Source organism: Streptomyces sp. HUAS TT7 (assembly GCF_051550175.1).
GTDB lineage: Bacteria > Actinomycetota > Actinomycetes > Streptomycetales > Streptomycetaceae > Streptomyces.
In genome coordinates, this window is record NZ_CP196175.1 from 6291986 (window position 1) to 6406202 (window position 114217).

A 114217-nucleotide genomic window follows, 5' to 3' on the forward strand; every position below is an offset into this window, starting at 1 on the left:
GGTGCGCCTGCTGCTCGACGCGGGCGCCATCAAGGACGACCACACCCTCGCCTACACCTGGAACGGCAACCAGGTCAGCTGGACGCTGGTCAAGTCCCAGATGCTGCGCACCCTCGACGGCTCGTACACCCTGGCCGACGCCCCCGGCGGACAGACCGAGGTCACCTACCAGCTGACCGTCGACGTCAAGATCCCCATGCTCGGCATGATCAAGCGCAAGGCGGAGAAGGTCATCATCGACCGCGCGCTCGCCGGTCTGAAGAAGCGCGTCGAGAGCGGCCCGGGCGACGCCGAGGCCGGTTCCGCCGACGGGGCCAAGAAGCTCTAGACGTGCGTACGGTCCTCGTCACCGGCCCCGGCGGCGCGGGCCGCACCACCGTCGCGGCGGCGACCGCGCTCGCCGCCGCCCGCAGCGGCACCCGGGTCACGCTGCTGACCTCGGAACGGCTCCCCGGCGAACTCGCCGGAGTCACCGTCCGGCGAATCGATTCGGCCGCGCACTTCCGCGCCGAACTCCTCGCCTTCCAGAACCGCGCGGGCGCCGCCCTCGACCTGCTCGGCGCCTCCCGCCTGGACGCCGAGGAGCTCACCGAACTCCCCGGCGCCGAACAGCTCGCCCTGCTCAGCGCCCTGCGCGAGGCCGCCGCCGACGAGCCGGGCCTGCTCGTCGTCGACCTCCCTCCGGCCGACCGGGCGCTCGCCGCCCTCGCCCTGCCCGAGCAGCTGCGCCGCTATCTGCGCCGCCTCCTGCCGCCCGAGCGCCAGGCAGCCCGCTCGCTGCGCCCGGTCCTCGCCCAGCTCGCCGGGGTCCCCATGCCCGCGCAGTGGCTCTACGAGACCGCCGCCCGCTGGGACCTCGAACTGGCCGCCGTCCAGGCCGTGATCGAGGACCCGGGCACGACCGTACGGCTCGTCGCGGAACCCGGACCGGCCGCGGCCGAGGCCCTGCGCACCGCCCGGCTGGGCATCGCCGTGCAGCGGCTCGCCCTCGACGCGGTGGTCGCCAACAGGCTGCTGCCCGCCGAGACCCCCGACCCCTGGCTCGCCGGCCTGGTCGCCCAGCAGCGCAAGCACCTGGACGAGCTGGCCGGGGAGTTCCCCGCCGTACGCGAGGTGGCGCACCTCGGGCGTGATCCGCGGGGCGACGACGACCTGGAGCGGCTCGACATCGGACCCGGGCCGGTCGGCGCCCCGGCCCCGCAGTGGAACATCGAGGACCGGCTCGCCGAGGACGACGTCCTGGTGTGGCGCCTGCCGCTGCCCGGCGCCGTCAAGGACGGCCTCTCGCTGGTGCGGCGCGGCGACGAACTCCTGCTCACCGTCGGCCCGTTCCGGCGCATCGCTGCGCTGCCGTCCGCGCTGCGCCGCTGCACCGTCACCGGGGCCGGGCTGCACGACGGCGTACTGGAGATCCGGTTCGCCCCCGATCCCGAGCTGTGGCCCCGCGGTCGCTGAACGGGGTACCCCCGTTCGGGTAACGTCGAGGGAAACAGCCCTGTAGGAAAACCAGCTGCTGGAGTCCGCCATGAGCGAAGCCACCGAGCGCCCCGCCCCCGACGCGGATGCCTGGGCCGAGGCCTGCGCCGAGGACCTGGCCGCCGAGAAGGCGCGCCGCCGCGCCCAGTACGGCCCGCCACCGGGATCCGCCGCCGAGGAACTGCGCAAGCTGCTCGACGCCGTCACCGACAAGGTCGCCGGGATCTTCGACGGCCCGTCCTCGCTGTCCGGCCTGGCCACCCAGGGGGCCGTGCAGCAGCTGATCAGCCAGGCGAAGTCCGCCGTCGAGCCCGTCATCGAGCGCAACCCCGAGGTCTTCGACCACCTCGCCGCGGCCGGCAACGAGCTGCTCGCCGCCTACCGCTCGGCCGTCGAGGGCCACGAGCGCCGCTGGACGTCGGCGGACGACAGGAAGCGGGACGAGGGCGCCGGCCCCACCGAGCACATCGACCTCGACTGAGACCCCTCCCGGGACCGGCCGCCCACCAGGCACCGGACCGGCCCTCATACCCGCCGCGAACACGGGCTCGGCACGCTGAGTGCCGCCCCGGCTCGGGTACGGTTGGCCGTAGCGGGGCTCGACCGAACTGAGGGATTCATGGGACTCACCATCGGTGTCGATATCGGCGGCACGAAGATCGCGGCGGGCGTGGTCGACGAGGACGGCAACATCCTCTCGACCCACAAGGTGCCGACCCCCGGCACGCCCGATGCCATCGTGGACGCGATCGCCTCGGCCGTCGACGGCGCACGTGCCGGACACGAGATCGTGGGCGTGGGGATCGGGGCCGCCGGTTATGTCAACCGCCAGCGGTCCACCGTCTACTTCGCGCCCAATATCGACTGGCGCCAGGAACCGCTGAAGGAGAAGGTCGAGCAGCGCACCGGCCTCCCGGTCGTCGTCGAGAACGACGCCAACGCGGCCGCCTGGGGCGAGTACCGCTTCGGAGCCGGCAAGGGCCACCGGAACGTCATCTGCATCACGCTGGGCACCGGCCTCGGCGGCGGCATCATCATCGGCAACAAGCTGCGCCGCGGCCACTTCGGCGTGGCCGCCGAGTTCGGCCACATCCGGATGGTGCCGGACGGTCTGCTGTGCGGCTGCGGCAGCCAGGGCTGCTGGGAGCAGTACGCCTCCGGCCGCGCCCTGGTCCGCTACGCCAAGCAGCGCGCCAACGCCACCCCCGAGAACGCCGAGTTCCTGCTCGGCCTCGGCGACGGCACCCCCGAGGGCATCGAGGGCAAGCACATCTCGATGGCCGCCCGTCAGGGCGACCCGGTCGCGGTCGACTCGTACCGTGAACTGGCGCGCTGGGCGGGCGCGGGCCTGGCCGATCTGGCCTCGCTCTTCGACCCGTCGGCGTTCATCGTCGGCGGCGGGCTCTCGGACGAGGGCGAGCTGGTGCTCGACCCGATCCGCAAGTCCTACAAGCGCTGGCTGGTCGGCGGCAACTGGCGCCCGGTCGCCGATGTCATCGCGGCCCAGCTCGGCAACAAGGCCGGCCTGGTCGGCGCGGCCGACCTCGCGCGGCAGCCCGACCCGATCATGTAACTCCCGCAGCACCGACAGCGCCCGCCGAGTCCGCCCCGGACCGGCGGGCGCTGTCATACGTTGTGGACCATGACGACCCCTGCCGGCCAACTGCCCGCGTCCGCCACGGAGAACGGCTCGGCCGTGATCCGCGTCCTCAGCTACAACATCCGCTCGATGCGCGACGACAACGCGGCCCTTGCCCGGGTGATCCGAGCCTGCGAGCCCGATCTCGTCCTCGTCCAGGAGGCGCCCAGATTCTTCCGCTGGCGCAAGGCCGCGGCGCGCCTCGCGGCGGCGACCGACCTGGTGATCCTGAGCGGCGGCGCCACGGCCGCCGGCCCGATGCTGCTCTGCTCGCTGCGGGCCACCGTGGAACGCACCGAGGACGTGCTGCTTCCGCTCACCCCCGGCCTCCACCGGCGCGGGTTCGCGACCGCGGTGGTACGTATCGGCGGGGCCAGGATCGGCGTCCTGAGCGCCCACCTCAGCCTTCAGGCGGCCGAGCGGTACGAGCAGGCGGGGGCGCTGCTCGACCGGCTCGCCGGGATGGGCGTGGACCACGCGATCGCGGGCGGCGACCTGAACGAGCGGCCCGGCGGGCGCAGCTTCGGCCGCCTTGCCGGGGCGCTCCAGGACTGCTGGGAAGTGGCGCCGTGGGGCGGCGGGCCGACCTCCACGCCGAAGGACCCGCACCAGCGGATCGACGCGATCTTCGCGACCCGGGGCATCGAAGTCCTGGGCTGCGGCGTGCCGTTGGGCCTGGTGGCCCCAGCCGATCTGACGGCGGCCACGGACCACCTGCCGGTGCTGGCGGCATTGCGGGTGCCGGCGGCCTAGAAGCCCTCGGGGGCGCTGCCTTTCGCGCCCCCATGCCCCGCCTCTCGGACGGGGTCAGACCACCGCGCCGCGACCCGGGTCGTCGTCGTCCTCGTCGTGCTGCATGCGGGCGAAGAGCGTGCCGATGCCGCCCAGGAAGCCGCCCACGCCGAGCGTGGTGAGCCACCATGTCATGTCCCAGCCGAAGATCGCCGCAAGGATCAGCAGCAACGGGCCGCCCAGCACGCCCAGCCACGCGAACTTCGCCGTGACGTCGGCCTCCGGCAGCGGCGGCGGCTCCGGCGGCACGAAGTGGCCCTCGTCCGAGGCGTCCAGGTCGTCGTCGGACGGCTCGGCGGGCGAGAAGTCGCGCGGGCCGCCCACGCCGGGCGCGAACACCACCGAACTGCCGAGGGCCGGCTTGCCGGCGCCCTTGTCACCACTCTTGTCCAGGCCCTTGTCGGGGCTCTTGCCGGATTCGGGCGCCCCGCCGCTGTCGCCGTCCTCGTCGGGCTCGTCCTCGATCAGGGCGAGGTCCTCCACGGATCTGAATGGCCTGGCACCCGGCGGGTCGGCCGGCTCCTCGCCGTACCCCGCCACGATCGCCGCCCAGGCAGCCTCTTCGTCGATCGGCTGCGGTTCGCGGTCCGCGTCGTGCTCAGCCACCGGTCGTGCTCCCCTTCTTCCCGACGCTAGGAGCGAGGCGGCCGATGAACGAGTAGCTCTCCTCGAAGATCCGCTCCGCATCGTGGTCCAACGTCGCCACGTGGTAGCTCTGTTCCAGCAGGATCTCCTCGACGTCCGTGGAGGAGACCCGGCTGAGGATCCGCGCCGAGTCGACCGGCGGCACCACATGGTCCTGCGGGCTGTGCAGTACCACCAACGGCTGGGTCACCTGCGGCAGTTCACCGTCCACGATCCTGAAGAAGGTGCGCAGCGAGTTCGCCGCGTGCAGCGGTACCCGGTCGTAGCCGACCTCCTCGGAGCCCTCCTTGGCGATGTCGCTGGCGATGCCCTTCGTGGACCGTACGAAGTGGCGGACCACGGGCAGCGCGTGGGCGGCCGCGCCGTGCACCTTGTTGCCCGGGTTGACGAGCACCAGGCCGGTCACCGCGTCGCCGTGCTTCGCGGCGAGGCGCAGCGACAGGGCGCCGCCCATGGAGAGCCCGAAGACGAAGACCTTGGTGCAGCGCTCGGTGAGCTCGCGCAGGGCGCGGTCCACCTCCGCGTACCAGTCCTGCCAGCCCGTGAGCTGCATGTCCTGCCAGCGGGTGCCGTGCCCCGGAAGGAGCGGCAGCGAGACCGTGAGGCCGCGCTCGGCGAGGTAGTCGGCCCAGGGGCGCAGCGACTGCGGGGAACCGGTGAAACCGTGACAGAGGAGGACGCCGACCTCTCCGCCCTCGTGGCGGAACGGCTCGGCTCCGGGGAGGACCGGCACCAGGGGTCTCCTGTTCATGAGCAGGGGCGGGGTTGTGCGGGGGAGTCGTACTTCACGGTACGCGACCGGACCGACACCGACCAGGGCCGTCGCGCGGGAGGCCGGGCCCGGCACGGGTTAAGGTCTGTTCGACAAGCACAGGAAGGCATCCGAGTTGATCTACGGCGCAATGAAGTTCTCCATCGGCGGGTCGCTGAAGCTCGCCTTCAGGCCGTGGGTGGAGGGCCTGGAGAACATTCCCGCCGAGGGTCCGGCGATCCTCGCGAGCAACCACCTCTCCTTCTCGGACTCCTTCTTCCTGCCGGCCGTCCTGGACCGCAAGGTCACGTTCATCGCCAAGGCCGAGTACTTCACCTCCCCCGGGGTCAAGGGCAAGCTGACGGCCGCGTTCTTCAAGGGCGTCGGCCAGCTCCCGGTGGACCGCTCGGGCGCCCGCGGGGCCGGCGAGGCCGCGATCAACGCCGGCATCGACGTCATCAAGAGCGGCGGCCTCTTCGGCATCTACCCGGAGGGCACCCGCTCGCCCGACGGCCGCCTCTACCGCGGCAAGCCGGGCGGGCTCGCCCGGGTCGCGCTGGCCACCGGCGCCCCCGTCATCCCGGTCGCGATGATCGACACCGAGAAGATCCAGCCGCCGGGCAAGGTCGTCCCCAAGCTGATGCGCCCCGGCATCCGGATCGGCAAGCCGCTCGACTTCAGCCGCTACCAGGGCATGGAGGGCGACCGCTTCATCCTGCGCTCGGTGACCGACGAGGTCATGTACGAGATCATGAAGCTCTCCGGCCAGGAGTACGTCGACATCTACGCGACGGCCGCCAAGCGGCAGATCGCGGACGAGGCCAAGCGGATCGCCGACGAGCAGAAGGCCGCCGAGAAGGCGGAGCGGGCCCGCGAGATCGAGCAGGCCAAGCGGGCGGAACAGCCCGGCGACTAGCCGCGCCCGTCCAGGGGGCCGGGCCAGGGGTGGGGAACATGGCGAAACGCGAACGAGTCGTACGGATGTCGGTGGAACTGCCCCTGTGGCGGGCCCTGACCGGCTACCGGGTGCTCACGACGCTCTACGCGCTGGCGATCTTCGCGAACGGCTACCACAAGTTCGAACGTCCCTGGGTCGGCATCGGGTACCTCTCGGTGCTCACCGTGTGGAACTTCGCGACCCTGCCGAGGGTGGCCAACGCGGCCGCGTGCACCAAGCGCTTCCTCGCCGTCGACCTCACCGTGGTGCTCACCGGCATCCTGCTCACGCCGGTCGCCGACGTGGACGCCCAGCACGTCGACGGGCCGACGCTGCCGACCATCGCGGCGGCCGGAGCGGTGATCGCCTTCGCGATCAAGGGCGGCTGGCGCTGGGCCGCGTTCGCCTCGTCGCTGGTGGCCGTCGCCAACATCGTGGAGCGCGCGCACCCGACCCGGGACACCTTCCACAACGTGATCCTGGTGTGGATCGCCTCCATCGGGATCGGCTACATCGTCGAGGTGGCCCGGGCCAGTGAGGCGACGCTCGCCCGCGCCCTGGAGATCGAGGCGGCCACCCGCGAGCGCGAGCGCCTGGCCCGCGACATCCACGACAGCGTGCTCCAGGTGCTCGCCATGGTGCAGCGCCGCGGCACCGCGCTCGGGGGCGAGGCCGCGGAGCTCGGCCGCCTCGCCGGCGAGCAGGAGGTCGCCCTGCGCACCCTGGTCTCCAGCGGCCTGGTGCCGCCGACCCGGGCCTCCGAGGACTTCGAGAACGGCGCCGTCGTACGGGCGGTCGAGGTGGACGACGAGCCCGGCGGGCCCGGCGAGACCGACCTGCGCTCGCTGCTCGCCCGGCACGCCGGAGCGAAGGTCTCCTTCGCGGAACCGGGCGCTCCGGTGCTGCTCGCACCCCCCGCGGCCAGGGAGCTCGCGGCCGCTGTCAGTGCCGCACTGGACAATGTCCGTATGCACGCGGGGGAGTCCGCCCAGGCCTGGATCCTGGTCGAGGACTGGGGGGACGAAGTGATCGTGACGGTACGGGACGACGGGCCCGGAATCCCGGCGGGCCGGCTCGACCAGGCCGAGGGGGAGGGACGCATGGGCGTCGCCCTCTCGATCCGGGGCCGGCTGCGCGACCTGGGCGGCACGGCGGAGCTGATCTCCGTGCCGGGCCAGGGCACAGAAGTTGAACTGAAGGTCCCACGGGGGAAGGCAGGACGGCACGGATGACCCAGCAGCAGACGGCGCGGGTGGATGCGACGGTGAAGGTGATGGTGGTCGACGACCACCCGATGTGGCGCGACGCGGTCGCCCGCGACCTCGCCGCCGTCGGTTTCGACGTGGTCGCCACGGCCGGCGACGGACCGCAGGCGGTGCGCCGGGCCCAGGCCGCGGCGCCCGACGTCCTGGTCCTCGACCTCAACCTGCCGGGCATGCCCGGCGCCCAGGTCTGCAAGGAACTGGTCGCCGCCAACCCGGCGTTGAGGGTCCTGGTGCTGTCCGCCTCGGGCGAGCACGCGGACGTACTGGAGGCGGTGAAGTCCGGCGCGCTCGGCTACCTCCTCAAGTCGGCCAGCACCGAGGAGCTGACCGACGCGGTGCGCCGCACGGCCGTCGGCGACCCGGTGTTCACCCCGGGCCTGGCCGGCCTCGTCCTCGGCGAGTACCGCAGGCTCGCCAAGGACCCGGCGCCCGCCACATCCGACGAGCCCAAGGCCCCGCAGCTCACCGAGCGCGAGACCGAGGTGCTGCGCCTGGTCGCCAAGGGCCTCAGCTACAAGCAGATAGCCGAGCGCCTGGTCATCTCGCACCGCACGGTGCAGAACCACGTCCAGAACACCCTGGGCAAGCTCCAGCTGCACAACAGGGTGGAGCTCGTGCGGTACGCGATCGAGCGCGGCCTCGACGACGCCTGACCGGGCCATCCCCCGTGCGGGTGAACGGCGGATCTTCAACTCCCGTACGGATCAAGCGAATTGACCCTTCGCCCCATCCCTGAGTGATGTATGTCACCACTAGCGTGGACGCGTACGTCACTCCCAGGTGAAGGGACCATTCCATGCGGGTCGGAGTACTGACCGGAGGCGGTGACTGCCCCGGACTCAACGCCGTCATCCGGGGCATCGTCCGCAAGGGTGTGCAGGAGTACGGATACGAGTTCACCGGGTTCAAGGACGGCTGGCGCGGCCCCCTGGAGGGCGACACCGTCAAGCTGGACATCCCGGCGGTGCGCGGCATCCTGCCGCGCGGCGGCACCATCCTCGGCTCCTCGCGCACCAACCCCCTCAAGGCGGAGAACGGGGTCCGCCGCATCAAGGAGAACCTCACCAAGTACGAGATCGACGCCGTGATCGCGATCGGCGGCGAGGACACCCTGGGTGTCGCGGCCCGGCTCAGCGACGAGTACGGCGTCAACTGCGTCGGCGTGCCCAAGACGATCGACAACGACCTGTCCGCCACCGACTACACCTTCGGCTTCAACACCGCCGTCGGCATCGCGACCGAGGCCATCGACCGGCTGCACACCACGGCCGAGTCCCACATGCGGGTCCTGGTCGTCGAGGTCATGGGCCGGCACGCGGGCTGGATCGCCCTGCACTCGGGCCTGGCCGGCGGTGCCAACGTCATCCTCATCCCCGAGCAGCGCTTCGACGTGGACCAGGTCTGCGGCTGGATCACCTCCCGCTTCAAGGCCTCGTACGCGCCGATCGTCGTCATCGCCGAGGGCGCCATGCCCAAGGACGGCGAAATGGTGCTCAAGGACGGCACGCTCGACTCCTTCGGGCACGTGCGGCTCTCCGGCGTCGGCGAGTGGCTGGCCAAGGAGATCGAGAAGCGCACCGGCAAGGAGGCCCGCACCACCGTCCTCGGCCACGTCCAGCGCGGCGGCACCCCGAGCGCCTTCGACCGGTGGCTCGCGACCCGCTTCGGCCTGCACGCCATTGAGGCGGTGCGCGACGGCGACTTCGGCAAGATGGTCGCGCTGCGCGGCACGGACATCGTGCGGGTGGGGATCTCGGAGGCCACCTCGAAGCTGAAGACCGTGGACCCCGCGCTCTACGCCGAGGTGGGCGTCTTCTTCGGCTGACCCCGGCCGACCAGACCGGGCGGGTCCGGGCTGTGGGCCGTATATTCGCGATATCCGGCCCATAGCCCTCATCACTGGCCTGACGGTCATGGAGCGCCCATAAGGGGAGAGTCGTGGAAATCCTGGCATTCGGTGTGCAGGCCGACGAGAAGCCGCTGATCGAGAAGGCCTTCGCGGGACTCCACGACATCCGCTGTCTGGACGTCTTCCTCACCGAGGACACCGCGCCGATCGCCGCCGGGTACGAAGTGGTCTCCACCAGCGTCAACGCCAACCTCAACGCCCAGGTGCTGCAGAGCCTGGCCGTCGGCGGGACGCAGATGATCGCCCAGCGCTCCACCGGCTTCAACAACATCGACCTGGACGTGGCCGCCCGCCTGGGCCTCACCATCGCCCGGGTCTCCTACTACTCCCCGTACTCCGTCGCCGAATTCGCCTGGACCCTGGCGATGGCCGTGAACCGCCGCATCGTGCGGGCCTCCAACCGCACCCGCGACTTCGACTTCCGCCTCGACGGGCTCCTCGGCCGCGACATGCGGGGCCGCACCGTCGGGGTCCTCGGCACCGGCAAGATCGGCGAGGCGTTCACCCGGATCGCCCACGGCTTCGGCATGAACCTGCTGGGCTGGGACGCGGCGCAGAACCCGGCCTGCGTCGAGCTCGGCATGAAGTACGTCGACAAGGAAGAGCTCCTCGCGAACGCGGACCTGATCAGCCTGCACGTGCCGCTGCTGCCCTCGACCCAGCACATCATCGGCCGCAGGGAACTCTCGGCGATGAAGGACGACGCGATCCTGGTCAACTCCAGCCGGGGCGGGCTCATCGACACGGACGCCCTGGTGGGCGAGCTGCGCAAGGGGCGCTTCGCCGGCGTCGGCCTCGATGTGTACGAGGCCGAGGCGGGGCTCTTCTTCCTCGACAAGTCCCTGGAGGCCGTCCAGGACGACACCCTGGCCCGCCTCGTGACCTTCCCGAACGTGGTGGTCACCTCGCACCAGGCGTACTACACCCAGGACGCGGTGGGCCAGATCATCGCGGCGACGGTGGACAACGTGGCGGCCTACGCGGCAGGCCGCCACACCGAGAACGTCCTGGTCCCGGCAGCGCCGTAAGCCCCTCAGCGCACCGCCGCCACTCCCGCGAGCAGGTCCTTGACCACCTCCGGGCCGCGCAGGGTCAGCACCGACTCCGGGTGGAACTGGATGCCCGCGTACCCGGGGCCGCGCAGCGCGTGGACCTCGTGGGTCACCGGGTCGCGCGCGATCTCCACGCCGGGCAGCTCCGCCTCGCAGCGCGCCGCGAAGCTGTTGTAGAAGCCCACCGTCTCCTCGCGGCCGAACAGGTCGATCCGCACCTGCGCGCCCTGGTGGGGCTCCCGCTTGCGCACGATCTCCAGGCCGAGCTCCGCCGCGATCAGCTCATGGCCGAGGCACACACCCAGCAGCCCGTGCCGGTGCGAGCGCAGCAGCTCCGCGGCCAGCGGACGGAGCAGCGCCATCTTCGGGTCGGCCGCGTCCGAGGGGTCGCCCGGACCCGGGCCGAGGATCACCGGGCCCTCGTGGCCGAGCACCCGCGCGTGCAGTCCGGGGACGTCGTAGCGGAGCACCGAGACGGCGAGGCCCGCCGAGCGCAGCACATGCGCGAGCATCGCCGTGAACGTGTCCTCCCCGTCCACCACCAGAGCAGACCCGCTCGGCTCGGCCGGCCGGTCCTGCATCCGCAGCCAGAACGGCGCGAGGTCGGCCCGGCGGGCATCGAGCGCGGCCCGCACCCGGGGATCGTCGGCGAGCCGCGGACGTACGGACTCGGTGGCCGGCCGGCCGGCCCGGACCCCGAGCGCCGCCAGGACACCGGCCGCCTTGGCGTGTGTCTCGGCGACCTCGCTCGCCGGGTCCGAGTGGCGTACGAGCGTGGCGCCGACCGGGACCCTGAGGTGCCCTTCGGGGGAGATGTCCGCCGTGCGGATCAAAATGGGGGAGTCGAGGGTCTGGGAGCCGCCCGCGTCCCGGCCGAGCAGGGCGAGCGCGCCCGCGTAGTAGCCGCGCCCGCCGTCCTCGTACCGCTCGATGACCCGGCACGCGTTCTGCACCGGTGACCCGGTGACCGTCGCCGCGAACATCGTCTCCCTGAGGACTTCGCGGACGTCGAGCGAGGAGCGGCCCCTCAACTCGTACTCGGTGTGCGCGAGATGGGCCATTTCCTTCAGCCGGGGGCCGATCACGACGCCGCCCATGTCGCCGACCGTGCACATCATCTTGAGCTCCTCGTCGACGACCATCGACAGCTCGTCGGTCTCCTTGCGGTCGGCGAGGAAGGCCAGCAGGTCCTCGGGGGTGGGGCCGCCCGCCGGGTAGCGGTAGGTCCCGCTGATCGGGTTCATGACGACCGTGCCGCCGGACATCCGTACGTGCACCTCGGGGCTGGCGCCGACCAGAGTGCGCCCGCCCGTCGCCCGCCGCCGCCCTTCCGAGGAAGGCCCTTCGGGCCCTTTCCCATTTCCGGCGTGCACCACGTACGTCCAGTACGCGCCCTGCTCACCCACGAGCAGGCGGCGGAACAGGGCCAGCGCGTCGGCCCGTCCGAAGCCGGGGATCTCGCCGGTGAAGGTGCGCCGGATGACGAAGTTGGCGCCCTCGCCGCGGCCGATCTCGTCGTCGATCACCCGCCGCACGATCCCCGCGTACTCCTCGTCGCCGACGTCGAAGCCGCCGCCCTCGACCCGCACCTCGTGCGCGGGGAGCTCGGCGAGCACGTCCGCGAGCGGGAGTTCGTACGTCTCGTCCGCGACCAGGACCGAGAGCGGCGTCCCGTCGTCGCGGACGTCGAAGCCGCGCTCCCTGATCTGCCGGAACGGCACCAGAGCGAGCGCGGGCCGGTCCCCGACGGGCAGGTCGGCGAGGTGTTCGGCCTCGTGGACCTCGCCGATCAGCAGCTCGACGATGTCGTGATCATGACCCGGGGTGCGCCTGCGCAGCAGCGCGAAGGGCGGGCAGTTCTCGTCCAACAGCCTCTGGATGAGCATGAGTTGTGTGGTTCCTTCCGGTGGTGAGCGGGAGGAACAGCCCGGGAAACACTGAAGGCCGCCCCTCGGGGCGGCCTTCGCGAGTCTGTGTACGCGCAGAAATCAGCGGGCCGCCGGATGAGCGGTCCACCACCAGTTCTGGGTCGAGTGCGCGAACATGCCGGGCACTCTACCCGATGGCACCGCCGGGAGGCGGTGCCATCGGGAGCTCTGGATCAGAGCAGCGTGTTGTAGATGTTCCAGCCGGTGCCGATCTGGCGGCGGTCGCCGAAGGGCTGCACCGAGCCGCCGTTGCCCGGGTAGAACCACAGCTTGCCGTCGGCGTCGCGGCCGGTCAGGTCCGGCTTGCCGTCCCCGTTCAGGTCGCCCGAGCTGACGATCGCGTTGTAGATGTTCCAGCCGGTGCCGATCTGGCGGCGGTCGCCGAAGGGCTGGGCCGCGCTGCCCGTGCCCGGGTAGAACCACAGCTTCCCGGACGGCTCGCGCGCCACGAAGTCGCCCTTGCCGTCGCCGTCGAGGTCGCCGGTGCTCAGGATCTGGTCGTAGATCTGCCAGCTGCTGCCGATCTGCGTGCGGTTGCCGAAGGCGGGGCCGCCGGTGCCCGGGTAGAGCCAGAGCAAGCCGCTGCCGTCGCGGGCGATCAGGTCGGCCCGGCCGTCCCCGGTCAGGTCGCCCGCGCCCACCAGGGAGGTGAAGGCGCCCCAGCCCGCGCCGAGCTTGACCCGGTCGCCGAACGGCGCCGCCGGGTTGCCGCTGCCCTTGTAGTACCAGGCCACCCCGGAGGTGTCCCGGGCGATCAGGTCGCCCTGGCCGTCGGCACGGAAGTCCGACAGGTCCGTCATGGCGTTGTAGATGCCCCAGCCGCTGCCGATCTTGAAGCGGGTGAGGAAGGGCTGCGCGATGTCGCCCGAGCCCTGGTACTGCCAGAAGCCGCCGTCCGCGTCCCGCGCGAGCAGGTTGTAGCGGTTGTCGGCGCGCACCGGACCTGCCGGGGTGACCTGCTCGACGTCGGCCGTCCGCACCCAGGCGATCCGGTGGTTGTACCGGATCGGGTAGAAGGTCTGGGTGCCCTTGACCAGGGTGCCGAGCGTGGTGCCGCCGTAGTAGTAGTCGCCCGCGACCGGGGCGCCCGCGGCGACATAGGTCTGGCCGGCCGGGATGCTGTACTTCGACAGCGAGGCCGAGTTGTTGTTCTGTACCGGCACCCCGGTGCCCGCGTACGCCGCGTCCTCCGGGTAGGCGCGCCCGTAGACCGGGACCGCGGCGGTGCCCTTGGCCTTCAGGACGACCGGGGCCGAGGGGGACACGACCGAGGTGTACTGGCCGCCCGGGTTGTAGAACCAGGCCTTCTGGCCGCCGTACCAGATCGCCGTCCAGTCGCCCTGCCAGTCCGCGACCACGTACTGGCCGCCCGCGACGACCTTGTTGGCCCAGTTCGGGCCCTCGGTCGCGACCTGGGTGCCCAGGTACGGGTCGGCCAGCGGGGCGCCGCCGGTCGACGGGGTCGCGTACAGGTAGCCGAAGTTGACCGGCTGGTTGAACGTGGTGCGGACCTTGGTGTCGGGGTCGTAGTACGTCGAGGTCTGGGCGCTGAACGGCGGGACGACCTTGACGACCTGGCCCGCCGTGAGCGGCTGGCCCGCGCCACCGGCGCCGGTCGGGGCGCCGAGCAGGGACATGTAGTGGTTCCAGTCCCAGAAGGGACCCGGGTCCCAGTGCTGCGTGGCCACGTAGCCGTCCAGCGGACCGGGCACCTCGTCGTGGCCGATGACGTGCTCGCGGTCCAGCGGAATGCCGAACCTGTCCGCCAGGTACTTGACCAGCGTCGCCGACGAGTCGTAGAGCGGCTCGCCGTACCAGCTGCCCGTCTTCATGGCGAAGCCCACGTGCTCGATGCCGAGCGCGTGCATGTTCACGGTCTTGTTGGCCGCGTGGTACGACTCGTCCTTCGTCGCGACCATCTGCGTGACGAGGCTGCCGTCGTCCTTGACGATGTAGTGCGCGCTGGCGCTGCTCTTCGGGTTCTTGAACGTGTCGACGGCGGCCTGGTAGGGGGACTCCGTGTCGTGGATCACGATCTGCCGGATGTCGAAGCCGTTGTCCGGCCGCGTCGCCACGTTGTAGTTGTTCGGGTCGGCCGCAATGAAGTCGCAGTTCAGTCCGGTCGGGCACTCCGGCGTCGCGGCGTCGGCCGCGGCCTTGCCGGTGCCTGCCGCCAGCGGCATCTTCGCCGGCTTGACCGGCTTCACCGCCGGGTCGGCGGGCAGCGCGAGGTGCTGGCCGTCCGTGGTGAGACGGCTCTCGCCGGAGCGCACCGACTCGAAGACGCGGTCGGCGAAGGCGCCGGCGCCCTTGATGTCGGAGGCCTGGCTGTAGCGGGCCACCGCCGCGTACCAGCCGCCCGGGTCGGCCGGCAGCGAGCCGGTGGCCGCGCGCTGGTACTGGGCGAGCAGCGCCGCGCCCGCCCGGATGCTCTGGGCGGCGTCGGTGCGTACCGCGTCCACCGGCTTGCCGATGAGCTTCGCGGCCTCGTCCAGCGTGTGCAGCGCCGGGTCACTGGTGTCGACGGCGGGCTCGGAGACCGGCGCCTTCTTCGCGTCGAACTTCTTCATGACCGCCGGGTCGCCGCTCATGTTGAGGTGCGCCAGCTGCTCCTGCGCGCTGGGCGGCGCCACGTCGCCGGGCATGACCCGGGTCAGGCCCATGACGTTGTACGCGCCCGACGTGCTGGGCTTGCCGTCGTGGTCCTCCCAGAGCGTCTGGCGGTAGGAGACCGCCATCAGGACGCTCTGCGGAACCTTGAACTCCTTTGCCGCTTCGGCGAATTGGGCCTGCAGTGCCGAGCCCGGCTGCCCGCCGTCCCGCGCCGCCCCCACGACGCGCGGCGCCGCCACGGCCGCCGGGCCCAACGCGGTGACGGCCACGGCCCCGGCCACCCCGTAGGCAAGGAACTTCTTCGTTACGTGTCTCTGCTGCCTTCTGCTCACGCTTCGGCTCACACCCACCCCTGGTCACTTTGCCCTGTATTCAGTAAGTGGCGTGAGATTAACAGGGGGTGACATGTGTGGGGAGAGACGGGAGGGGCTTCAAGGAGCTTCAAGCCGTCGCGACTTCCGGTCACGTCCGCGTGGTCGGTGTCTCATTTGGTGGTCGCCGGGGTGGACGGCTTGGTGGACCCCGTAATGTGGGTCCGGTGACCGTGAACGTAAACACCTGGCGTGACCTTCCCGCGGCGCAGCAGCCCGAGTACCCGGATGCCGAGGCTCTGCGCGATGTGATCGCGGACCTCGAGTCGTATCCGCCGCTCGTCTTCGCGGGCGAGTGCGACCAGCTGCGCGCCCGCCTGGGAGCCGTCGCCCAGGGCGAGGCGTTCCTCCTCCAGGGCGGCGACTGCGCCGAGGCCTTCGACGCCGTCTCGGCCGATCACATCCGGGCCAAGCTGAAGACCCTCCTCCAGATGAGCGCCGTCCTCACCTACGCGGCCTCCGTGCCCGTGGTGAAGGTCGGCCGCATCGCCGGCCAGTACTCCAAGCCCCGCTCCAAGGGCACCGAGACCCGCGACGGCGTGACCTTGCCGACCTACCGCGGCGACTCCGTGAACGGCTTCGCCTTCACGGAGAAGGATCGCGTGCCGGACCCCGAGCGCCTGAAGCGGATGTACAACGCGTCCGCCTCCACGCTCAACCTGGTCCGCGCCTTCACCACCGGCGGTTACGCGGACCTGCGCCAGGTGCACGCCTGGAACCAGGACTTCGTGAAGTCGTCTCCCTCCGGCCAGCGCTACGAGCAGCTCGCCCGCGAGATCGACAACGCGCTGAACTTCATGAAGGCCTGTGGCACCGACCCCGCCGAGTTCAAGGCCGTCGAGTTCTACGCCTCGCACGAGGCGCTGCTGCTCGACTACGAGTCGGCGCTGACCCGCACCGACTCGCGTACCGGCCGCCTGTACGACACCTCCGGCCATATGGTCTGGATCGGTGAGCGCACCCGGCAGCTGGACGGCGCGCACATCGAGTTCGCCTCCAGGATCCGCAATCCGATCGGCATCAAGCTCGGCCCGACGACCTCCGTCGACGAGGCGCTCACCTACGTGGACCGCCTCGACCCGGACCGCGAGCCGGGCCGGCTGACCTTCGTCGTCCGCATGGGCGCCGACAAGGTGCGCGACAAGCTCCCCGACCTGGTCGAGAAGGTCACCGCGTCCGGTGCGGTCGTCGCCTGGGTCACCGACCCGATGCACGGCAACACCTTCGAGGCGGCCTCGGGCCACAAGACGCGCCGTTTCGACGACGTCCTGGACGAGGTCAAGGGCTTCTTCGAGGTCCACAAGGCCCTCGGTACGCACCCGGGCGGCATCCACGTCGAGCTCACCGGTGACGACGTCACCGAGTGCGTGGGCGGCGGCGACGAGATCTTCGTCGACGATCTGCACCAGCGCTACGAGACGGCCTGCGACCCGCGCCTGAACCGTAGCCAGTCCCTGGACCTGGCGTTCCTGGTCGCCGAGATGTACCGCGACCAGTAGTCCCGCACGCAACAGTGGGGCGCGGATCCATGTGATCCGCGCCCCACTGGCGTATCCGGGGCTTTTGCGCACCCGGGGCGCCGGGTAAGGTTAGGTTAGCCTCACCGACCAATCGGGAACCGATCAATCGGGACGGGCCTTGCCTATCGACCCGCGTCGACTGCTCCGGGAGGTGAACCGCGTGTACGTATGCAACTGCTTCGGTGTCACCGAGGAGCAGGTCAGGAAGCACGCGGACGGCGGTGCCTGCACCCCCCGCCAGATAGCTTCCGCCTGCAAGGCCGGCACCGACTGCGGTTCGTGCGTACGCCGCATCCAGGCGCTCCTCGGCCGCGGCTCCTGCCCCCGCCGGGAGCTGGTGGAGCAGGGCAAGCCCGCGCTGACCGCGGTCGCCCCGGAGTCGGCCCCGGTCCTGGACGCCGCGTAACCCTCTGGCCCTCAGCTCTCCGGCTGCTCGATGAGCTGCGCGATGTAGAGCGCCTCGCCGAGCTTGTCGACCAGCTCCAGCTGGGTGTCGAGGTAGTCGATGTGGTGCTCCTCGTCGGCCAGGATCGACTCGAAGATGTTCGCGGACGTGATGTCGCCCTTCGCCCGCATGACCTCGATGCCGCGCTTGAGGCGGTCGATCGCCTCGACCTCGATCTGCCGGTCCGCCTGGAACATCTCGGTGACCGTCTGCCCGATGCGCACATGGAAGAGCCGCTGGAAGTTCGGCAGGCCGTCCAGGAAGAGGATCCGGTCGGTCAGCACCTCCGCGTGCTTCATCTCGTCGATCGACTCGTGACGCGTGTACTTGGCCAGCTTCGTCCAGCCGAAGTTGGCCTGCATCGCGCTGTGCAGCCAGTACTGGTTGATCGCCGTCAGCTCGGCACTCAGCTGCTCATTCAGGAATTCGATGACCTCGGGGTCGCCCTGCATCGCAGAGGCTCCTTCCAAGCGGTAACTGGGCAGGTTCCGCGCATCCTTGCACCGTGATCAGGGGGCGTCCAGTAAGTGCACGCTTAGTAGGAGTTGCCCGAATCGGGACGTCCCTGGTCATCACCACCCCTCGGGGTCTGTCACCATGGAGTCATGGGTCAGCCGGAGAGCCGGGAGCGGCAGGGAGCAGCGCAGACGGAGCTTCCGCCGGGGCAGCGGCTCCAGCGCGGCTGGCCGGTCACCCACTACGGCCCGGTCCCCAAGTTCAAGCCGGAGCGCTGGGAGTTCCGGGTCTTCGGAGCCACCGCCGACGGCGACAAGCACTGCTGGAACCACGAGGAGTTCTCGGCGCTGCCGTTCGAGACCGTGGTCGCCGACCTGCACTGCGTCACCAAGTTCTCGATGGTCGGGGCCGAATGGGGCGGGGTGAGCGCCCGCACGATCGCCGGACTCGCGCCGCCCGCACCCGATGTCACCCATGTCATGGTGTGGGCCGAGTACGGCTTCAGCTCCAACCTGCGCCTGGCCGACTTCCTCGGCGACCGCACCCTCTTCGCCACCCACAACGGCGGCGAGCTGCTCACCGCCGAACACGGCTTCCCGCTGCGCCTGGTCGTCCCCCACCTCTACGCCTGGAAGGGCCCGAAGTGGGTCCGCGGCATCGAGTACATGACGGCGGACCGCCGGGGCTTCTGGGAGGAGCGGGGCTACCACAACATCGGCGACCCCTGGCGCGAGCAGCGCTACTCCTACCAGGAGGAGCCCGGGGACGGCCCCGAGCTCTAGATCAGGGGTTACGCCCGCAGGGACTTCAGCAGGGCCACGTCCGCCGCGTGCCCCTCCTTGCCGCCCGGGGTCTCGATGACCAGCGGTACGCCGTCGGTCGCCGGGTGGGCGAGCAGCTCGCGGAACGGCTCCTCGCCGATGTGTCCGGTGCCGATGTTCTCGTGGCGGTCCTTGTGTGCGCCGGCCACATCCTTGGAGTCATTGGCGTGGATCAGCTTGAGCCGCCCCTCGCCGACGGTCTCCACCAGGAGGTCCAGGGTCTGCTTCATGCCGCCGGGCCCGGCCAGATCGTGTCCGGCCGCGTAGATGTGGCAGGTGTCGAGGCAGACGCCCAGCTTGGGGTGGGCGTCCAGGGCCTCGAAGTACGGGCCGAAGTCCCAGGTGCGCGAGCACAGTGAGGCACCCTGCCCGGCCGTCGACTCCAGGAGCAGGAACGGGTCGTCGTCGTGGGTCAGTTCGTCGAGCAGCGGCAGCAGATGCGTACGGACCTGCGCGAGAGCCTCCGCGCGCGGGCGTCCGCCGGTCGCCGAGCCGGTGTGCACGACCACGCCGAGCGCGCCGATCTCACGGCCCCGGCGCAGCGAGTGCCGCAGCGACTCCACCGACTTCTCCACCGTCGCCCCGGTGCCCGAGCCGAAGTTGATCAGGTACGGCGCATGGACGTACGCCGGGATCGAGGCCTCGGCGCACTCGGCCCGGAACTTCTCGTCCTGGGCCGGGTTCCCGGCGGGGGTGGCCCAGCCGCGCGGGTTGGCGGCGAAGACCTGCACGGTCTCGGCGCCGATCTCCCTCGCATAGGTGAGCCCGGTCGTGGCGAGGCCGCCGGCCACGGGGACGTGGCCGCCGATGGGGTTGCGCATGGGGTGACTACCTACAGTCCCTTGGTGGTGATGGTGATGGTGGAGCCCTCGGGCGCCTGCGTCCCGGCGGCGACGGACTGGCCCGACACCTCGTCGCTGAGGAACGGGAAGCCGCGGTCGACCTTCACCTTGAAGCCGGCCTTCTCCAGATCCCGCTGGGCGTCGGCGGCCTTCTCGCCGGTCACCTTGGGCACCGGGATCATCCGGGGGCCCTTGGACACGGTCAGCGTGACGCTGTCGCCCTTGGCGAGCTGGGCGTGCTCGGCGGCGGACTGGGCCGCGACCTTGCCCGCGTCCTGCACCGAGTTGACCTGGTCGGGTGCGACGGTGACCTGGAGCCCGGCGTTCTGGAGGGCGGCGGTGGCATCGGCCACCGAGTCGCCGACCACGCCGGGCACGTCGACGGGGGCGCCCTTGCTGACGACCATCGAGACGGCCGTGTCCGTGTGGCGCTTGACGCCCGCGGCCGGGTCGGTGCGGATGACCGAGCCCTGCGGGACGCTCTCGTTGAACTCGCTCGCGGTGTCTCCGGGCGCGAAGCCCGCCTTCTGCAGCTCGCTCTTCGCCTGGTCGAGCGGCATCCCGTCCAGCTTGGGCACCTGCGCCGTCTCCGGGCCGCGCGAGACGACCAGGGTGACGGAGCCGTTGCCGCGGATGCGGGCACCGGTCGCCGGGTCGGTCGAGATGACCTGGCCCCGCTCGACGGTGTCGCTGAACTGCCGGTCGACCTTCTTCACGCCGAGCCCGGCGCCCGACAGCTTCTTCTTCGCCGCGTCCTCGCTCTGTCCGATGAGGGCCGGAACCCGGGTGAACTGGCCGGAGTTGATGTACCAGACGCCCGCGCCGACCCCGAGGATCAGCAGCAGCGCGGCCACGATCGCGATCAGGCCGCGCCGGTTGTCGATCCGGCCGCGCGGCTGGCGGCGCGGCCTGCGCGGCGGCGGCTCCGGCTCGTCCTCGATGCGCTGCGGCATGATCAGCCGGCTGGTGCGGTTGACGGGCTCCTCGTGGACGGCCTCGGCGGGCATGGGCCCGGCCGCCGGGGTGACCGGCGTCGGCAGGGCCCGCGGGATCACGCTCGTACGGTCGTCGGCGCCGCTCTCCCCGGCCGAGGCGTGCGCGCCCGGCGGGACCGCGTCCAGCTGCTCGTCGTCGAGGGCGGCGCGGGCGGTACGGGTCTGCGCGAGCAGGGCCACCGCGTCGTGCGGGCGGACGTCGGGGTTGCGGGCGGTCGCCGAGGCGACCAGCTCGTCCAGCTCCAGGGCGAGGCCGGGCACGGCCGCGGACGGCGCGGGCACGCCCTCGTGGAGGTGGGCGTAGAGGATCTGGGCGGGGGTGTCCCCGTGGTGCGGCTTGGCGCCGGTGAGCATCTCGTACAGGACGACACCGCACGCGTACACATCGGCGCGGGTGTCCGCGGTGCCGTGCTCGATCTGCTCGGGGGCCAGATAGGAGACGGTGCCGAGGACCGAGCCGGTGGTGCTGGTCACCGAGTCGACGGCCCTGACCAGGCCGAAGTCGGCGACCTTGACCCGGCCGTCGTCGCCGATCAGGACGTTCTCGGGCTTCATGTCCCGGTGGACGAACCCGGCCCGGTGGGCGGCGCCGAGGGCCGCGAGCACGGGCTCCAGGATGTCGAGGGCCGCGCGCGGCTGGAGCGCGCCGCGCTCGCGCAGCACGTCGCGCAGGGTGCAGCCCGCGACGTACTCCATCGCGAGGTAGACGTACTGGTCCTGCGCGCCCTGGTCGAAGACACCGACCACATTGGGGTGCGCGAGCCGGGCCACCGATTTGGCCTCGCGGATGAAGCGCTCCACGAAGGAGGCGTCGGCGGCGAGGCTCGGGTGCATCACCTTGAGGGCGAGCACGCGGTCGAGGCGGGTGTCGACGGCCCGGTAGACCGTGGCCATACCGCCGACGGCGATGCGCGCGTCGACGCGGTAGCGGCCGTCGAGCACCTGCCCGACGAGGGGGTCATGAAGGGTCGTATCCACGGGGGAGAGTTTACGAGCGCGGTCCGGCCCCCTTCACGCCGCGGGCGTTCAAGGGGCCGGACTGAAGCCGAGCTGTGACGCGGACCGGCTAGAACGCGGGGCGCTCGGGGTCGAGCGCGGCCCGGCCCGCCATCGTGGAGGACGCCTCGGCGAAGTGGCGGCGGGGGATGCGGCCCGCGCGGTGCGCCAGGCGGCCCGCCTCCACCGCGTGCCGCATCGCCTCCGCCATCAGGACCGGCTCCTGGGCCCGGGTCACCGCCGAGGCCAGCATCACCGCCGAACAGCCGAGCTCCATGGCGAGCGCCACGTCGGAGGCGGTGCCCGCGCCCGCGTCGAGGATCACCGGGACACTCGCCCGGTCCACGATCAGCTCGAAGTTGTGCGGGTTGCGGATGCCGAGGCCGGAGCCGATGGGGGAGCCGAGCGGCATGATCGCCGCGCATCCGACGTCCTCCAGCTTGTGCGCGAGGACCGGGTCGTCGTTGGTGTACGGCAGCACGGTGAACCCGTCGTCGACCAGCACCTCGGCGGCGTCGAGCAGTTCGATCGGGTCGGGAAGCAGGGTGCGCTCGTCGGCGATGACCTCCAGCTTCACCCAGTGCGTGCCCAGCGCCTCGCGGGCCAGGCGCGCGGTCAGGACGGCCTCGCCCGCGGTGAAGCAGCCCGCCGTGTTGGGCAGCACCCGGATGCCGAGCCGGTCGAGCACGGACAGGACCGAGCCCTGCACGGTCGGGTCCAGGCGGCGCATCGCGACGGTGGTGAGCTGGGTGCCGGACACCGCGAGCGCGCGTTCCAGCGTGTCGAGGCTGGGTGCCCCGCCGGTGCCCATGATCAGGCGGGAGTCGAAGGTGGTGTCGGCGATGGTCAGAGAGTCGTCGGCCATGGGTCAGCCTCCCTGCACGGCGGTGAGGACCTCGACGCGGTCGCCGTCGCCGAGCGTGGTCGTGGGCCAGGCGCTGCGCGGCACGACCGCCTCGTTGACGGCGGCCGCGACCCCGGAGCGGGACGGGGCGAGGGTGGCGACGAGGGCGTCGAGGGTGGTCCCGGAGGCCAGCGCGCGGGGCTCGCCGTTGACGGAGATGGTCATGCGGTCGTCAGCTCCCAAGATGCGGAGGTGAAGCGTCGGGGGGTGAACGGGCGTGCCTCGTCGGGCAGTTCACCGGTGGTCAGGACGTGCGCCATGACGTCGCCGGTGACCGCGGTGAGCAGCACGCCGTTGCGGTAGTGGCCGGTCGCGAGCAGCAGCCCGGGCAGGGCGGTCGGGCCGAGCAGGGGCGCGTTGTCGGGGGAGGCGGGACGAAGCCCGGCCCGGGTCTCGGTGAGCGGCAGCTCGGTGATCCCCGGCACCAACTCGTGGGCGTCGCGCAGCAGTTGATAGACGCCGCCCGCGGTGACCGTGGTGTCCCAGCCGAGTTCCTCGCTGGTGGCGCCGACGACGAGCTCGCCGTTCTCGCGCGGTACGAGATAGACCTCGCTGCCCCGCACCACCGCCCGCACGGTCCGGGACAGGAACGGCGCGTAGGCGGGCGGCACGGTCAGCCGCAGGACCTGGCCCTTCACGGGACGTACGGGAGGCAGGAGCTCTTCCGGCACGCCCGCGAGGCGGCCGCTGAGGCTGCCCGCGGCGAGCACGACCTGGTCGGCCGCGAGTTCGCTGCCGTCCGCCAGGACGACACCGCGAGCCCGCTCCCGTACGACCGAGAGCCGCTCGGCCCAGCCGCGCGCGAACCGCACCCCGGCCTGTGTGCACGCGCCGACCAGCGCCTTCGCCAGCCTTCTCGGGTCGATCTGGTGGTCGCCGTCGACCCGCAGGCCGCCGCGCACGCCGGGCGCCAGCATGGGTTCCAGGCGGCGGCAGTCGCGCCCGGACAGCCACTCGGACTCCAGGCCGCAGCGGACCTGGAGCGCGTGCAGGTCGCGCAGGTGGGCGCGGTCGTCGGAGTCGAGCGCCACGGCGAGGGTGCCGCAGGCGCGGTAGCCGGTGTCGAGGCCGGTGACCTCCCTCAGCTCGGCCGCGAAGGCCGGGTAGCGGCGGGCGGATTCGACATTGAGGGCGAGCAGGGTCTGCTCGCCGTAGTGGAGCTCGGTGACGGCGGCGAGCATTCCGGCCGCGACCTGGGCGGCGCCGCCGCCCGGCTCGGGGTCGGCGAGCACGACACCGAGGCCGCGCTGGGAGGCCCGCCAGGCGGTGACGAGCCCGATGATGCCGCCCCCGACCACGAGGACGTCGGACCCGTTCCCGGACCCGTTTCGTGAAGAACGCATGGGCGTCCAGCCCCTCCCTTCGCCGGCATGACCCGGATCAGGTTCGTACGGTCGGAGGCCGCCAGCCTCCCTCTCAGCCCGGTGCGTCCGGGCTCCCGCGAGTGCTTTACGCCTGCCACCATAGCCCGAGCCCCCAGCCCCGAGTAAGGGAGCGTCCGGGCGACCGGGAGGTGCCCGCGTTGACCGGACCCCTTACCTGACGAATAGTCAGCTGTTTATGGTGATCGGGTGAGCGAACAGCAGACGCAATCCGAAGCACGGCACGTGGTCGTCGTCGGCGCGGGCATGGCCGGCGTGCAGACCGCGGTGGCCCTGCGCGAACAGGGCTTCGCCGGAGCCATCACCCTCATCGGCGCGGAACCCCACCAGCCCTACGACCGGCCCCCGCTGTCCAAGGCCGTCCTGCTCGGCAAGGCCGAGGGCTCCGCCTTCGAGGTGGACTTCGAGGCCCTCGGCGTGGACCTGCGCCTGGGCCTCGAAGTCACCGGGGTGCGGCCAGCCGACCACGTGGTGGTCACCGAGGCGGGCGAGGTCGCCTACGACATCCTGGTCATCGCCACCGGAGCCGAACCGCTCACCCTGCCCGGCAGCGGGGGAGTGCCCGGCGTCCATCTGCTGCGCACCCTCGACGACGCGCGGCGGCTGCGCCCGGTCCTGGACCAGCGGCACCGGATCGTGGTGGTGGGCGCCGGGTGGATCGGCGCGGAGTTCGCGACGGCCGCACGCGACGCGGGCTGCGAGGTCACCGTCGTCGAGGCCGCCGACCGCCCGCTTGCCGGGGTGCTGCCCGCCGAGGTCGCCGCGCCGATGGCCGGCTGGTACGCCGAGTCGGGCGCCGAACTCCTCACCGGCGCCCGGGTCCAGGCGGTCGTGCCGGGCGAGGTGCTGCTCGCCGACGGCCGCCGGCTGCCCGCCGACGCCGTGGTCATCGGCATCGGCGCCCGCCCCGCGACCGGCTGGCTGACCGGCTCGGGCATCGCGCTGGGCCCCGATGGCGCGATCACCGCGGACGCCCGCCTGCGCACCTCGCTCCCCGATGTGTACGCGGTCGGCGACTGCGCCTCGTTCCCCTCGGCCCGCTTCGGCGAACGCCTGCTCGTCCACCATTGGGACAACGCGCTCCAGGGCCCGCGCACGGTCGCCGCCGACATCGTGGGCGAGGCCGCCGCCGACTACGACCCGGTCCCGTACTTCTGGTCCGAGCAGTTCGGCCGCTTCGTCCAGTACGCGGGCCACCATACTGACGCCGACGAAGTGGTCTGGCGCGGCGACCCGTCCTCGGCCCCGTGGTCGGTCTGCTGGCTCCGGGACGGAGCGCTGGTGGCGGTACTGGCAGTGGGCCGCCCGAGAGACCTGGCCCAGGGCCGCAAACTGATCGAATCGGCGAAGCCACTGGACGGGGAAAAGGTGGCGGATTCGGCTGTGCCGCTGAAGTCGGCGGTGCAGGGGTAGCCGGAGGGGGCGACTTCGGGCGAGCAACCATGCGGCTGAGGGGCAAGGTGAGGCGCTGGCCGGCAACCATGCCCTTTTAGGAGCGCGGGGAACTGCGCGACCAGCCACGCACGGTCCGCAGCCGAACGAATAGCCCCTCCGGCGCTTGAGGAGAAGGGGGCCGGAGGGGGCGCGGAGCCCCCATGACACGCCGCGGAGGGGGCCGGGGGCACAGCCCCGAAGGACCACCCCGGTACCGAGTGTCAGTGCGAGGTGGCACGCTTGTGACCGTGACCGAGATTGACGCAAAGATTGATGCTCTCGTCCCCGCCTGGCTCCACCTCCCCGACATCGCGGAGATGCTGGACGTGGAGGTGACGCGCGTACGGCAGCTGGTCAAGGAGGGCCAGCTCATCGCCGTACGCCGCGGTGAGAACAGGGCGCTGCAGGTGCCCGCAGCCTTCATCGACGCCGACAAGGTGGTGAAGGGCCTGGTCGGGACGCTGACGCTGCTGAGGGACGACGGCTTCTCCGACGAGGAGATGCTGGAGTGGCTCTTCACTCCCGACCCGAGCCTGCCCGGCACCCCCGCGCAGGCCCTCAGCGAGAATCGCGGCACGGAGGTGAAGCGCCGCGCCCAGGCGCTCGCCCTCTGAGTCGTACGAGCCCACCCGACAGTGCCGACAGGCCCGCGGTGTACGGTCCGGTCCACCCGGCCCGTACACCGCGCGGCCCGGCCGAAGACGAACACAACGGGGGACCTTCCATGCCCACGGCCCGTGAGCAGCTCGCCGACGCCCGCCTCTACCTGTGCACCGACGCCCGTAAGCGCCAGGGCGATCTGCCCGGGTTCCTGGACGCCGTCCTCACGTCCGGCGTGGACATAGTGCAGCTGCGGGACAAGGGCATGGAGGCCGCCGAGGAGCTGGAGCACCTGGCCGTCTTCGCGGACGCCTGCCGCCGGCACGGCAAGCTGCTCGCGGTCAACGACCGGGCCGACGTGGCGCACGCCATCGGCGCCGACGTGCTGCACCTGGGCCAGGGCGATCTGCCGGTGCCCGCCGCCCGGGCGATCCTGGGCGACGAGGTGCTGATCGGCCGTTCCACGCACGCGAACGAGGAGGCTGCCGCGGCCGCCGCCGAGCCGGGTGTGGACTACTTCTGCACGGGCCCCTGCTGGCCCACCCCCACCAAGCCGGGCCGGTACGCGCCGGGCCTGGACCTGGTGCGCCACACCGCCTCGCTCGGCACCGACCGGCCCTGGTTCGCGATCGGCGGCATCGACGCGGGCAACCTGGACGAGGTTCTGGACGCGGGCGCCGACCGCGTCGTCGTCGTACGGGCGATCACCGAGGCCGACGACCCGGCCGCGGCCGCCGCCGACCTCGCCAAGCGGGTCCGGGAGCGGCTCGCGTAGCCAGCTGTCCGAGGGGTGGACAGAAGTCCGGCAATTGAGACAAATCGCCCTCGTTTGTTGGGGTGCCGGGCAGCCCTGGCTAACCTGCGAGTATGGCCCTTGGCACAGCTTCCACCAGGACTGATCGCGCGCGAACCGTGCGCGACATGCTCGCGTCCGGCGAGACGACGTACTCCTTCGAGTTCTACGCGCCCAAAACCGAGAAGGGCGAGCGGAACCTCTGGAACGCGCTGCGCCGGGTCGAAGCGGTTGCCCCCGACTTCGTCTCCGTGACGTACGGGGCCGGCGGCTCCACCCGTACCGGAACCGTCGAGGCCACCCAGCAGATCACCGAGGACACCACCCTCACCCCGGTCGCCCACCTCACCGCCGTCGGCCACTCGGTCGCCGAGCTGCGCCATACGGTGGGCCAGTACGCCGACGCCGGGATCCGCAACATCCTCGCGGTGCGCGGCGACCCGAAGGGCGACCCCATGGGTGAGTGGGTCAAACACCCCCAGGGCGTGACATACGCGGCCGAACTCGTCGCGCTCATCCGGGAGTCGGGCGACTTCTGTGTCGGCGTCGCGGCCTTCCCGGAGATGCACCCGCGCTCGACGGACTGGGATTCCGACATCCGGCACTTCGTGGACAAGTGCCGCGCGGGCGCCGACTATGCCATCACGCAGATGTTCTTCGAGCCCGAGAACTATTTGCGTCTGCGCGACCGGGTCTCGGCGGCCGGTTGCGAGACCCCGATCATCCCCGAAGTCATGCCCGTGACCAGCGTGAAGCAGCTGGAACGACTGCCTCAACTCAGTACCGCGGCATTCCCGGAGGACCTGCGGGACCGGATGCTTGCCGTCAAGGACGATCCGGCCGCTGTACGCTCCATTGGCATCGAGTTCGCCACGGAGTTCTGCTCACGGCTGCTCGCCGATGGCGTACCCGGGTTGCACTTCATTACCCTCAACAACTCCACGGCGACGCTCGAAATCTACGAGAATCTCGGCCTGCACCAGCAGGCGTAGCCGAAAACCGGCCCGGGTCAGGGGACAGCTGTACCCGGGACAGGAGGATGAGGGGCGTACATGGGCTGGACGGTCCTCTACATCGCGTTCGGAATCGTCGCACTGTGGCTGCTCGGCGAGGTGCTGCTGCAGTACAAGGCGCGGCTGCGCTGGCGGTTGCTCGCCTTCACCGGGTTCGTGGGTGTGGTCCTGGGCGTCCTCATTCCGTCCGTCTTCGTGATCATCCTGGGCGCGATCGCCTTCGCCGTCGGCCAGGTGTACGTCACGCTCTCCTTCCGGCGCGGCTTCTCCACCGGCTGGGCGCTCGGCGGCAGGCCGGGCGCGAGCCGCCGCCGCAGGGCGAGCCGCGGCAAGAGCGCCCCCGCCCCGGAACCGGTCCTCGAAGTCTCCGACCTCCAGTACGAGGACGCGTCCGCCGCAGGCTCCCTGGACGCGAACGGCGAGCCGCTGCACGCCGCTTCGGCCCACGCCGACTCGGTCTACGAGCCGCAGCCGATGCCCGACGAGACCGGCCAGTACGGCATCTACAGCCCCGCCAAGGAGCCCGAGGCGCAGCCCCAGTACCCCGCGTACGACCCCCAGCAGCCCTACGCCGACCCCTACGCCCCGCAGTACGACGAGCCGGGCGCCGGGCAGCAGCAGTACGCCGCCTACTCGGACCCGTACATCGGCAACGGCGGCCAGGCGTACGGCACGTACAACGGCTACGACAGCTTCGGCGGCCAGCACTCCTACCCCGCCGACCCGCTCACCGCGCAGTACGCGACGGACACCCCGCCCGGCGGCGTCTGGGTGCCGCAGCAGCGCGACGGGGAGTACGTCCCCTACGAGCAGCAGGTCCAGCAGCCGCAGCAGCAGGTCCAGCAGCCGTACGACCCGAACCACCCGGATCTGCCGCAGCACCCCGAGCAGCAGCCCTACCGCTACTGACCGGTCCCGGCACCGTTCGCCGGGCGGTTCGCCGGGCCGGGGCTCACTGCGAGCCCCGGAAGCCGTCGCCCTCCACGATCAGCCCGGCCACCAGCGCGCCCGTCATCCCGGCGTGCGCGAGACCGCCGCCCGGGTGCGCCCAGCCGCCCGCCAGGTACAGCCCCGGCAGGCCGGTGGTGTTGGACGGGCGCAGCAGCGTGGCCCCGGCTCCGGCCAGTGAGGGCGCGGGCACCGAACCGCCCCCGGCGCCGGTCGCCTCTGCTATGTGGACAGGGGTGCGGGACTCGTGCCAGAGCATCCGCTCCCGCAGGTCGGGCACGGCCCGCGCGGCGGCCTCGATCAGCTTGTCCGTGTACCGGCGAACCAGCGCCTCGTCCGTCCAGTCGACCGGCCCGCCGGGCGCGACCGTCGCCGTCAGCGTCACCGCCTCGTGGTCGTCGTCGGGCCGCACCGCCGGATCGTCGGGGCGCAGCACGGTGACCGTCGGCGGCCCGTCGTGCGTTCCCGCGAAGGCCGCGCGGGCCTCGGCCGTGGCGCCGGGGGAGTGGACCACCGTGCGGTGCGCGGCGTCCACGGGGCGGGCGCCGCGCAGGGCGAGCAGTACCGTGAAGCGGCTCGGCCGGGCCGTGGCGGCGGGGCGGACCGTGTCCGGCCCCCACAACTCCCGGCCGGGCAGCATCCGTTCGAGGCCGCGCGGGTCCGCGCCGCACACCACGTGATCCGCCTCCACGACCGTGCCGTCGGCCAGCTCGACGCCTGCCGCCCGGCCGTCCTTCTCGCGGACCCGCGCCACCTCGGCGTCGAAGACGAACTCGACCCTCCTGGCCAGGCAGCGCTCGTACACCGCGCGCGCCAGCTCCCGCATGCCGCCGCGGACGTACCAACTGCCGAAGGTCTGCTCCATGTACGGCAGAACCGCCGCCGAGGCGGGGGCCGTGCCCGGGTCGAGGCCGTACTCCAGGGCGTAGCTCTCCAGGAGCGTGCCCAGGTGCCCGCCGCCCAGCTCCCACTCGGCGACCTCGCCCAGCGTGGCCGCCTGCCGGGGCGAGCGGAGCAGCCGGCGCTGCTTCGGCGCGGGATACGGCTCGCGGGCGAGCACCTGCCAGTTGGGCCACAGAGGCTCTTCCAGGAGCGGCCGGCGGGTGCGGTCCCAGGCCTCCCTGGCCCGGATCAGGAACGCGCCCCAGCGCTCGCCCGCGCCCGCTCCCAGAGCCGCGTCGAGGGCCGACATCACGCCCGCGCGCGAGGCGTTGGGCAGCGACACTTCCGTACCGTCGGCGAAGAGGTGGTGCGAGGCCGGATCCACCGGGGCGAGCTCCACGAGGCTCTCCAGGGGCTCCTTGCCGGTCTTCACGAACAGGTCGCGGTAGACGGCGGGCAGCCGCAGCAGACCGGGGCCGGTGTCGAAGACGAACCCGTCCCGCTCGAACCGCCCCAGTGCGCCGCCGTACGTCGACGAGCGCTCGTACACCGTCACCCGGTGGCCTGCCACGGCCAGCCGGCCGGCAGCCGCCATGGCGCCCACACCAGCGCCGATCACCACAATCCGTGCCATGTCTGCGACTGTATCCGCCGCCACTGACATCTCAGTCCGGCGGCCGGCGAACCCCCGCCGCGGCCAGCCGCTTCTCCTCCCGGCGCTGTGCCCTGCGCCGGCGGAAGCGGCGGATCTTCCGCCACAGCACGACCAGTATCACGATGCCGATGAGCAGCAGGGTGCCCGCGATCACGGCCGCCACGAGCGGGTGGAAGATCGCGAAACTTATGATCCCGGCGACGCCCAGGTCCTCCGCCGTGCTCAGCGCGATGTTGCTGAACGGCTCGGGCGAGGTGTTCACCGCCATCCGCGTCCCGGCCTTGACCAGATGGCTCATCAGCGCCGTCGAACCGCCCACCGCGCCCGCCGCGAGATCCGGCAGCGAACCGCTCTGCCCGGCGAGCAGCGCCCCGACGACCGCGCCCGCGATCGGCCGGATCACCGTGTGCACGGAGTCCCAGACCGAGTCGACGTACGGGATCTTGTCCGCGACCGCCTCGCAGAGGAACAGGACGCCGGCGGCGATCAGGACGTCGGGACGCTGGAGCGCCTCGGGCACGTCGTCGGTGAGGCCGGTGGCGCCGAAGATGCCGAGCAGCAGGACCACCGCGTACGCGTTGACCCCGCTCGCCCAGCCGCTGGTGAATACGAGGGGGAGTACGGACACGGTCGCGATGTTAACCAGATCCGGCCGTTCACGACTGGGGTTGAGCACGGACGTCTGAGTATCCGTACCTAGGAGGTGAGATGAGTACCTGCACGGATGGGCTCCTACCTGCGCGGACGGGAAGGTGGAGACCACGGAAGGGGCGCGGCGCCGGCACCGCCGACACGGGGCGGCGGAACCGGCGCGGCTCCCTGGACGTAACGGGGTACGGGGGAGACCCGGGGGGACGTTCGGGGGAAGCGCCGGGCCGGTGCGGTTCATGGGGGATTGAACCGCACCGGCCCGGCGTATTTCCGTTTCCGGAGCAGGGGCTAACGGCCGCTGACTCTGCCGTGCAACAGCCTTGACAGCGCCGCGTGGACGTCGTCCAGGGAGCGCTCGCTCTGGAAGGCCTGCCAGTCGAGCGCGGCCACCAGGACCATGCCGACCAGGGCCGCGGCCGTGAGCGGGATGTCGATCTCCTCGCTCAGCTCGCCCGCCGCCACCGCGTCCCGCAGGACCGTCTCGACGACGGCCACCGCCTCCCGGCGCACCACCAGGAGGGTCGACTGCCAGGCGCGGTTGGTGCGCCACAGCTCGGCGACGTACAGCTGGGTGAAGGCCGGGTAGCGGTGGATGAAGTCCAGGCCGGCCCGGATCATCGCGTCAAGCGCCTCGACCTTGGTTCCACCCCGCTCGGCGGTTTCGTCCGCGGCCGCCTGCAAAGACGCGGTCAGCAGACCCACGCCATGGCGCAGCAGCTCCTCGAAGAGCTCGGTCTTGCTCTTGAAGTTGTAGTACACCGTGCCCTTGGCGACGCCGGCCCGCTCGGCGATCTCGTCGACCGTGGTGGCCGAGAACCCCTGTTCGGCGATGAGCGTCACAGCGGCCTCGTAGAGCCTCTGCCGGGTCGCCTGCCGTCTGGTGCTGCTGCTGTCCATGGCGTCGATTCTCACAGGCTCAGCTCGGGGTGCAGCCGGTCGAGCGACCACACCTGCTTCTGCCGGGCGGACAGCGCCGTCAGTGCGAGGGCGCCCGCGGTGAAGGCGGCCAGGACCGCACAGCCCTGCCACACCACGCCCAGGTCGCCGCCGGTGATCAGCCTGCGCAGCCCGTCCACCACGTAACTCATGGGCAGGTAGGGGTGGATGGCGTTGAAGAACGCCGGGCTCGTCTGGACGGGGTAGGTGCCGCCCGCCGAGGTCAGCTGGAGCATCAGGACGGCGAGGACCAGGATGCGTCCGGCCGCCCCGAACTTGGCGTTGAGCCACTGCACGATCGCCGCGAAGCAGCAGGAGGTCAGCGCCAGATAGCCCAGCGTTCCCGCGGTCCGCTGCATTTCGAGGCCGAGCCCGAAGTGCAGCACCGACATCAGCGCGGCGATCTGGAGCACCCCGACGGCCGCCACCGGCAGCCAGCCCGCGAACGCGATCCTCCAGGCCGAGGCCCCGGCGGCCAGGGCGCGCCGGTTGAGCGGCTGGATCAGCATGTACGCGACCATCGCGCCCACCCACAGGGAGAGCGGGATGAAGTACGGGGCGAACCCGGTGCCGTAGTTGGGCGCCTTGTGCATCGCCTGCGAGGCCAGCTTGACCGGGTCGGCCATGACGTCGGTGCGCTGGTCGCGCTGCTGCTTGTCGTAGTCCGGGATCTTGCCGACGCCGTCGTGCAGACCGGTCGCCAGCTGGACGGAGCCGTCGGAGAGCTTCACGATCCCGCCGTCCAGGGTGCTCGCGCCCTTCTTCAGCTTGCCGACGCCCGTGTCGAGGTCGGTGGAACCGGTCTTGGCGCTGCCCAGACCGGCGTGGATGCCGGCCGCGCCCTTGGCGACGTCGTGCGCGCCCTTGTTGAGCTTGTTGATGTCGGCGACCTTCGTCTCCAGGTCGGTGGAGAGCCGCGGCGCCTTCGCGGCCAAGTCCCGGGCCTTGGTCTGGAGGTCTTCGAGGTCCTTGCCGAGCTTCTTGAAATCACCGCCCTGGTCCTTGACGAGGTCGTTGACGTCCGCGGTAAGGGTCGCGCCGGTGGCTGTCGCCTTCTTGGCCCTGTCCAGCGCCGGGCAGACCTGGCCGTCGGCGGGCTTGTCCACACAGAGCTGCTGGTAGAGCGTGTTGAGGTCCTGGGAGGCCTTGCGGGTGCCGGTCGCCGCCTTGGGGGCGAGGTCGACGATCTTTTCGATGTTGTCGCGCACCGGCTGGATCGAGTCGGCGAGGAGCTTGGCCGAGTCCCCGACGGTCTTGCCGTTGTCCTTGAGGTACGGCCGCGCCTGGCCGGCCGCCCCGTTGGCCTCGTCCGCGATCCGCTGAGTGCCGTCGGCGACCTGCTGGGCGCCGTTCGCCAGGGTGCCCGCGGCGGTGTCGAGCTTCGTGATGCCGCCGGCCAGCTTGCCGCTGCCGTCCTTGGCATCGTCGAGTCCGTCGGCCAGTGCCTTGGAGCCGTCCTTGGCCTTGCCGAGCCCGTCCTTGAGGTCGCCCGCGCCCTTGGCCGCCTTCTCCGTGGCGTCGTGGAGATCGCCGAACGAGATGAAGATCTTGTCGAGGAAGGACCGCGAGGCCTTGCTGGAGGCGGCGGCGCGCACCTCGGAGAAAACCGTCTTGGAGATAGACCCCACGATGTAGTTGTTCGCATCGTTGGTCCGCACCTGGAGCGCGCCTGTCTCGGGGGCGTCCCCGGAGCTGGACGCGATCCTCTTGCTGAAGTCGGCGGGCATCGTCAGCGACAGGTAGTAGGTGCCCTTCTCCAGGCCCTTGCGCGCCTCGGCGCCGCTGACCTCGTGCCACTCGAAGGTCTTGCTGTCGAGCAGCTTCTTGCTGAGGTCGTCGCCCACGTGGAGCTTCTGCCCGGCGGCGTCCGCCCCCTTGTCGTCGTTGACGAGCGCCACCGGAATCCGGTCGAGCCGGCTGTAGGGGTCCCAGAACGAGCACAGGTAGAGCGCGCCGTAGAGCAGCGGCAGCAGGAGCAGCGCGACCAGTGCGGCCCGCGGCAGCTTCCCCCTGCCGAACCGCTTCAGCTCAAGCGCTGCCAGTCGTGGCGAACGCATCCGCCGCCCCCTCCTTGCTCGTGGCCCCGTCCTTGGCGCCAATTTCGGTCGTCACTAGGGTGATGTCGGCCTCGGCGGGCGCCTCGCTGCACACCGCGAGCACGGTGGTGCCGGCGTCCGCGACCGAGCGAAGCAGCGCCCAGGCGGCGGCCCGTTCGGCGTCCGACAGCTTCAGGTCGGTGTCGTCGACGGCGAGCAGCCGGGGCCGCTGGATCAGCGCGAGCGCGACCGTGAGCCGCAGCGCCTCCAGGCGCTCCAGATCGCGTACGGAGGTCTGCTCGCGCTTGGGCAGCGAGGCGAGGTCCAGGCCCGCCGCGGCCAGCGCCTCGTCGATCCGGGCGCGGTACTCGGCCCGGCGCTGGGCGGGTGAGCGTAGCAGCGCCCGCACCGAACCGTCGTAGCGGCGCTGCAGCATCACGCGCTCGCGCAGGTGCTCGGCGACGGTGAACGCCGGGTCGAGCTCGCTGACGCCGGGCACATGGCCGAGCGCGCTGATCCGCCGCACGGCGGCCATCTTGCGCGGCAGCTGATGGCCGGCGACCCGCGCCCAGCCCTCGGCAGGCTTCATCCGGCCGGTGAGGGCGAGCAGCAGGCAGGTCCGGCCGGAACCGGAGGGCCCGGCCACCGCGACGAGCGAGCCGGGGGCCGCGTCGATGCCGACCCCCCTGAAGGCCCAGCCGCGCGGCCCCTTGAGCCCGAAGCCCTCGGCACGGATCGCCGCGCCGGTCACTTCCGAGTGCGGGCTGTCCACATTCCCCCCTGCTCTGCGCGTCCCCCGGGCCGGAACTCCGGCCCCATCTTTTGAACTGACTGGTCAGTACAAAAGATAGCTCGAACCTGTATGCGGGGCAAAGCCGCAGGTCGGCGGGGGATTCGGGCTGATTGTCAGTGGTGGGCCTCACGATGGACACATACGGCCACAGTGCCGTCACACGACGACAGGAGGTTCGTCATGGCCAGCTCCCACGCAGCAGCCGCACCCCGGCGCCGCGCCAGCAGCCCTGCCCCCTCACTGAACGGCGCCCCCAACGACGTCCACCCCGTACTGCGCCGGGCCGGTGCGCCACCCGCCGCGCTCGACCTGCTCGCCCAGGCCCGCGGCGGCCTGGACGAGGCGGCCGTCCTCGACGCCCCCAACGAGCGGTACGCGACGGCCCATCTGGCCGCCCTGCGCACCGCGGCCGCCGTCCTCGCCGCGCGCGGCCGGCCCGAGACCAACCCGCGCCGCAGGCAGCGGATCCGCAGCGCCTGGGAAGTGCTGCCGGAGATAGCGCCCGAACTGACCGAGTGGAGCGCCCTGTTCGCCTCGGGGGCGGACCGGCGGGCCCGCGCCGAGGCCGGCATCCAGGGCGCGGCCACCATCCGGGACGCCGACGACCTGCTCCGCGATGCGGCGATGTTCCTGCGCCTGGTCGAGCGCCTCCTGGTCCTCCAGCCCGTGCTGCCCCAGCCCAGGACCCGCGAGCCGGAGGCGGAGGCGGAACGGGGGGCCGGCTGACGGCGCCCGGTCCGGCCCGGCGAGGCGGCCTGCGGCTGATCCGGAGCGGCTCGGGCGGGCAACAGGGATGACGGTTCACCGCTTCACCTCCCATTAGGGTGGACGCGTCGCAACCCCTTCCCACGCCGCGTCCGCGGCGGCACCGCGCCGAGGAGTCAACTGCCGTGTCGGACCCCATGCGCCCCCGCGCCTCCCTCCGTACCGCCGTGGTCTGGGAGGTCCTCAAGGAAGCGCTCGACCGCCGGGTCAAGGCGACCGGGCGCGAGGCCCTCGACGTGCTCGACACCGGTGGCGGCTCCGGCAACTTCGCGGTGCCGCTGGCTGCCCTCGGACACCGGGTCACCGTGGTCGACCCCAGCCCCAACGCGCTGTTCGCCCTTGAGCGCAGGGCCGCCGAGGCCGGGGTCGCCGAGCGGGTCCAGGGCGTCCAGGGCGACGTCCTCGGCCTCTTCGACGTGGTCGAGCGTGGCGGCTACGACGCGGTGCTGTGCCACGGCGTCCTGGAGTACGTCGAGGACCCGGCGGAAGGCGTGCGCAACGCGGTGGACGCGCTGCGGCCCGAAGGCGCGCTCAGCCTGCTCGCCGCGGGCCTCGGCGGCGCGGTGCTCTCCCGCGCGCTCGCCGGGCACTTCACCGAGGCGCGCCACGCGCTCTGTGACCCGGCGGGCCGCTGGGGCGCCGGCGACCCGGTCCCGCACCGGTTCACCGCCGAGCAGCTCACCGAGCTCGTCGCCGGCGCCGGAGCCACCGCCGGGTCGGTGCACGGCGTGCGGGTCTTCGCCGACCTCGTCCCCGGCGTCCTGGTGGACACCGAGCCGGGTGCCCTGGACGCGCTGCTCAAGCTGGAGGCCGCAGCCGCCGAACTGCCCGCCTTCCACGCCGTCGCCACCCAGCTGCACGTACTGGGCGAGAAGCGCGGCTGACCCCGCCCGGGCTGTCCCCGGCGGGCTGATCAGCGACGCTGTGCCGCATGGAGTACGCCACAGGCCCCCCGATCGGCGGCTTCGCCCCGTATGATCGGGGGACACCGTCCGGCATGACGGATCGGCTCATGGGGAATTGAATCTCCACAGCCGAGCCGCCGTGGCGGCCCGGCTGGCGAATTGGCGTAGAGGGCGGGTTTCACGGGGGCGATTCCCTGCCTATCCTGAAGGGGCCGCATCCGGTCGCCCCCCGCGACCGACGAGTAGGAGGACTCCGTGCCGCTCTCGGAGCACGAGCAGCGCATGCTCGAGCAGATGGAGCGAGCGCTGTACGCCGAAGATCCCAAGTTCGCGACAGCGCTTGAGGGAAGCGGGCTGCGTACGTACACCCGGCGACGGGTCTACCAGGCGGTCGCCGGCTTCCTGGTGGGTATCGCGCTCCTCATGGCAGGAATGGTCGCGCAGCAGATCTGGATCAGTGTGGTGGGGTTCCTCGTCATGCTCGGATGTGCGGTGCTCGCGGTCACCGGTTGGCGCAAGGCGCCGCGTCCCGGTGAACAGGCGCGTGCGGGTGGTTCCGCCGCGCCGCGGCAAGCCCGGCAGCGGCGCTCGATGATGGATCGGATCGAGCAGCGCTGGCAGCGGCGCCGCGACGAGGGGCGCTAGCCCCGCCCCGTTCTGACCTGTACCGAGGGGCGGTCACCTTCTTGAGGTGGCCGTCCCTTCGGCTTACCCCGGCTTCCTGGGGCTCCGCCCCAGACCCCGCTCGCTTCGCGAACCCGCTTTCGTCCGCGGACCGTGGGTGGCTGGGCGCGCAGTTCCCCGCGCCCCTGGCGGGATGCACCCTGCCAGGGTGCATCCCCAGCCCGTGCGGCGTTTGAGGCGGAGCCGCAGAGGGATGTTCAGGTGCCGGACGCGGGTTCCGGCGGGGCTTCCTTGCCGCGGCGGGGGCGTAGGCGCTCGGCCAGGGATCGCGTACGTACCGCCACCCCCGTCCTCGCCCGTTCCCAGCGCTGTGACACCGACCAGATCACCCTGACGGCTGAGCGCGGGGCGAGAATCGCTCGCAGGGACGGCCAGCGGCCCGCCGCCGCTTGCAGGCCGGCTGCCACCCGGGTCACGTCGTCCGCCAGGCCCGGGGTGGGCCGGGGCTCCGGGGCGTACAGGACCTGTTCCACCGCGCCCGCCGCCCGGTGGACGGACTCGGCCGCCGGGCCGTCGAGGCGGCCCAGGCGGACCATCCGCGCCGCTGCCTTGCGGGGAGTCTGGGAGTCGTCGGGCGGGATGCCGTAGTCCCAGGCCGTGTCGGTGATCTCCTGCCAGGCCGCGAGCGTACGGGCCACCGCGTCGGCCGGGGTGCGCCCGCCCGAGCCGAGCCGTCGGGCCCGGACCCGCCTGCGCCACAGCAGGGGCAGCAGCGGGAGGACCAGCAGCGCGGCCACCCCCAGAGCCGTACCGACCAGGGCCGAGGCCGAGGGGCCGCTGCCCGTCGGGCCCGCTACGCCCGCCGCGGCCGAGGGGCCGCAGTCGCCGAGGCGCCGTGCGGTGGGCGGGCAGGAATCCGTGGCGGAGGGCGCCGCCGAGGGCTGCGCCGAGGCGCGCCTGGACGGTTCGGCCGGGCTGCTCGGGCTGCCCGCCGGGGCCTGCTGCCGGGTGTAGTCGGGGACGGAGCCCCGCGTCGGCGTCGGCTCGAAACGGGTCCAGCCCACGCCCTCGAAGTACAGCTCGGGCCAGGCGTGCGCGTCGCGCAGGCCCACCGACATCGTGCCGTCCGGACGCGCCGCGCCGGGCGTGAAGCCGACCGCGACCCGGGCCGGGATGCCCAGCGTGCGGGCCATCGCGGCCATGGAGAAGGAGAAGTGGACGCAGAAGCCCTCCTTTTCCTTGAGGAAGTTGGCGATCGCCTCGGTGCCGCTGCCCGACTGGACATGCGTGTTGTACGTGAAGCCGCCGCTGGTGGAGAACCAGTCCTGGAGCTTGACGGCCTTCTCGTAGTTGTTCGCGGCGCCGCTGGTGACCTGCCGTGCGGTCGCGCTCACCACGGAAGGCAGCGAGTCGGGGACCCGGGTGTACTCCCTCAGGAGGTCCGCGGACGGGCGCGGGGCATCCGCCAACTGGGCCGCCGTCGGGCGCACCAGGAGGCTGGAGACCGTGTACTGCGCGCCCCGGGTCGTCTGCTTGCGGTCGCCCACCAGGGTCCGCCCGACCGGCTCGAACCGCCAGTCGCCCTTGATCTTCACCTGGGTCGCGGGGAACGGCATCGGCAGCCAGCTCTGCGCGTACCAGCCGGCTGCCGAGATGCTGGTCTGCACCTCGGTGGTGCCGACCGCCGGGCTCAGCCCGTCCGGCCTCGGCAGCGGATCCGGTACATCCTTGATGTGCCGCTCCGAGGACTTCCAGGAGGCCCCGTCGAACTCGTCGAGCGCGACGATCCGCAGGTACATCTCCTTGGTGTCCGGGGCGTTGGTGTTGTACCGCATCACCTCGCGGTCCTCGGGCTGGTTCAGGCTGTTCTGCAGCGACACCAGCGGGTTGACCGCGGAAATGGTCCCTCCGGCCCCGTCCCCGCCGCCCCCGCCGCCGGCCTCGCCGAGCAGCCCGCTGTCCAGGGCGGGCAGCATCGCCGGGATCACCAGCGCGATGCCGAGCGCGAGCACCCCGATGCGCCGCCCGGTACGGACCGGGGCCAGCGGCGCGTTGTTCTCGAACACGCTCTGCTGGGGCCTGCCGGGCGCCCGCGCGGCGCCGCCGAAGACCCGCCCCCACTGCGAGAGCCGGTCGCGGCCCTCGGCGAGCAGAAGCAGCAGATAGCCGGCGGCCGCGAGCACGAACCAGAGCCAGCTCGCGCCGCCCCCGGAGAGCCCCGCGGCCACCGAGTACAGCGCGAGCAGCGGCAGGCCCGCCGGGGCCGCGCTGCGGAACGTCACCGCGAGCGCGTCCACCGCGAGGCCGATGATCAGGACCCCGCCGACCATCATCAGCCGGATCCCCGGGGTGGCCGGCGCCGGGATCGCGTACTGCCCGACGTCAGAAGCGCCTTGCTGGAGAAGGGAGTTGAGCCGCTCGAAGGCCTCGGGGCCGGGCAGCAGCCCGCCGATCGCCTGCTGGCGCGCGAACACCAGCGTCACCACCAACAGCGCCACCACGGCCTGGGCGAGCACGGTCAGCGGCCGGGCCAGCGGCACCCGCCGGGCCAGCGCGCCGACCCCGCTCAGGATCGCGAGCAGGAACGCGGCCTGGAGGATCCAGCTCGCCGGGTCGACGAGCGGCAGCATCGAGCACGCCGCCAGCACCGTGGCCGCGTAGGCGCACAGCGCCAGCCGTCCGCGCCCGCTCATGACCATCCCCCTGCCGTGCCGGCCGCGCCGCCGGGCGCCGCTCCCGCGTTCGTACGTTCCTGGCCCGCCAGGCGCCACAGCTCGGGCAGGGCCGCGCCCGGCCGCACCGCGAGCGCCGTCCAGCCCGCCTCGCGCAGCAGCCGCAGCCGCTCCTCGACCGGGCCGCGCGCCTCGGAGCCGTGCATCCACAGACCGCTGTCGAGCACGAAGGCGACCGCCGCGCCGCTGCGCCGCCGCATCTTCGCCGCGACCGCCGCCTGCTCCTCGTCGAGGTCGCCGAAGAACCCGATGAGCAGCCCCTCGTTGCCGCCGCGCAGCACGTCGTACGCGCGCGACAGGCCGCCGCCGTCGGAGTGGTCGACGACCGCGAGGGTGTCCATCATCAGCCCGGCCGAGTCCGAGGAGACCTGGGTGGAGCCGGCGAACCCGCCCGCGCCCTCGCCGGGCACCGAACTGCCGGTGTCGGTCAACAGCCGTACGGAGAAGCCCCGTTCCAGCATGTGCACCAGGGCGGAGGCCGCGCCCGAGACCGCCCATTCGAAGGCCGAGTCGGGGCCCGCGCCCGCGTACGCGATGTCCCGGGTGTCGAGCAGCACCGTGCAGCGGGCCCGCTGCGGCTGCTCCTCGCGGCGCACCATCAGCTCGCCGTAGCGGGCGGTGGAGCGCCAGTGCACCCGGCGCAGGTCGTCGCCGTGCCGGTATTCGCGCGGAATGACGTCGTCCTCACCGGCGAGCGCGAGCGAGCGGTGCCGCCCGTCGCCGTACCCGGCGGCCTCGCCCGACAGCCGCACCGGCGGCAGCGGCTCGGTCCGGGGGATGACGGTCAGCGTGTCGTACGCGCTGAAGGCGCGGGTCAGCTCGCACATCCCGAAGGGGTCGGTGAGCCGCAGCTGCAACGGGCCGAGGGGATAGCGCCCGCGCAGGTCGGAGCGCACCCGGTAGGACACCTCGCGCTTGCCGCCCGCCTCGACCCGGTCCAGTACGAAGCGGGGGCGCGGGCCGAGCACGTACGGCACCCGGTCCTGGAGCATGAGCAGGCCGGTGGGCAGCCGCGAGACGTTGTCGATCCGCAGCTGGACCCGGGCCTCGGCGCCGGCCGGGACCCGGCCGGGGGCGAGCCCCCGGCTGCCCGCGACGCGGTAGCGGGTGCGGTAGAGCACGACTGTGCAGACCAGCGGCAGCACGGCGAGCAGCAGCCCGACCCGCAGCAGGTCCTCCTGGCCGAGCACGAAGGCGCAGATCGCGGCGGCGATGCCGGCCGCGAGGAAGGAGCGGCCGCGGGTGGTCAGGCCGGCGAAGGCGGCCCACAGCCCGCCCTTGGCCTGTTCCTCGGCGGGCTCGGCGGGGAGCCCCCCGGCCGCCATCACAGCCGCCGGGCGCCGGGCGGCTGCTGGCCGTACAGCGGATTCCCGGCCTGCGGAACGGGCGTGTGCTGGAGGATCTCCAGGACGACCTGCTCGGCGGTGCGCCGGTTGAGCTGGGCCTGTGCGGTGGGCAGCAGCCGGTGTGCGAGGACGGCGACGGCCAGGGCCTGCACGTCGTCGGGGAGCGCGTACTCCCGGCCACTGAGGGCGGCGGACGCCTTCGCGGCGCGCAGCAGATGGAGCGTGGCGCGCGGCGAGGCGCCGAGTCTGAGATCCGGGTGGTTGCGGGTCGCGCCGACCAGCTGCACCGCGTACCGCCGCACCGAGTCCGCCACGTGCACCTTGCGGACCGCGTCGATCAGCTTGGCGATGTCGTGGGCGTGCGCCACCGGCTGGAGGTCGTCGAGCGGGGAAACCGCGCCGTGCACGTCGAGCATCTGGAGCTCGGCCTCGGGCGTCGGGTACCCCATCGAGACGCGGACCATGAACCGGTCGCGCTGGGCCTCGGGCAGCGGGTAGGTGCCCTCCATCTCGACCGGGTTCTGGGTGGCCACGACCATGAAGGGGCTGGGCAGTTCGTAGGTCTGCCCGTCGATGGTGACCTGCCGCTCCTCCATGGACTCCAGGAGCGCGGACTGCGTCTTGGGCGAGGCGCGGTTGATCTCGTCGCCGATCACGATCTGGGCGAAGATCGCGCCGGGCTTGAACTCGAAGTCCCGCCGCTGCTGGTCGTAGATCGACACACCCGTGATGTCCGAGGGCAGCAGGTCGGGCGTGAACTGGATGCGCCGGACCGAGCAGTCGATGGACCTGGCCAGCGTCTTGGCCAGCATGGTCTTGCCCACACCGGGCACGTCCTCGATCAGGAGGTGCCCCTCCGCGAGCAGTACGGTCAGCGAGAGCCGTACGACCTCGGGCTTGCCCTCGATCACACTCTCCACCGACCTGCGGACTCGCTCCGCTGTGGCGGTCAGATCTGTGAGGCTCGCTCGATCGTCATAGGTCGTCACCCGGCCCTCCTCGGCCCTTTCATACGGGCCGATGCACTGCGAACGGCCCGGCCCACCCCGGAATACGGACAGCGCGGCCGAACGGTTCGGACCGGTGTCACTTCCGCATTCTTGTTGTCGTTGCCGCGTCGTGTCACTCGCCTGTGGACAACTGCGGGGGATTGATTGTGAGTTGTCCCCCTATTTCCGTTCCTGTGATCCTCAGTCGGCCGGATTGTCGGCCGGATCGATTTCCCGCAGCAGACCCGTCGTCACGTCGAAGACGAAGCCGCGCACGTCCTCGGTGTGCGGCAGGAACGGCGAGGTCCGCACCCGCTGCATGGACTGGCGTACGTCCTGGTCGACGTCCCGGAACGACTCGACGGCCCAGGCCGGCCGCTGCCCGACCTCGTCCTCCAGCTCGTGCCGGAAGTCCTCGGTGAGCGCTTCGAGGCCGCAGCCGGTGTGGTGTACCAGCATGACGCTCGTCGTGCCGAGCGCCCGCTGGCTGATGGTGAGGGAGCGGATCACGTCATCGGTGACCACGCCGCCCGCGTTGCGGATGGTGTGGCAGTCGCCGAGTTCGAGACCGAGCGCCGCGTGCAGGTCGAGCCGGGCATCCATGCAGGCCACGACGGCGACGTGGAGGACGGGACGGGCATCCATGCCGGGGTCGCCGAACGCGGCGGCGTACCGGCGGTTCGCCTCGACGAGCCGGTCGGTCACCGTCCCCCCGCTCTGGACGGTGAGGCGCGGGCGGCGGGCAGGAGGCTCTGCGGGTATGTGCGCAGGAGTCGACATGTATATGACGGTAGCCGCCACTGATCGTCCGGTCGCGTCATGGGGGCGGAAAAAGACCGTCAACTCGGGCGTCTGTGAGCTAACCCACAGGCTCAGCGGCGACTAACCCGAACGAGTGAAAAAAGTGCCCGGCGGCGCGCTGAAGGGTTGATTGACCCAAAGAACGAGTGGACTAAAGTGGCGCGAAGTGGGAGCCGTGACACACGGTCTCCCCCTTTACGGAATCCCAAGCTTCCGGGAAGCACTCTTTCCCGGACCTACGTTTACCCGCGTGCGCGGCGCACGTACGGCTCGGCCTCCTCCCGTCCTCCGGTCGGCTGACGCCCCTTCCCCGGCGCCAGCCGTTCGTACCCCCACCTCGGGGGAGCGGGGATCCGGCACGTATGCGCGACGCTGCGCCGGATCCTTGAGAGGGCGGCTTTGAGCCAGCGACACGTCCCGGTGATGCTCCAGCGATGCTTGGACATGTTGGCCCCGGCCCTGACCCAGCCGGGTGCGGTCGTCGTCGACTGCACCCTCGGCCTCGGCGGCCACAGCGAGGCACTCCTGACCCAGTTCCCCGAGGCGCGCCTGATCGCCCTCGACCGGGACAAGGAGGCGCTGCGCCTGTCCGGCGAGCGCCTGGCCCCCTTCGGAGCGCGCGCCACCTTGGTGCACGCCGTCTACGACGAGCTGCCCGAGGTGCTCGAACGTCTCGGCACCCCCCGCGTCCAGGGCGTCCTGTTCGACCTCGGCGTCTCCTCGATGCAGCTCGACGAGGCCGACCGCGGCTTCGCCTACGCCCAGGACGCGCCCCTGGACATGCGCATGGACCAGTCGACCGGCATGAGCGCCGCCGAGGTGCTCAACACCTACCCGGCCGGCGAACTCGTACGGATCCTGCGGGCGTACGGCGAGGAGAAGCAGGCCAAGCGGATCGTCTCGGCGATCGTCCGCGAGCGCGAGAAGGAGCCGTTCAGCAACAGCGCCCGGCTCGTCGAGCTGATCCGCGACTCGCTGCCGCAGGCCGCCAAGCGCACCGGCGGCAACCCCTCCAAGCGCACCTTCCAGGCGCTGCGCATCGAGGTGAACGGCGAACTCGCCAGCGTCGAGCGGGCGATCCCCGCGGCCGTCGAGGCCATCGCGGTGGGCGGCCGGGTCGCGGTGCTCTCCTACCAGTCGCTCGAAGACCGCATCGTCAAGCAGGTGTTCGCCGCGGGTGCCGCCAACACCGCGCCGCCAGGGCTTCCGGTGGTGCCCGAGCGTTACCAGCCGCGGCTCAAGCTCCTCACCCGCGGTGCCGAACTCCCCACGGAGGAGGAGGTCGCCGAGAACCGGCGTGCGGCCCCCGCCCGGCTCCGGGGGGTCCAGCGGATCAGGGAGGACGTGTGAGCAAACCGGCCAGGCAGCTGCGCGGCACAGCCGCGCGGCTCGGCAGGCTGATGCCTTCGCAGGGGGCCAACAGTGCCGCCCGCACCCCGTTCGTGCTCCTGGTCGTCACGCTCCTGGGAGGCGGGCTCATCGTCCTCCTGGTGCTGAACTCGGCGCTGAACGCGGGCTCGTTCAAGCTCAGCGAGTACCGCAGACAGACCACCGAACGCACCGACGAACAGCAGGCGCTGCAACGGGACGTGGACGACCTGTCCGCCCCCGACGCGCTGTCCCGCCGGGCCGCCGACCTCGGCATGATCCCCGGCGGCAACCCCGTCTTCCTGGGCCCCGACGGCACCGTCAAGGGCGCCCTCGCCAACGCGGGCGACCCCTCTCCGGCCGAAGCCGCCGAGCCCGCGCCGCTGCCCGTGGCGCAGAACCCCGACTCCGCACGGCCCAAGCACCACACCCCGGCCCCCCGGACCCGGCAGCCCGCGAAGACCTTCCCGACCACGGCCCCCGGCAGGTGACGCAGTGAGCCCCAAGGAACCCCCGCGCCGCCGGGTCCCCCCGCCCGCGCGCTCCCGCCCGCCGGCCCGCCGCCCGGCGGCCAAGAAGCTCAAGCTCGGCAGCCACCGGCCCCGCCTCCGCCTGGTCAGCCTCGGACTCACCCTGGTCATGCTGGCCTTCGTCGTACGCCTCCTCCAGGTGCAGGCCATCGATGCCAGCGCCTACGCGGCCAAGGCCGACAAGAACCGGTACGCCAGCTACGCGCTGCCCGCCGAGCGCGGCCGGATCACCGACCGGGCCGGAATCGCGCTCGCCACCAGCGTCGACGCGTACGACATCACCGCCGACCCCACGCTGTTCACCCCCGAGGCCACCAAGGTCCCCGACGCCGCCGCGCAGGCGGCCGCGCTGCTCGCGCCTCTGATCGGCAAGGGCCGGGCGGAGCTCACCAAGAAGCTCAAGACGCCCAAGACCCGCTATGTGGTGCTCGCCCGCCGGCAGACCCCGCAGGTCTGGAACCAGATCAAGGACCTGAAGAAGGTCTTCGGCGAGAAGGCGTCCGCCGACCGCGCCAAGGGCGGCCCCGGCACCAATGTGCTGGCCGGCGTCCTCAACGAGTCCAGCACCAAGCGCGTGTACCCCAACGGCGACCTCGCCGCCGGGATACTGGGTTACGTCAATGCCGAGGGCAAGGGCGGCGGCGGCCTGGAGGCGTCCCTGAACAAGGACCTGGCCGGCACCGACGGCAAGATCACCTACGCCCAGTCCGGCGGCCGCCGGGTGCCGACCGCCGGCACCCACGAGACCCCGGCCGTGCCGGGCTCCGACGTCGAGCTGACCATCGACCGGGACATCCAGTGGATGGCGCAGAAGGCGATCTCCGACCAGGTCGCCACGTCCGGCGCCGACCGGGGCTACGTCATAGTGCAACGGTCCGACACCGGCGAGGTCCTGGCCATGGCGAACGCGCCCGGCTTCGACCCGAACGACCTCGCCCAGGCCAACTCGGCCGCCATGGGCAACGCCGCGCTCCAGGACGCCTTCGAACCCGGCTCCACCGCCAAGGTCATGTCCATGGCGGCGGTCCTGGAGCAGGGCGTCGCGACGCCCGAGACCCATGTGGTGGTGCCCAACCGGCTCCAGCGCGGCGACCGCCTCTTCAAGGACGACATCGACCACCCGACCTGGAACCTGACGCTCAACGGCGTGCTCGCCAAGTCCAGCAACATCGGCACCATCCTCGCCGTGGAACAGCTGGGCAAGACCGACGCCCAGGCCGACAACGTCCTGTACTCCTACCTGCGCAAGTTCGGCATCGGCTCGCCCAGCGGGCTCAACTTCCCCGGGGAGACCCCGGGCATCCTCGCCCCCGCGAGCAAGTGGTCGACCTCGCAGCAGTACACGGTCCGGTTCGGCCAGGGCCTCTCGCTCAACGCGATGCAGGCCGCCTCGGTGTACTCGACCATCGCCAACGGCGGCGTACGCGTGGAGCCGACCCTGGTGCGCGGCACCAAGGGCCCGGACGGGCGGTTCACCCCCGCTCCCGCGCCCCAGCAGTCCCGGGTGATCAGCGAGAAGACCGCCAAGACGCTGGCCCAGATGCTGGAGTCGGTCGTCGGCGACGCCGAGGGCACCGGAACCAAGGCCGCCATCCCCGGCTACCGGGTCGCGGGCAAGACCGGCACCGCCAACCGCATCGACCCCAAGACCGGCACGTACCGGGGCTACACCGCGTCCTTCGCCGGCTTCGCCCCCGCCGACAACCCCAAGATCACCGTCTACTGCGCCATCCAGAACCCCACCAAGGGCAGCTACTTCGGCGGCCAGATCTGCGGCCCCATCTACAAGCAGGTCATGGAGTTCGCGCTCAAGACCCTCCAGATCCCGCCGACCGGAGCCCAGCCTCCCAACCTGCCCGTCACCTTCGGCGGCAACGACTGAATCCGGAAGCCTCAGTGACAACCATCACCCAGGGTCCTGGGAACCAGGACGGGACCCAGGACGCCGTGCCCCCCTCTTTTGGCGACCCGGCGGGTGCGCCCGGTACGCTCACCGCCGTGCCACACGCTGATCAGTACCGAACCGCCCAGCAGGACGCCCCCGCGAAACAGCCGGGAGCGCCCCGACCGGAACAGGCCCGTCCGACCCCGCTCGGCGAGCTGGCCGAGCGACTGGGGACGAGCAACCCCGGATCGGGAGAGGTCACCGGCATCACGCACGACTCCCGGGCGGTACGCCCCGGAGACCTGTACGCCGCTCTGCCGGGCGCCAACGCGCACGGCGCCGACTTCGCCGCGCAGGCCGCGAGCCTGGGGGCCGTCGCGATCCTCACCGACCCGGCGGGCCGCGACCGCGCCGCGGCGACCGGCCTGCCGGTCCTGATCGCGGGGGACCCGCGCGGCCGGATGGGCGAGCTCGCCGCCGAGATCTACGGACACCCCGGGCGCGAGCTCCTCCAACTCGGCATCACCGGAACCTCCGGCAAGACCACGACCGCCTACCTCGTCGAGGGCGGCCTGCGCGGCGCCGGGCACGCGACCGGCCTGATCGGCACGGTCGAGATGCGGATCGGCGACGAGCGCATCAAGTCGGAGCGCACCACCCCCGAGGCCACCGACCTCCAGGCGCTGTTCGCGGTCATGCGCGAGCGCGGCGTCGACTCGGTCGCCATGGAGGTCTCCAGCCACGCCCTCGTGCTCGGCCGGGTCGACGGCTGCGTCTTCGACGTCGCCGTCTTCAACAACCTCAGCCCGGAGCACATGGAGTTCCACTCCGGCATGGAGGACTACTTCCAGGCCAAGGCCCAGCTGTTCACACCGCAGCGGGCCAGGCGCGGCGTCGTCAACTTCGACGACGAGTACGGCCGGCGCCTCGTGACGGAGGCGGGGATCGAGATCACCTCCTTCTCCGCCGAGGGCCACCCCGACGCCGACTGGCGGGCCGAGGACGTCCAGGTGCGCCAGGACAGCAGCACCTTCACCGTGGTCGGCCCCAAGGGCGAGCGGATCTCGGCCACCGCCCCGCTGCCGGGCCCGTTCAACGTGGCGAACACCCTCGCCGCCATCGTGACGCTGGCCGTCGCCGGCCTCGACCCGCAGACAGCCGCCGACGGAGTGGCCGCCGTACCCGGCGTGCCCGGCCGCCTGGAGCGCGTGGACGCGGGCCAGCCCTACCTCGCCGTCGTCGACTACGCCCACAAGACGGACGCCGTCGAGTCGGTGCTGCGCTCGCTGCGCAAGGTCACCGAGGGCAAGCTGCACATCGTGCTCGGCTGCGGCGGCGACCGCGACCGGACCAAGCGCGCCCCGATGGGAGCCGCCGCCGCCCGGCTCGCCGACACCGCCGTACTGACCTCCGACAACCCCCGCTCCGAGGACCCCCTCGCGATCCTCGCCGCGATGCTGGCGGGCGCCGCCGAGGTGCCCGAGCACGAGCGCGGCGAGGTCCAGGTCTTCGAGGACCGGGCCGCCGCCATCGCGTCGGCCGTCGCCCGCGCCGAACCCGGCGACACCGTGCTGGTCGCGGGCAAGGGCCATGAACAGGGCCAGGACATCCACGGAGTGGTCCGCCCCTTCGACGACCGACTGGTGCTCCGCGCCGCCATCCAGAAAAGTCAGGGATGAAGTAGTGATCGCCCTCTCCCTCGCCGAGATCGCCGAAATCGTCGGCGGGCAGCCGCACGACATACCGGATCCGTCCGTCACGGTCACCGGCCCCGTCGTCATCGACTCCCGCCAGGTGGCGGCCGGTTCGCTCTTCGTGGCCCTCGCCGGCGAGCGCGTCGACGGCCACGACTACGCGCAGCGCGCCTTCGAAGCGGGCTGCGCGGCGGTCCTGGCGGCCCGCCCGGTCGGCGTGCCCGCGATCGTCGTCGACGACGTACAGGCCGCCCTCGGCGCCCTCGCCCGCGACGTCGTACGCCGCCTCGGCACCGAAGTCGTCGCCCTCACCGGCTCGTCCGGCAAGACGTCCACCAAGGACCTGATCGCGCAGGTGCTCCAGCGCCACGCGCCGACGGTCTTCACGCCGGGCTCCCTCAACAACGAGATCGGCCTGCCGCTGACCGCGCTCACCGCCTCCGCGGACACCAGACACCTGGTCCTGGAGATGGGCGCGCGCGGCATCGGCCACATCCGCTACCTCACCGGCCTGACCCCGCCCAGGATCGGTCTCGTCCTCAACGTCGGGACCGCCCACATCGGCGAGTTCGGCGGCCGGGACCAGATCGCCCTGGCCAAGGGCGAGTTGGTCGAGGTCCTGCCCGAGGACGGCTGCGCCGTCCTCAACGCGGACGACCCCCTGGTACGGGCCATGGCGTCCCGCACGAAGGCGCGCGTGCTGCTCTTCGGCGAGGCCCAGGACGCGGACGTACGGGCCGAGAATGTCCGGCTCACAGCGGCCGGACAGCCCTCCTTCAGCCTTCACACACCCTCCGGGTGCAGCGATGTGACGTTGCGCCTGTACGGTGAGCACCACGTGTCGAACGCGCTCGCCGCGGCCGCCGTCGCCCATGAGCTGGGCATGTCCGCAGACGAGATCGCCCGCGCGCTCTCCGAGGCGGGCACCCTCTCCCGCTGGCGTATGGAGGTCACCGAGCGTCCGGACGGTGTGACGGTCGTCAACGACGCCTACAACGCGAACCCCGAATCCATGCGAGCCGCTCTTCGCGCGCTCGCGGCCATGGGAAACGGGCGCCGCACGTGGGCGGTGCTCGGTCCGATGGCCGAGCTCGGCGACGACTCGCTCGCCGAGCACGACGCGGTCGGACGGCTCGCCGTCCGGCTCAACGTCAGCAAGCTCGTGGCAGTCGGGGGCCGGGAAGCGTCCTGGCTGCAACTGGGCGCATATAACGAGGGTTCGTGGGGTGAGGAGTCGGTGCACGTGTCCGACGCACAGGCGGCCGTCGACCTGCTGCGCAGTGAACTGCGGCCGGGAGACGTCGTGCTGGTGAAGGCATCCAGGTCGATCGGCCTGGAGCGGGTGGCACTGGCGCTGCTCGACAACGCCGTCGAGGGTGAGGTCGCCGCCCGATGAGGCAGATCCTCTTCGCGGGAGCCATCGGTCTGTTCCTGACCCTGGTCGGCACCCCGCTGCTCATCAAGCTGCTCGCCCGCAAGGGCTACGGCCAGTTCATCCGTGACGACGGCCCGCGCGGCCACGCCGGGAAGAAGGGCACACCCACCATGGGTGGCATCGCCTTCATCCTGGCCACGCTGATCGCGTACGCGCTGACCAAGGTGATCACCAGCGAGGACCCGACGTTCTCGGGCCTGCTGGTGCTCTTCCTGACCGCCGGCATGGGCATGGTCGGCTTCCTCGACGACTACATCAAGATCGTCAAGCAGCGTTCGCTGGGCCTGCGGGCCAAGGCCAAGATGGCCGGGCAGCTGATCGTCGGCATCGCCTTCGCGGTGCTCGCCCTCCAGTTCGCGGACGCCCGGGGCAACACCCCGGCCTCCACCAGGCTGTCGTTCATCAACGACTTCGGCTGGTCGATCGGCCCCGTGATCTTCGTGGTCTGGGCGCTGTTCATGATCCTCGCGATGTCGAACGGCGTGAACCTGACGGACGGTCTGGACGGCCTGGCCACCGGCGCCTCCGTGATGGTCTTCGGCGCGTACACCTTCATCGGCCTGTGGCAGTTCCAGGAGTCCTGCGCCAACGCGCAGACCCTGACCAACCCCAACGCCTGCTTCGAGGTGCGAGATCCGCTCGACCTCGCCGTCGTCGCCTCGGCCCTGATGGGCTCCTGCTTCGGCTTCCTGTGGTGGAACACCTCACCCGCCAAGATCTTCATGGGCGACACGGGTTCGCTCGCGCTCGGCGGCGCGCTCGCCGGCCTCGCGATCTGCTCCCGTACGGAGTTCCTGATCGCCCTGCTCGGCGGCCTGTTCGTACTGATCACGATGTCCGTGGTCATCCAGGTCGGCTCGTTCAAGATGACCGGCAAGCGGGTCTTCAGGATGGCGCCGCTCCAGCACCACTTCGAACTCAAGGGGTGGTCCGAAGTCCTTGTCGTGGTCCGGTTCTGGATCATCCAGGGCATGTGCGTCATCGTGGGTCTCGGACTCTTCTACGCGGGATGGGCAGCCGACAAGTGAGCACCACCTGGCAGGGCAGGCGCGTGACGGTGGCCGGTCTCGGCGTCTCCGGGATGCCGGTGGCCCGGGTCCTGAACGGGCTCGGCGCCGCCGTCACGGTCGTCAACGAGGGCGCCGACGAGCGCTCCCGCACGCAGGCCGCGGAGTTGGAGGCGCAGGGCATCACCGTGCGCCTCGGCGACGGGGCCACCCTGCCCGAGGGCACCGAGCTCATCGTCACCACGCCCGGCTGGCGGCCCGACAAGCCGCTGTTCGCGGCCGCCGCCGAGGCGGGCGTGCCGGTCTGGGGCGATGTGGAACTGGCCTGGCGGCTGCGTGACCTGGACGGCCGCACGCCGGCCCCCTGGCTCGCGATCACCGGCACCAACGGCAAGACCACCACCACCCAGATGCTGGCCTCCATCCTGCGCGCGGCGGGCCTGCGCACCGCCGCCGTCGGCAACATCGGCGTCTCGCTGCTCGACGTGGTCCTCGGCGAGGAGCAGTACGACGTGCTCGCCGTCGAGCTCTCCAGCTACCAGCTGCACTGGGCGCCCTCGCTGCGCGCCCACTCGGCCGCCGTCCTCAACCTGGCGCCGGACCACCTCGACTGGCACGGCTCCATGGAGGCCTACGCCGCCGACAAGGGCCGCATCTACGAGGGCAACACCATCGCCTGCGTCTACAACGCGCAGGACAAGGTGACCGAGGACCTGGTGCGCGAGGCCGACGTGGAGGAGGGCTGCCGGGCGATCGGCTTCACCCTCGCCACACCCGGGCCCTCCCAGCTCGGCGTGGTGGACGGCATCCTCGTCGACCGGGCCTTCGTGCAGAACCGGCAGAAGAACGCGCAGGAGCTCGCCGAGGTCTCCGACGTCTTCCCGCCGGCCCCGCACAACATCGCCAACGCCCTCGCGGCGGCCGCCCTGGCGCGCGCCTTCGGCGTCGAGCCCAAGGCCGTACGCGACGGCCTGAAGGCCTTCCGCCCCGACGCGCACCGCATCGAGCACATCGCGGACATCGCGTCGGTGGCGTACATCGACGACTCCAAGGCCACCAACACCCATGCCGCCGAGGCCTCCTTGGCGGCGTACGACCCGATCGTCTGGATCGCCGGGGGGCTGGCCAAGGGCGCCTCCTTCGACGAGCTCGTCCAGCGCTCGGCCAAGCGGCTGCGCGGGGTCGTCCTCATGGGTGCCGAGCGCCACCTGATCGCCGAAGCCCTGGCGCGACACGCGCCCGAGGTCCCGGTGGTGGACCTCGACCGGACCGACACTGGGGCGATGTCGGAGGCGGTCCGCGAGGCGGCCGGGCTCGCCCGGCCGGGGGACACCGTCCTGTTGGCCCCGGCCTGCGCCTCGATGGACATGTTCGCGAACTACAACAAGCGCGGCGAGGCCTTCGCGGAAGCGGTCCGCGAACTCGCCGCAGGGCACGCCTAGCCGGACCACCCGTTCCACGGACCGGCGGCGCCGGGCACGACTGGAGGGGACAGCACACATGGCGGCCGATGTTCTAGGGGGCTCCGGGGACACCCCGCGCGGGGTGTCCGCACTCGCCGGTCTTCTCCTGCGCAGCCGCACCGCGGGCCCCGTGCGCGGCCCGTCCGTACGCGGCGGCCCCGCCGGCGCACCCCGGCGGCCCGGAGCGCGTGGCCCCGGCCGCCTGATCGACCGGTTCAGGAGGGCCTGGGACCGCCCTCTGACGGCGTACTACCTGATCCTCGGCAGCGCCCTGCTCATCACCGTGCTCGGCCTCGTGATGGTCTACTCCGCCTCGATGATCAAGGCCCTCGAACTGTCGCTGCCGGGCTCGTACTTCTTCCGCAAGCAGTTCCTCGCGGCCCTCATCGGCGGCGGCCTCATGATCGTCGCGTCCCGCATGCCCGCCAAGCTCCACCGGGCGCTGGCCTACCCGATACTGGCCGGCACGGTCTTCCTGCTGATCCTGGTGCAGATCCCCGGGATAGGGAAATCCGTCAACGGCAACCAGAACTGGATCTACCTCGGCGGCCCCTTCCAGCTCCAGCCCAGCGAGTTCGCCAAGCTGGCGCTGCTCCTGTGGGGCGCCGACCTGCTCGCCCGCAAGCAGGACAAGCGGCTCCTGGCCGAGTGGAAGCACATGCTGGTGCCGCTCGTGCCGGTCGCCCTCCTGCTGCTCGGGCTCATCATGCTCGGCGGCGACATGGGCACGACGATCGTCCTGACCGCGATCCTGTTCGGCCTGCTCTGGCTGGCCGGCGCCCCCACCCGGCTCTTCTCGGGCGTGCTCGCCGTCGCGGGCGTCCTTGCCGCCCTCTTCATCAAGATCAGCCCGCATCGGATGGGCCGGCTCAACTGCATCGGCGCCACCGACCCGGGCCCGCAGGACCAGTGCTGGCAGGCGGTGCACGGAATCTACGCGCTCGCCTCCGGCGGATGGTTCGGATCCGGCCTGGGCGCAAGTGTGGAGAAATGGGGTCAACTCCCCGAGCCCCACACGGACTTCATCTTCGCCGTCACCGGCGAGGAACTGGGTCTGGCGGGGACGCTGTCGGTCGTCGCCCTCTTCGCGGCTCTAGGCTATGCGGGTATCCGCGTGGCCGGACGCACGGAGGACCCCTTCGTGAGGTACGCCGCGGGAGGTGTGACCACCTGGATCGTGGCCCAGGCCGTGATCAACATCGGTGCGGTGCTCGGCCTGTTGCCGATCGCCGGTGTCCCGCTCCCGCTGTTCTCCTACGGAGGGTCCGCGTTGCTGCCGACCATGTTCGCCGTGGGGCTCCTGATCGCGTTCGCGCGGGACGACCCCGCGGCGCGGGCGGCGCTGGCCATGCGGCAGCCTCGGGTGAGTTGGAAGTCGATGAGACGGCGCGTCAAGAAGCGTCCGTCCGGAGAGCGGTGAATTTCGGTGCATGTCGTACTCGCCGGTGGGGGGACCGCCGGCCACATCGAGCCCGCGCTCGCCCTCGCGGACGCCCTGCGCAGGCAGGACCCCACCGTGGGGATCACGGCACTCGGTACGGAGAAGGGCCTGGAGACCCGGCTCGTGCCCGAGCGCGGCTACGAGCTCGCGCTCATCCCGGCCGTCCCGCTGCCCCGCAGGCCCACCCCTGAGCTGATCACCGTCCCCGGGCGGCTGCGCGGCACGATCAAGGCCGCCGAGCAGATCCTGGAGCGCACCAAGGCCGACTGCGTCGTCGGCTTCGGCGGCTACGTGGCGCTGCCCGGCTACCTCGCGGCCAAGCGGCTCGGGGTGCCGATCGTGGTCCACGAGGCCAACGCCCGGCCGGGCCTGGCCAACAAGATCGGCTCGCGGTACGCGGCCTCGGTGGCCGTCGCCACCCCGGACAGCAAGCTGCGCAACTCCCGCTACATCGGCATCCCGTTGCGCTACTCGATCGCGACGCTCGACCGGGCCCGGGTCCGCCCCGAGGCGCGCGCCGCGTTCGGGCTCGACCCGGGTCTGCCGACGCTGCTCGTCTCCGGGGGCTCGCAGGGCGCCCGGCGCCTGAACGAGGTCATCCAGCAGATCGCTCCGGTGCTCCAGCGCTCCGGCATCCAGATCCTGCACGCGGTCGGCCCGAAGAACGAACTGCCGCGTGTCGACAACATGCCCGGGATGCCGCCGTATGTCCCGGTACCGTACGTGGACCGGATGGATCTCGCGTACGCCGCGGCCGACATGATGCTCTGCCGCGCGGGCGCGATGACCGTCGCCGAACTCTCCGCCGTCGGGCTGCCCGCCGCCTATGTCCCGTTGCCGATCGGCAACGGCGAACAGCGACTGAACGCCCAGCCGGTGGTGAAGGCCGGCGGCGGACTCCTCGTCGACGACGCCGAACTCACTCCCGAGTGGGTGCAGGGCAACGTCCTCCCGGTGCTGGCCGACCCGCACCGGCTGTACGAGATGTCGCGCTCCGCCGCCGAGTTCGGGCGGCGCGACGCCGACCAACTCCTCGTGCAGATGGTGTACGAGGCCGTCGCAGGACGCTGATCAACTGACGGAAGGCAGGGACCGTGGCCGGACAGGCGACCGCTCAGCGCGGTGGCGGACAGACCAAGAAGTCCGTGAAGTCCGGCCGGTCCGGCCCCCGTCCCCGGCGGAGCCGCCGCTTCCGGCTGCCTCGCCGACGGGGCCCGATCGTCCTGGCCGTCGCCGTCGTCCTGCTCGGCGCGGGCCTCGTCTGGGTGCTCTACGGCTCCACCTGGCTGCGCGTCGAGCACGTGAAGGCCACCGGGACAGAGGTTCTGACGCCGGGTGAGGTCGAGGCGGTGGCCGCGGTGCCGATCGGTTCGCCACTGATTTCCGTCGACACGGGGGCGATTGAGGCGCGATTGCGCCAGAAACTGCCCCGTATCGACTCCGTCGAGGCGGTCCGTTCCTGGCCGCACGGGATCGGTCTGAAAGTGACCGAGCGCAAGCCCGTCCTGGTCATGAAGAACGGTGCGAAGTTTGACGAAGTGGACGCGAAGGGTGTGCGTTTCGCCACCATCCAACAGCCCCTCGACGGCCTCCCGCTGCTCGAATTGACCCCCTCGAAGTCCCCGAGTCAGCGGCGGTTCGGCACAGACCGGCTCGTCCTCGAAGCAGTGGGCATCGCGGGTGAACTCCCGCCCGCCGTCGCCAAGGAGACGCGTTCCGTCAAGATTTCCTCCTACGACTCCGTCACGTTGGAGTTGACCGGCGGCCGCAGCGTGCTGTGGGGAAGCGGCGAGGAAGGTGAGCTGAAGGGACGTACCCTCGGGGCACTGATGAAAGCGCGGCCGAAGTCGGCCCGCTTCGATGTGAGCGCCCCCACCGCCCCTGCGGTATCGGGTAGTTGACGGACATATGCGCTGGCCAGCACCCTGGTTGGTCAGCGACACGGGTGATCACATAGGGTGAAAAGAAAAACGGGAGGTTCGGCGTGTTCGTTGAACGCGCGCCACTTGTCGACTTAGTGTCCTGTTCGGAAGAGTCCAGCGAACAGACACACTGGTAACCCTAAACTTCAACGTTAGGGTTCGGGCCGGCGATACGGACCGTCCCAATCGGCATTCGTCGTCACCTTGCGGCAACCGCGAAGTGACGCCCGTAACTCGAGGCGAGAGGCCTTCGACGTGGCAGCACCGCAGAACTACCTCGCAGTCATCAAGGTCATCGGTGTCGGCGGCGGTGGTGTCAATGCCATCAACCGAATGATCGAGGTCGGTCTCAAGGGCGTCGAGTTCATCGCGATCAACACTGACGCACAAGCACTGTTGATGAGCGACGCCGACGTCAAGCTCGACGTCGGCCGTGAACTCACCCGCGGCCTCGGGGCCGGAGCCAACCCGGCAGTCGGGCGCAAGGCGGCAGAGGACCACCGTGAGGAGATCGAGGAGGTCCTCAAGGGGGCCGACATGGTCTTCGTCACCGCCGGCGAAGGCGGCGGCACCGGCACCGGCGGCGCCCCCGTCGTCGCCAACATCGCGCGCTCGCTCGGCGCCCTGACGATCGGTGTGGTCACCCGCCCGTTCACCTTCGAGGGCCGGCGCCGGGCGAACCAGGCGGAGGACGGCATCGCCGAGCTCCGCGAAGAGGTCGACACCCTCATCGTCATCCCGAACGACCGGCTGCTCTCCATCTCCGACCGCCAGGTCAGCGTCCTGGACGCGTTCAAGTCCGCCGACCAGGTGCTGCTCAGCGGTGTCCAGGGCATCACGGACCTGATCACCACGCCGGGCCTCATCAACCTTGACTTCGCCGACGTCAAGTCGGTCATGTCGGAGGCGGGTTCGGCGCTCATGGGCATCGGCTCGGCCCGCGGCGACGACCGCGCGGTGGCCGCCGCCGAGATGGCGATCTCCTCGCCGCTCCTTGAAGCCTCCATCGACGGCGCCCGCGGCGTGCTGCTCTCCATCTCCGGCGGGTCCGACCTCGGCCTGTTCGAGATCAACGAGGCCGCCCAACTGGTCAGCGAGGCCGCCCACCCCGAGGCCAACATCATCTTCGGCGCCGTCATCGACGACGCCCTCGGCGACGAGGTGCGCGTCACGGTCATCGCGGCCGGCTTCGACGGCGGACAGCCGCCGGCCCGCCGGGACAACGTGCTCAGCGCCTCCTCCTCCAACAAGCGCGACGAGCCCGCTCCTTCGCGCCCGGCCGAGGTGTCCCGCCCGCTCGGCGGACTCGGCACGGTCCGCGAGGAGCCGCCGGCCCCCCCGGCCCCGGTCGAGCCCGCCCCGGTCAACGAGGCCCCGGCCCCCTCGGCCATCCCGACGGCCCGTCCCTACCCGGACAGCCAGGCCGAAGAGCTGGACGTCCCGGACTTCCTCAAGTGACTGAAGTGACGTTTCGAAGCGATCTCTTGAAGTGATACGAGAGCAGGGCACTGTGAGCGGCGCGCACTTCGCCTTCACCGACCGGTGGGGCGGGGTGAGCGCCGTTCCGTACGAGGAGCTCAACCTCGGCGGCGCGGTCGGCGACGACCCCGCCTCGGTCCGCACCAATCGCGAACTCGCCGCCAAGTCGCTCGGGCTCGACCCGGGCCGGGTGGTCTGGATGAACCAGGTGCACGGCCGCGAGGTCGCCGTCGTCGACGGCCCCTTCGGTCCGGGCGACCGGACCGCGGTGGACGCCGTGGTGACGGGCCGTCGCGGAACCGCGCTCGCGGTGCTCACCGCGGACTGCACCCCGGTCCTCCTCGCCGACCCGGTGGCAGGGGTCGCGGGGGCGGCCCACGCGGGCCGGCCCGGAATGGTCGCGGGCGTGGTGCCCGCCGCCGTCGAGGCGATGGTCTCGCTCGGCGCCGACCCGGCCAGGATCGTCGCCCGCACCGGCCCCGCCGTCTGCGGACGCTGTTACGAAGTGCCCGAGCGGATGCGGGCCGAGGTCGCCGAGGCCGAGCCCGCCGCCTGGTCCGAGACCAGCTGGGGCACGCCCGCCGTGGACGTCACCGCGGGGGTGCACGCCCAACTGGCCGCCCTCGGCGTCACCGGCATCGAGGCCTCACCGGTCTGCACGCTCGAATCGCTCGACCACTTCTCGTACCGCCGCGACCGCACCACTGGGCGGCTCGCCGGATATGTCTGGCTGGACTGACGACTCATGACGGATCGCAAGACCGAACTCGCCGAGAACCTGGCACGGGTGGAGGAACGTATCGTCTCCGCCTGCGCCGCGGCCGGGCGCAAGCGGGCGGACGTGACCCTCATCGTGGTCACCAAGACCTACCCGGCGAGCGACGTGCGCCTGCTGCACGAACTGGGCGTACGCCATGTCGCGGAGAACCGCGACCAGGACGCGGCCCCCAAGGCGGCGGCCTGTGCGGACCTGGACCTGACCTGGCACTTCGTGGGCCAGTTGCAGACCAACAAGGTTCGTTCTGTTGCCAGTTATGCCGATATGGTGCAGTCGATCGACCGGGTCAAGCTGGTCGGCTCGCTCTCGACCGCGGCCGTACGGGCCGGGCGCGAGCTGGGCTGCCTCATCCAGGTGGCCCTGGACGCGGAGTCCGGCGAGCGGGGTGAGCGCGGAGGAGTCGCCCCCGACGGGATCGAGGAGTTGGCCGCGCTGGTCGAGGAGGCGCCCGGGCTCCGGCTCGGCGGTCTGATGACGGTGGCGCCGCTGGCCGGTGAGTACGCCGGACGGCAACGTGCGGCCTTCGAGCGACTCCTGGAATTCTCATCCCGCCTGCGCGCGGACCATCCGGCTGCGAACATGGTGTCAGCAGGGATGAGTGCGGACCTCGAAGAGGCCGTTGCGGCCGGAGCGACACATGTACGCGTCGGAACGGCGGTACTCGGAGTCCGACCCCGGCTCGGGTAACGTCGCGAAGCAAGTCGGACCACAGCAGAAAATATGGTCATTCCCACTCTTCGGTGGGCAGACCGCGTGGATCGTGGGCCCTTGGTGACGCTGCCACTTGGCGACAGGAGCGATCCACCACAGAGCGGAGGAATCTGAGCATGGCCGGCGCGATGCGCAAGATGGCGGTCTACCTCGGCCTCGTGGAGGACGATGGGTACGACGGCCGGGGGTTCGACCCCGACGACGATTTCGAACCCGAGCCCGAACCGGAGCGCGACCGTCGGCGGCACCAGCCCCCGCACCAGTCCCCGCTCCAGGACGAACGGGACGAACCGGTACGAGTAACTCAGCCTCCGGCACCGAGAGAACCGGTTCAGCTACCGGTAGAAAGCGGGCGTCCGGCGCGAATTGCACCCGTGGCGTCCATCACACCTGAACGTCCGAGCCTGGAGAAGAACGCACCGGTGATCATGCCCAAGGTCGTGTCCGAGCGGGAGCCGTACCGCATCACCACGCTGCACCCGCGGACCTACAACGAGGCCCGTACCATCGGGGAACACTTCCGCGAGGGCACTCCGGTGATCATGAATCTCACGGAGATGGACGACACCGACGCGAAGCGACTTGTCGACTTTGCCGCTGGACTCGTCTTCGGCCTGCACGGCAGCATTGAACGGGTGACGCAGAAGGTGTTCCTGCTGTCTCCTGCTAACGTCGATGTCACGGCGGAGGACAAGGCCCGCATCGCAGAGGGCGGATTCTTCAACCAGAGCTGAGAACACGACACCGGGAACGAACCGGCCGGGAACGGGCCGGGGCTTGTGAAGCAAGGGGAGAGGGAAGCGCGAGATGGGCGTCGCACTACAGGTGGTCTACATCGCGCTGATGTGCTTCCTCATCGTGCTGATCTTCCGGCTCGTCATGGACTACGTCTTCCAGTTCGCCCGTTCATGGCAACCCGGCAAGGCGATGGTGGTCATTCTTGAGGCCACCTACACTGTCACCGATCCACCGCTCAAGCTTCTGCGGCGGTTCATTCCGCCGCTGCGTCTCGGGGGCGTGGCACTCGACCTGTCCTTCTTCGTTCTGATGATCATCGTCTACATCCTGATCAGCATCGTGGTCAGGTTGTGAACGATACGGTCCTGCCGACTGCCGACGACTACGTAGAGGTGAAGAAGAGATGCCGCTGACCCCCGAGGACGTGCGGAACAAGCAGTTCACGACGGTCCGCCTCCGAGAAGGCTATGACGAGGACGAGGTTGATGCCTTCCTCGACGAGGTCGAGTCGGAGCTGACGCGACTGCTCCGCGAGAACGAGGATCTGCGCGCCAAGCTGGCCGCCGCCACCCGCGCCGCCGCGCAGAACCAGCAGCAGGGCATGCGCAAGCCGGAGCCGCAGGACGGCCGAGGCCCGGGTGCACCCGTGCCCGCCGCCATATCCGGTCCGCCGCAGGTCCAGCAGCAGCCGCAGATGGGTCCGCCCCAGCTGCCCAGCGGTGCGCCGCAGCTGCCCGCAGGACCTGGCGGTCACGGCCCGCAGGGCCAGCACGGCCCGGGCCAGATGGGCCAGGGCCCCATGGGCCAGGGTCCGATGGGCCAGAACCAGCTGGGTCAGGGCCCCATGGGCCAGAACCAGCTCGGTCAGGGCCCCATGGGCCAGATGGGCGGCCCCATGGGCGGCCACGGTCCGCAGATGGGACAGCCGGCCCAGGCTCCCGGTGGCGACAGCGCCGCCCGGGTGCTCTCCCTCGCGCAGCAGACCGCCGACCAGGCGATCGCGGAGGCCCGTTCCGAGGCCAACAAGATCGTCGGCGAGGCCCGGTCCCGCGCCGAGGGTCTGGAGCGCGACGCCCGTGCCAAGGCGGACGCCCTGGAGCGGGACGCGCAGGAGAAGCACCGCGTCGCGATGGGCTCCCTGGAGTCCGCCCGCGCCACGCTGGAGCGCAAGGTCGAGGACCTGCGCGGCTTCGAGCGCGAGTACCGCACGCGGCTGAAGTCCTATCTGGAGTCCCAGCTGCGTCAGCTGGAGACCCAGGCGGACGACTCGCTCGCGCCGCCGCGTACTCCGGCGACCGCGTCGCTGCCGCCGGCCCCGCAGATGAGCGGGTCCATGGCGTCGGCCGGTGCCGGGGCGATGGGGCACCCGATGGGTGGCCAGCCGTCCATGGGCGGCCAGCAGTCCATGCCGAGCGCGCCGTCCTACGGTGGTCAGCAGCAGATGTCGCCGGCGATGACCCAGCCGATGGCGCCGGTGCGGCCGCAGGGGCCTTCGCCCATGCAGCAGGCGCCTTCGCCGATGCGCGGCTTCCTGATCGACGAGGACGACAACTGACGGGGTCTGCGCGTGTGACCCACGCGTAGCCGTCGGCAGGCTGCGAGGGCCGGTACCGGGGTTTTCCCGGTACCGGCCCTCTGCCGTGCCCCGGGGCGGGCGTTCATCCCCTGCCCGCCCCTTCCCGAGACCCTCCGGGGGTGGGGATGGGCCGAGGTCCGATGCCGGGGGCGCTGCCCCCGGGCCCCCGCTCCTCAAACGCCGGAGGGGCTGAATATGTCGCTGGTCAGGTGCGGACCGTGAGTGGTTGCTCGCGCAGTTCCCCGCGCCCCCAGCAGGGCTGATCCCGGCCAGCGCCGCATCTTCAGGCCGTCCGGCTTCTTCCATGCTGCCCATGCAGGCATCCCCAGCCCGTCATGGGGGTCCCCCTGGCCCTTAAGGCCCTGGGGGCGCACCCCCCATGAAAACAACCCTCTGTTCCCCACCCCACCCCCGGAGGGTCTCGGGAAGGGGCGGGGTGGGGGAGAGAACGCCGACGGCCCGCCCCCCGGGGTTCCAGGGGCGGGCCGTCGGCGTGAGGGGGCCGCTACGCCTTGCGGAGGCGGAACGTCAGGCTCAGGGGCTCGTCAGTGAAGGCGGAGCCGTACGTGGCGTCGGCCTCGCCCGCCGCGTAGTCCGTCGCCAGGACCTCGTCCGCGATCAGCTCCGCGTGGGTGGTCAGGGCCGAGGAGACCTCCGGGTCCGTGGACTCCCAGCGCACCGCGATCCGGTCCGCCACGTCGAGCCCGCTGTTCTTGCGCGCCTCCTGGATCAGCCGGATCGCGTCACGGGCCAGGCCCGCCAGGCGCAGTTCCGGGGTGATCTCCAGGTCGAGGGCGACCGTCGCGCCGGAGTCCGAGGCCACCGACCAGCCCTCGCGCGGGGTCTCGGTGATGATGACCTCGTCCGGGGCCAGCGACACGGACTCGCCGTTGACCTCGACCGACGCCGTGCCCGTGTCGCGCAGCGAGGCGGACAGGGCTGCCGCGTCGGCCGCCGCCACCGCCTTCGCCACGTCCTGCACGCCCTTGCCGAACCGCTTGCCGAGCGCCCGGAAGTTGGCCTTCGCCGTGGTGTCGACCAGCGAGCCGCCCACCTCGGAGAGGGAGGCCAGGGACGTCACGTTCAGCTCTTCCGTGATCTGCGCGTGCAGCTCGGTCGAGAGGGTTTCGAAGCCCGTCACCGCGACCAGCGCCCGCGACAGCGGCTGGCGCGTCTTGACGCCCGACTCCGCGCGCGTCGCCCGGCCCAGCTCCACCAGGCGGCGCACCAGCGCCATCTGCTGCGACAGCGCCGGGTCGATCGCCGCCGTGTCCGCCTTCGGCCAGGACGTGAGGTGGACGGACTCCGGGGCGTCCGGGGTCACCGGCACGACCATGTCCTGCCAGACGCGCTCGGTGATGAACGGCGTCAGCGGGGCCATCAGGCGGGTGACCGTCTCGACCACGTCGTGCAGGGTGCGCAGCGCGGCCTTGTCGCCCTGCCAGAAGCGGCGGCGCGAGCGGCGTACGTACCAGTTGGAGAGGTCGTCGACGAAGGAGGAGAGCAGCTTGCCCGCCTTCTGGGTGTCGTACGACTCCAGGGCCGAAGTGACGCCCTCCACAAGGGAGTTGAGCTCGGAGAGCAGCCAGCGGTCCAGGACCGTGCGGTCGGCCGGGGCCGGGTCCGCCGCGCTGGGCGCCCAGTTGGACGTACGGGCGTACAGGGCCTGGAAGGCGATCGTGTTCCAGTAGGTCAGGAGCGTCTTGCGGACGACCTCCTGGATGGTGCCGTGGCCCACCCGGCGCGCGGCCCACGGGGAGCCGCCGGCTGCCATGAACCAGCGCACCGCGTCGGCGCCGTGCCGGTCCATCAGCGGGATCGGGTCCAGGGTGTTGCCGAGGTGCTTGGACATCTTGCGGCCGTCCTCGGCCAGGATGTGGCCCAGGCACACGACGTTCTCGTAACTGGACTTGTCGAAGACCAGGGTGCCCACGGCCATCAGCGTGTAGAACCAGCCGCGGGTCTGGTCGATGGCCTCGCTGATGAACTGCGCCGGGTAGCGGGACTCGAAGAGCTCCTTGTTCCGGTGCGGGTAGCCGTACTGCGCGAACGGCATCGAACCCGAGTCGTACCAGGCGTCGATGACCTCGGGCACGCGCGCCGCTTCGAGGGAGCAGCCCTCGTCGGTGCAGGTGAACGTCACGTCGTCGATGTACGGGCGGTGCGGGTCGAGGGCGGACTGGTCGGTGCCGGTCAGCTCGCTGAGCTCCGCGCGGGAGCCCACGCAGGTCAGGTGGCCCTCCTCGCAGCGCCAGATGGGCAGCGGGGTGCCCCAGTAGCGGTTGCGGGACAGCGCCCAGTCGATGTTGTTCTTCAGCCAGTCGCCGAAGCGGCCTTCCTTGACCGAGTCGGGGAACCAGTTGGTCTTCTCGTTCTCCCGCAGCATCGCGTCCTTGACGGCGGTGGTGCGGATGTACCAGGACGGCTGCGCGTAGTAGAGCAGCGCCGTGTGGCAGCGCCAGCAGTGCGGGTAGCTGTGCTCGTACGGGACGTGGCGGAAGAGGAGGCCGCGCTCCTTGAGGTCCTCCGTCAGCTTCTCGTCGGCCTTCTTGAAGAAGACGCCGCCGACCAGCGGGACGTCCTCCTCGAAGGTGCCGTCGGGGCGCACCGGGTTCACGACCGGCAGCCCGTACGCCTTGCAGACCAGGAGGTCGTCGGCGCCGAAGGCGGGGGACTGGTGCACCAGACCCGTACCGTCCTCGGTCGTGACGTACTCGGCGTTCACCACGTAGTGGGCGGGCTCGGGGAACTCGACGAGCTCGAAGGGGCGCTGGTAGGTCCAGCGCTCCATCTCGGCGCCGGTGAAGCTCTGGCCGGTGACCTCCCAGCCCTCGCCCAGGGCCTTCTCCAGGAGCGGCTGGGCGACGACGAGCTGCTCCTCGCCGTTCGTCGCGACGACGTACGTCACCTCGGGGTGGGCCGCGACCGCCGTGTTGGACACCAGGGTCCACGGGGTCGTCGTCCACACCAGGAGGGCCGCCTCGCCCGCCAGGGGGCCGCCGGTGAGCGGGAAGCGGACGAAGACCGAGGGGTCGACGACCGTCTCGTAGCCCTGCGCCAGCTCGTGGTCGGACAGGCCCGTGCCGCAGCGCGGGCACCAGGGGGCGACGCGGTGGTCCTGGGTGAGCAGGCCCTTGTTGAAGATCTCCTTCAGGGACCACCACACGGACTCGACGTACTGCGGGTCCATGGTGCGGTAGGCGTCGTCCAGGTCGACCCAGTAGCCCATCCGGGTCGTGAGATCGGCGAAGGCATCGGTGTGGCGGGTCACGGACTCGCGGCACTTGGCGTTGAACTCGGCGATGCCGTACGCCTCGATGTCCTTCTTGCCGTTGAAGCCGAGCTCCTTCTCGACCGCCAGCTCGACGGGCAGGCCGTGGCAGTCCCAGCCGGCCTTGCGGGCCACGTGGTAGCCCTGCATCGTGCGGAAGCGGGGGAAGACGTCCTTGAAGACGCGGGCCTCGATGTGGTGGGCGCCCGGCATGCCGTTGGCGGTGGGCGGGCCCTCGTAGAAGACCCACTCGGGGCGGCCCTCGGACTGTTCGAGGCTCTTGGCGAAGACCTTGGACTGCTCCCAGAAGTCGAGCACGGCGTGCTCAAGGGCGGGCAGGTCTACCTGGGCGGGCACCTGGCGGTACTGCGACATCCGTTCATCCTCCGGCGGATCGTCGTGCGGTTCCGTCGGAGGGACGAGAGCCTGCCCTCGTGGGGCGCTCCCGCGGTACCACCCTCCTTGGCGGTGTGCGGAACACCGCCCCCTCATTGGGGTCGCGAAGCCGGTTCTACCGGACTCCCCGGTGGGGAGCCTTTCTTCCGGCGGCTCGGGGGTGATCTTCACCGCGCGCTCGCCTCCGGGCTCACACCGTCCCCGGATCGCTCTTGGCTGCGTACGCCGCTACTCGTCCCGTCCACGCCTCTCGCTGCGGCCAGTGTACGGGGCCCGGTGAAGGGCGGCCGACAGGTTATCGGCGGACCGTGGCGAAGGGCGCGTACATGACCCGAATGGCCACACGGCCCCCGGCGGGGTCCGGCTCCGCCCGTCCGGCGGATTACCGGGCCGGGAGCTGGGCACAACGGTTGCAGGTTCGTCTTGCCGCCGGTCCGGGGCGGGGCGAACCGGCGGCGTGCCCCGTTGCCGCGGGCCTGGGGTCGATTTATCGTCCCAGCACGATTCGCGAGCAAGATCACAATATGTGAAGGGGCCGCGGCCATGGTGGCGAAGAAGACCGCCGTAGAGACCACAACGGCGTCCAGGAGAGCCAGTGCCACACGTGCTGCCGCAGGCGCCACCACGGGCTCGGCGGCCAAGGACACGAACGGGAAGAAGACCACCGCCGCCAAGAAGACGGCGGCGAAGAAGACCGCTGGTGCCAAGACCGCCAAGACCGCCAAGGCCGCCAAGGCCGCCGAGACCGCTTCGGTGAAGGCCGGTCGGGCCGAGAAGACGACGGTCAAGAAGGCAGCCGCCACGGAGACGGCCGAGGAGACGGCCAAGGCGGCGCCCGCCAAGAAGGCCGCGGCCGGCAAGGCAACCGGGACGGCGCGGGCCGCGTCCGACAAGGCGACCGACAAGACGGCGCCGGCGAAGTCGGCCGGGGCGGGCGCCAAGAAGGCCGCGACCGCGGCCCAGGGGGCGGCTGCGGCCGCGGAAGAGACGGGAGCCAAAAAGGTGGTTGCGAAGAAGACTGCGGGAGGGGCAACGGCGGCCAGGGCCGCCGCGGCGTCGGCGGTGCCGGCGGCCCGTGCCGTCGCCACGGCCGCCCCGGGGGAGCTTCCGGTCCGGCCCGGCGAGGACCCGTGGACCCCGGCGGAGGTCGCCGAGGCCCGCAACGAGCTGTCCAGCGAGGTGCTGCGGCTGCGCAGCGAGATCGAGGCCTCGGAGGCGGCGCTGACGGGCCTGATGCGCGACTCCGGAGACGGCGCGGGCGACGACGACGCCGACACCGGCACCAAGAACATCACCCGCGAGCACGAGATGGCGCTCGCCGCCAACGCCCGCGAGACCCTTGAGCAGACCGAGCACGCCCTGGAGCGCCTGGACGCCGGGACGTACGGCTACTGCGAGGTCTGCGGGAAGCCGATCGGCAAGGCCCGGATGCAGGCGTTCCCGCGCGCCACCCTCTGCGTGGAGGACAAGCAGAAGCAGGAACGGCGGGGCTGAGTCCGCACAGGTGTGCCGTACCCTCGTGCTCAGTCAGGCACCTAGTCGGTTGAGGGACTCACGTGGCAGAGGCGGAGCACATCATCGGTACGCCGGATGTGGAAGGGGCCGACGAGCAGGCGGCCCCTGCGGAGCGGCCGAAGGGCAAGCGGAAGATCGCCGTGCTGTTCGCGGTGGCGGTCTTCGCCTACCTTCTCGACCTCGGCAGCAAGATGCTCGTGGTGGCCAGGCTGGAGCACCACGAGCCGATCAAGGTCATCGGTGATCTGCTCCAGCTGAACGCGATCAGGAACGCGGGCGCCGCCTTCGGGATCGGCGAGGCGTTCACGGTGATCTTCACGATCATCGCGGCGACCGTGATCGTGGTGATCGCGCGGCTCGCGCGCAAGCTCTACAGCCTGCCGTGGGCGATCGCGCTCGGCCTGCTGCTCGGCGGCGCGCTCGGCAACCTCACCGACCGGATCTTCCGCTCGCCCGGCATCTTCGAGGGCGCGGTCGTCGACTTCATCGCCCCCAAGGGCTTCGCGGTCTTCAACCTGGCCGACTCCGCGATCGTGTGCGGCGGCATCCTGATCGTGATCCTGTCCTTCCGCGGCCTCGACCCGGACGGCACCGTCCACAAGGACTGAACGCCCTCCTCAAGGCTCCGGCCGCCGGATGCGCGGCGGGGGATGTCGGTGGGGCAAGGCATACTCGACGGGTGAGCACGATTCCCGAGATCCGCACCCTGCCCGTTCCCGACGGCCTCGAAGGCGAGCGCGTCGACGCCGCCATCTCCCGCATGTTCGGGTTTTCCCGTACCAAGGCGGCCGAGCTTGCCGCGGCGGGGAAGGTCCAGGTCGACGGCGCCGTGGTCGGCAAGTCCGAGCGGGTGCACGGCGGGGCCTGGCTGGAGGTCGAGATGCCGCAGGCGGCGGCTCCGGTCCAGATCGTCGCCGAGCCCGTCGAGGGCATGGAGATCGTCCACGACGACGACGACATTGTCGTGATCATGAAGCCGGTGGGCGTCGCCGCCCACCCGAGCCCGGGCTGGACGGGCACCACGGTCATCGGCGGTCTCGCCGCGGCCGGCTACCGCATCTCCACCTCCGGCGCCGCCGAGCGCCAGGGCATCGTGCACCGCCTCGACGTCGGCACCTCGGGCCTGATGGTCGTCGCCAAGTCCGAGCGGGCGTACACCTCGCTCAAGGCGCAGTTCCGCGAGCGGGTCGTCGACAAGCGCTACCACGCGCTCGTCCAGGGCCACCCGGACCCGATGAGCGGCACCATCGACGCCCCGATCGGGCGCCACCCCAACCACGACTACAAGTGGGCCGTGACCGCCGAGGGCAAGCCGTCGGTCACGCACTACGACCTGAGCGAGGCGTTCCGCGCGGCCTCGCTGCTCGACATCAAGCTGGAGACGGGCCGCACGCACCAGATCCGCGTGCACATGTCGGCCCACCGCCACCCCTGCGTCGGCGACCTCACCTACGGCGCCGACCCCACCATCGCCAAGCGCCTCAAGCTGACGCGCCAGTGGCTGCACGCGGTGCGGCTCGGCTTCGAGCACCCCGGTGACGGCGAGTGGGTCGAGTTCGAGAGCCGGTACCCGGAGGACCTCCAGTACGCCCTCGACACGATCCGGGCCGAGAGCGAGTGACCACCTACCGGGTCCGCATCGCCGAGGGCGCCGCCGACCGGGAGGCCTGCTTCGCCGTGCGCAGGCAGGTGTTCGTGGACGAACAGCGGGTGCCCGAGGAGCTGGAGTACGACGCGTACGACGAGAGCGCCCTGCACGTCCTCGCCGAGGGCGACCAGGGGCCTCTCGGCACCGGGCGGCTCCTGTACGGGCCCGACGTGCTGCACAAGACCGGGGACGCGGGCGTCGGCTCGCTCGGCCGGCTCGCGGTCACCTCGGCGGCCCGCGGGCTCGGCGTCGGCGCGGCCCTGGTGCGCGCCATCGAGGACGCCGCCCGTGAACGCGGCCTGACTGCGGTCGACCTGCACGCGCAGACGCAGGCCCTGGGCTTCTACGAGCGGCTCGGGTACGAGGCGTACGGCCCGGAGTTCCAGGACGCGGGGATCTGGCACCGCGCCATGCGGCGGGCGCTCCCGTAGCGCTGCTCTCTGCGCACTTTGCCCCCCGATGGGCGGTTCGGGCGGGTTGCGTGGCACGCTGGAGGCCTTGATCGTCCAGGCCGTCCAGGCCCGCACCGCCCCGGAGGGCATCCGTGGATCAGCTGGCCCTGCTGCTCGTGCTCCTTCTCGGCGCGGTGGTCACGGTCCCGTTGGGGGACCGCCTCGGGCTGCCCGCACCGGTGCTCATGACGATCGGCGGGATCGTGATGGCGCTGCTGCCGTTCGTGCCGAACGTGGACATCCCGCCGGAGTTCATCCTTCCGCTGGTCCTGCCGCCGCTGCTCTACGCCTCCGTACAGCGCACTTCCTGGCGCCAGTTCACGGCCAACGTCCGGCCGATCTTCCTGCTCGCCGTGGCACTCGTCTTCGTGACCACGGCCGCCGTCGCGGCCGTGGCCAACTCCATCGTGCCGGGGCTGCCGATCGCCGCGGCCGTCGCGCTCGGCGCACTCGTCGCACCGCCCGACCCGGTCGCCGCGACGGCGGTGGCGGGCTCGCTCGGGCTGCCGCGCCGCCTGGTGTCGATCCTGGAGGGCGAGGGCCTGTTCAACGACGTCACCGCGATCGTGCTCTACCACGTGGCGATCGCGGCGACCGTGAGCGGGAGCTTCTCGTGGGCGTCGGCGGCCGGTGAACTCGTGCTGTCCGCCGTGGTCGCCGTCGTCGTCGGCCTCGCCCTCGGCTGGGTCGCGAACAAGCTGATGGGGCTGCTCGGCGACCCCACCCTCCAGATCGGCCTCACCCTCCTCGTCCCGTTCGTCGGCTACGTACTGGCCGAGGAGTTCCGCGGCTCGGGGGTCCTCGCCGTGCTGACCGTGGCCCTCTTCCTCGCCGAGCACACGATGGACGCCGACGACGTACAGGGCCGGCTCGCCGGGGCCACGTTCTGGCAGATCGTCGACACCCTGGTCACCGGCGTCGCGTTCGGCCTCATCGGGCTCGAACTCCACAACGTTTTCGGCACCGCGACCGGCCGCGAACTGCACATGTTCGGCTGGGCGGCGGCCGTGGTCGGCGTCGTCGTGGGCGTACGGCTGCTGTGGCTGCTCCCGGCGACCTGGCTCGCCAAGCGGCTGCACACCAAGCGCGACTACGACGAGGAGATCCCCACGTCCTGGCGGGAGACCATGGTCATGTGGTGGGCCGGGATGCGGGGCGTGGCCTCGGTGGCCCTCGCGCTCGCCATCCCGCTGAAGACGGACGACGGCTCGCCCTTCCCGGGTCGCGACGAGATCGTCTTCATCGCCTTCGCCGTGATCATGACCACCCTGGTCTTCCAGGGGCTCACCCTGCCCTGGCTGGTCAAGAAGCTCGGCGTACGCGCCGACACGGACGCCGAGCGCGGCTTGGAGCGGGACCTCGCGATCCGGGCCGCGAAGGCCGCGAAGCGGCGCCTGAAGGAGATCGAGGACGTCGAGGAGTTGCCCGAGGACGTCATGGAGCAGTTGCAGCGGCGGGCGTACGACGTGGGGGCGCGGATCAGTCCCGACATGGTCGACGAGGAGCGGCGCGAGGCGTACGCGAAGCGGGTGCAGCGGATTCGGGCGGTTCAGCGGATTCAGCGCGAGATGATGTCGGCGGCTCGGCACGAGGTGCTGTCCGCGCGCAGCGAGCCCGGGGCCGACCCGGAGATCGTGGACAGGGTGCTGCGGCAGCTGGATGTGCGCAGCTTGAAGTGACCCCCGGGGGCTGAGCCCCCAGACCCCTGTTCGCGCTTCAAGGGCGCTCGTCCTCGATCGCCGGACGGGCTGACGGCGCCTCGCCCGTCGTGATCCTCGGCAGCGCGTACGGATGTTCCGCGTGCAGCCACGCCACCATCTGCTCCCGCACCGTCACCCTCACCGTCCAGATGTCGTCCGCGTCCTTCGCCGTCACCGTCGCCCGCACCTGGATCGTGGACGGGGTGGTGTCCGTCACCGCCAAGGAGAAGTCGCGGCCGTCCCAGGCCGGGCACTCCTTCAGGATCAGGGCGAGGCGCTCGCGCATCAGGGGGAGCGGGGCCGAGTGGTCCAGGTGGAAGAAGACCGTGCCGGTCATCTGGGCGCCGCCGCGGGACCAGTTCTGGAACGGCTTGCTGGTGAAGTACGAGACCGGCATGGTCAGGCGGCGCTCGTCCCAGGTGCGTACCGCGAGGAAGGTCAGCGTGATCTCCTCGACGACGCCCCACTCCCCGTCCACCACCACCGTGTCGCCGATCCGCACCATGTCGCCGAAGGCGATCTGGAGCCCCGCGAAGAGGTTGCCGAGGGTGGACTGCGCGGCCACACCGGCGACGATGCCCAGGATGCCCGCCGAGGCCAGCAGGGAGGTGCCCGCCGTGCGCATCGCGGGGAAGGTGAGCAGCATCGACGCGACGGCCACCACGGCCACGATCGCGCTGACCACCCGCTGGATGAGCGTGACCTGGGTGCGGACCCGGCGGACCCGGGCCGGATCGCGCGTCGAGGCCGCGTAACGGGTGTACGAGGACTCCACGACGGCCGTGGCGATCCGCACCACCAGCCAGGCGCTCGCGCCGATCAGGACCAGCGTGAGGAACTGGCCCAGACCCGCCTCGTGGTCCTGCACCGGCCCCCACTTGATCTCGTCGTACGAGCCGCGCAATATCGCGGTGAGCAGGACGAGGCGCAGGGGTATGCGGCAGCGGCGCAGCAGGCCCCACAGCGGGGTGTCGCGGTGCCGGGCGTCGACTCTGCGCAGCAGCCGGTCGGCCAGCCATCCCACCACCAGCGTGAGCACGACCGAGCCGCCGATGACGATCAACGGACGCAGCACGTTCTCCATGCCTTCGACCGTAACTGGCACGATGGCCCCATGAACATCATGCTTTTCCATTCGGTCTACGGTCTGCGTCCCGCCGTACAGGAGGCGGCCGAGCGGCTGCGGGCCGCCGGCCACCAGGTGCACGTCCCCGACCTGTACGAAGGCCGCACCGCGGAGACCGTCGAGGAGGGCAGGGAGCTCAAGGACGAGATCGGCAAGGACGAGCTCCTGAAACGAGCCATTCTCGCTGCCGCCCCGTACTCCGAGCGGGGTCTCGTCTACGCCGGGTTCTCGCTCGGCGGGTCCATCGCGCAGACCCTGGCGCTCGGCGACGAGAAGGCCCGCGGCCTGCTGCTGCTCCACGGCACCTCGGACATGGCCGAGAACGCGGCCGTGGACGAGCTGCCCGTCCAGCTGCACGTCGCCGACCCGGACCCGTTCGAGTCGGCGGACTGGCTCAATTCCTGGTACCTCCAGATGCAGCGGGCCGGCGCGGACGTGGAGATCTACCGCTACCCGGGCGCCGGCCACCTCTACACCGACCCGCAGCTGCCGGACTACGACGAGGCGGCCGCCGAGCAGACCTGGCGCACCGCGCTGGGATTCCTCGACAGCCTGGCCGGCGAATAAGGGCGCCAGAACGCCGAACGGGCCGTGCGGACCCGGAGGTCCGCACGGCCCGTTCGACGGCCGTCAGGGGGTCAGCCCTTGAGCGCCTTGTCGATCGCGGCCGTGAAGGAGGCCGCGTCCGACGGCGCGTTCTCCGAGCCGTCCGCGGTGATCTTCTTGCCGTCCATCTTCAGCGTGGGCGTGCCGGTGACGCCGCTGCTGTTGAACTTGTCCGACATGACCAGCGCCCACTTGTCGTAGGTGCCGTCCTTGACCGCCTTGTCGAAGGCCGCGTTGCCCTTGAGCGCCGGAACGGTGTCGGCGATCTCGATCAGGTAGTCGCGGCTCTTGAACTTGTCGGTGGTCTCCTCGGGGTGGAACTTGGCCGAGTAGAGCGCCGACTTGTACTCAAGGAACGCCTCGGGGCTGACGTTCAGCGCCGCGCCGAGCGCGCTCAGCGCGGTCTTCGAGCCGGTGCCCGGGCTGCCGTTGTCGATGAACGTGGCGCCGATGAACTGGATCTTGTACTTGCCCGCGTCGACGTCCTTCTTGATCGTCGGGCCGACGGCCTGCTCGAACGACGAGCAGATCGGGCAGCGCGGGTCCTCGTACAACTCCAGGGTCTTCTTCGCCTCGGGCTTGCCGATGACGACGGTCGTGCCGTCGCTGCCCGAGTTGGCGGGCTTCACCAGCGTCTTGTCCTTGGCGGCCTCCCACGCGGTGGGCTTCATGGACTGCATCACCGCGTAGCCGACACCGCCCGCGACGGCGAGGACACCGACGACGGACGCGGCCACGATGATCTGCCGGCGGGTCTTGTCCTTCTTCGCCTGGCGCTCGCGCTCCGCTCGCAGCCGCTCGCGGGCGGCAGCCTTGTTGGCCTGGCTGTTGCGGGAACTCATGATCTTCTTCTCCGGATGGCAGGGGGGAAAGTGACGGGGGACTGCTGTGCTCGCGAGCCCGGACCTCAGACGAGGACGGGCGACGGGCAGGGCGGTCCCCTGCGTGCCACGGAGTGCACCAGGAGGCGGGTGTGCGAGGGGCCGGGCCTGCCGTGCGCCGGGCGCGCGAGCGGCCGCTCGGCGCCGACGACGGCGCGCACCACGGCGGCCGCGACGAGCAGCGGCCGGAACGCGAACGCGGCGACCGCGCGCAGCAGCCGGGCGAGCGCCGCCTCGCCCCGGCGCAGCCACAGGGCGGCGAGCAGTCCCACCGTCAGGTGGGCCGCGAGCAGCAGCCAGGGCACGGCCGGGCCGGGGTGGGTCAGCAGGGTGGCCGCGTTTGCCGGGGCGCCCACGGCCCCCAGCGTGCCGCCGCCGCACAGCACGTCGAAGCCGACCGCGCGCAGGGCGCCCGCGACGGGCCCGCCGGCCGGGCCGTAACAGACGTGCTGGCCGGTGGTGAACAGGGTGTCGGCGGCCAGCTCCAGCGGGACCAGGGCCCCCGCTATCGCCCAGTAGCCGCGCTCGTGGCCGGCCAGCGCGTACGCGATGACGAACACCGCGCCGGCCGCCGCGGCCACCAGCGTGAGCGGCAGCGGTACCTGCGAGAGCAGCACGTGGGACGCGGCGGAGAGCGTCACGACGAGCGCCGTGAAAAGCGCCGCGCGTGCCGCTCTGAGCTGCGTCCCGGATATGTCCATCGCGGGTGAGTGTGCCATGTCCGGCTGTTGGTTGTGCCTAAGAGTTCGGTGAGACTAGAGACCCGGAATCCGACCGTTACGGAACAGGTCGACGAAGATCTGGTGGTCGGCACGGGCCCGCGCCCCGTAGGAGTGCGCGAAGTCGACGAGCAGGTCCGCGAAGCCCTCCTCGTCGGCGGCGATCGCCGCGTCGATGGCGCGCTCGGTGGAGAACGGCACCAGCTCGGAGTGGCCGCTCTCGTCGTCCGCCGCCGCGTGCATGGTGGCCGTGGCCCGGCCGAGGTCGGCGACGACCGCCGCGATCTCGTCCGGGTCGTCGATGTCCGACCAGTCCAGGTCCACCGCGTACGGCGAGACCTCGGCGACCAGCTGGCCCGCCCCGTCCAGCTCGGTCCAGCCCAGCCACGGGTCGGCGGCGGCCTGCAGCGCGCGCTGCGAGATCACCGTGCGGTGCCCCTCGTGCTCGAAGTAGCCGCGCACCGCCGGGTCCGTGATGTGCCGGGACACCGCCGGGGTCTGCGCCTGCTTGATGTAGATCACCACATCGTTCTCCAGGGCGTCGCTGTGCCCCTCCAGAAGGATGTTGTACGAGGGCAGACCGGCCGAGCCGATCCCGATTCCGCGGCGCCCGACGACGTCCTTCACGCGGTAGGAGTCCGGGCGCACCAGGCTCTCCTCGGGCAGCGTCTCCAGGTAGCCGTCGAACGCCGCGAGGACCTTGTAGCGGGTCGCCGCGTCCAGCTCGATCGAGCCGTCTCCCTCGGTGAACCGGCGTTCGTACTCCCGGATCTCGGTCATCGAGTCGAGCAGCGCGAACCGGGTCCGGGCCCGGGCGTCGCGCAGCGCGCCGAGCAGCGGGCCCTCGGCCGTGTCCAGGGTGAAGGGCGGTACCTCGTCGTCCTTGGCGCCCGAGGCGAGGGCGTGGATGCGCTCGCGGTATGCGGCGGCGTAGGTGCGCACCAGGGAGGTGATCTGCTCGTCGCTGAACGCCTTGGTGTAGCCGATCAGCGCCAGCGAGGCGGCGAGGCGCTTGAGGTCCCAGGTGAAGGGCCCCACGTACGCCTCGTCGAAGTCGTTGACGTTGAAGATCAGGCGGCCGTTGGCGTCCATGTACGTGCCGAAGTTCTCGGCGTGCAGGTCGCCGTGGATCCAGACCCGGCCGGTGCGCTCGTCCAGGTAGGGGCCGCCGTGCTGTTCGCGCTCCAGGTCGGCGTAGAACAGGCAGGCCGTACCCCGGTAGAAGGCGAACGCCGAGGCCGCCATCTTGCGGAACTTGACCCGGAAAGCGGTCGGGTCGGCGGCCAGGAGCTCGCCGAACGCGGTCTCGAAAACGGCGAGTATCTCTTCGCCGCGCGTCTCCGCGCTGGGCTGCGGGACCGACATCGCTGGGTGCCTCCTGGTGCGTACTGCCTGCGTCACGATGGGGACGGGGTGTGCCCCTTCCAACGCGCGACCGTACCCCGGAGTGCCCGCCCGGCGCGCCCGGCCACCGCCCCTCACCGAGGTGCTCCGCGCCGCGGTTCCCCCTCGGTTGTCAGCCGGGCGACGTAGACTCCAAGGCTGTCCCCCTGCTCCGCGAACCCTCTCTTGCCGTTGGAGGCCCCACCCGTGACTGGCACGTCCAAGACACCGTTCACGCACCTTCACGTCCACACCCAGTACTCGCTGCTGGACGGTGCCGCGCGGCTCAAGGACATGTTCAACGCCTGCAATGAGATGGGCATGACGCACATCGCCATGTCCGACCACGGCAACCTGCACGGTGCCTACGACTTCTTCCATTCGGCGAAGAAGGCGGGCGTCACGCCGATCATCGGCATCGAGGCGTACGTGGCCCCCGAGTCGCGGCGCAACAAGCGCAAGATCCAGTGGGGCCAGCCGCACCAGAAGCGCGACGACGTGTCCGGTTCGGGTGGTTATACGCACAAGACGATCTGGGCGCACAACAAGACGGGCCTGCACAACCTGTTCCGCCTCTCCTCGGACGCGTACGCCGAGGGCTGGCTGCAGAAGTGGCCGCGGATGGACAAGGAGACGATCTCGCAGTGGTCGGAGGGGCTCATCGCCTCCACCGGCTGCCCCTCCGGCGAGGTCCAGACCCGGCTGCGGCTCGGCCAGTTCGACGAGGCGGTGCAGGCGGCCTCCGACTACAAGGACATCTTCGGCGAGGGCAAGTACTTCCTGGAGCTGATGGACCACGGCATCGAGATCGAGCGCCGGGTCCGCGACGGCCTGTTGGAGATCGGCAAGAAGCTCGGCATCCCGCCGCTCGTCACCAACGACTCGCACTACACCTACGCCCACGAGGCGACCGCGCACGACGCCCTGCTCTGCATCCAGACCGGCAAGAACCTCTCGGACCCGGACCGCTTCCGCTTCGACGGCACGGGCTACTACCTCAAGTCCACCGAGGAGATGTACGCGGTGGACTCCTCGGACGCCTGGCAGGAAGGGTGCGCCAACACCTTCCTCGTCGCGGAGCAGATCGACACCGAGGGGATGTTCGCCGAGAAGAACCTGATGCCGAAGTTCGACATCCCCGAGGGCTACACCGAGGTCACCTGGTTCCGCGAGGAGATCGCCCGCGGAATGAAGCGGCGCTACCCGTCAGGCGTCCCCGAGGACCGCCAGAAGCAGGTCGAGTACGAGATCGGGATCATCCTGGAGATGGGCTTCCCCGGGTACTTCCTCGTGGTCGCCGACTTCATCATGTGGGCCAAGAACAACGGCATCGCGGTCGGCCCCGGCCGAGGTTCCGCGGCCGGTTCGATCGTCGCGTACGCCATGGGCATCACCGACCTCGACCCGATCACGCACGGCCTGATCTTCGAGCGGTTCCTCAACCCCGAGCGCGTCTCCATGCCCGATGTCGACATCGACTTCGACGAGCGCAGGCGCGTCGAAGTGATCAGGTATGTGACGGAGAAGTACGGCTCCGACAAGGTCGCCATGATCGGCACCTACGGAAAGATCAAGGCGAAGAACGCCATCAAGGACTCCGCGCGGGTGCTCGGCTACCCGTACGCGATGGGCGACCGCCTCACCAAGGCGATGCCCGCCGACGTCCTCGGCAAGGGCATCGACCTCTCCGGCATCACCGACCCCAAGCACCCGCGCTACAGCGAGGCGGGCGAGATCCGGGCGATGTACGAGAACGAGCCGGACGTGAAGAAGGTCATCGACACCGCCAAGGGCGTCGAGGGCCTGGTCCGGCAGATGGGTGTGCACGCGGCCGGCGTGATCATGTCCAGCGAGCCGATCGTCGACCACGCCCCGATCTGGGTGCGGCACACCGACGGCGTCACCATCACGCAGTGGGACTACCCCCAGTGCGAGTCGCTCGGCCTGATCAAGATGGACTTCCTGGGCCTGCGCAACCTGACGATCATGGACGACGCCGTCAAGATGGTGAAGTCCAACAAGGGCATCGACCTGGAGCTCCTGGAGCTTCCCCTGGACGACCCGAAGACGTACCAGCTGCTCTGCCGGGGTGACACGCTGGGCGTGTTCCAGTTCGACGGCGGCCCGATGCGCTCGCTGCTGCGCCAGATGCAGCCCGACAACTTCGAGGACATTTCCGCCGTTTCGGCCCTGTACCGGCCGGGCCCGATGGGCATGAACTCGCATACGAACTATGCCGAGCGCAAGAACGGCCGCCAGGAGATCACGCCGATCCACCCGGAGCTCGAAGAGCCCCTGAAGGAGACGCTCGGTCTGACCTACGGCCTCATCGTGTACCAGGAGCAGGTGCAGAAGGCCGCCCAGATCATCGCCGGGTACTCGCTCGGCGAGGCCGACATCCTGCGCCGCGTGATGGGCAAGAAGAAGCCCGAGGAGCTGGCGAAGAACTTCACCATCTTCCAGGAGGGCGCCAAGAAGAACGGCTTCTCCGACCAGGCGATCCAGGCCCTGTGGGACGTCCTGGTGCCGTTCGCCGGATACGCGTTCAACAAGGCGCACTCCTCGGCGTACGGCCTGGTCACCTACTGGACCGCGTATCTGAAGGCCAACTACCCGGCCGAGTACATGGCGGCCCTGCTGACCTCGGTCAAGGACGACAAGGACAAGTCGGCCGTCTACCTGAACGAGTGCCGGCGCATGGGCATCAAGGTGCTGCCGCCGAACGTGAACGAGTCGGTGCACAACTTCGCCGCCCAGGGCGACGACGTGATCCTGTTCGGCCTGGAGGCCGTCCGCAACGTCGGTACGAACGTCGTCGACTCGATCATCCGCTCCCGCAAGGCGAAGGGGAAGTTCGCCTCCTTCCCCGACTACCTGGACAAGGTCGAGGCCGCCGCCTGCAACAAGCGCACCACGGAATCGCTCATCAAGGCGGGCGCCTTCGACACGATGGGCCACACCCGCAAGGGCCTGACCGCCCAGTTCGAGCCCATGATCGACAACGTGGTGCAGGTCAAGCGCAAGGAGGCCGAGGGCCAGTTCGACCTCTTCGGCGGCATGGACGAGGACAGCAGCGAGCCGGGCTTCGGCCTCGACGTCGAGTTCGGCGACGTGGAGTGGGAGAAGTCCTACCTGCTCGCCCAGGAGCGCGAGATGCTCGGCCTGTACGTCTCCGACCACCCGCTCTTCGGTCTGGAGCACGTGCTTTCCGACAAGGCGGACGCGGGCATCGGCCAGCTCACCGGCGGCGACTACTCGGACGGCTCGATCGTCACCATCGGCGGCATCATCTCCGGCCTCCAGCGCAAGATGACCAAGCAGGGCAACGCCTGGGCGATCGCCACCGTCGAGGACCTGGCCGGCTCCATCGAGTGCATGTTCTTCCCGGCCACCTACCAGCTGGTCTCGACCCAACTCGTCGAGGACGCGGTGGTGTTCGTCAAGGGACGCCTCGACAAGCGCGAGGACGTCCCGCGCCTGGTCGCGATGGAGCTGATGGTCCCCGACCTGTCGTCGGCGGGCACCAACGCGCCGGTCGTCCTGACCATCCCCACCGTGAAGGTCACCCCGCCGATGGTCAGCAGGCTCGGCGAGATCCTGGGGCACCACCGGGGCAACACCGAGGTGCGGATCAAGCTCCAGGGGCCGCGCTCGACGACCGTGCTGCGGCTCGACCGGCACCGGGTCCAGCCGGATCCGGCCCTTTTCGGTGACCTGAAGGTGCTGCTCGGCCCGTCCTGCCTGGCCGGCTGACCTCGCAGGACGTTTCCGTACGGGAAAGGGGCGCACCCATCGGGTGCGCCCCTTCTGCTCGCAATGACGGCTAGTTGTGACCGAAGCGACGCTGGTGCTTACGGGCAACATCGGCCGGGCTGCCCTGGGCCTGCGCCTGCGGCACGGCCTGGGACTCGTAGGCGGTGGACTTCGCCTGCTCCTGGCCGCGCTCGGCGGCGCTGGAGCGGTCCTGCTGACTGCCCGACTTGCGGTTCTTGTTCTTGGCCATGGTGCTGCCTCCTGTGGGGGAACTCGGGGCCAGGGCCGCTGTCAGGCTCACACAGAAGGACGAAGGGCGCATTTCGGATCATTACCGTGTGTGACAGGGAGATGACCCCGCAATCCGCCACGCCGATGATCGAGTTCCGGTGCTCAACCCTTGCGCGGTCGGGCAGACTCGAAGGAAACCCGAAGTTCATTGGGTGATCTCCCGTACCCCCGCTCCTGTTATTTCTTTTTCTTCGGCTTTTCCGTTCCCGAAAGAGGGTGGAACGCATGGACCGCTGCGTCGTCCTGGTGGATGCCGGTTACCTGCTCGGTGCCGCCGCGAGTCTGCTCGCCGGGGAACCGGCTCGTTCCCGCATCACCGTCGACCATGCCGCCCTGATCCAGGGGCTCCGCGAGCGCGCTGAGGCCGACACCCAGCAGCCCTTGCTCCGTATCTACTGGTTCGACGGCGCCCCCGACCGGGTCCCGCAGCCCGAGCACCGCCGGCTGCGCGTGATGTCCAGGGTGACGGTCCGGCTCGGCGCGCTGACCCGCAGCGACGGCCGCTGGGCGCAGAAGGGCGTGGACGCCGCGATGCACGCCGAGCTGACCGAACTCGCCCGCAACCGCGCCTGCTCGGACGTGGTCCTGGTGACCGGCGACGGCGACCTGCTGCCGGGTCTGATGTCCGCGAAGGAGCACGGCGTCGCCGTCCACCTGTGGGCCGTGCAGGCCGCCGACGGCGACTACAACCAGTCCGAGGACCTGGTCGCCGAGGCCGACGAACGCCGGGTGCTCGACCGCGCCTGGATCACCCAGGCCGTCCGCGCCAGGGACCTCACCGGGATCTGCGCCCCGGCCCCCGCGCCCCGCCCGGAGATCGCCGCGATCCTCTCCGCACCGCTGCCCGAATCCGCCCTCGCCGCCTCCGCCGAGCGCGCCGCCGAGGCCCAGGCCGCCGCCGTGCGCAACGGCACCGCGCCCCCCGAGGCCCCCGGCGAGAACGGCACCTCGGTGCCCGCCCCGACCGGCGTCAAGGGCGTGCCGACGCCGAAGGACCTCGCCTCGCTGCGCGGGCCCGGCAGTGCCCCGGCCGCCCCGGCGCCCGCCTCGGCCGCCACCCTGCGCTGGTCCTCCGACAAAGGGTGGGTCGAGCGGCCGGGCGCGGCGCTCGGCGAGTCCCCCGAGACCGCCTCCCTGCCGACGCTGGCCCAGCTGACCAGCGCCGAGCAGCGCTGGGCCGACCGCGAGGAGGACATCACCACCGTCGGCGGCGATCCGTACGAAGTGGGCCAGGTCTTCGCCCGGCGCTGGATGGAACGCCTCCCCGAGCCCTCGCACGTACAGAAGCTGTCCACCATGTACCCGCGCATCCCGCACCGCATCGACGGTGAACTCCTGCGCTACGCCGCCCGGTTCGGCCTCCTCGCGCACAAGGACGACCAGATCGACGAGCACGACCGGTACGCGATCAGGGCCGGCTTCTGGCGCGAGATCGACGTCAGGGCCGCCGCCGAACGCCAGCCGGCCGGCGAGTAGCCGCACGCCCGGGGGCGCCGTTTGGCCGCCCCCGGGGCGGGGTGGGTCTTTCGACCCCTTAGGCTCGTTCCCCGTGAGTACCGGCACAGCAGCGGCGCGGGCCGGCACCGTTTGCGCGGTGCGGGGCCTGGTCAAGACGTACCCCGCGACGCGGGGCCGACGAGGTGCGCCCGGTACGCCCGAGGTCCGGGCCACCGACGGAATCAGCCTCGACGTGCGGCGCGGCGAGATCTTCGGACTGCTCGGGCCCAACGGCGCCGGCAAGTCCACCCTCGTACGCCAGCTGACCGGGCTCATGCGGCCCGACTCCGGCTCCGTCGACGTGCTCGGCCACGACCTGGTGCGCCACCCCGAGCGGGCCGCCCGCCTCATCGCCTACCTCGGCCAGGAATCCACCGCGCTCGACGAGCTGACCGTCGCGCTCGCCGCCGAGACCACCGGCCGGCTGCGCGGACTCACCCTGCGCGACGCCCGCGCCGAACGCGACGCGGTTCTGGCCGAACTCGGTCTTGACGCCATCGCCGGGCGGCCGCTCAAGAAGCTCTCCGGCGGCCAGCGGCGCCTCGCCTGCCTCGCCGCCGCCCTCGTCGGCGAGCGCCCCGTCCTCGTGCTCGACGAGCCCACCACCGGCATGGACCCGGTCGCCCGGCGCGCCGTGTGGGCCGCCGTCGACCGGCGGCGGGCCGAGCGCGGCGCGACCGTCCTGCTCGTCACCCACAACGTCATCGAGGCCGAGACCGTGCTCGACCGGGTCGCCGTGGTCGAACGGGGCAAGGTCATCGCCTGCGACACCCCCGCCGGGCTCAAGGCCAAGGTTGCCGACGAGGTGCGGGTCGAGCTCGTGTGGCGCGACCGCGCCCCTGTCGAGGTCCTCGAGGTCGCGGCCCTGCGCGCCTCGGCTCAGGAGTCGGGCCGGCGCTGGACGCTGCGGCTCAGCCCCGAGCGGGCCCGCGCCGCCGTCGCCACCGTCACCGGCGGCCCCGCCTTCGCCGCCCTCGACGACTTCACCCTGGCCACGCCGAGCCTCGAAGACGTCTACCTCGCGCTCGGCGGCCGCACGGAAGGGCTGGTGAAGGCGTGAGCGCCATTCCTCTGGAGAGCAGTGTGGAGGCCGTGGGGGTTCCGGCGAGCGGCGCCGCCCGGCGCCCCGGCGCCGCGGACGCCGCCCCGCTCGCCCCCCGCGCCCGGCTGCTGCCCGCGCTCGCCGCCGTCTACCGCGCCCAGCTCTCGCGGGCCCGGGTCGCGCGGATCCCGCTGCTCTTCGTCGCGACCTTCCAGTCCGTCGGCATCATGATCCTCATGCGCGGGGTGGTGGACGGCGGGAGCGAGGCCCGTGCGGTGGTCGCCGGATCGAGCGTGCTCGTCGTCGCCTTCGTCGCGCTCAACCTGCTCGCCCAGTACTTCGGCCAGCTGCGGGCCGGCGGCGGCCTCGACCACTACGCGACGCTGCCCGTGCCGTCCGCGTCCGTGGTCCTCGGCACGGCCGCCGCGTACGCCTCCTTCACCGTGCCCGGCACCGCGGTGACGGCCGTGTTCGGCTGCGTCCTGTTCGGGCTTCCGATGGCGCACCTGTGGATCCTCGCCGCGGTGATCCCGCTCGCCGGAGCCGCGCTCGCCGGACTCGGCGCGGCCCTCGGGCTGCTCGCGCCGCGGCAGGAACTCGCCACGCTCTTCGGCCAGTTGGGGATGTCGGCGGCGCTGCTGCTCGGTGTGCTCCCGGCCGGCCGGATGCCCGGACCCATCGCGTACGCGCGTGATCTGCTGCCCTCCACGTACGGCGTGGAGGCGTTCGCGCGCAGCTTCGACGCGCACCCCGACTGGTCCCTCGTCGGGCTCGATCTCGGGGTGTGCGCGGCCGTCGGCGTCGTCTCGCTGGCCGTGGCCGCGTGGGCCTACCGCCGGGCGGCGGTCCGGTGAGGCAGCGCACAGACACGCCTGGCACGATGTCAGGGTGACCGCACCTCTGACACCGCCCCATCAGCAGCCCCCGGGCAACGACCCGTGGCAGACGAACACCGGGGGGTCGCAGCCCGGGCCCGTCGAGGAGGCGCCCGCGATGAAGAAGGACCTGCGGGACGCGGTGCTCGTCGCCCTCGCCGTGACGCTGGCCGGAGTGGCGCTCGGACTGCTGTGGCTGTGGCTGGCGCCGAAGGTGCCGCTGATCGCCGACGACAAGGCCGTCTTCCTCAAGGACACCGAGGGGGAGGAGGCGATCGGCGGTGACGGAACGTTCATCTTGCTCGCGCTCGGATTCGGCGCGCTCAGCGCGGCCGCGGTCTTCCTGTTCCGCAAGAAGGGCGGCATCGCCCTGGTCGTCGGCCTCGCGGTCGGCGCACTGCTCGGCTCGGTGCTCGCCTGGCGCCTGGGCATCTGGTTCGGCCCCGACCAGGACGTGGTGGCCGCGGCGAAGGCGGCCGGCAAGGGCGTCACGTTCGACGCCCCGCTGAAACTCGACGCGAAGGGCGCGCTGCTGGCCTGGCCGATCGCCGCCATGGCCGTCCACCTGGGGCTCACGGCTCTGTTCGGGCCCCGGGACCCGGATCCGGTGTGGCACGTGCCGCCGCTGGAGGACCCGGGACCGGGAAAGCCGGACGCGGCCGGCCTCTGACGGCGCGGGTCAGGCCGGGCGCCTCCCGTGGTTGGCCCGGCCCTTCTTGATGCGCCACTTCCGCTTGCGGGTCCGCTTCGACATGGGCGTACCTCCCGCCCTGGGGTTCTAGTCGAGGGCGGGAGGTACGTCGAGACCTCAGGGCCTGTCCGGCGGACCTTGTCCGGAACCCGGGGCCCTTAAACGCGCCCGATCGGGGCGAGCAGCGCCCCCGTGAGGGCCGCCAGATCGGCGGGGGACAGCTCGACCTCCAGGCCGCGGCGGCCCGCCGACACGCAGATTGTGGCGTGTGCGGACGCCGAGTCGTCCAGGACCGTGCGTAGCCTCTTGCGCTGGCCGAGCGGCGAGATGCCGCCGCGCACATAGCCGGTCGTGCGCTCGGCGGCCGCGGGGTCGGCCATCGCGGCCCGCTTGCCGCCGACCGCCGAGGCCAGCGCCTTCAGGTCGAGCGATCCGGCCACCGGGACCACCGCGACCGTCAGCTCGCCGTCCACGTCGGCGACCAGCGTCTTGAACACCCGGTCCGGGGTGACCCCCAGAGCCTGCGCCGCCTCGTCCCCGTACGAGGCCGAGGACGGGTCGTGCTCGTAGGCGTGCACGGTGAACGCGGTGCCCGCGTTCGTCAGGGCCACCGTCGCCGGGGTGCCCCCGCTCTGCTGCTTCTTCTTGGCCAACTCGGCTCTCCCGTAGGTCAGTTGGGGCTGGTCGGGGCGCGCGTCAGGTCCACCGCCGGGAGCGAGGGCAGATGGCGGATGACCGCGGTCTCCGCGCGAAGGAGCTGGAGCTCCTCGCGCAGCCGGGTCGCCGTGTCGGGCGCCTGGAGCAGTCGCTGCTTGGCCGGGACGTCCAGGACCGCGGCCGCGGCGACCAGATAGGACACCACCGAGGGCTCGTCGGGCAGGTCCGTGGTGCCGGCCAGGGAGCGCTCCCTCGCCCCCGCGAGCCGCTTCTGGTAGGAGCGGAACGCGCGAAGGACGCCCTCGGCGAGCGCGCCCGCCTCCTCGCCCGGCTCCTCCGGGATCTCCTCGTACTCGGCCGTCAGATACGGCCCGCTCGCGTCCACCGACAGGATGCGGATCCGGGTGGTGCCCGTGGCGAGCACCTCGAAGCTGCCGTCCGAGCGCTCCCGGATGGTGGCCGCGTCCGCGACGCAGCCGACCCGGTGGAAGGCCTGGATCGGGTCGGAACCGAAGCCGGCCGCCGGGCCCTTCTCGGGCTGCGCGGTCTGGTCGGGCAGCCCGGGGGCGGTCGGCGCGACCTCCCGGCCGTCGCGGATCGCCACGACGGCGAAGCGGCGCGGCTCGTCGCCGGCCTCGTCGCCGGAGCCGGAGGGGCCCGAAGCGTCGGTGCCGGTCTTCAGCAGATCGCGCATCATGGCGCGATAACGCTCCTCGAAGATGTTCAGCGGCAGGACGAGCCCGGGGAACAGAACCGAGTTGAGCGGGAAGAGCGGAAGGCGTGCGGTGGTCACAACGCTCAAGCGTAATGGCCGTCGGACCGGGCTCGTCCGGGCTTCTGGCGGTCCCGTCCCCACGGCATGCCCGCGGCGACCTCGGTGCGTACGAACTCGCGCAGTTCCAGGAACTGCCCCAGCGGGTCGGCGGCGAGATGCAGCCACGGGAAAGACGTGGCATACGGCCCGATACGCCGGAATTCCTCCAGCGTCTCCGGCCAGCGTCTGCGCACGACCAGCACATAGGCGAGCAGATTGCGGACCTCGGCCGGCCACGGGTCGCCCGGCTCGTAGGCGGAGGACAGCTCGATGCCGAGGTCGGCCGCCGCGTCGATCCGCTCGTACGGGATGGCCCGGCCCGCGCCGCCCGCCAGATACGCGAAGGCCGCGCGGGCCGGGAGCGCGCGGATCAGGGAGCCGGGCAGCGAGTCCTCGGCGGCCCGCTCGGCGAAGTCGAAGCACTCGCGGTGCGAGCCGTACCACTGGGCCGAGAGGTACTGGAGCGCCGCCACATGACAGCCGTAGTGGTGCGAGGAACGGCGTATGGCCTCGCCCCACAGTTCCTCGAAAACGGTGTGCGGCGCATGGGTGCCGCGGGCGTGGTCGAGTGCGATCCGCCAGGGCACCGGGTCGGACGGGTCGCCCTCGGCCGCCGAGTGGATCAGCGGCGCCACCTCGCGCAGCCGCTCGGCCCGGGCGGGCGAGCCCCAGGCCTGGACGATCGCGAGCTCCGCCTTCACGAGCAGCGCGTCCGGGTCGCGGGGCGCGTCCGCCAGCCAGTTGGCGAGCCAGTCCGGTCTGCCGACCGCGAAGGCCGCGAGCCGGACCGTGTAGCGGTCGCGGTTCTCCCACTCGGCCAGCTCGCGGGTGGTGGCGAGGAGTTCGGCCGCCGCCTCGTACTCGCCGAGCGCGGCCGAGACCAGCGCGGGGGCGAGCCGGGCGTCGGGGGCATCGAGCAGCACTTCCCGGCCATCGGGCATACCCGTGGCGAGAAGCGGCGTATGCCTGGCCCGCCGTGCGGTGCGGATCAGCGCGGATACGAAAGTCATGGTGCGGACCATTGAAATCCGCAGGTGGGGGCGGCGCCAGGGGGGCCACTGTGAAGCTTCTGTATCGGTGGTGAGGGTTGTACGGCACGGAGTCAAGGCCCGGCAAATTCAGTCAGCCGAGGCTCGCGTGGAGCGCGTGAAGACCTCGCGCGGAACCCGCGAAAACCCTGCGGACCGCGTACGAGAGCCTTCGGTTCGGCCGGCCCCGGAACTCACCCCCTCCGCAGCAGCCGGGAGGCGCCCGCCGCCACCGTCGTCGCCAGGATCCAGCCCAGCATGATCAGCAGGGCGGCTCCCCACTGCCAGGTGCCGGTGAGCTTCCAGTAGCCGTCCTGGCCCAGGTTGACCACCGGGATGAGGAGGTCGAGCGCGAAGAGCGCCGCGTTCCACTCGGGGTGCTCGTCGGCCTTGATCGGCTGGGGGTCGTAGTGCGAGAAGGCGAGGGTGCCCGCCGCCCACAGGACGGCCATCCACAGCGCGGCCCGGCCCGGCCGGTAGCCGTACGCCACCGTCAGGTCCTGGAGCACGCCCCACGCCTTCGCGGCCAGCGGCAGCGTCTCGCGGCGCCTGCGCTGCTTGGCGAGCAGCACCTCGCGGGCGTCCGCGTCCTCGCCGCTGCCCCGCAGCACGGCCGCGAGCCGCTCGTACGGCTCGGGCGCGTACTCGGGGGTCGCGGCCGTCACCCAGTCCAGGCGCTCGGCCAGCGTGAACGTGCCGATCGGGATGAGGTTCTCGTAGGCGAAACCGTTCATGGTCAGATGGCCGGGACCGGGCCAGCTGTCCGCCATGTCGACCAGGTTGCCGACCCGGGCCCCGGAGAGCACCACCTTGCCGCGCTCGGGACGCTGCCCGGTGAAGCGCAGCTCCGGCGTCTGGATGCGGCGCAGCGACAGCTCCTGGGTGTCGGTCATGACGACCCGGGACTGCGCGAGGTCCACCGCGTCCCCGAACCGCCCGTCGTCCAGGCGCAGCCCGCCCCGGCATTCGAACGGCTGGATCAGAGTGCCCCGCACGGGCGTGTTGGTGTAGTTCGTCCCGTACGGCGGAGTGGTGCCCGCCTGGTTGCCGCTCGGGTAGACGGCCGCCGAGGTCAGGTACAGGGTGCGCTCGACGATCAGCTGCGGGGCGTTCAGGGCCCGCTGGCCGTCCGGGTTGATCAGCCTGCTGCCGCGCAGGCTCAGCGTCACGCCGACCTTCGCGGCCCGCAGGCTCAGCTCCCCGTACGACTCGATCAGATCGGCCTGGAGGTCCTGGGCGACCGAGAGCCCGTCGGCCGCGATCGAGCGGCCGTTGCGGTCGCTGTGCACCACGGCCTGGCTGATGAGGAGGTCGGTGCCGATGTGCGCGTCGGTCAGGCGGATGCCGCCCGCGACCCGGCAGTGCGGCAGATGGAGATCGCCCTCGGTGGTCAGCCGGGCCGCCTCGATCCGCGGAATCGAGCAGCGCACCATGCGTACGGTCGTGAAGTGGGCCTCGGGGAGCAGGAGTTCGTTCTCGAACCGGCAGTTGTTCAGCTCGACGTACGGGGTGATCGTGCCGCCCGACAGGTTGAGCGTGCCGGTGATCTGCACCCCGTTCAGCTTCAGCGCGGAGACCCGGCCGGGCAGCGCGGGCGGACCGCTGAGCAGGAGCAGCGCCACCACCCGGGCCCGCACGCTGCGCTCCGGCCCCCAGGGGCGCGTCGCGAACGGATCGTCGCGTACCGGATTGCGGGTGCGCAGATCGTAGGTACTGCCGTTGCGGAAGGCCTGCCACATGCCGAGCTCCGCCGGGCTGAGCCAGTCCGGAGCCTCACCAAGATCGGGCGCCTCGGTCAATGCCGTCCCCCTCGCCGTCCACCCTGACAGGAGGAACGCTAGTGGCCACGGGTGACAGCGGGTGACCCCCGGGTTGCGTATCAGCCACTGATACAGGCGTCCAGTGCCCCGGGGCCGTCTGAGAGAATTGGATACGTGATCTCCCGAATCGATCTGCGCGGCAACACCCTCCCCGAGGGTGGCGCCCTGCGCGACCTGCTGCCCCGTGCCGAGTTCGACGTGGAAGCCGCCCTGGAGAAGGTGCGGCCCATCTGCGAGGACGTGCATCATCGCGGCACGGCGGCGCTGATCGAGTACGCGGAGAAGTTCGACGGTGTGCAGCTGGACCGGGTGCGGGTGCCGGCCGAGGCTCTCAAGGAGGCCCTGGCGGAGCTCGACCCGCAGGTCAGGGCCGCTCTGGAGGAGTCCATCCGGCGCGCCCGCATCGTCCACCGCGAGCAGCGTCGTACCGCGCACACCACCCAGGTCGTGCCCGGCGGCACCGTCACCGAAAAGTGGGTGCCGGTCGAGCGCGTTGGTCTGTACGCGCCCGGCGGCCGCTCGGTCTATCCGTCCTCCGTGATCATGAACGCCGTCCCCGCGCAGGAGGCGGGCGTCACCTCCATCGCGCTCGCGTCCCCGCCGCAGGCGGACTTCGGCGGTCTGCCGCACCCGACGATCCTGGCGGCGTGCGCGCTGCTCGGCGTCGACGAGGTGTACGCGGCCGGCGGCGCCCAGGCCGTCGCCATGTTCGCGTACGGAACCGAAGAGTGTGCGCCCGCGAACATGGTGACCGGCCCCGGCAACATCTGGGTCGCCGCCGCCAAGCGCTACTTCACCGGCCGCATCGGCATCGACACCGAGGCGGGCCCGACCGAGATCGCCGTCCTCGCCGACGACACCGCCGACCCGGTGCACGTCGCCGCGGACCTGATCAGCCAGGCCGAGCACGACCCGCTCGCGGCCGCCGTCCTGGTCACCGACTCCCTCGCGCTTGCCGAGGCGGTCGAGAAGGAGCTGGAGCCGCAGGTCGCGGCCACCAAGCACATCGAGGACCGGATCAAGCCGGCGCTCGGCGGCCGCCAGTCCGCGATCGTCCTGGTCGACTCGCTCGAAGACGGCCTCAAGGTCGTGGACGCGTACGGTGCCGAGCACCTGGAGATCCAGACCGCCGACGCCGCGGCCGTGGCCGACCGGGTCCGCAACGCGGGCGCGATCTTCGTCGGCCCCTGGGCCCCGGTCTCGCTCGGCGACTACTGCGCCGGCTCCAACCACGTGCTGCCCACCGGCGGCTGCGCCTGCCACTCCTCGGGCCTGTCCGTCCAGTCCTTCCTGCGCGGCATCCACATCGTCGACTACACGCGCGACGCGCTCGCCGAGGTCACCCACCACGTGGTGACCCTGGCCGAGGCCGAGGACCTGCCCGCGCACGGCGCCGCCCTGAAGGCGCGTTTTGGCGGAGCCGAACCGAACCAGCACAGCGGTTGGAAGGTGCCACAGAAGTGACCACGTTCGGAATCGACGACCTCCCCGTACGGGACGAGCTGCGCGGCAAGTCCCCTTACGGCGCGCCCCAGTTGGACACTCCCGTCCAGCTGAACACCAACGAGAACCCGTACCCGCTGCCCGAGCCGCTGGTGGCGCGGATCGCCGAGCGGGTCGCCGAGGCGGCACGGGGCCTCAACCGCTACCCGGACCGCGACGCGGTCGAGCTGCGCACCGAACTCGCCAAGTACCTCACCCGCACCGGCAAGCACCCGGTCGCGGTCGAGAACGTGTGGGCGGCCAACGGGTCCAACGAGGTCATCCAGCAGCTGCTCCAGACCTTCGGCGGCCCCGGCCGCACCGCGATCGGCTTCGAGCCCTCGTACTCGATGCACGCCCTGATCGCCCGCGGCACCGGCACCGGCTGGATCTCGGGGCCCCGCAACGAGGACTTCACCATCGACCTCGCCGCGGCCGAGCAGGCCATCGCCGAGCACGCGCCGGACGTCGTCTTCATCACCTCGCCCAACAACCCCACGGGCACCGCGGTCGCCGCCGAGACGGTCCTCGCGCTGTACGAGGCGGCCCAGGCCGTCAAGCCGACGATGGTGATCGTGGACGAGGCGTACGTCGAGTTCAGCCACCGCGATTCGCTGCTCCCGCTCATCGAGGGCCGCCCCCACCTGGTCGTCTCGCGGACCATGTCGAAGGCCTTCGGCGCGGCCGGGCTGCGCCTGGGCTACCTCGCCGCGCACCCCGCGGTGGTCGACGCCGTCCAGCTCGTCCGCCTGCCCTACCACCTGTCCGCCGTCACCCAGGCGACCGCGCTCGCGGCCCTGGAGCACACGGACACCCTGCTCGGCTATGTCGAGCAGCTCAAGCGGGAGCGGGACCGGCTGGTCACCGAGCTGCGCGCGATCGGCTACGAAGTGACCGAATCGGACGCCAACTTCGTCCAGTTCGGCCGCTTCGACGACAGCCACACCGTCTGGCAGCGGATCCTCGACCGGGGCGTCCTGGTCCGGGACAACGGGGTACCGGGACGGCTGCGGGTCACCGCGGGCACCCCGGCCGAGAACGACGCGTTCCTCGACGCGGTCCGTCAACTCAAGAAGGAGCAGAGCGCATGAGCCGCGTTGGCAGAGTGGAACGCACCACCAAGGAGACGTCCGTCCTCGTCGAGATCGATCTCGACGGAAGCGGAAAGGTCGATGTGTCGACAGGCGTCGGCTTCTACGACCACATGCTCGACCAGCTCGGCCGGCACGGCCTGTTCGACCTCACCGTCAAGACCGACGGCGACCTGCACATCGACAGCCACCACACCATCGAGGACACCGCGCTCGCGCTCGGCGCCGCCTTCAAGCAGGCGCTCGGCGACAAGGTCGGCATCTACCGCTTCGGCAACTGCACCGTCCCGCTGGACGAGTCGCTCGCCCAGGTGACCGTCGACCTGTCGGGCCGCCCCTACCTCGTGCACACCGAGCCCGAGAACATGGCGCCGATGATCGGCGAGTACGACACGACGATGACCCGGCACATCTTCGAGTCCTTCGTCGCCCAGGCCCAGGTCGCACTGCACATCCACGTACCGTACGGGCGCAACGCGCACCACATCGTGGAGTGCCAGTTCAAGGCGCTCGCCCGGGCGCTGCGCTACGCCTCGGAGCGTGACCCGCGCGCCGCCGGAATCCTTCCTTCCACCAAGGGTGCCCTGTAAGCATGAACGGTCTCAACACCATCCTGATCGTGGTCGGCCTCTTCCTGATCGGCGGAGTCATCTCCTTCGTCAAGCAGGGGATGCCGAAGAGCCTGATCGTGCTCCTGTCCATCGGCGCCGCGATGTGCCTGGCCGCCGGCATTCTGCGACTGGACGTCTGGTCATGAGCGCAACCACCAAGAAGGTCGTCGTCTTCGACTACGGCTTCGGCAACGTACGGTCCGCCGAGCGTGCCCTCGCCCACGTCGGCGCCGACGTCGAGATCACCCGGGACTACGACAGGGCCATGAACGCCGACGGGCTGCTCGTGCCCGGCGTCGGAGCCTTCTCCGCCTGCATGAAGGGCCTGCGCGACGCCCGCGGCGACTGGATCGTCGGGCGCCGGCTCTCCGGCGGCCGCCCGGTCATGGGCATCTGCGTCGGCATGCAGATCCTCTTCGAGCGAGGCATCGAGCACGGCGTCGAGACCGAGGGGCTGGACGAGTGGCCCGGCGTCGTCGAGCCGCTCAACGCCCCGGTCGTGCCGCACATGGGCTGGAACACGGTGAAGGCCCCCGAGGACAGCGAGCTGTTCGCCGGCCTGGACGCCGAGGCCCGCTTCTACTTCGTGCACTCCTACGCCGTACGCGACTGGAGCCTCGAAGTCACCAACCCCAAGATCCGTGCCCCCAGGGTCACTTGGGCCACTCACGGCGAGCCGTTCGTCGCCGCGGTGGAGAACGGTGCGCTGTGGGCCACCCAGTTCCACCCCGAGAAGTCCGGCGACGCCGGAGCCCAGCTGCTCACCAACTGGATCGGAACCCTGTGATGGCTGCCAAGCTCGAACTCCTTCCCGCCGTCGACGTCCGCGACGGCCAGGCCGTACGCCTCGTCCACGGCGAGTCCGGCTCCGAGACCTCCTACGGCTCGCCCCTGGAGGCGGCCCTCGCCTGGCAGCGCTCCGGCGCCGAGTGGCTGCACCTGGTCGACCTGGACGCCGCGTTCGGCACCGGCGACAACCGCGCGCTGATCGCCGAGGTCGCGGGCGCCATGGACATCAAGGTCGAGCTGTCCGGCGGCATCCGCGACGACGCCTCGCTGGCCGCGGCCCTCGCCACCGGCTGCACCCGCGTCAACCTCGGCACGGCGGCCCTGGAGACCCCGGAGTGGGTCGCCAAGGTCATCGCCGAGTTCGGCGACAAGATCGCGGTCGGCCTGGACGTGCGCGGCACCACGCTGCGCGGCCGCGGCTGGACCCGCGACGGCGGCGACCTGTACGAGACGCTGGCGCGCCTGGACTCCGAGGGCTGCGCGCGCTACGTCGTCACCGACATCGCCAAGGACGGCACGCTGCAGGGCCCGAACCTGGAGCTCCTGCGCAACGTCTGCGCGGCCACGAACAAGCCGGTGGTGGCGTCCGGCGGGGTGTCTTCGCTGGACGACCTGCGAGCGATCTCCGAACTGGTCCCGCTCGGCGTCGAGGGCGCGATCGTCGGCAAGGCCCTGTACGCGAAGGCCTTCACGCTGGAAGAGGCGCTCAAGGCGGTTGCCGCATGAGCGACGGGATCCGCAAGATCTCCTCCGGCGCCCCCTGGGAGGAGCGCTTCGGCTACTCCCGCGCGGTGGAACTCCCCAACGGCCTTGTCCTGGTTGCCGGTTGTACGTCGGTGACCAACGGCCGCATCGACGAGGGCGGCCCGTACGAGCAGGCGGTGAACGCGTTCGGCGTCGCCATCAAGGCTCTGGAGTCCCTGGGCCTCGGCCGTCAGGACGTGGTCCGCACCCGTATGTACATCACCCATGCCCGGGACGTGGACGATGTGGGCCGAGCCCACAAGGAACTCTTCGACGACGTGCGCCCGGCGGCCTCGATGCTGATCGTGTCGGGCTTCGTGGACCCGAGCCTGGTCGTAGAGGTCGAGGTAGAGGCGTACCGGGGAGGTTCTGGATCATGACTCTGGCCGTACGAGTGATTCCCTGCCTGGACGTGGACAACGGCCGGGTCGTCAAGGGCGTCAACTTCCAGAACCTGCGCGATGCCGGTGACCCGGTCGAGATGGCCAAGCTGTACGACGCCGAGGGCGCGGACGAGCTGACGTTCCTGGACATCACGGCGTCCTCCGGCAACCGCGAGACCACGTACGACGTGGTGCGGCGCACGGCGGAGCAGGTCTTCATCCCGCTCACGGTGGGCGGCGGCGTGCGCAGCGCGGACGACGTCGACAAGCTCCTTCGGGCGGGCGCGGACAAGGTGGGCGTGAACACGGCCGCCATCGGCCGCCCCGACCTGATCCGCGAAATCGCGGAGCGTTTCGGCCGCCAGGTCCTGGTCCTCTCGGTCGACGCCAGGCGCACCGAATCGGGCACCTTCGAGGTGACAACCCACGGTGGCCGCAAGGGCACGGGCATCGACGCGGTCGAATGGGCGCACCGGGCGGCCGAGTTGGGGGCGGGGGAGATCCTGCTCAACTCGATGGACGCGGACGGCACGAAGGACGGCTACGACACGGAGATGATCGCGGCGGTCCGCCGCCATGTGACCGTCCCGGTCATCGCCTCGGGCGGCGCGGGCACCCTGGCCCACTTCCCCCCGGCGATCGAAGCGGGCGCGGACGCGGTCCTGGCGGCGTCGGTCTTCCACTTCGGTGATCTGCGCATCGCGCAGGTGAAGCAAACCCTGAGGGAAGCGGGCCACTCGGTCCGCTGACCCCGCCCTCGCCGCTGGCGGGCACGGCCTTCGGGTGCGGGCCGTGGGTGGCTGGTCGCACAGTTCCCCGCGCCCCTAGCAGGGTTGACCCTGGCCAGCACCGGCATACCCAGCCCGTCCGGCGTTTGAGGACGAGCGCCCTTAAGGCGCGAACGGGGTCTGGGGCGGAGCCCCAGGAAACCCGGCTCACCCCTTCCAACCCCCGGAGGGTCTCGGGAAGGGGCGGGGTGGGGAGCCAACCCTGGAAGGATACGCAGCACTTCTTGCGCAACTTTTATTGCGCAACATTTCTTTCCTATCTACGGTGGACCCCATGGCACCCAAGGGCAACCGCAGAATCACCGACGTAGACACCCTCAAGGCCTTCGGCCACCCCCTCCGCATGAGGCTCTACCGCGCGCTCTACAACGCCCGCTCCGCCACCGCCTCCCAGCTCGCCGACCAGGTCGACGAGGCCGTCTCCCTCGTCAGCTACCACCTGCGCAAGCTCGCCGACCACGGCCTCGTCGAGGAGGCCGAGTCGCAGAGCGCGGACGGGCGGGAGCGCTGGTGGCAGCCCGCGTCGGACGGGATCAGCTACCGCCACGAGGACTTCAAGGACGCCCCCGAGAAGGTCGCCGTGCACACCTCGGTGACCCGGCTCCTCCTGGAGCAGCGGATCGAGCTCTACCGCGCCTTCCTCGACGCCATGTCCGCCTGGGGCCAGGAGTGGGCCACCGCCTCGTTCAGCGGTGAGTACATGGCCCACCTGACGCCGGCCGAACTGCACGCGCTGGACGAGGAGTTGGACGCCGTGCTGGGCAAGTACAGGCAGCGAGGCGAGGCCGCGATCGAGGCGGGCGACACCGAGGGCCGCGAAAAGGTCGCGGTCCACCTGTACGGCTTCCCCTTCCGTGTCTGAGAGGACTTCCGTGTCCCAGAGCAGCCCTGCCATGCCGGAACCCACCACCCTCATACCGAGCGCCCCCGCCCGCCCCGCCCACCGCGACGGCAACGTGCTGCGGTGGCTCGCCGCGTACACCTCGTCCCTCGTCGGCGACAGCGTGTACTACATGGCGCTGGCCTGGGCCGCGGCGCGTTCCGGGAGCCCGGGGCAGGCCGGGCTCGTGCTCGCGGTGGGCGCCGTGCCCAGGGCGCTGCTCATGCTCGGCGGCGGCGTGGTCGCCGACCGGTTCGGGCCGCGCCGGGTCGTCATCGGCAGCGACGCCGCCCGCAGCCTGATCATCCTGGGCATGGCCGCGACCCTGCTGGTCACGGGCCCCGAATTATGGCTCCTGATCGTGCTCGCGCTGGTCTTCGGGGCCGTCGACGCCGTGCTGCTGCCCGCGCTCGGCGCGCTGCCGCCCAGGCTCACCGGCCCCGGCGAACTCGCCCGGGTGCAGGGGCTCAAGGGGATCGGAGCGCGGGTCGCCAACATCGCCGGGGCCCCGCTCGGCGGGCTCGCCGTGGCGCTCGGCGGGACCGCGGCCACCTTCGCCGTGGCGGGCGTCCTGTTCGCCGTCTCGACCGCCCTGCTGGTGCGCGTACGCATCGCCCGGCTGCCCGGCGACGACGCGAAGGTCAAGGAACCCGCGCTGCGGGAGCTCGCCGACGGGCTGCGATACATCCGCCGCCATGCCCTGCTCGCCCCGCTGATGCCGGTCATAGCCGTCAGCGAGCTGGGTTTCGCCGCCCCGCTCAACATCGGGCTCACCCTGCTCGCGAAGGAGCGGGGCTGGGGCGCGGCCGGCATGGGATGGATCGTCGCGGCGTTCGGCGCGGGCGCGGGGGCCGCCTCGCTGCTGCTCTCGGTACGCGGCCGGATCCCCCGCGCCGGGCTCGTCCTGCCGGTGTCCCTGCTCGGCGGCGCGACCGCGATCGGTGCCCTCGCGTACACCCCCTCGGTGGCGCTCGCCGCGGGCGCCGGGATCCTCATCGGCCTGCTCGCCGGGCTGAGCGGCGCCCTGTGCGGGGCGCTGGTGCAGACCGCGACGGAGCCCGGCTACCTCGGCCGGGTCACCGCGGTGGCGTCCCTGTTCACGATGGGCATCGCACCGCTCGGCTATCCGCTGGCGGGCGCGGCCATCGGCGCCTGGGGCACCACGCCGGTGTTCCTGGCCAGTGCGGCGGTGTGCGCGACGGGCGCGGTGATCGGACTCGCCTCCGGCCACCTGCGCCGCGCCGAGCTGCCGAAGGCCGGGGCCCAGGGGGTGGGTCACACGCGGCCCCCGCATGACCGACGGTCCGCCCCCTAGATCCCCAGCTTCGCCTCCAGCGCCCGCGTCGACGCCTCCTTGTCGCCCTCAAGCTCGACCTGCGCCGCCTCCTGGCGCCCGTGCGCGAACAGCGTCAGCTCGCCCGGCTCGCCGGTGACCGTCACCACCGGGGTGCCCTTGTGCGCCACCGCCGTCTGGCCGTCCGGGCGGCGCAGCACGATGCCCACCGGCGACTTGCGGCCCATCACCCGGGCCGCCCTCTCCAGGCGGGACCACAGTGCGTCCGAGAACACCGGGTCGAGCTCGCGGGGCGTCCAGTCCGGCTGCGCCCGCCGGACGTCCTCGGCGTGCACATAGAACTCCACCGCGTTGGCGCCCTCGTCGACCTGCTTCAAGTTGTACGGGGAGTACTTCGGCGGGCCGGTGCGGATGAGCTGGATCAGTTCCTCGTACGGCTTCGCGGCGAATTCCGCCTGGACCCGGTCGAGGCGGTTCTTCAGGGCCGGGATCACGATCCCGCCCGCCGCGTCGAGGCGCCGCTCGCGCACCACGACATGGGCCGCGAGTTCACGGGCCGTCCAGCCCTCGCAGAGGGTCGGTGCCTCGGGGCCCGCCGCCTCCAACAGGTCGGCGAGCAGAAGCCGTTCACGCTTGGCATGGGTCGACATGTCCGCCAGCGTACGGCCGCGGCCGTCGTCCGGACAGTGGACGCACCGCCCGGGAGCCCCGCCGGCCACGGCAGAATGGGGTCATGACCAGCAATCTCGACCCCGCCATCGCCGCCCGCCTCAAGCGCAGCGCCGACGGTCTGGTCCCGGCCATCGCCCAGCAGTACGACACCGGCGAGGTGCTCATGCTCGGCTGGATGGACGACGAGGCCCTGCACCGCACCCTGACCACCGGCCGCTGCACGTACTGGTCGCGCAGCCGTCAGGAGTACTGGGTCAAGGGGGACACCTCCGGGCATGTCCAGCACGTGAAGTCGGTCGCCCTGGACTGCGACGCGGACACGCTCCTGGTCAAGGTCGACCAGGAGGGCGCCGCCTGCCACACCGGGGACCGCACCTGCTTCGACGCCGACGTGCTCGACCTCGGGAAGTAGTCATGGACCTCGACACCTTCCGCGGGCTCGCCGTCGACCGCCGGGTCATCCCCGTCCACCGCCGCCTGCTCGCCGACGGCGACACGCCGGTGGGTCTCTACCGCAAGCTCGCCGCCGAGCGGCCCGGCACCTTCCTGCTGGAATCAGCGGAGAACGGGCGCTCCTGGTCGCGGTACTCGTTCGTCGGCGTGCGCTCCGACGCGACCCTCACCGCCCGCGACGGCGAGGCCCACTGGATCGGCACGCCGCCGGTCGGCGTCCCCACTTCGGGTGATCCGCTGGCGGCCCTCAAGGCCACCGTCGAGGCCCTGCACACCCCGCGCGACCTGGTCGCAGGAATGCCGCCCTTCACCGGCGGCATGGTCGGCTACCTCGGCTACGACATCGTGCGCCGGCTCGAAAAGATCGCCGAGCACGGCGGCGACGACCTCCGCCTCCCCGAGCTGACCATGCTGCTCACCTCGGACCTCGCGGTGCTCGACCACTGGGACGGCTCGGTCCTCCTGATCGCCAACGCGATCAACCACAACGACCTCGACACCGGTGTCGACGAGGCGTACGAGCACGCCGTGGCCCGCCTCGACGCGATGGAGGCCGACCTCGCCGAGCCCGCCACGTACGCCCCGGTCGCGCTGCCCGCCTCCGAGCTGCCGGAGTACACCGCGCTGTGGGGCGGCAAGGCCTACCAGGACGCCGTCGAGGACATCAAGGAGCGCATCCGGGCCGGCGAGGCCTTCCAGGTGGTGCCCTCGCAGCGCTTCGAAACCCCTTGCGCGGCAAGCGCGTTGGACGTCTACCGGGTGCTGCGCGCGACCAACCCGTCGCCCTACATGTACCTGTTCCGCTTCGACGGATTCGACGTCGTCGGATCCAGCCCCGAGGCGCTCGTCAAGGTCGAGGACGGCCGCGCGATGGTCCACCCGATCGCCGGGACCCGGCCGCGCGGCGCCACCCCGCAGCACGACCAGGCGCTCGCCGACGAGCTGCTCGCCGACCCCAAGGAGCGCGCCGAGCACCTCATGCTCGTCGACCTCGGCCGCAACGACCTGGGCCGGGTCTGCGAACCGGGCTCGGTGGAGGTCGTCGACTTCATGTCGATCGAGCGGTACTCCCATGTCATGCACATCGTGTCCACGGTGACCGGCCGGGTCGCCGAGGGACGCACCGCCTTCGACGTCCTGACGGCCTGCTTCCCGGCCGGCACGCTCTCCGGTGCCCCCAAGCCCCGCGCGATGCAGATCATCGAGGAGCTCGAACCCAGCCGCCGCGGGCTCTACGGCGGCTGTGTCGGCTACCTCGACTTCGCCGGGGACTCCGACACGGCGATCGCCATCCGCACCGCACTGCTGCGGGACGGCACCGCGTACGTGCAGGCCGGAGCCGGCGTGGTCGCCGACTCCGACCCGGTCGCGGAGGACGACGAGTGCCGCAACAAGGCGGCCGCCGTCCTGCGCGCGGTCAACACGGCCAACCGGCTCAGCCGGTGAACGCGGCGGTCCCGTTCGGGGTGCCGAGCCCCGTCGGGCCGTCGTAGCCGCTGCCCGACCTGCACAGGCAGGCCGGCGAGCAGCTGCCGTTGGGGCCGCTCGTCACATCGTTGAGCGAACCGGTGCGGGCGTACGGGAACGAGGCCGGCGTGGAGCCCGAGGACGGGGTGCCCGCAAGCGCGTACACCGCGGCGATCAGCGGCGAGGAGGCGCTGGTGCCGCCGAACACCTCCCAGCCCGGGCCGCCGCCGTAGGTGTCGTACACCGCGACGCCCGTGGCCGGGTCGGCGACCGCCGAGACGTCCGCGACGGTCCGCTTCGCGCAGCCGGTGTCCTTCTGCCGGCTCGGCTTCGCGTCGTAGGCGGAGCAGCCGGAACCGGCGCCGCTCCACGCGCTCTCGGTCCAACCGCGGCTGTTGGAGGCGGAGTTGAGCGAGGTGCCGCCGACCGCGGTGACATAGCGGGAGGACGCCGGGCACTCGGTGCTGTAGCTCACCGATGGCGACGCATCGCCACGGTCCTGCCCGAACCCCCGTCGAGGACGGCAGCTTGTACGCGGACTGGATCGAGGCGGGGCCGTAGCCGGAGGGCGCGGCGGCGGTCAGCGCGCGCTCGGCGTCGGCGGACTTCACCGTGCCGCCGGTCACCTTGAGCGCCTTGCAGGCCATGACGTCCAGTCGCGTCGGGGCCGCGCAGGAGCGGACGGTGGTGACGTGCGCCGCCGTCGAAGGGGTGGTGGCCGCCTGGGCGAGGGGAGTTGCCAGGGCGAGCGCTGCCGCGGCCAGGGCGGTGGGGGAGAGGGATCTGCGCAACTTGCTTCCTCCGTGAGGTGGGTCAACCAGGAGACGTGCGGGTGCGCTGTGCAGGCCGTGCCGCGTGGTGCGCGACCCGGACCGGCGGTGAACCCAGGGGTGACCCGGTCATGCCAACGAGGAGACGGCGGGAATCTCTGTCGCCGCTTTGCCTTCGAGGCCCGTTCGGGGACAGAACCCGGGCGGTTCGGGGGCAGCCGATGGCCGATCGATGGCCCAGCGCTTGCGCGCCCTTGGTTCCCCTGGGCCGCCCCGCGTGGGGAAGGACGCGGGCCCCGGGTGCGGCGCCGGGCCGCGCGCAGGCGATAGTGGAGTACGTGAGTGCCGCATCCGTACCCCAGCCCCGTGCCGAAGCAGCCGCGCCGTCCGCCCGCGGCGGCGGCCGCCGCAGCCTGGCGGCCGCACTGCTCGCCGGCGCCGTCGGCGCCGCCGTCGTCCTCATGGCCTCCGGCCAGACCTGGGCGCACGGCCAGGCCGCCGTCGGCGGTGGAGCGCTGCCGCTGAAGGCCTCCGGCGGCGACATCACCGGCGTGCCCTCCGCCCTCGCGATCGTCGGCCTCGCCGCCCTGGTGGCCGTCTTCGCGGTGCGCGGCCCGGGCCGCGTCGTGGTCTCGGTGCTGCTCGCACTCAGCGGTGCCGGGGCCGCCGTCACCGCCTGGCTCGGCGTCGGCGACAGCGCCGCCCTGGACGAGAAGGCGGCCAAGGCCAGCGGCGACGCAGCCGCCACGATCAACGCGCTCACCCACACCAGCTGGCCCTACGTCGCCGTCGCGGGCGGCGCCCTGCTGCTGCTCGCCGGGCTGCTCGCGCTCCGCTTCGGCACGTCCTGGCCCGCGATGGGCGGCCGCTACGAGCGCGACGGCACCCCCCGCCCGCGCAAGGCGCGCACCGCGCCCGACCCGGAGCGCCCCGAGGAACTCTGGAAGGCGCTGGACCGCGGCGAGGACCCGACGCGCGAGAGCTGACCCCCGCACTCGGGCATCCGTTCCGGTGCGGGACAATGGCGTGGAGCGTCGGGTTCGACGACAGCGGTGGCAGCGGAAAAGACGCCGGTAACAGCGCCGACAGCAGCGCCGACAACGACAAACAACACGGAAACACCTACGAGGAGCAACCCCCATGGCGAAGAGCGGCCACGGCCACACCCCGGCAGCCTGGACCGGTGTCATCATTGCCTTCATCGGATTCTGCGTGACCTGCGTCTTCATAGTGGCCGCCAACCCGGCGGGCTTCTGGGCCGGCATCGCACTCCTCGGCATCGCCGCCGTCGTCGGCGGCGTCATGAAGATGGCCGGCCTCGGCACCCCCAAGGACACGCCCGAGATCGCGCGCATGCGCGAGGACGCCGCCGCCGAGGTGCGCGCCCGCCTTGAGGCCCAGGCCGGCTGAACCCGCCCGCCATCCAGTCAGGCGCAGCCCCCGCACGGGCTGCGCCTTTCCATGTGAACGGGGACAATCGCCCAGTGGACGCAGACCGGCCGAACCCCGCCCCGGCCCGCCCGGCCGCCATGCCCGGCACTCCGGCGCGTCCGGCCGCCGCGCCGGGCACCCCGGTCAAGAGGCTCCTGGTGCCGCTCGGCACGCTCGGCGCGGTGGCCTCGGCCTTCGCGTACGTGGGCCTGGTCGACCCGAACCAGCCGGGCCACTACCCGGTCTGCCCGCTGTTCCGGTTCACCGGCCTCTACTGCCCGGGCTGCGGCGGGCTGCGCAGCGCGCACGACTTCATCACCGGGCACTTCGCGGCGGCCGTCCACTCCAACGCGCTGGCCGTCGCCGGCTATCTGCTCTTCGCCGTGGGCTGGGTCCTGTGGGCCGTCCGCTCGGCCCGGGGGCTGCCCCTGCGGTTCGCGCCGAGCGATCGCCAGTGGTGGCTGATCGGATCGGTCGTAGTGATCTTCTCGGTGGTCCGGAACCTGCCGTTCGGCTCGGTACTCGCGCCCTGACGGAATTGGTAAATCCGCAGGTGGCGTCCCAATTATTGGGACGCCGGTCAACCGGATGCGACCCCTTCGCTCCGGTGCGGATACCATCGTCATGGCTGATCGTGACCGCTCGTGAGGGTCACCCTCGTCCTGACCGACATCACCGTCCCGGAAGGGGGCCGCTCGCGTGAGTGTGCTCGACGAGATCATCGAAGGCGTCCGCGCCGACCTCGCAGAGCGGCAGGCGCGTGTCAGCCTCGACGAGCTGAAGGAGCGCGCCGAGAAGGCGCCCCAGGCCCGTGACGGGGTCGCGGCCCTGCGCGGCGACGGCGTGAAGGTCATCTGCGAGGTCAAGCGCTCCAGCCCCTCCAAGGGCGCGCTCGCCGCCATCGCGGACCCCGCGGCCCTCGCCGCCGACTACGAGGCGGGCGGCGCGTCCGTCATCTCCGTACTGACCGAGCAGCGCCGCTTCGGCGGCTCGCTCGCCGACCTGGAGGCCGTCCGCGCCAAGGTCGACATCCCGGTCCTGCGCAAGGACTTCATCGTCACGGCGTACCAGCTGTGGGAGGCCCGCGCCTACGGCGCCGACCTCGCGCTGCTGATCGTGGCCGCCCTGGAACAGCCGGCCCTGGTGTCGTTGATCGAGCGCGCCGAGTCGATCGGGCTCACCCCGCTGGTCGAGGTGCACGACGAGGACGAGGTCGACCGGGCCGTGGACGCGGGCGCCAAGATCATCGGCGTCAACGCGCGCAACCTCAAGGACCTCAAGGTCGACCGCACCACGTTCGAGCGGGTCGCCCCGGAGATCCCGAACCACATCGTCAAGATCGCCGAATCCGGCGTCCGCGGCCCGCACGACCTCATCGCGTACGCCAACGCGGGCGCCGACGCCGTCCTGGTCGGCGAGTCCCTGGTCACCGGCAAGGACCCGCGCGCGGCCGTCGCCGACCTCGTCGCGGCGGGCGCCCACCCGGCCCTGCGCCACGGGCGGGGCTGACCCCATGTCCATTGCCGTCCGCCTCGCACCCGGCTGCCGCCCCCGCGGCTGCCGCGCTCCGGCGCGCCGGGTGCACGGACGGCGTGTGCGGTACGTGATCGGCTCGGAGCCGGGCCAGGTCAACGGCATGCGATGGCGCGGAGCCCTGAGCGCCGCATGAGTCCCACGCCCCTCCCCGGGGCGCGGGGAACCGCGCGACCGGCCACGACGGGCCGGTAGTCGCGCAGTCACCTCATCACCTGCGGCGTTTGGGCGCACTCATGCCATCAAGCCGACCCAGGACCGGGGCTGCAACGCCCCCGCGAGGTATCCGCATGTCCAACGAGAACGAGTTCTTCGTACCCGACCCCGAGGGTCAAGTCCCCAGCCCCCAGGGCTACTTCGGCGCCTTCGGAGGCAAATTCATCCCCGAGGCGCTGGTGGCCGCGGTGGACGAGGTGGCCGTCGAGTACGAGAAGGCCAAGCACGACCCGGCCTTCGCGGCCGAGCTCAACGACCTCATGGTCAACTACACCGGCCGGCCCAGCGCCCTGACCGAGGTGCCCCGGTTCGCCGAGCACGCCGGTGGCGCCCGGGTCTTCCTCAAGCGCGAGGACCTGAACCACACCGGATCGCACAAGATCAACAACGTGCTCGGCCAGGCGCTGCTCACCAAGCGCATGGGCAAGACCCGCGTCATCGCCGAGACGGGAGCGGGCCAGCACGGCGTCGCCACGGCCACCGCCTGCGCGCTGTTCGGCCTCGAATGCACCATCTACATGGGCGAGATCGACACCCAGCGCCAGGCGCTGAACGTCGCACGGATGCGGATGCTGGGCGCCGAGGTCGTCCCGGTCACCTCCGGCAGCCGCACCCTCAAGGACGCCATCAACGAGGCGTTCCGCGACTGGGTCGCCAACGTGGACCGCACGCACTACCTGTTCGGCACGGTCGCAGGCCCGCACCCCTTCCCCGCGATGGTGCGCGACTTCCACCGCGTGATCGGCGTCGAGGCCCGCCGCCAGATCCTGGAGCGCGCCGGACGCCTGCCCGACGCGGCCGTCGCCTGTGTGGGGGGCGGTTCGAACGCGATCGGCCTGTTCCACGCCTTCATCCCGGACGCCTCCGTACGCCTCATCGGCTGCGAGCCCGCGGGGCACGGCGTCGAGACCGGCGAGCACGCGGCGACCCTGACCGCGGGCGAGCCAGGCATCCTGCACGGTTCACGGTCGTACGTCCTCCAGGACGAGGAGGGCCAGATCACCGAGCCCTACTCGATCTCGGCGGGCCTGGACTACCCGGGCATCGGCCCGGAGCACTCCTACCTCAAGGACATCGGCCGCGGCGAGTACCGCGCGGTCACCGACGACGCGGCGATGCAGGCCCTGCGGCTGCTCTCGCGCACCGAGGGCATCATCCCGGCGATCGAGTCGGCGCACGCGCTCGCGGGCGCGCTCGACGTCGGCAAGGAGCTCGGCAAGGACGGGCTGATCGTGATCAACCTGTCCGGCCGCGGCGACAAGGACATGGACACGGCCGCGCGCTACTTCGGCCTGTACGACGGTGAAAACGAGGGGGACGCGAAGTGAGCGGGAACGTAGAGCTGCTGAACGACACCCTCGCCCGGGCGAAGGCCGAGAACCGGGCCGCGCTCATCGCCTACCTGCCGGCCGGCTTCCCGACCGTCGACGGCGGCATCGAGGCGGTCAAGGCCGTGTTCGACGGCGGCGCCGACGTCGTCGAGGTCGGCCTGCCGCACAGCGACCCGGTCCTGGACGGCCCGGTCATCCAGACCGCCGACGACATCGCTCTCAAGGGCGGTGTGAAGATCGCCGACGTGCTGCGCACCGTCCGCGAGGCCCACGCGGCCACCGGCAAGCCGGTCCTGGTCATGACGTACTGGAACCCCATCGACCGCTACGGCATCGAGCGCTTCACCGCCGAGCTCGCCGAGGCGGGCGGCGCGGGCTGCATCCTGCCCGACCTGCCGGTCGAGGAGTCCGGGGTGTGGCGCGAGCACGCCGAGAAGCACGGCCTCGGCACGGTGTTCGTGGTCGCCCCGAGCAGCAAGGACGACCGCCTCGCCACGATCACGGCGGCCGGTTCGGGCTTTGTGTACGCGGCCTCACTGATGGGCGTCACGGGCACCCGGGAGTCGGTCGGCGCCTCGGCCGAGGACCTGGTGCGCAGGACCCGGGCCACCACAGAACTCCCGGTCTGCGTGGGCCTCGGCGTCTCGAACGCGGTCCAGGCCAAGGAGGTCGCGGCCTTCGCCGACGGCGTGATCGTCGGCTCGGCCTTCGTCAAGCGCATGCTGGACGCGCCGGACCACGCCGCGGGCCTGGTGGCCGTACGGGAACTGGCGGCCGAGCTCGCCGAGGGCGTTCGCCGGGCGTCGTAGCGCGCTCATCACACGGATAACCCGTAAGGGTGGAAACGGGACCGGGGAGGCACGGGCGTGCCTCCCCGGTTCGTTGCTGCGGGTGTGAGTGACAACCGTGATGCGAAGCGGGCCGCGCGAGACCGGCTCATCCAACAACGCGAGCAGCAGAAGGCGGGCGAGCGCCGCCGACGGCAGGTGATCGTGGCCGGAGCAGTGGTGGGCGTGCTCGGCCTGGCCGCCGTGATCGGCGTGATCGCCGCGAACGCGGGCGGCAGCGACAACGCCAAGAGCGCGAGCACGAGCGGCCCGGTGGTGGCTCCCGCCGGAGCCGACGACAAGGACAAGCCGGCCATCCGGGTCGGCGCCGCCGACGCGCCGTCCACGCTCACGGTGTGGGAGGACTTCCGCTGCCCGGCCTGCGCCGCGTTCGAGAACGGCCTCAGGGCCACCGTTCACGAGCTGGTGAACAGCGGCCAGATCCGCGTCCAGTACCACCTGGTCACCCTCATCGACGACAAGACCCGCGGGGGCGGCTCGCTGCACGCGGCCAACGCGGCGGGCTGCGCGCAGGACGCGGGGAAGTTCTCCGCGTACCACGACGTCCTCTACACCAACCAGCCCGACGAGATGGACGACGCGTACGCGGACAACGCCAAGCTGCTCGATCTGGCCAAGAAGGTGCCGGGCCTGGACACCCCCGCCTTCCGCTCCTGCGTCCAGAACGGCACGCACAACAGCTGGGTCGTGAAGTCCAACCAGGCGTTCCAGGCGGGCAAGTTCAGCGGCACGCCGACCGTGCAGCTCAACGGCGAATCGATCTTCCCGGCGAAGGGCAACGAGCAGATCACCGCGGCCAACCTGAAGAAGTGGGTCACCCAGGCCAACAAGGGCAAGCCGGCCGGAAAGGCGAGCCCGGCCTCCTGAGCCCCGGGCCTCTCGTTACTCATAAGTTGCCGGGCGGGTTGCCGCTGCGCCCGCCCGGCACGGTAGCGTCGACCCTGCCATGGAACTTGCCTTCATCCCCAGCCCGTCGACCGGTGTGATCCACCTCGGACCGATCCCGCTGCGCGGCTACGCCTTCTGCATCATCATCGGTGTCTTCGTCGCCGTCTGGTACGGCAACAAGCGGTGGGTCGCCCGCGGCGGCCGCTCCGGCACCGTCGCCGACATCGCCGTCTGGGCGGTGCCCTTCGGACTCGTCGGCGGCCGGCTCTACCACGTCGTCACCGACTACCAGCTGTACTTCAGCGACGGTGAGGACTGGGTCAACGCCTTCAAGATCTGGGAGGGCGGCCTCGGCATCTGGGGCGCGGTCGCGCTCGGCGCGGTCGGCGCCTGGATCGGCTGCCGCCGCCGGGGCATCCCGCTCCCCGCCTGGGCCGACGCGCTGGCCCCCGGCCTCGCCTTCGCCCAGGCGATCGGCCGCTGGGGCAACTGGTTCAACCAGGAGCTGTACGGCCGCCCCACCGACGTGCCCTGGGCGCTGAAGATCACCGAGGGCCCGAACCGGATCGCGGGCACCTACCACCCGACGTTCCTGTACGAGTCCCTTTGGTGCGTCGGCGCCGGCTTCCTGATCATCTGGGCCGACCGCCGCTTCAAGCTGGGCCACGGCCGGGCGTTCGCGCTGTACGTCGCCACGTACTGCGTGGGCCGGTTCTGGATCGAGTACATGCGGGTCGACGAGGCCCACCACATCCTGGGCCTGCGCCTGAACGACTGGACGGCGGGCGGCGTCTTCCTGCTCGCGGTCGCCTACATCGTGATCTCGGCGAAGCTGCGGCCAGGCCGCGAGGAGATCGTCGAGCCGGGTGCGCAGGACGATGCCGATGCCTCTGCGGAAAAGGGTGACGAGTCCGTGTCTCTGGACAAGGGCGACCCCGCCGAGCCGACGGACGAGCCCAAGGCGGATTCGGTGGCATCGGAGCCGGAGCCCAAGAAGGCCTGAGGCACTTGCCCGTACATGGCTGAGCCCCCGCCGTTGCCGGTATCCCGGCACCAGCGGGGGCTCACGCGTGAAAGCCCCGTACGACCCCTTACGCGTCGATCTCCGCGCGGTACGGCATCGACGTGGCCGCCCCCGGCCGCTGCACCGAGAGCGCGGCCGCGGTGGACGCCCAGGTCAGCGCGTCCGTCATCGGGCGGCCTTCGGCCAGAGCCACCGCGAGGGCTCCCACGAAGGTGTCGCCCGCACCTGTCGTGTCCACGGCGGTGACCGGCGGGGCAAGCACCGCCACCGGCTCCGGCTGCGCCCGGGACGCGTACAGGCAGCCCCGCGCGCCCAGGGTGATCACGACCTCGGGCACGTGCGCGAGGAGCGCGCCCGCGGCCCGCTCGGGGTCGCCCGAGATGCCGGTCAGCGTCGCGGCCTCGTGCTCGTTGGGCACCAACAGGTCGGTGACGGCGAGGAGCTCGGGGGGCAGCGGCCGGGCGGGCGCGGGGGTCAGGATCGTACGGACCCCGTTGCGCCGGGCCGCTTCCGCGCCCGCCAGGACCGCGCTCATCGGCAGTTCCAGCTGGATCAGCAGGGACCGCGCCTCGGCGATCATCGCGCGGTCCGCGTGGCTGAGCGAGGTGACCGAGCCGTTGGCGCCCGGGATGACGACGATCGCGTTGGCGCCGTCTTTGTCGACCACGATGTGGGCGGTGCCGGAGGGGCCCTCGGTGGTGCGCAGCAGATCGATGTCGACACCCGAGTGTTCGAGCGTGGCACGCAGCCGGTCGCCGAACTCGTCCGTGCCGACCGCGCCGATCATCGCCACCTCCGCCCCGGCCCGGGCGGCGGCGACGGCCTGGTTGGCGCCCTTGCCGCCGGGGATGGTGCGGAACTCGTGGCCGGTGACGGTCTCGCCGCTGCGCGGCGCGGTGGTGACGTACGCGACGAGGTCCATGTTGGTGCTGCCGAGCACGGTGATCCGGGTCATGCCGGGATTGTCCACCCTGGGCGGCCGGTTCCGTCGGTGCGGGGTGCCCGGCGCGTTCGACGAAGGCCGTGTGCGACGTCTCCCGAGCCCCTCAGGAAGGCCTTGCTTACTGAGCCCAACCTCACTAAGTAAGGCCTTACTTGCTGGCGCGGCCCTTACATCGAGCGTAGTTTCGACGGTGTTGAGGGGGCGCGGGACGTGAAGTGCCCGCTGCTGAAAGCAAGGGGATAGCTGTGTCCATCATCGATACCGAAGCGACGCTGCACGAGGCGCACCGCGACAACCACACCCACCGCGATGTCAACGGTGGCTGGCTGCGCCCGGCCGTGTTCGGCGCGATGGACGGCCTGGTCTCCAACCTCGCCCTGATGACCGGCGTCGCCGGCGGTGAGGTCTCGCACCAGACCATCGTCATCACCGGCCTCGCCGGTCTCGCGGCCGGTGCCTTCTCGATGGCGGCCGGCGAATACACCTCGGTCGCCTCGCAGCGCGAGCTCGTCGAGGCCGAACTCGACATCGAGCGGCGGGAGTTGCGCAAGCACCCGGCCGACGAGGAGCGCGAGCTCGCCGAGCTCTACGTGTCGCGCGGCGTCGAGCCGAAGCTCGCCCGCGAGGTCGCCCGCCAGCTCTCGCAGGACCCCGAGCAGGCGCTGGAGATCCACGCCCGCGAGGAGCTCGGCATCGACCCGTCCGACCTGCCCTCGCCCACCGTGGCCGCGGTCTCCTCCTTCGCCTCCTTCGCGCTCGGCGCGCTGCTGCCCCTGCTGCCGTACCTGCTGGGCGCGACCGCGCTGTGGCCCGCGGTGCTGCTCGCGCTGATCGGCCTCTTCGGCTGCGGCGCGGTGGTCGCCAAGGTGACGGCCCGCTCGTGGTGGTTCAGCGGCCTGCGCCAGCTGGCCCTCGGCGGTGCCGCGGCCGCCCTGACCTTCGGCATCGGCTCCTTCTTCGGTACCGCCATCGGCTGACGAACACCGAGGTCATGACACGGGGCGGGGCCATTCGGCGCCGCCCCGTGTGACGTACGTCCTGCGCGCTTTCCCGCCGCGAGCCGTAGAATGGCGGAGTATGCATAGGGCCACATAAGTAATCGTTACTCGGCGGTTTCGGATCTTTTACCGCCGGGCATAGGCCGTACACACCCAACCAGCACGCCCGCGTGCGCCCTCGTGGGCAATGAAGCCCGCACCCCTGGGTGTCCGCATGCTGGAATGCACTATCCGGTTCCCGAGATACGTTCCATCATGTAACCTGCACGAAATTTCGCAGAGGGCCAACGTCGTCCCTCGGCTACGCCTCCCCAATGCTCTCTCCCCCCAAGCTCTCGAATCCGCTTCGGGCAGGGGGGACCCCAGATCGAGCAGGGAGCCCCCAATGCCACTAACGACGACGGGAGAGCCGATGCGTTCCGACGCCTGGTCGCCCATGGACGGTCGCCCCGCCCAGCAGGGGATGTACGACCCCCGTAACGAGCACGACGCCTGTGGCGTCGGGTTCGTGGCCACCCTCACCGGTGTTGCCAGCCATGAGCTGGTCGAGCAGGCCCTGACCGTACTGCGCAATCTGGAACACCGCGGTGCCACCGGCTCCGAGCCGGACTCCGGTGACGGCGCCGGCATCCTGCTCCAGGTTCCGGACGCGTTCCTGCGCGAGGTCACGGACTTCGAGCTGCCCGAGGCAGGCTCGTACGCCGTCGGTATCGCCTTCCTGCCCCTGGAGGAGACCGGCGAGGCCGTCTCACGGATCGAGACGATCGCCGGTGAAGAGGGGCTCACCGTTCTGGGCTGGCGCGAGGTCCCCGTCACCCCCGCACTGCTCGGCAACGGCGCCCGCGCCACCATGCCCGCCTTCCGCCAGCTCTTCGTCGCGGACCCCGCGGGTGCCCTGAACGGCATCGCGCTCGACCGCAAGGCCTTCGTGCTGCGCAAGCGCGCCGAGCGGGAGGCCGGTGTCTACTTCCCGTCGCTCTCCGCCCGGACCATCGTCTACAAGGGCATGCTGACCACCGGCCAGCTGGAGCCGTTCTTCCCGGACCTCTCCGACCGCCGCTGCGCCACCGCCGTCGCCCTCGTGCACTCGCGGTTCTCCACCAACACGTTCCCGTCCTGGCCGCTGGCCCACCCGTACCGCTTCGTCGCGCACAACGGCGAGATCAACACGGTCAAGGGCAACCGCAACTGGATGGTGGCCCGCGAGTCCCAGCTCGCCTCCGGCCTGTTCAACTCCGGCGCGGGCAAGCTCGACCGGATCTTCCCCGTCTGCACGCCGGACGCCTCCGACTCCGCGTCCTTCGACGAGGTGCTCGAACTCCTCCACCTCGGCGGCCGCTCGCTGCCGCACTCGGTCCTGATGATGGTCCCCGAGGCGTGGGAGAACCACGAGTCGATGGACCCGGCACGCCGTGCCTTCTACCAGTTCCACGCCACGATGATGGAGCCCTGGGACGGCCCGGCCTGCATCACCTTCACCGACGGCACCCAGGTCGGCGCGGTCCTCGACCGCAACGGCCTGCGCCCCGGCCGGTACTGGGTGACCGACGACGGCCTCGTGGTCCTGTCCTCCGAGGTCGGCGTGCTCGACATCGACCCGGCGAAGGTCGTCCGCAAGGGCCGTCTGCAGCCCGGCAAGATGTTCCTCGTCGACACCGCCGAGCACCGCATCATCGAGGACGACGAGATCAAGGCGTCCCTCGCCGCCGAGAACCCGTACCAGGAGTGGCTGGAAGCCGGCGAGATCGAGCTGGAGGACCTGCCCGAGCGTGAGCACATCGTGCACACCCACGCCTCGGTCACCCGCCGCCAGCAGACCTTCGGCTACACCGAGGAAGAGCTCCGCGTCATCCTCGCCCCGATGGCCCGCACCGCCGGCGAGCCGCTCGGCTCCATGGGTACGGACTCGCCGATCGCCGCGCTCTCCGAGCGCCCCCGGCTGCTGTTCGACTACTTCACCCAGCTGTTCGCGCAGGTCACCAACCCGCCGCTGGACGCCATCCGCGAAGAGCTCGTGACCAGCCTGCGCTCCACGCTGGGCCCGCAGGGCAACCTGCTCCAGCCCACCGCCGCCTCGTGCCGCAGCGTCACGCTGCCCTTCCCGGTCATCGACAACGATGAGCTGGCGAAGCTGATACACATCAACGCCGACGGCGACATGCCGGGCATGAAGGCCGCCACGCTCTCCGGCCTGTACCGGGTCTCCGGCGGCGGCGACGCCCTTGCCGCCCGCATCGAGGCCATCTGCAACGAGACCGACGCCGCGATCGAGGACGGCGCCCGTCTGATCGTCCTGTCCGACCGGCACTCCGACGCCGAGCACGCGCCGATCCCCTCGCTGCTGCTCACCGCCGCCGTCCACCACCACCTCATCCGCACGAAGCAGCGCACCCAGGTGGGTCTGCTCGTCGAGGCCGGTGACGTCCGCGAGGTGCACCACGTCGCGCTGCTCATCGGCTACGGTGCCGCGGCGGTCAACCCGTACCTCGCCATGGAGTCCGTCGAGGACCTGGTCCGGGCCGGCACCTTCATCGAGGGGCTGGAGCCCGAGCAGGCCATCCGCAACCTGATCTACGCGCTCGGCAAGGGCGTCCTGAAGGTCATGTCCAAGATGGGCATCTCGACGGTCGCCTCCTACCGCGGCGCCCAGGTCTTCGAGGCCGTCGGTCTCGAAGAGGCCTTCGTCCAGAAGTACTTCATCGGCACCGCGACGAAGATCGGCGGCGCGGGGCTCGACGTGGTCGCGCGCGAGGTCGCCGCCCGGCACGCCAAGGCCTACCCCGCCTCCGGCGTCCCCTCGGCGCACCGCGCCCTGGAGATCGGCGGCGAGTACCAGTGGCGCCGCGAGGGCGAGCCGCACCTGTTCGACCCGGAGACGGTCTTCCGCCTCCAGCACGCCACGCGCAACAAGCGGTACGACATCTTCAAGAAGTACACGGACCGCGTGAACGAGCAGTCCGAGCGCCTCATGACGCTGCGCGGCCTCTTCGCCCTCAAGACAAGTAAGAACAGCAAGTCGGACCGGGAAGCGATTTCCATCGACGAGGTCGAGCCGGTCTCCGAGATCGTCAAGCGCTTCTCGACCGGTGCCATGTCGTACGGCTCCATCTCGCGCGAGGCCCACGAGACGCTCGCCATCGCCATGAACCAGCTGGGCGGCAAGTCCAACACGGGTGAGGGCGGCGAGGACGCGGACCGCCTGTACGACCCGGCGCGCCGCTCCTCCATCAAGCAGGTCGCCTCCGGCCGCTTCGGTGTGACCAGCGAGTACCTGGTCAACGCGGACGACATCCAGATCAAGATGGCGCAGGGGGCCAAGCCCGGTGAGGGCGGCCAGCTGCCCGGCCACAAGGTCTACCCGTGGGTCGCCAAGACCCGGCACTCCACGCCGGGCGTCGGCCTCATCTCGCCGCCGCCGCACCACGACATCTACTCCATCGAGGACCTGGCTCAGCTGATCCACGACCTCAAGAACGCCAACCCGGCCGCGCGCATCCACGTGAAGCTCGTGTCCGAGGTCGGCGTCGGCACGGTCGCCGCGGGTGTCTCCAAGGCGCACGCGGACGTCGTCCTCATCTCCGGCCACGACGGCGGAACGGGTGCTTCCCCGCTCACCTCGCTGAAGCACGCGGGCGGCCCCTGGGAGCTCGGCCTCGCCGAGACGCAGCAGACGCTGCTGCTCAACGGCCTGCGCGACCGCATCGTCGTGCAGACCGACGGCCAGCTCAAGACCGGCCGCGACGTGATCATCGCCGCGCTGCTCGGCGCCGAGGAGTTCGGTTTCGCGACCGCACCGCTCGTCGTCTCCGGCTGCGTCATGATGCGCGTCTGCCACCTGGACACCTGCCCGGTCGGCATCGCCACCCAGAACCCGGTGCTGCGCGACCGCTTCTCGGGCAAGCCCGAGTTCGTGGTGAACTTCTTCGAGTTCATCGCCGAAGAGGTCCGCGAGATCCTGGCCGAGCTCGGCTTCCGCAGCATCGAGGAGGCCGTCGGCCACGCCGAACTCCTCGACACCGACCGGGCCGTGACCCACTGGAAGGCCCAGGGCCTCGACCTGGAGCCGCTGTTCTACGTGCCCGAGCTGCCCGAGGGCGCCGTGCGCCACGCGGTGATCGAGCAGGACCACGGCCTGGAGAAGGCGCTGGACAACGAGCTGATCAAGCTCGCCGCCGACGCCCTGGAGGCCGAGTCCGCCGAGTCCGCCCAGCCGGTCCGCGCGCAGATCGCGATCCGCAACATCAACCGGACCGTGGGCACCATGCTCGGCCACGAGGTGACGAAGAGGTTCGGCGGTGCGGGCCTGCCCGACGACACCATCGACATCACCTTCACCGGCTCGGCCGGACAGTCCTTCGGCGCCTTCGTGCCGCGCGGTGTGACGCTGCGCCTGGAGGGCGACGCCAACGACTACGTCGGCAAGGGCCTCTCCGGCGGCCGCGTCATCGTCCGCCCGGACCGCGGCGCCGAGCACCTCGCCGAGTACTCGACGATCGCGGGCAACACGATCGCGTACGGCGCGACCGGCGGCGAGCTGTTCCTGCGGGGCCGCACCGGCGAGCGCTTCTGCGTCCGCAACTCGGGTGCCACCGTCGTCTCGGAGGGCGTGGGCGACCACGGCTGCGAGTACATGACCGGCGGCCACGCGGTCGTCCTCGGCGAGACCGGGCGCAACTTCGCGGCCGGCATGTCTGGCGGCACCGCCTACGTCGTCGACCTGGACCGCGACAACGTCAACTCCGGGAACCTGAACGCCATCGAGACACCGAGCGACACCGACAAGCAGTGGCTGCACGACGTCGTGCGCCGCCACTTCGAGGAGACCGGCTCGACGGTCGCCGAGAAGCTGCTCGCCGACTGGTCCGTGAACGTGGACCGCTTCAGCAAGATCATCCCGACCACGTACAAGGCAGTGCTCGCCGCCAAGGACGCCGCTGAGCTCGCCGGTCTCTCCGAGCAGGAGACCACCGAGAAGATGATGGAGGCGGCGACCAATGGCTGACCCCAAGGGCTTCCTGACCACCGGGCGCGAGGTCGCCAAGACCCGCCCGGTGGGCGAGCGAGTCAAGGACTGGAACGAGGTCTACGTTCCCGGTTCGCTGCTGCCGATCATCAGCAAGCAGGCCGGGCGCTGCATGGACTGCGGCATCCCGTTCTGCCACAACGGCTGTCCGCTGGGGAACCTGATCCCCGAGTGGAACGACTACGCCTACCGCGAGGACTGGCAGGCCGCCTCCGAGCGCCTGCACGCCACGAACAACTTCCCGGAGTTCACCGGGCGGCTGTGCCCGGCGCCCTGCGAGTCGGCGTGCGTGCTCGGCATCAACCAGCCGGCCGTCACCATCAAGAACGTCGAAGTCTCCATCATCGACAAGGCGTGGGACACGGGCGACGTCAAGCCGCAGGCGCCCGAGCGCCTCTCCGGCAAGACCGTCGCGGTCATCGGCTCGGGCCCGGCGGGCCTGGCCGCCGCCCAGCAGCTGACCCGGGCCGGACACACGGTCGCCGTGTACGAGCGCGCCGACCGCATCGGCGGCCTGCTGCGCTACGGCATCCCCGAGTTCAAGATGGAGAAGGTGCACATCAACCGCCGCATCGAGCAGATGCGCGCGGAGGGCACCAAGTTCCGTACCGAGGTCGAGATCGGCCGCGACATCGACGCCGCGAAGCTGCGCAAGCGCTACGACGCGGTCGTCATCGCGGCCGGCGCCACGGTCTCGCGCGACCTGCCGGTCCCGGGCCGCGAGCTGAACGGCATCCACTTCGCGATGGAGTACCTGCCGCTCGCCAACAAGGTGCAGGAGGGCGACTTCGTGGCGCCCCCCATCACGGCCGAGGGCAAGCACGTGGTTGTGATCGGCGGCGGCGACACCGGCGCGGACTGCGTGGGCACCGCCCACCGCCAGGGCGCGGCCTCCGTCACCCAGCTGGAGATCATGCCCAAGCCGGGCGACGAGCGGAACCCGGGCCAGCCCTGGCCGACGTTCCCCATGCTCTACAAGGTGACCTCCGCGCACGAGGAGGGCGGCGAGCGCGTCTACTCGGTCTCGACCACCCACTTCGAGGGCGACGCGGACGGCAACGTCCAGTTCCTGCACCTCGTCGAGGTCGAGTTCGTCGACGGCAAGCTGACCCAGAAGCCGGGCACGGAGCGCAGGATCCCCGCCCAGCTGGTCACTCTCGCCATGGGCTTCACCGGCACCGACCAGGCCAATGGCCTGGTGGCGCAGTTCGGCCTGGAGCTCGACGAGCGCGGCAACGTCGCGCGCGACGCGGACTTCGCGACCAACGTCGACGGCGTGTTCGTCGCCGGTGACGCGGGCCGCGGCCAGTCCCTGATCGTCTGGGCGATCGCCGAGGGCCGCTCCGCGGCGCGCGGCGTCGACCGCTACCTGACCGGCGCGAGCGACCTGCCCGCCCCGATCCGCCCCACGGACCGCGCACTCACCGTCTGACGCCCCACGGTCCAGTACCCCTCATCGTCCCGTACAACGACGTGCGGAACTGACCGGCGCCCGCCCCACTGTCCCCGACCGGACGACTGGGCGGGCGCCGCGGCGTGTTCGGGCCACGGCCCGCGCCACGTATTGACTATTAGTCAGCTGCGCTCCACTCTCGGGACGAGCCGCCGTCCGCCACCGGGAGGATCCGTTGAGCAACGAAGCGCTGTCGCAGTTGATTACGGAGCTGGGGGCCGCGCCGCCGGATTCCCTGGCGGAGCTGACGACCGATCAACTCGCTTTCCTC

105 protein-coding genes, 1 pseudogene and 1 riboswitch (2 of these 107 cut by a window edge) are annotated in these 114217 nt (G+C 71.4%); of the genes and pseudogenes, 73 read left to right on the plus strand and 33 right to left on the minus strand.

What is annotated here, in order from left to right; translation table 11 throughout:
• The 5 genes from ACSHXC_RS28290 to ACSHXC_RS28310 form a co-directional block, all read left to right on the plus strand.
• Positions 1-328, plus strand: partial view of an SRPBCC family protein gene (locus ACSHXC_RS28290; RefSeq protein ID WP_438294280.1) — the 3' portion only. 152 nt of this gene lie to the left of the window's left edge; only the last 328 of its 480 coding nucleotides appear in the window; its start codon lies off the left edge, out of view; it ends in the stop codon at positions 326-328.
• 2 nt (positions 329-330) lie between these two features.
• Positions 331-1455: an ArsA-related P-loop ATPase gene (locus ACSHXC_RS28295; RefSeq protein WP_438294281.1), complete on the plus strand. Its 1125-nt coding sequence runs from the start codon at positions 331-333 to the stop codon at positions 1453-1455.
• Between the two features lie 70 nt (positions 1456-1525).
• Entirely contained in the window at positions 1526-1957 is a 432-nt protein-coding gene (locus ACSHXC_RS28300) for a DUF5304 domain-containing protein (protein ID WP_438294282.1), read from the plus strand.
• Positions 1958-2095: 138 nt separating this feature from the next.
• The gene (locus tag ACSHXC_RS28305) at positions 2096-3049 is read left to right on the plus strand and encodes an ROK family glucokinase (RefSeq protein WP_053727734.1); all 954 of its coding nucleotides are present in this window, start codon (positions 2096-2098) and stop codon (positions 3047-3049) included.
• 69 nt (positions 3050-3118) lie between these two features.
• Positions 3119-3868, plus strand: a complete 750-nt coding sequence (locus tag ACSHXC_RS28310) for an endonuclease/exonuclease/phosphatase family protein (protein WP_438294283.1) — start codon at positions 3119-3121, stop codon at positions 3866-3868.
• A gap of 54 nt (positions 3869-3922) precedes the next feature.
• On the opposite strand, the gene ACSHXC_RS28315 is transcribed toward ACSHXC_RS28310, so the two are convergent.
• Positions 3923-4594, minus strand: a complete 672-nt coding sequence (locus tag ACSHXC_RS28315; RefSeq protein ID WP_438294284.1) for a hypothetical protein — start codon at positions 4592-4594, stop codon at positions 3923-3925.
• On the minus strand, positions 4506-5285 hold the full coding sequence (locus ACSHXC_RS28320; RefSeq protein ID WP_438294285.1) for an alpha/beta hydrolase: 780 nt from the start codon (positions 5283-5285) through the stop codon (positions 4506-4508). The genes ACSHXC_RS28315 and ACSHXC_RS28320 overlap by 89 nt, the downstream gene beginning before the upstream one ends.
• 154 nt (positions 5286-5439) lie before the next feature.
• Here ACSHXC_RS28320 and ACSHXC_RS28325 point away from each other — a divergent pair, with 154 nt between their 5' ends.
• From ACSHXC_RS28325 to ACSHXC_RS28345, 5 genes are all read left to right on the plus strand, one after another.
• Entirely contained in the window at positions 5440-6219 is a 780-nt protein-coding gene (locus tag ACSHXC_RS28325) for a 1-acyl-sn-glycerol-3-phosphate acyltransferase (protein ID WP_344372025.1), read from the plus strand.
• Between the two features lie 38 nt (positions 6220-6257).
• On the plus strand, positions 6258-7472 hold the full coding sequence (macS, locus tag ACSHXC_RS28330; RefSeq protein ID WP_438294286.1) for a MacS family sensor histidine kinase: 1215 nt from the start codon (positions 6258-6260) through the stop codon (positions 7470-7472).
• Positions 7469-8158 carry a response regulator gene (locus tag ACSHXC_RS28335; protein ID WP_438294287.1) on the plus strand — a complete coding sequence of 230 codons (690 nt, stop codon included), beginning with the start codon at positions 7469-7471 and terminating at the stop codon, positions 8156-8158. The genes macS and ACSHXC_RS28335 overlap by 4 nt, the downstream gene beginning before the upstream one ends.
• A 143-nt stretch (positions 8159-8301) precedes the next feature.
• Entirely contained in the window at positions 8302-9330 is a 1029-nt protein-coding gene (locus tag ACSHXC_RS28340; RefSeq protein ID WP_438294288.1) for a 6-phosphofructokinase, read from the plus strand.
• A gap of 113 nt (positions 9331-9443) precedes the next feature.
• A complete protein-coding gene (locus ACSHXC_RS28345) occupies positions 9444-10442 on the plus strand; it encodes a 2-hydroxyacid dehydrogenase (RefSeq protein WP_438294289.1) in 999 nt (332 codons plus the stop codon).
• 5 nt (positions 10443-10447) lie between these two features.
• Here the strand turns inward: ACSHXC_RS28345 and ACSHXC_RS28350 are convergent, their stop codons facing one another.
• From ACSHXC_RS28350 to ACSHXC_RS28360, 3 genes are all read right to left on the minus strand, one after another.
• Positions 10448-12352, minus strand: a complete 1905-nt coding sequence (locus ACSHXC_RS28350; RefSeq protein ID WP_438294290.1) for an anthranilate synthase family protein — start codon at positions 12350-12352, stop codon at positions 10448-10450.
• A 102-nt stretch (positions 12353-12454) separates the two neighbouring features.
• Positions 12455-12511, minus strand: a complete 57-nt coding sequence (locus tag ACSHXC_RS28355; RefSeq protein WP_078516689.1) for a trp operon leader peptide — start codon at positions 12509-12511, stop codon at positions 12455-12457.
• A 56-nt stretch (positions 12512-12567) separates the two neighbouring features.
• Complete coding sequence (locus tag ACSHXC_RS28360) at positions 12568-15339, minus strand: N-acetylmuramoyl-L-alanine amidase (RefSeq protein WP_438294291.1); 2772 nt, start codon at positions 15337-15339, stop codon at positions 12568-12570.
• A 197-nt stretch (positions 15340-15536) separates the two neighbouring features.
• Between ACSHXC_RS28360 and ACSHXC_RS28365 the strand changes: the two genes are divergently transcribed.
• Positions 15537-16877 carry a class II 3-deoxy-7-phosphoheptulonate synthase gene (locus ACSHXC_RS28365; protein ID WP_438294292.1) on the plus strand — a complete coding sequence of 447 codons (1341 nt, stop codon included), beginning with the start codon at positions 15537-15539 and terminating at the stop codon, positions 16875-16877.
• Between the two features lie 172 nt (positions 16878-17049).
• On the plus strand, positions 17050-17304 hold the full coding sequence (locus tag ACSHXC_RS28370; RefSeq protein ID WP_438296877.1) for a (2Fe-2S)-binding protein: 255 nt from the start codon (positions 17050-17052) through the stop codon (positions 17302-17304).
• A gap of 11 nt (positions 17305-17315) precedes the next feature.
• Here the strand turns inward: ACSHXC_RS28370 and bfr are convergent, their stop codons facing one another.
• Positions 17316-17795, minus strand: a complete 480-nt coding sequence (bfr, locus tag ACSHXC_RS28375) for a bacterioferritin (protein WP_053727747.1) — start codon at positions 17793-17795, stop codon at positions 17316-17318.
• Positions 17796-17948: 153 nt separating this feature from the next.
• Between bfr and ACSHXC_RS28380 the strand changes: the two genes are divergently transcribed.
• Entirely contained in the window at positions 17949-18581 is a 633-nt protein-coding gene (locus ACSHXC_RS28380) for a sulfite oxidase-like oxidoreductase (protein ID WP_438294293.1), read from the plus strand.
• A gap of 8 nt (positions 18582-18589) precedes the next feature.
• On the opposite strand, the gene ACSHXC_RS28385 is transcribed toward ACSHXC_RS28380, so the two are convergent.
• From ACSHXC_RS28385 to thiO, 5 genes are all read right to left on the minus strand, one after another.
• Positions 18590-19441 (minus strand): deoxyribonuclease IV, encoded by an 852-nt coding sequence (locus ACSHXC_RS28385; RefSeq protein ID WP_438294294.1) that lies wholly within the window; start codon positions 19439-19441, stop codon positions 18590-18592.
• An 11-nt stretch (positions 19442-19452) separates the two neighbouring features.
• Positions 19453-21435 (minus strand): Stk1 family PASTA domain-containing Ser/Thr kinase, encoded by a 1983-nt coding sequence (gene pknB, locus ACSHXC_RS28390; protein WP_438294295.1) that lies wholly within the window; start codon positions 21433-21435, stop codon positions 19453-19455.
• Between the two features lie 88 nt (positions 21436-21523).
• Positions 21524-22318 (minus strand): thiazole synthase, encoded by a 795-nt coding sequence (locus ACSHXC_RS28395; protein ID WP_438294296.1) that lies wholly within the window; start codon positions 22316-22318, stop codon positions 21524-21526.
• A 3-nt stretch (positions 22319-22321) separates the two neighbouring features.
• A complete protein-coding gene (thiS, locus tag ACSHXC_RS28400) occupies positions 22322-22522 on the minus strand; it encodes a sulfur carrier protein ThiS (protein ID WP_386034621.1) in 201 nt (66 codons plus the stop codon).
• On the minus strand, positions 22519-23700 hold the full coding sequence (thiO, locus tag ACSHXC_RS28405) for a glycine oxidase ThiO (protein ID WP_438294297.1): 1182 nt from the start codon (positions 23698-23700) through the stop codon (positions 22519-22521). The genes thiS and thiO overlap by 4 nt, the downstream gene beginning before the upstream one ends.
• Positions 23698-23809, minus strand: a riboswitch (TPP riboswitch). (Overlaps the previous gene by 3 nt.)
• A 119-nt stretch (positions 23810-23928) precedes the next feature.
• Here thiO and ACSHXC_RS28410 point away from each other — a divergent pair.
• The 5 genes from ACSHXC_RS28410 (at position 23929) to ACSHXC_RS28430 (ending at position 28488) form a co-directional block, all read left to right on the plus strand.
• On the plus strand, positions 23929-25152 hold the full coding sequence (locus tag ACSHXC_RS28410) for an NAD(P)/FAD-dependent oxidoreductase (protein WP_438294298.1): 1224 nt from the start codon (positions 23929-23931) through the stop codon (positions 25150-25152).
• 269 nt (positions 25153-25421) lie between these two features.
• Positions 25422-25787, plus strand: coding sequence for an Rv2175c family DNA-binding protein (locus tag ACSHXC_RS28415; protein ID WP_438294299.1), 366 nt, complete (start codon positions 25422-25424; stop codon positions 25785-25787).
• 110 nt (positions 25788-25897) lie between these two features.
• A complete protein-coding gene (thiE, locus tag ACSHXC_RS28420) occupies positions 25898-26548 on the plus strand; it encodes a thiamine phosphate synthase (RefSeq protein WP_438294300.1) in 651 nt (216 codons plus the stop codon).
• A 92-nt stretch (positions 26549-26640) separates the two neighbouring features.
• On the plus strand, positions 26641-27558 hold the full coding sequence (metF, locus tag ACSHXC_RS28425; protein ID WP_438294301.1) for a methylenetetrahydrofolate reductase [NAD(P)H]: 918 nt from the start codon (positions 26641-26643) through the stop codon (positions 27556-27558).
• A gap of 60 nt (positions 27559-27618) precedes the next feature.
• Positions 27619-28488 (plus strand): hypothetical protein, encoded by an 870-nt coding sequence (locus tag ACSHXC_RS28430; protein ID WP_438294302.1) that lies wholly within the window; start codon positions 27619-27621, stop codon positions 28486-28488.
• 43 nt (positions 28489-28531) lie between these two features.
• Here the strand turns inward: ACSHXC_RS28430 and ACSHXC_RS28435 are convergent, their stop codons facing one another.
• From ACSHXC_RS28435 to ACSHXC_RS28455, 5 genes are all read right to left on the minus strand, one after another.
• Positions 28532-30043, minus strand: coding sequence for a phytoene desaturase family protein (locus ACSHXC_RS28435; RefSeq protein ID WP_438294303.1), 1512 nt, complete (start codon positions 30041-30043; stop codon positions 28532-28534).
• A gap of 31 nt (positions 30044-30074) precedes the next feature.
• A complete protein-coding gene (locus ACSHXC_RS28440) occupies positions 30075-30692 on the minus strand; it encodes a DUF4126 domain-containing protein (RefSeq protein WP_438294304.1) in 618 nt (205 codons plus the stop codon).
• Positions 30693-31003: 311 nt separating this feature from the next.
• On the minus strand, positions 31004-31612 hold the full coding sequence (locus ACSHXC_RS28445; RefSeq protein WP_438294305.1) for a TetR/AcrR family transcriptional regulator: 609 nt from the start codon (positions 31610-31612) through the stop codon (positions 31004-31006).
• 11 nt (positions 31613-31623) lie between these two features.
• The gene (locus ACSHXC_RS28450; RefSeq protein ID WP_438294306.1) at positions 31624-33708 is read right to left on the minus strand and encodes a YhgE/Pip family protein; all 2085 of its coding nucleotides are present in this window, start codon (positions 33706-33708) and stop codon (positions 31624-31626) included.
• On the minus strand, positions 33680-34459 hold the full coding sequence (locus ACSHXC_RS28455) for an ATP-binding cassette domain-containing protein (RefSeq protein WP_438294307.1): 780 nt from the start codon (positions 34457-34459) through the stop codon (positions 33680-33682). Before ACSHXC_RS28455 ends, ACSHXC_RS28450 begins: the two co-directional genes overlap by 29 nt.
• Before the next feature lie 201 nt (positions 34460-34660).
• On the opposite strand from ACSHXC_RS28455, the gene ACSHXC_RS28460 reads away from it, so the two are divergent.
• From ACSHXC_RS28460 to ACSHXC_RS28470, 3 genes are all read left to right on the plus strand, one after another.
• Complete coding sequence (locus ACSHXC_RS28460) at positions 34661-35206, plus strand: SAV_6107 family HEPN domain-containing protein (RefSeq protein ID WP_438294308.1); 546 nt, start codon at positions 34661-34663, stop codon at positions 35204-35206.
• A gap of 164 nt (positions 35207-35370) precedes the next feature.
• Positions 35371-36129 (plus strand): methyltransferase, encoded by a 759-nt coding sequence (locus tag ACSHXC_RS28465; RefSeq protein ID WP_438294309.1) that lies wholly within the window; start codon positions 35371-35373, stop codon positions 36127-36129.
• Between the two features lie 276 nt (positions 36130-36405).
• Positions 36406-36795 carry a DUF3040 domain-containing protein gene (locus tag ACSHXC_RS28470; protein WP_053727764.1) on the plus strand — a complete coding sequence of 130 codons (390 nt, stop codon included), beginning with the start codon at positions 36406-36408 and terminating at the stop codon, positions 36793-36795.
• A 236-nt stretch (positions 36796-37031) separates the two neighbouring features.
• On the opposite strand, the gene ACSHXC_RS28475 is transcribed toward ACSHXC_RS28470, so the two are convergent.
• From ACSHXC_RS28475 to ACSHXC_RS28490, 4 genes are all read right to left on the minus strand, one after another.
• The gene (locus tag ACSHXC_RS28475; protein ID WP_438294310.1) at positions 37032-39467 is read right to left on the minus strand and encodes a transglutaminaseTgpA domain-containing protein; all 2436 of its coding nucleotides are present in this window, start codon (positions 39465-39467) and stop codon (positions 37032-37034) included.
• The gene (locus tag ACSHXC_RS28480) at positions 39464-40831 is read right to left on the minus strand and encodes a DUF58 domain-containing protein (RefSeq protein ID WP_438294311.1); all 1368 of its coding nucleotides are present in this window, start codon (positions 40829-40831) and stop codon (positions 39464-39466) included. The genes ACSHXC_RS28475 and ACSHXC_RS28480 overlap by 4 nt, the downstream gene beginning before the upstream one ends.
• Complete coding sequence (locus ACSHXC_RS28485) at positions 40831-41841, minus strand: AAA family ATPase (RefSeq protein ID WP_344372106.1); 1011 nt, start codon at positions 41839-41841, stop codon at positions 40831-40833. The genes ACSHXC_RS28480 and ACSHXC_RS28485 overlap by 1 nt, the downstream gene beginning before the upstream one ends.
• A 201-nt stretch (positions 41842-42042) precedes the next feature.
• Entirely contained in the window at positions 42043-42621 is a 579-nt protein-coding gene (locus tag ACSHXC_RS28490; RefSeq protein ID WP_438294312.1) for a beta-class carbonic anhydrase, read from the minus strand.
• 420 nt (positions 42622-43041) lie between these two features.
• Between ACSHXC_RS28490 and rsmH the strand changes: the two genes are divergently transcribed.
• From rsmH to ACSHXC_RS28570, 16 genes are all read left to right on the plus strand, one after another.
• Entirely contained in the window at positions 43042-43992 is a 951-nt protein-coding gene (gene rsmH / locus ACSHXC_RS28495) for a 16S rRNA (cytosine(1402)-N(4))-methyltransferase RsmH (RefSeq protein WP_438294313.1), read from the plus strand.
• Positions 43989-44501, plus strand: coding sequence for a hypothetical protein (locus ACSHXC_RS28500; protein ID WP_438294314.1), 513 nt, complete (start codon positions 43989-43991; stop codon positions 44499-44501). Before rsmH ends, ACSHXC_RS28500 begins: the two co-directional genes overlap by 4 nt.
• 4 nt (positions 44502-44505) lie before the next feature.
• Positions 44506-46422 carry a peptidoglycan D,D-transpeptidase FtsI family protein gene (locus ACSHXC_RS28505; RefSeq protein WP_438294315.1) on the plus strand — a complete coding sequence of 639 codons (1917 nt, stop codon included), beginning with the start codon at positions 44506-44508 and terminating at the stop codon, positions 46420-46422.
• A gap of 14 nt (positions 46423-46436) precedes the next feature.
• Positions 46437-48104 carry a UDP-N-acetylmuramoyl-L-alanyl-D-glutamate--2,6-diaminopimelate ligase gene (locus tag ACSHXC_RS28510; protein WP_438294316.1) on the plus strand — a complete coding sequence of 556 codons (1668 nt, stop codon included), beginning with the start codon at positions 46437-46439 and terminating at the stop codon, positions 48102-48104.
• A gap of 4 nt (positions 48105-48108) precedes the next feature.
• Positions 48109-49515 (plus strand): UDP-N-acetylmuramoyl-tripeptide--D-alanyl-D-alanine ligase, encoded by a 1407-nt coding sequence (locus ACSHXC_RS28515; protein ID WP_438294317.1) that lies wholly within the window; start codon positions 48109-48111, stop codon positions 49513-49515.
• Positions 49512-50582 carry a phospho-N-acetylmuramoyl-pentapeptide-transferase gene (mraY, locus tag ACSHXC_RS28520; RefSeq protein ID WP_053727773.1) on the plus strand — a complete coding sequence of 357 codons (1071 nt, stop codon included), beginning with the start codon at positions 49512-49514 and terminating at the stop codon, positions 50580-50582. The genes ACSHXC_RS28515 and mraY overlap by 4 nt, the downstream gene beginning before the upstream one ends.
• Complete coding sequence (murD, locus tag ACSHXC_RS28525) at positions 50564-52003, plus strand: UDP-N-acetylmuramoyl-L-alanine--D-glutamate ligase (protein ID WP_438294318.1); 1440 nt, start codon at positions 50564-50566, stop codon at positions 52001-52003. The genes mraY and murD overlap by 19 nt, the downstream gene beginning before the upstream one ends.
• A 58-nt stretch (positions 52004-52061) precedes the next feature.
• Complete coding sequence (ftsW, locus tag ACSHXC_RS28530; RefSeq protein WP_438294319.1) at positions 52062-53444, plus strand: putative lipid II flippase FtsW; 1383 nt, start codon at positions 52062-52064, stop codon at positions 53442-53444.
• Between the two features lie 6 nt (positions 53445-53450).
• Positions 53451-54536, plus strand: coding sequence for an undecaprenyldiphospho-muramoylpentapeptide beta-N-acetylglucosaminyltransferase (gene murG, locus ACSHXC_RS28535; protein WP_438294320.1), 1086 nt, complete (start codon positions 53451-53453; stop codon positions 54534-54536).
• 23 nt (positions 54537-54559) lie between these two features.
• Entirely contained in the window at positions 54560-55366 is an 807-nt protein-coding gene (locus ACSHXC_RS28540) for a cell division protein FtsQ/DivIB (RefSeq protein ID WP_438294321.1), read from the plus strand.
• 276 nt (positions 55367-55642) lie between these two features.
• Positions 55643-56845 (plus strand): cell division protein FtsZ, encoded by a 1203-nt coding sequence (gene ftsZ, locus ACSHXC_RS28545; RefSeq protein ID WP_438294322.1) that lies wholly within the window; start codon positions 55643-55645, stop codon positions 56843-56845.
• 52 nt (positions 56846-56897) lie between these two features.
• Entirely contained in the window at positions 56898-57605 is a 708-nt protein-coding gene (gene pgeF, locus ACSHXC_RS28550; RefSeq protein ID WP_438294323.1) for a peptidoglycan editing factor PgeF, read from the plus strand.
• A 6-nt stretch (positions 57606-57611) separates the two neighbouring features.
• A complete protein-coding gene (locus ACSHXC_RS28555; RefSeq protein WP_438294324.1) occupies positions 57612-58331 on the plus strand; it encodes a YggS family pyridoxal phosphate-dependent enzyme in 720 nt (239 codons plus the stop codon).
• Positions 58332-58471: 140 nt separating this feature from the next.
• Positions 58472-59089, plus strand: coding sequence for a cell division protein SepF (locus tag ACSHXC_RS28560; protein ID WP_393834625.1), 618 nt, complete (start codon positions 58472-58474; stop codon positions 59087-59089).
• 73 nt (positions 59090-59162) lie between these two features.
• Positions 59163-59447 carry a YggT family protein gene (locus ACSHXC_RS28565; protein WP_053727781.1) on the plus strand — a complete coding sequence of 95 codons (285 nt, stop codon included), beginning with the start codon at positions 59163-59165 and terminating at the stop codon, positions 59445-59447.
• A gap of 49 nt (positions 59448-59496) precedes the next feature.
• The gene (locus ACSHXC_RS28570) at positions 59497-60648 is read left to right on the plus strand and encodes a DivIVA domain-containing protein (RefSeq protein ID WP_438294325.1); all 1152 of its coding nucleotides are present in this window, start codon (positions 59497-59499) and stop codon (positions 60646-60648) included.
• Positions 60649-61174: 526 nt separating this feature from the next.
• Here ACSHXC_RS28570 and ileS read toward each other — a convergent pair.
• Positions 61175-64315, minus strand: coding sequence for an isoleucine--tRNA ligase (gene ileS / locus ACSHXC_RS28575; protein WP_438294326.1), 3141 nt, complete (start codon positions 64313-64315; stop codon positions 61175-61177).
• Between the two features lie 564 nt (positions 64316-64879).
• Between ileS and ACSHXC_RS28580 the strand changes: the two genes are divergently transcribed.
• From ACSHXC_RS28580 to ACSHXC_RS28600, 5 genes are all read left to right on the plus strand, one after another.
• Positions 64880-65830, plus strand: coding sequence for a TraR/DksA family transcriptional regulator (locus ACSHXC_RS28580; protein WP_438294327.1), 951 nt, complete (start codon positions 64880-64882; stop codon positions 65828-65830).
• Positions 65831-65892: 62 nt separating this feature from the next.
• Positions 65893-66459: a signal peptidase II gene (gene lspA, locus ACSHXC_RS28585; RefSeq protein ID WP_438294328.1), complete on the plus strand. Its 567-nt coding sequence runs from the start codon at positions 65893-65895 to the stop codon at positions 66457-66459.
• Positions 66460-66530: 71 nt separating this feature from the next.
• Positions 66531-67472, plus strand: a complete 942-nt coding sequence (locus ACSHXC_RS28590) for an RluA family pseudouridine synthase (RefSeq protein ID WP_438294329.1) — start codon at positions 66531-66533, stop codon at positions 67470-67472.
• Positions 67469-67930, plus strand: a complete 462-nt coding sequence (locus tag ACSHXC_RS28595) for a GNAT family N-acetyltransferase (RefSeq protein WP_438294330.1) — start codon at positions 67469-67471, stop codon at positions 67928-67930. The genes ACSHXC_RS28590 and ACSHXC_RS28595 overlap by 4 nt, the downstream gene beginning before the upstream one ends.
• A 113-nt stretch (positions 67931-68043) precedes the next feature.
• On the plus strand, positions 68044-69630 hold the full coding sequence (locus ACSHXC_RS28600; protein ID WP_438294331.1) for a Na+/H+ antiporter: 1587 nt from the start codon (positions 68044-68046) through the stop codon (positions 69628-69630).
• 37 nt (positions 69631-69667) lie between these two features.
• Here ACSHXC_RS28600 and ACSHXC_RS28605 read toward each other — a convergent pair whose 3' ends face one another.
• Positions 69668-70735, minus strand: coding sequence for a mechanosensitive ion channel family protein (locus ACSHXC_RS28605; protein ID WP_438294332.1), 1068 nt, complete (start codon positions 70733-70735; stop codon positions 69668-69670).
• 30 nt (positions 70736-70765) lie between these two features.
• Here ACSHXC_RS28605 and ACSHXC_RS28610 point away from each other — a divergent pair, with 30 nt between their 5' ends.
• A complete protein-coding gene (locus ACSHXC_RS28610; RefSeq protein WP_438294333.1) occupies positions 70766-71344 on the plus strand; it encodes a dienelactone hydrolase family protein in 579 nt (192 codons plus the stop codon).
• A 71-nt stretch (positions 71345-71415) separates the two neighbouring features.
• On the opposite strand, the gene ACSHXC_RS28615 is transcribed toward ACSHXC_RS28610, so the two are convergent.
• The 3 genes from ACSHXC_RS28615 to ACSHXC_RS28625 form a co-directional block, all read right to left on the minus strand.
• Positions 71416-72225, minus strand: a complete 810-nt coding sequence (locus ACSHXC_RS28615; protein ID WP_438294334.1) for a thioredoxin domain-containing protein — start codon at positions 72223-72225, stop codon at positions 71416-71418.
• Between the two features lie 65 nt (positions 72226-72290).
• A complete protein-coding gene (locus tag ACSHXC_RS28620; protein ID WP_438294335.1) occupies positions 72291-72965 on the minus strand; it encodes a hypothetical protein in 675 nt (224 codons plus the stop codon).
• Between the two features lie 54 nt (positions 72966-73019).
• Complete coding sequence (locus ACSHXC_RS28625; protein WP_438294336.1) at positions 73020-74348, minus strand: DUF2252 domain-containing protein; 1329 nt, start codon at positions 74346-74348, stop codon at positions 73020-73022.
• Positions 74349-74573: 225 nt separating this feature from the next.
• Between ACSHXC_RS28625 and dnaE the strand changes: the two genes are divergently transcribed.
• Positions 74574-78119, plus strand: coding sequence for a DNA polymerase III subunit alpha (gene dnaE, locus ACSHXC_RS28630; RefSeq protein WP_438294337.1), 3546 nt, complete (start codon positions 74574-74576; stop codon positions 78117-78119).
• A gap of 70 nt (positions 78120-78189) precedes the next feature.
• Here dnaE and ACSHXC_RS28635 read toward each other — a convergent pair whose 3' ends face one another.
• The gene (locus ACSHXC_RS28635; protein ID WP_438294338.1) at positions 78190-78369 is read right to left on the minus strand and encodes a hypothetical protein; all 180 of its coding nucleotides are present in this window, start codon (positions 78367-78369) and stop codon (positions 78190-78192) included.
• A 266-nt stretch (positions 78370-78635) separates the two neighbouring features.
• Between ACSHXC_RS28635 and ACSHXC_RS28640 the strand changes: the two genes are divergently transcribed.
• From ACSHXC_RS28640 to ACSHXC_RS28655, 4 genes are all read left to right on the plus strand, one after another.
• Positions 78636-79886 (plus strand): NYN domain-containing protein, encoded by a 1251-nt coding sequence (locus ACSHXC_RS28640; RefSeq protein WP_438294339.1) that lies wholly within the window; start codon positions 78636-78638, stop codon positions 79884-79886.
• Positions 79887-79959: 73 nt separating this feature from the next.
• Positions 79960-80967, plus strand: coding sequence for an ABC transporter ATP-binding protein (locus tag ACSHXC_RS28645; RefSeq protein WP_438294340.1), 1008 nt, complete (start codon positions 79960-79962; stop codon positions 80965-80967).
• A gap of 32 nt (positions 80968-80999) precedes the next feature.
• Positions 81000-81803, plus strand: a complete 804-nt coding sequence (locus ACSHXC_RS28650; RefSeq protein ID WP_438296879.1) for an ABC transporter permease — start codon at positions 81000-81002, stop codon at positions 81801-81803.
• Positions 81804-81837: 34 nt separating this feature from the next.
• Positions 81838-82494, plus strand: coding sequence for an ABC transporter permease (locus ACSHXC_RS28655; RefSeq protein ID WP_438294341.1), 657 nt, complete (start codon positions 81838-81840; stop codon positions 82492-82494).
• Between the two features lie 179 nt (positions 82495-82673).
• On the opposite strand, the gene ybaK is transcribed toward ACSHXC_RS28655, so the two are convergent.
• The 4 genes from ybaK to ACSHXC_RS28675 all read right to left on the minus strand — a co-directional run bounded on the left by ybaK (position 82674) and on the right by ACSHXC_RS28675 (position 86813).
• Positions 82674-83168 carry a Cys-tRNA(Pro) deacylase gene (gene ybaK, locus ACSHXC_RS28660; protein ID WP_386150348.1) on the minus strand — a complete coding sequence of 165 codons (495 nt, stop codon included), beginning with the start codon at positions 83166-83168 and terminating at the stop codon, positions 82674-82676.
• A gap of 17 nt (positions 83169-83185) precedes the next feature.
• A complete protein-coding gene (locus ACSHXC_RS28665; RefSeq protein ID WP_438294342.1) occupies positions 83186-83965 on the minus strand; it encodes an LON peptidase substrate-binding domain-containing protein in 780 nt (259 codons plus the stop codon).
• 5 nt (positions 83966-83970) lie between these two features.
• Positions 83971-84996, minus strand: a complete 1026-nt coding sequence (locus ACSHXC_RS28670) for a hypothetical protein (RefSeq protein WP_438294343.1) — start codon at positions 84994-84996, stop codon at positions 83971-83973.
• Positions 84997-85208: 212 nt separating this feature from the next.
• Positions 85209-86813, minus strand: coding sequence for an oxidoreductase (locus ACSHXC_RS28675; protein ID WP_438294344.1), 1605 nt, complete (start codon positions 86811-86813; stop codon positions 85209-85211).
• Between the two features lie 135 nt (positions 86814-86948).
• On the opposite strand from ACSHXC_RS28675, the gene hisD reads away from it, so the two are divergent.
• The 10 genes from hisD (at position 86949) to ACSHXC_RS28725 (ending at position 94917) form a co-directional block, all read left to right on the plus strand.
• A complete protein-coding gene (hisD, locus tag ACSHXC_RS28680; protein ID WP_438294345.1) occupies positions 86949-88298 on the plus strand; it encodes a histidinol dehydrogenase in 1350 nt (449 codons plus the stop codon).
• A complete protein-coding gene (locus ACSHXC_RS28685; RefSeq protein WP_438294346.1) occupies positions 88295-89407 on the plus strand; it encodes a histidinol-phosphate transaminase in 1113 nt (370 codons plus the stop codon). Before hisD ends, ACSHXC_RS28685 begins: the two co-directional genes overlap by 4 nt.
• Positions 89404-89997 (plus strand): imidazoleglycerol-phosphate dehydratase HisB, encoded by a 594-nt coding sequence (gene hisB / locus ACSHXC_RS28690; RefSeq protein ID WP_114035753.1) that lies wholly within the window; start codon positions 89404-89406, stop codon positions 89995-89997. The genes ACSHXC_RS28685 and hisB overlap by 4 nt, the downstream gene beginning before the upstream one ends.
• Before the next feature lie 2 nt (positions 89998-89999).
• Positions 90000-90164 (plus strand): hypothetical protein, encoded by a 165-nt coding sequence (locus ACSHXC_RS28695; protein ID WP_189389242.1) that lies wholly within the window; start codon positions 90000-90002, stop codon positions 90162-90164.
• Complete coding sequence (hisH, locus tag ACSHXC_RS28700; protein WP_438294347.1) at positions 90161-90805, plus strand: imidazole glycerol phosphate synthase subunit HisH; 645 nt, start codon at positions 90161-90163, stop codon at positions 90803-90805. Before ACSHXC_RS28695 ends, hisH begins: the two co-directional genes overlap by 4 nt.
• Positions 90805-91533: a bifunctional 1-(5-phosphoribosyl)-5-((5-phosphoribosylamino)methylideneamino)imidazole-4-carboxamide isomerase/phosphoribosylanthranilate isomerase PriA gene (gene priA, locus ACSHXC_RS28705; protein ID WP_438294348.1), complete on the plus strand. Its 729-nt coding sequence runs from the start codon at positions 90805-90807 to the stop codon at positions 91531-91533. The genes hisH and priA overlap by 1 nt, the downstream gene beginning before the upstream one ends.
• Positions 91530-91931 (plus strand): RidA family protein, encoded by a 402-nt coding sequence (locus tag ACSHXC_RS28710; protein WP_438294349.1) that lies wholly within the window; start codon positions 91530-91532, stop codon positions 91929-91931. Before priA ends, ACSHXC_RS28710 begins: the two co-directional genes overlap by 4 nt.
• The gene (gene hisF, locus ACSHXC_RS28715) at positions 91928-92683 is read left to right on the plus strand and encodes an imidazole glycerol phosphate synthase subunit HisF (protein ID WP_438294350.1); all 756 of its coding nucleotides are present in this window, start codon (positions 91928-91930) and stop codon (positions 92681-92683) included. Before ACSHXC_RS28710 ends, hisF begins: the two co-directional genes overlap by 4 nt.
• Before the next feature lie 313 nt (positions 92684-92996).
• Positions 92997-93584 (plus strand): ArsR/SmtB family transcription factor, encoded by a 588-nt coding sequence (locus tag ACSHXC_RS28720; protein ID WP_438294351.1) that lies wholly within the window; start codon positions 92997-92999, stop codon positions 93582-93584.
• A gap of 31 nt (positions 93585-93615) precedes the next feature.
• Positions 93616-94917 (plus strand): MFS transporter, encoded by a 1302-nt coding sequence (locus ACSHXC_RS28725; protein WP_438294352.1) that lies wholly within the window; start codon positions 93616-93618, stop codon positions 94915-94917.
• On the opposite strand, the gene ACSHXC_RS28730 is transcribed toward ACSHXC_RS28725, so the two are convergent.
• Positions 94914-95546, minus strand: a complete 633-nt coding sequence (locus ACSHXC_RS28730; RefSeq protein WP_344380341.1) for a TIGR03085 family metal-binding protein — start codon at positions 95544-95546, stop codon at positions 94914-94916. The genes ACSHXC_RS28725 and ACSHXC_RS28730 overlap by 4 nt on opposite strands.
• A gap of 83 nt (positions 95547-95629) precedes the next feature.
• On the opposite strand from ACSHXC_RS28730, the gene hisI reads away from it, so the two are divergent.
• Positions 95630-95980: a phosphoribosyl-AMP cyclohydrolase gene (gene hisI / locus ACSHXC_RS28735; protein ID WP_438294353.1), complete on the plus strand. Its 351-nt coding sequence runs from the start codon at positions 95630-95632 to the stop codon at positions 95978-95980.
• Between the two features lie 2 nt (positions 95981-95982).
• A complete protein-coding gene (locus ACSHXC_RS28740) occupies positions 95983-97467 on the plus strand; it encodes an anthranilate synthase component I (protein WP_438294354.1) in 1485 nt (494 codons plus the stop codon).
• Here ACSHXC_RS28740 and ACSHXC_RS28745 read toward each other — a convergent pair.
• A pseudogene (locus ACSHXC_RS28745) lies at positions 97457-97957 on the minus strand (peptidase S8); the annotation flags it as partial. The gene ACSHXC_RS28740 and the pseudogene ACSHXC_RS28745 overlap by 11 nt on opposite strands.
• Before the next feature lie 630 nt (positions 97958-98587).
• Here ACSHXC_RS28745 and ACSHXC_RS28750 point away from each other — a divergent pair.
• The 9 genes from ACSHXC_RS28750 to lgt all read left to right on the plus strand — a co-directional run bounded on the left by ACSHXC_RS28750 (position 98588) and on the right by lgt (position 105508).
• Entirely contained in the window at positions 98588-99244 is a 657-nt protein-coding gene (locus ACSHXC_RS28750; RefSeq protein ID WP_438294355.1) for a TIGR02234 family membrane protein, read from the plus strand.
• A 154-nt stretch (positions 99245-99398) separates the two neighbouring features.
• On the plus strand, positions 99399-99668 hold the full coding sequence (locus ACSHXC_RS28755) for an HGxxPAAW family protein (RefSeq protein ID WP_438294356.1): 270 nt from the start codon (positions 99399-99401) through the stop codon (positions 99666-99668).
• A 74-nt stretch (positions 99669-99742) separates the two neighbouring features.
• Positions 99743-100222 carry a DUF2752 domain-containing protein gene (locus ACSHXC_RS28760; protein WP_438294357.1) on the plus strand — a complete coding sequence of 160 codons (480 nt, stop codon included), beginning with the start codon at positions 99743-99745 and terminating at the stop codon, positions 100220-100222.
• Positions 100223-100388: 166 nt separating this feature from the next.
• A complete protein-coding gene (gene trpC / locus ACSHXC_RS28765; RefSeq protein ID WP_438294358.1) occupies positions 100389-101198 on the plus strand; it encodes an indole-3-glycerol phosphate synthase TrpC in 810 nt (269 codons plus the stop codon).
• 4 nt (positions 101199-101202) lie between these two features.
• Positions 101203-101358 carry a tryptophan biosynthesis modulator TrpM gene (gene trpM, locus ACSHXC_RS28770; RefSeq protein ID WP_398876782.1) on the plus strand — a complete coding sequence of 52 codons (156 nt, stop codon included), beginning with the start codon at positions 101203-101205 and terminating at the stop codon, positions 101356-101358.
• Positions 101359-101512: 154 nt separating this feature from the next.
• On the plus strand, positions 101513-102766 hold the full coding sequence (gene trpB / locus ACSHXC_RS28775; RefSeq protein ID WP_438294359.1) for a tryptophan synthase subunit beta: 1254 nt from the start codon (positions 101513-101515) through the stop codon (positions 102764-102766).
• Positions 102763-103578, plus strand: a complete 816-nt coding sequence (gene trpA / locus ACSHXC_RS28780) for a tryptophan synthase subunit alpha (RefSeq protein ID WP_438294360.1) — start codon at positions 102763-102765, stop codon at positions 103576-103578. Before trpB ends, trpA begins: the two co-directional genes overlap by 4 nt.
• A gap of 84 nt (positions 103579-103662) precedes the next feature.
• On the plus strand, positions 103663-104484 hold the full coding sequence (locus ACSHXC_RS28785) for a DsbA family protein (RefSeq protein WP_438294361.1): 822 nt from the start codon (positions 103663-103665) through the stop codon (positions 104482-104484).
• 79 nt (positions 104485-104563) lie between these two features.
• Positions 104564-105508, plus strand: a complete 945-nt coding sequence (gene lgt, locus ACSHXC_RS28790) for a prolipoprotein diacylglyceryl transferase (RefSeq protein WP_438294362.1) — start codon at positions 104564-104566, stop codon at positions 105506-105508.
• 88 nt (positions 105509-105596) lie between these two features.
• Here the strand turns inward: lgt and rbsK are convergent, their stop codons facing one another.
• Entirely contained in the window at positions 105597-106484 is an 888-nt protein-coding gene (gene rbsK / locus ACSHXC_RS28795) for a ribokinase (protein ID WP_438294363.1), read from the minus strand.
• Positions 106485-106717: 233 nt separating this feature from the next.
• On the opposite strand from rbsK, the gene ACSHXC_RS28800 reads away from it, so the two are divergent.
• The 4 genes from ACSHXC_RS28800 to ACSHXC_RS28815 all read left to right on the plus strand — a co-directional run.
• On the plus strand, positions 106718-107449 hold the full coding sequence (locus ACSHXC_RS28800; protein ID WP_438294364.1) for a VIT1/CCC1 transporter family protein: 732 nt from the start codon (positions 106718-106720) through the stop codon (positions 107447-107449).
• Positions 107450-107882: 433 nt separating this feature from the next.
• Positions 107883-112472, plus strand: coding sequence for a glutamate synthase large subunit (gene gltB, locus ACSHXC_RS28805; protein ID WP_438294365.1), 4590 nt, complete (start codon positions 107883-107885; stop codon positions 112470-112472).
• Positions 112465-113925 carry a glutamate synthase subunit beta gene (locus ACSHXC_RS28810; RefSeq protein ID WP_438294366.1) on the plus strand — a complete coding sequence of 487 codons (1461 nt, stop codon included), beginning with the start codon at positions 112465-112467 and terminating at the stop codon, positions 113923-113925. The genes gltB and ACSHXC_RS28810 overlap by 8 nt, the downstream gene beginning before the upstream one ends.
• A gap of 196 nt (positions 113926-114121) precedes the next feature.
• Positions 114122-114217: the 5' end (the start) of a hypothetical protein gene (locus tag ACSHXC_RS28815; RefSeq protein WP_438294367.1), read on the plus strand. It continues 123 nt past the right edge of the window; the window shows 96 of its 219 coding nt (coding positions 1-96); the start codon lies at positions 114122-114124; its stop codon lies beyond the right edge, outside the window.

What these genes read in the sequence shown, in the direction of transcription:
- ACSHXC_RS28300 (WP_438294282.1), top strand. Translation starts at nt 1,526, where the DNA reads ATGAGCGAAGCCACCGAGCGCCCCGCCCCCGACGCGGATGCCTGGGCC.
- ACSHXC_RS28305 (WP_053727734.1), top strand. Translation starts at nt 2,096, where the DNA reads ATGGGACTCACCATCGGTGTCGATATCGGCGGCACGAAGATCGCGGCG.
- ACSHXC_RS28310 (WP_438294283.1), top strand. Translation starts at nt 3,119, where the DNA reads ATGACGACCCCTGCCGGCCAACTGCCCGCGTCCGCCACGGAGAACGGC.
- ACSHXC_RS28315 (WP_438294284.1), bottom strand. Translation starts at nt 4,594, where the DNA reads ATGCGGAGCGGATCTTCGAGGAGAGCTACTCGTTCATCGGCCGCCTCG.
- macS (WP_438294286.1), top strand. Translation starts at nt 6,258, where the DNA reads ATGGCGAAACGCGAACGAGTCGTACGGATGTCGGTGGAACTGCCCCTG.
- ACSHXC_RS28335 (WP_438294287.1), top strand. Translation starts at nt 7,469, where the DNA reads ATGACCCAGCAGCAGACGGCGCGGGTGGATGCGACGGTGAAGGTGATG.
- ACSHXC_RS28340 (WP_438294288.1), top strand. Translation starts at nt 8,302, where the DNA reads ATGCGGGTCGGAGTACTGACCGGAGGCGGTGACTGCCCCGGACTCAAC.
- ACSHXC_RS28350 (WP_438294290.1), bottom strand. Translation starts at nt 12,352, where the DNA reads ATGCTCATCCAGAGGCTGTTGGACGAGAACTGCCCGCCCTTCGCGCTG.
- bfr (WP_053727747.1), bottom strand. Translation starts at nt 17,795, where the DNA reads ATGCAGGGCGACCCCGAGGTCATCGAATTCCTGAATGAGCAGCTGAGT.
- ACSHXC_RS28380 (WP_438294293.1), top strand. Translation starts at nt 17,949, where the DNA reads ATGGGTCAGCCGGAGAGCCGGGAGCGGCAGGGAGCAGCGCAGACGGAG.
- ACSHXC_RS28385 (WP_438294294.1), bottom strand. Translation starts at nt 19,441, where the DNA reads ATGCGCAACCCCATCGGCGGCCACGTCCCCGTGGCCGGCGGCCTCGCC.
- ACSHXC_RS28395 (WP_438294296.1), bottom strand. Translation starts at nt 22,318, where the DNA reads ATGGCCGACGACTCTCTGACCATCGCCGACACCACCTTCGACTCCCGC.
- thiS (WP_386034621.1), bottom strand. Translation starts at nt 22,522, where the DNA reads ATGACCATCTCCGTCAACGGCGAGCCCCGCGCGCTGGCCTCCGGGACC.
- thiO (WP_438294297.1), bottom strand. Translation starts at nt 23,700, where the DNA reads ATGCGTTCTTCACGAAACGGGTCCGGGAACGGGTCCGACGTCCTCGTG.
- thiE (WP_438294300.1), top strand. Translation starts at nt 25,898, where the DNA reads ATGCCCACGGCCCGTGAGCAGCTCGCCGACGCCCGCCTCTACCTGTGC.
- metF (WP_438294301.1), top strand. Translation starts at nt 26,641, where the DNA reads ATGGCCCTTGGCACAGCTTCCACCAGGACTGATCGCGCGCGAACCGTG.
- ACSHXC_RS28430 (WP_438294302.1), top strand. Translation starts at nt 27,619, where the DNA reads ATGGGCTGGACGGTCCTCTACATCGCGTTCGGAATCGTCGCACTGTGG.
- ACSHXC_RS28435 (WP_438294303.1), bottom strand. Translation starts at nt 30,043, where the DNA reads ATGGCACGGATTGTGGTGATCGGCGCTGGTGTGGGCGCCATGGCGGCT.
- ACSHXC_RS28445 (WP_438294305.1), bottom strand. Translation starts at nt 31,612, where the DNA reads ATGGACAGCAGCAGCACCAGACGGCAGGCGACCCGGCAGAGGCTCTAC.
- ACSHXC_RS28450 (WP_438294306.1), bottom strand. Translation starts at nt 33,708, where the DNA reads ATGCGTTCGCCACGACTGGCAGCGCTTGAGCTGAAGCGGTTCGGCAGG.
- ACSHXC_RS28460 (WP_438294308.1), top strand. Translation starts at nt 34,661, where the DNA reads ATGGCCAGCTCCCACGCAGCAGCCGCACCCCGGCGCCGCGCCAGCAGC.
- ACSHXC_RS28475 (WP_438294310.1), bottom strand. Translation starts at nt 39,467, where the DNA reads ATGAGCGGGCGCGGACGGCTGGCGCTGTGCGCCTACGCGGCCACGGTG.
- ACSHXC_RS28480 (WP_438294311.1), bottom strand. Translation starts at nt 40,831, where the DNA reads ATGGCGGCCGGGGGGCTCCCCGCCGAGCCCGCCGAGGAACAGGCCAAG.
- ACSHXC_RS28490 (WP_438294312.1), bottom strand. Translation starts at nt 42,621, where the DNA reads ATGTCGACTCCTGCGCACATACCCGCAGAGCCTCCTGCCCGCCGCCCG.
- mraY (WP_053727773.1), top strand. Translation starts at nt 49,512, where the DNA reads ATGAGGCAGATCCTCTTCGCGGGAGCCATCGGTCTGTTCCTGACCCTG.
- murD (WP_438294318.1), top strand. Translation starts at nt 50,564, where the DNA reads ATGGGCAGCCGACAAGTGAGCACCACCTGGCAGGGCAGGCGCGTGACG.
- ftsW (WP_438294319.1), top strand. Translation starts at nt 52,062, where the DNA reads ATGGCGGCCGATGTTCTAGGGGGCTCCGGGGACACCCCGCGCGGGGTG.
- ACSHXC_RS28555 (WP_438294324.1), top strand. Translation starts at nt 57,612, where the DNA reads ATGACGGATCGCAAGACCGAACTCGCCGAGAACCTGGCACGGGTGGAG.
- ACSHXC_RS28560 (WP_393834625.1), top strand. Translation starts at nt 58,472, where the DNA reads ATGGCCGGCGCGATGCGCAAGATGGCGGTCTACCTCGGCCTCGTGGAG.
- ACSHXC_RS28565 (WP_053727781.1), top strand. Translation starts at nt 59,163, where the DNA reads ATGGGCGTCGCACTACAGGTGGTCTACATCGCGCTGATGTGCTTCCTC.
- ACSHXC_RS28570 (WP_438294325.1), top strand. Translation starts at nt 59,497, where the DNA reads ATGCCGCTGACCCCCGAGGACGTGCGGAACAAGCAGTTCACGACGGTC.
- ileS (WP_438294326.1), bottom strand. Translation starts at nt 64,315, where the DNA reads ATGTCGCAGTACCGCCAGGTGCCCGCCCAGGTAGACCTGCCCGCCCTT.
- ACSHXC_RS28580 (WP_438294327.1), top strand. Translation starts at nt 64,880, where the DNA reads ATGGTGGCGAAGAAGACCGCCGTAGAGACCACAACGGCGTCCAGGAGA.
- ACSHXC_RS28605 (WP_438294332.1), bottom strand. Translation starts at nt 70,735, where the DNA reads ATGGAGAACGTGCTGCGTCCGTTGATCGTCATCGGCGGCTCGGTCGTG.
- ACSHXC_RS28610 (WP_438294333.1), top strand. Translation starts at nt 70,766, where the DNA reads ATGAACATCATGCTTTTCCATTCGGTCTACGGTCTGCGTCCCGCCGTA.
- ACSHXC_RS28615 (WP_438294334.1), bottom strand. Translation starts at nt 72,225, where the DNA reads ATGAGTTCCCGCAACAGCCAGGCCAACAAGGCTGCCGCCCGCGAGCGG.
- ACSHXC_RS28620 (WP_438294335.1), bottom strand. Translation starts at nt 72,965, where the DNA reads ATGGACATATCCGGGACGCAGCTCAGAGCGGCACGCGCGGCGCTTTTC.
- ACSHXC_RS28625 (WP_438294336.1), bottom strand. Translation starts at nt 74,348, where the DNA reads ATGTCGGTCCCGCAGCCCAGCGCGGAGACGCGCGGCGAAGAGATACTC.
- ACSHXC_RS28635 (WP_438294338.1), bottom strand. Translation starts at nt 78,369, where the DNA reads ATGGCCAAGAACAAGAACCGCAAGTCGGGCAGTCAGCAGGACCGCTCC.
- ACSHXC_RS28640 (WP_438294339.1), top strand. Translation starts at nt 78,636, where the DNA reads ATGGACCGCTGCGTCGTCCTGGTGGATGCCGGTTACCTGCTCGGTGCC.
- ACSHXC_RS28670 (WP_438294343.1), bottom strand. Translation starts at nt 84,996, where the DNA reads ATGACTTTCGTATCCGCGCTGATCCGCACCGCACGGCGGGCCAGGCAT.
- hisB (WP_114035753.1), top strand. Translation starts at nt 89,404, where the DNA reads ATGAGCCGCGTTGGCAGAGTGGAACGCACCACCAAGGAGACGTCCGTC.
- ACSHXC_RS28695 (WP_189389242.1), top strand. Translation starts at nt 90,000, where the DNA reads ATGAACGGTCTCAACACCATCCTGATCGTGGTCGGCCTCTTCCTGATC.
- hisH (WP_438294347.1), top strand. Translation starts at nt 90,161, where the DNA reads ATGAGCGCAACCACCAAGAAGGTCGTCGTCTTCGACTACGGCTTCGGC.
- priA (WP_438294348.1), top strand. Translation starts at nt 90,805, where the DNA reads ATGGCTGCCAAGCTCGAACTCCTTCCCGCCGTCGACGTCCGCGACGGC.
- ACSHXC_RS28710 (WP_438294349.1), top strand. Translation starts at nt 91,530, where the DNA reads ATGAGCGACGGGATCCGCAAGATCTCCTCCGGCGCCCCCTGGGAGGAG.
- hisF (WP_438294350.1), top strand. Translation starts at nt 91,928, where the DNA reads ATGACTCTGGCCGTACGAGTGATTCCCTGCCTGGACGTGGACAACGGC.
- ACSHXC_RS28720 (WP_438294351.1), top strand. Translation starts at nt 92,997, where the DNA reads ATGGCACCCAAGGGCAACCGCAGAATCACCGACGTAGACACCCTCAAG.
- ACSHXC_RS28725 (WP_438294352.1), top strand. Translation starts at nt 93,616, where the DNA reads ATGCCGGAACCCACCACCCTCATACCGAGCGCCCCCGCCCGCCCCGCC.
- ACSHXC_RS28730 (WP_344380341.1), bottom strand. Translation starts at nt 95,546, where the DNA reads ATGTCGACCCATGCCAAGCGTGAACGGCTTCTGCTCGCCGACCTGTTG.
- hisI (WP_438294353.1), top strand. Translation starts at nt 95,630, where the DNA reads ATGACCAGCAATCTCGACCCCGCCATCGCCGCCCGCCTCAAGCGCAGC.
- ACSHXC_RS28740 (WP_438294354.1), top strand. Translation starts at nt 95,983, where the DNA reads ATGGACCTCGACACCTTCCGCGGGCTCGCCGTCGACCGCCGGGTCATC.
- ACSHXC_RS28755 (WP_438294356.1), top strand. Translation starts at nt 99,399, where the DNA reads ATGGCGAAGAGCGGCCACGGCCACACCCCGGCAGCCTGGACCGGTGTC.
- trpM (WP_398876782.1), top strand. Translation starts at nt 101,203, where the DNA reads ATGTCCATTGCCGTCCGCCTCGCACCCGGCTGCCGCCCCCGCGGCTGC.
- trpB (WP_438294359.1), top strand. Translation starts at nt 101,513, where the DNA reads ATGTCCAACGAGAACGAGTTCTTCGTACCCGACCCCGAGGGTCAAGTC.
- lgt (WP_438294362.1), top strand. Translation starts at nt 104,564, where the DNA reads ATGGAACTTGCCTTCATCCCCAGCCCGTCGACCGGTGTGATCCACCTC.
- rbsK (WP_438294363.1), bottom strand. Translation starts at nt 106,484, where the DNA reads ATGACCCGGATCACCGTGCTCGGCAGCACCAACATGGACCTCGTCGCG.
- gltB (WP_438294365.1), top strand. Translation starts at nt 107,883, where the DNA reads ATGCGTTCCGACGCCTGGTCGCCCATGGACGGTCGCCCCGCCCAGCAG.
- ACSHXC_RS28810 (WP_438294366.1), top strand. Translation starts at nt 112,465, where the DNA reads ATGGCTGACCCCAAGGGCTTCCTGACCACCGGGCGCGAGGTCGCCAAG.